Source organism: Phytohabitans rumicis (assembly GCF_011764445.1).
Taxonomy (GTDB): Bacteria; Actinomycetota; Actinomycetes; order Mycobacteriales; family Micromonosporaceae; genus Phytohabitans; species Phytohabitans rumicis.
Genome location: NZ_BLPG01000001.1, coordinates 6,191,030 through 6,305,464, shown reverse-complemented (window position 1 = coordinate 6,305,464; position 114,435 = coordinate 6,191,030). Strand labels below are relative to the sequence as shown.

Below are 114,435 nucleotides of genomic sequence, written 5' to 3'. Positions count from 1 at the left end.
AGCGCGGCGAGCAGCGAGCCCACCTGCGCGGCCCGCTCCAGGCTGAGCCCCCAGGCGAGCGCGGCGAAGAACCCGCTGCGGAAGCCGTCGCCGACGCCCGTCGGGTCGACCGCGTCGACGTCGCGGGCGACCGGCACGTGGATGCGGTCCAGGCCGTTGCCGACGATCTCGACGCCGTCCTTGCCCAGCGTGGTGATGCGCACCTTGACCCGGTCGAGCACCTGCGCCTCGGTCAGCCCGGACTTGCTCTCCAGCAGCGATTTCTCGTACTCGTTGGTGAGCAGGTACTCGGCGCCGTTGATGAGCTTCTCCACGTCGCCGCCGTCCATGCGGGCCAGCTGCTGCGACGGGTCGGCCGCGAAGGCGTACCCCCGGATCCGGCACTCCTCGGAGTGGCGGATCATCGCGTCGGGGTCGTTCGCGCTGATCAGGACGAGGTCGAGCCCGCCGGTGCGCGCGGCGACCGGCGACAGCTCGATGTTGCGGGCCTCGCTCATCGCGCCGGCGTAGAACGACGCGATCTGGCACATGTCGACGTCGGTGGTGCACACGAAGCGGGCCGTGTGGGCGACCTCACTGATGTACACCGACTCGCAGTCCACGCCGTGCCGCTCCAGCCAGGACCGGTAGTCCGCGAAGTCCGCGCCCACCGCGCCGAGGAGCACCGGGTGCAGGCCGAGCTGGGCCATGCCGAAGGCGATGTTCGCCGCGATCCCGCCCCGCCGTACGACCAGGTCGTCGACCAGGAACGACAGGGAGACCTTGTGCAGCTGATCGGCGATGAGCTGATCGGCGAACCGACCCGGGAAATGCATCAGGTGATCGGTGGCGATCGAGCCGGTAACGGCGATCTTCATGTCGGCCCTCGGGGTCGGATGCGAAACAAGTGCGCGGGCCAGCCTATGCACAAAGCGGGACCGCCGTACAGGCGGTCCCGCTTTCCGATAGACGATGGTTTCCTAGTGGAACGAGTCGCCGCAGGCACACGACCCCTGGGCGTTGGGGTTGTCGATGGTGAAGCCCTGGGCGTCGATCCGGTCGGCGAAGTCGATGGTCGCGCCCGTGAGGTACGGCGCGCTCATCCGGTCGACGACGACCGCTACGTCGCCGAAGTCGCTCACGACGTCGCCGTCGAGCGAGCGCTCGTCGAAGAAGAGCTGGTAGCGAAGGCCCGAGCAGCCCCCCGGCTGCACTGCCACCCGCAGCCGCAGATCGTCGCGGCCTTCCTGCTCGATCAGAGCCTTGACCTTCTGCGCCGCGACGTCGGTGAGGACGACGGTGGTCGGGGCCTTAGCCTCGGTCGACTCGGACTGCGTCGAAGTGGTCACTTGCAAGTCTCCCTGCGCCGGTGCGGTTGGTTCGGTACTTATCAGGCAACGCTAGCCCGCTGGCCGGCGATTCCCAATCGGCTGTCCTTCGAGTTTAGGTCAGCGGACCCCAGAACGTCGGCGAGCACGGCTCGCTGGGTGGGTCGGGCGGACTCCTGGCGCCGCCGGCCCTCCTCCGTCAGTGTGACGAAGACACCACGCCGGTCCTGCTCACATAGGGCCCGGCAGACCAGCCCGTCACGCTCCAGGCGGGCGACCGCCCGCGACAGCGCGCTCTGGCTGAGGTGGACCAGGTCGGCGAGCTCCTGCATGCGCAGCTTGGCCTGGTCGGCGCCGGCGAGCCGGTCGATCACCTCGAACTCGCTCATGCCGAGGCCATGCTGCTCCTGCAGCTCGCGCTCCAGCGCACACGAAGCGTCGTGGTAGCGCTGCGCCAGCGCACGCCACTCGGCAACGAGCCCCGGATCCACGGACACACCGGCATCCTACCAGATGCCCATACATCTAATGCACATGCATCTAGCCTGCAAGGAAGGGCACCTTGTTATCGCCTTTTGCATAATAAGGTGCCCTTCCTTGCAAGGTCAGCGGCTCCATTGGGTGGCTAGGTGGGCGGAGAGCTCGCGCAGGCAGGTGGCGGGGTCGGCCATGGCGCGGTCCAGGCCGAAGCGGTCCGCCAGCGCCAGCGCCTCGGTCACGCCGGCCGCGGCCGCCTCGCGCCGGCCGGTGCTGACCCGGCCGGCCACCACCAGGCAGGGCAGGCCGCGGTCGCGGGCACCGCCGGCCACCCCGGCGACCACCTTGCCGCGCAGCGACTGGTGGTCGAACGAGCCCTCCCCCGTGATCACCAGATCCGCCTCGTCGAGCGCCGCGTCCAGGCCGATCAGCCGGGTCACCAGCCCGATGCCGGACTCGCACCGGCCGCCGAGCGCCAAAATGGCGGCGCCCAGCCCGCCCGCGGCACCCGCGCCGAGCAGGTCCGCCAGGCCCGGCGGGCAGGTCGCCAACCTTTCTAAAACAGAAGCCCACCGCGCCAGCGCGCCGTCCAGCAGCAGCACGTCGGCGCGGGATGCGCCCTTCTGCGGGCCGTACACGTTGGCGGCGCCGTACAGCCCGGTGAGCGGGTTGTCCACGTCCGTCGCCGCCACCAGGTCCACCGGCCGCAGCCGGGGTACGCCGCTCAGCCCGGCCACCGCCGTCAGCGCCGCCCCGCCGTACGGCAGCGCGTAGCCGGCCTCGTCCACCGGCGCAGCGCCGAGCGCGGCGAGCATGCCCGCGCCCCCGTCGTTGGTGGCCGACCCGCCCAGCCCGATGACGACCCGCCGCGCGCCCGCCTCGACCGCGTGGGCGACCAGGATCCCCAGACCGTACGACGTGGCGCCCAGCGGGTCTCTTTCCGAGGAAGCGAGCAGGTGCAGCCCGCACGCCTGGGCGCTCTCCACGTACGCGGTGTCGCCGGCCAGCACGACCGAACCGGTGACCGGGCGGCCGAGCGGGTCGACCGTCGGAACGTCGAACGACGTACCCAGGAAGGAGAGCACCGCGACGAACCCTGGCCCGCCGTCGGACAGCGGCCGGGTTACCACCTGATCGCCCGGCACGGCGGACCGCCAGCCCTCCGACAGGGCACGAGCGACCGCGGGCGCCGACAGCGTGCCGGCGAACTTGTCCGGGCAGATCAGTACGCGCATGAGTCCGCAGTGTGGCAGGACACAGCATCGGGATCGCGCCGGGGCGCAGAATGGACGGCGTGACAGAGACGTGGACTGAGCCCTCCAGCACAGGTGCCGCCCTGCTCCTGCTCGGGCGGGGCACCGATCCGTCCGCCGAGCGCGGCGTCGAGTGTCCCGGCGAGCTGCCCGCACCCAGCGACCCGACGCTCGTCGAGCGGGCGGCGCGGGCCAAGGCCGCCCTCGGCGACCGGCTCTTCATACTCGGGCACCACTACCAGCGGGACGAGGTGATCCAGTTCGCCGACGTGACGGGCGACTCGTTCAAGCTGGCCCGCGAGGCGGCCGCCCGCCCGGACGCCGAGTTCATCGTCTTCTGCGGCGTGCACTTCATGGCGGAGAGCGCCGACATCCTCACCTCCGACGCGCAGAAGGTGGTGCTCCCCGACCTGGCCGCCGGCTGCTCGATGGCCGACATGGCCGTGCTGTCGCAGGTCGAGACCGCGTGGGAGCTGCTCGAAGACGCGGGTGTGGCCGACTCCACGGTGCCGATCACGTACATGAACTCCTCCGCCGACATCAAGGGCTTCGTCGGCCGCCACCACGGCGTGGTCTGCACCTCGTCCAACGCCAAGCGGGCGCTGACCTGGGCGTTCGAGCGCGGTCAGCGGGTGCTCTTCCTGCCCGACCAGCACCTGGGCCGCAACACCGCGATCCTGGAAATGGGGATCGACGCCGACGACTGCCTGCTCTACGACCCGCACAAGCCGGGCGGTGGCCTCACCGCGCAGCAGCTCGGCCAGGCCAAGATGCTCCTCTGGCGCGGGCACTGCTCGGTGCACGGCCGCTTCACCAAGAGCAGCGTCGACGAGATCCGCCTCCGGGTCCCGGACGTCAACGTGCTGGTCCACCCCGAGTGCCGCTTCGACGTCGTCACGGCCGCCGACTACGTCGGCTCGACCGAGTACATCATCAAGATCATTGACGCCGCGCCCGCCGGTTCCGCGTGGGCGGTGGGCACCGAGCTCAATCTGGTACGCCGGCTCGCGAACGCGCACCCCGACAAGCAGATCATGTTCCTGGAACGAAACGTCTGCTACTGCTCCACGATGAACCGCATCGACCTGCCCCATCTGGTGTGGACGCTGGAGGAGTTGGCCGCCGGTCGCCTGGTCAACCAGATCACCGTCGACGCCGACACCGCGCATCACGCGCGCGTCGCGCTCGACCAGATGCTCGCCCTGCCGTAACGGACGGTAGCCCTACCTTTACGCGCTCCCTGTTTCGTGCCACCTCGTGCGGTGCGCACCCCCGGATTAAGGTCACGGAGCGCTATGCTGCCCGGGCGGCGATCGAGGGTATGTAGCCGTCAGGGAAACCACCGGCTGGAGGTTCTGCGTTGACCGTGAATGACGTCTTGACCGTGCACGGCGGCACGCCACTGCACGGACAGATCCGGGTCCGCGGTGCCAAGAACCTCGTCTCCAAGGCGATGGTCGCGGCACTGCTCGGCGATGCGCCGAGCCGGCTGTACGACGTACCGCGCATCCGCGACGTCGAGGTCGTCCGTGGGCTGCTGGAGCTGCACGGCGTCAAGGTGAGCGACGGCGCGGAAGACGGCGAGCTGGTCTTCGATCCGGCCAATGTGGAGAGTGCCAGCACGGACGAGATCAACGTCCACGCCGGTTCCAGCCGCATCCCGATCCTGTTCTGCGGCCCGCTGCTGCACCGGCTGGGCCACGCGTTCATCCCGGACCTGGGCGGCTGCCACATCGGCCCGCGCCCGATCGACTTCCACATCCAGGCGCTGCGCGAGTTCGGCGCGGTGGTCGACAAGGCCCCGGACGGCATGCACCTGACCGCCCCGAACGGCCTGCACGGCACCAAGCTGGAGCTGCCGTTCCCGAGCGTCGGCGCCACCGAGCAGGTCCTGCTGACCGCGGTGATGGCCGAGGGCGTGACCGAGCTGCGCAACGCGGCGGTCGAGCCGGAGATCGTCGACCTGATCTGCGTCCTGCAGAAGATGGGCGCGATCATCAAGGTGCACACCGACCGGGTCATCGAGATCCAGGGCGTGCCCCGGCTCAGCGGCTACAGCCACCGCCCGATCCCGGACCGCATCGAGGCGGCGAGCTGGGCGGCCGCGGCGCTGGCCACCGGCGGCGACATCGAGGTGATCGGCGCCGAGCAGGTCGACATGATGACGTTCCTGAACGTCTTCCGGTCGGTCGGCGGCGCGTACGAGGTCATCGACGCCCGCCCGGCGGCCGGCCAGGAAGGCAAGATCCGGTTCTGGCACCCGGGCGGCGAGCTGCGCGCGGTGGCCATCGAGACCGACGTCCACCCCGGCTTCATGACCGACTGGCAGCAGCCGCTGGTGGTCGCGCTCACCCAGGCCCGCGGCCTGTCGATCGTCCACGAGACCGTGTACGAGCAGCGGCTGGGCTACACCGAGGCGCTCAACACGATGGGCGCCACGATCCAGGTCTACCGGGACTGCCTGGGCGGCACCCCGTGCCGCTTCGGCCGGCGCAACTTCAAGCACTCCGCGGTGATCGCCGGGCCGAGCAAGCTGCACGCCGCCGACCTGGTCATCCCGGACCTGCGCGCCGGGTTCAGCCACCTCATCGCGGCGCTCGCCGCCGAGGGCACCTCCCGGGTGTACGGCGTGGATCTGATCAACCGTGGCTACGAGGACTTCGAGGCGAAGCTGGCGGCCTTGGGCGCCCACGCCGAGCGGTCCTGAACCGGCTACCCTTCACAACGTGCCGTCACTGTTCCGTCGCAAGTCCGCCGACCTCGTCGAGGCCGCTCCCGAAGCCGACCTCGTCGAGGACGAGGCCGCGCGCCCGAAGGGCTACACGCCGAGCAAGAAGGAGCTCGGCGTGCAGACCCCCAAGCGCGCCAGCAGCAACCGCCGCCGGGCCGCCGAGCCGGCGCCGTCCAACCGGCGCGAGGCGTACAAGCGGATGCGGGAGCGGCAGCGCTCCGACCGGGCCGAGCGCGCGGAGGGCATGCGGTCGGGCGACGAGCGCTACCTGCTCGCCCGCGACCGCGGCCCGGAGCGGCTGCTGGTCCGCAACGTGGTGGACTCCCGGCGCACGGTGGGCACGTGGTTCTTCGGCGGCGCGCTGATCGTGCTGATCGGCTCGTCGGGCGCGATGCCGGCGCAGATCCGGCTGGTGTCCAACCTGCTGTGGGCGGCCCTCGCCCTCGGTGTGATCGTCGACTCGATCCTGATCTGCCGCAAGGTCAAGAAGCTCGTCCGGGAGCGCTTCCCGAAGTCGACCCAGCGGACGGGCTCGCTCTACCTGTACGCGGTGACCCGTTCGATCACGTTCCGCCGGATGCGGATGCCCAAGCCCAAGGTGCAGATCGGTGACGCAATCTAAGACGTTCGCGGGCTTTCCGGCCGAGGCGTTCTCGTTCTACGAGGGCCTGGAGGCGGACAACTCAAAGACGTACTGGACGGCCAACAAGGACGTGTACGACCGCTGCGTGCGCGCCCCGCTCACGGCGCTGGCCGACGAGCTGGCCTCGGCGGTGCAGAGCGAGCCGAAGATCTTCCGCCCGTACCGGGACGTGCGCTTCTCCGCGGACAAGTCGCCGTACAAGACGCATCAGGGCGCGTTTTGCGAGGTGGCCAGCGGGGTCGGCTACTACGTGCAGGTCGACGCCGAGGGCCTGTTCACGGCCGCCGGGTTTCACGCACACAGCCGGGGCCAGACCGCCCGCTACCGCGCCGCGGTCGACGGCGACGACACCGGGGCCGGCCTCGACAAGATCATGCGTACGCTCGCGCGGCAGGGCTTCGCGCCCTCGGGCGACCGGGTGAAGACCCGGCCGCGCGGCTGCCCGGCCGACCACCCGCGGCTGGAGCTGATGCGGCACGAGTCGCTGGTCGCCGGTCGCCGGCATCCCGCAGGCCCAGAGGTGGAGGGCCGGGCCGCGCTGGACCTGGTACGCACCGACTGGCGCCGGCTCCGCCCGCTGGTCGAGTGGATCGAGGCCAACGTCGGCGCGTTCGAGGAGGGCTGACCGGGCCGCACCGGGCCGCCATCGCGAGCGCGGCACACGCGGCCGTCACGTACGGCCGGGCGTCCCGGTGCAGCGCGCGGGCCAGCTCGGACGCGGCGATCAGGTGGCGGGCCCGCTCCTCGTCCACCCCGGCCCGGCGCCGGGCCAACCCCCTGCCGAGCCACTCGGCCGCGGCCCGGTGGTGGTCGACGCGCACCGCCCGGGGCAGCCGCGCGTAGGCGACCTGCCGGACCACGCCCGCGCCGAAGCCGTACTCCAGCTGGCTCGTCGCCGACGCGCGGCGGGCCAGCAGGCCGCGGCGCTCCAGCCGGCGCAGCGCCGCCCGCGCGTACGCGGAGTCGGCGCCCAGCAGGGCGCTCACCGCGTCCGCCCGTACCGCGTCGCCGAGCACCGCGGCGGCCTGCAGGACCGCCCGATCCGGCTCGTCGAGCTGGTCGAGCCGGGCCGATACGCTGCGCCGTACCCGCTCGGGGATCTGCTCACTGTGCCTGCTGGCGCTCGCTTCGCTCGCGCGGGCGCCGGGGCCTGGAAGGCGGCGCCTTCCCTCGTCGCTTCGCTCCTCAGTCCAGACGCCGCCGGCCCCGACGCCGGCCCGGGCGAGCTCGACGGCGTACCCGGGAACGCCACCGACGAGCCGCAACAGCCGGTCGGTGGGTGCCGCGCGACCCAGCAGCCGCCCCAGCAGCCGGCGGGTCTCGTCGTTGGTGAGCGGGCGTAGCGGCACGGTCTCGCCCAACCGCAGCTCGGACCGGTCGGTGACGAGGACCGTGAGCGGCAGCCGGGGCGCCGCGGCCGGCAGGTCGCGCACGAACCGGACCGTCGCCGCGTCGGCGTGGTGCAGGTCTTCCAGCACGAGCACGAGCGGCTGCCGGGCGGCGGCGCGCAGCAGGTGCTGGCAGGCCCACTCGACGTGCGGGTCCGGCGCGGCCAGCGGCCCGAGCAGCGTGGCGAGCCCGTCCACCACCCGCGGCAGCTCGCCGGCCTCGACCAGCGCGCCGGCCCACTCGGTGAGCCGGTGCCGGACGGTCGGCGCGTCGTCGCCGTCCCGCACGCCGGCCTGGCCGCGCACCACGTCGGCGAGCGGCGCGTACGGGCCGGCGCCGGCCGGCGCACACCGGGCGAACCACCAGCGGGCCACCGCGTCGGCCCGCGCGGCCTCGCGGACCAGCCGGGACTTGCCGATCCCGGGCGGCCCGACCACCGACACCAGCGCGGGCGTACGCGCACGCGCGACCTCGCCCAACCGGGCGGCGAGCCCGGACAGCTCGGCCCGGCGCCCGACCATCGGCGCGTCGTGCCGGTCCGGCTGCGGCGGTACGGCCGCGTCCGCCCGCCAGACGTCGATCGGCTCGGGCTTGCCGGCCGGCGTGATCGCGGCCAGCTCCCGGTAGCGCACCATCGTCGCGGTGGCCCGCCGGGTGGCCGCCGTGACGACGACGCTGCCCGGCTTGGCCAGCGCCTGCACCCGCGCGGCGGTGTTGACCACATCACCGCAGACCAGCGCCTGGCCGCCGTCCCGGACGGCGGCGAGGTCGACCACCACCTCGCCGCTGGCGATGCCCACCCGCACCCGGACCGGTGACCCGTCCGGGAGCGCGAGGCCGGCCAGCTCCCGCTGGATCTCCAGGCCGGCCAGCACCGCCCGGTACGCGTCGTACTCGTCGGAGTGCGGCGCCCCGAAGACCGCCAGGACGGCGTCCCCGACGTACTTTTCCACCACTCCCCGCCAGCGGTGGACCACCCGGCTGACCCGGGCGAAGTATTCGATCTGGAGCGCCCGCACGTCCTCCGGATCCAGCCTGGCGGCGAGCGCGGTGAAGCCGGCCACGTCGGCGAAAAGCACGCTGACCCAGCGTCGTTCCTCCCGCAGCCGGCCCCCCGGAGACCACGTCATGCCAGCACCATGCGCCTCACGCTGTCCCGGCCCGAAGGGACGGACGTCCCGGGCAGCCGGGAAGGAAACTAGGGTTCGATGCCCGCATCGCGGGCGAGAAGAGCCGCCTGGACCCGATCAGCGACGCCCAGCTTGGTGAACACGATGGACAGTTGATTGCGGACCGTCTTCTCGCTCAGGTTGAGGTGCCTGGCGATCTTGGGATTGCTGTCGCCGCGCACCAGGCCGGCGAGGATCTCGCGTTCCCGCGGGGTGAGCGTGTCGAACGGCGGCCGCAGCGTGGCCGGCGCCCGCTGGAGCGCGGCCAGCACGTCCGGGCCGATCCGCGGGCCCAGGACCACACCGCCGTTCGCGACGGTCCGCAGCGCGTCGACGACGGTGTCCGGCTCGGTGTCCTTGAGCACGTAGCCGCGGGCCCCCGCGCGCAGCGCCCGGGCCACCCGGTCCTCGTCGTCGTAGTACGTCACCATCAGGACGTTGACCCGCGGGCAGAGCTGGATGATGCGCCGGGTGGCGTCGATGCCGTCGCCGTCGGGCAGGGCGACGTCCATCGCGACGACGTCGACCTGCTGGCTGACCGCCTCCTTGACGGCCTCCTCGACGGTCGCGGCCTCCACGACGTCACGGACCCACGGCTCACCCTCGAGCATCGCCCGCAGACCGCGCCGCACGACGGGGTGGTCGTCGACAATCAGAACCCGCTGGGGCGCAATCACGTCTCCGCATGCTAGCGGTGTTCCAATTTCGGCGTATGTCCCCTAAGGGGGATGCTGGGGATCGGCAGGTGGACGCGGACCGCCGTGCCGCGCGGCTCGCCGGCGGTGACGAAGCACTCGCCGCCGAGCTCCTCGGCGCGTTCCCGCATGGAGTCGAGCCCGACGCCGCGCTGGCTGGGGGCCGCGGCCTCGATCCCGACGCCGTCGTCGACGACCTCGATGTTGAGCGAGCGGCGCCGGCCGACGGTGATCCGGCAGGTACGCGCGCGGGCGTGCTTGGTCACGTTGGTCAGCGCCTCGCCGACGATCCGGTACGCGGCCACCTCGACCGCCGCGGGCAACCCGTCGAGGCTCTCCACGACGTACAGGTCCAGTGCCAGTGCCGGGCCCTCGAAGCGCCGGCACTGGGCCCGCAGCGCGGCCTCCAGCCCGTCGTCCAGCTCGGCCGGCCGGGGCAGCCCGTCCAGCAGCTGGCGCACCTCGGTCATGCAGAGCTGCAGGTCGGCGGCCAGTACGTCGAGGATCTCGCCGACCCGCGCCGGCTCGGTGACCGACTTGCGCGCGGCCCGCACCTGCATCGACAGGCCGGTGAGCGCCGGGCCCACCCCGTCGTGCAGGTCCCGCCGGAGCCGCCGCCGCTCCTCCTCGCGCGCCATGATCAGTCGTTCGCGGGACTCCTGCAGGTCGCGGATCAGGCGGGTCGCCTCGGTGACCACCGCGGCGTACTGCGCCACGTCGTCCAGCAGTTGCCGTTCGCGCCGGCTGAAGTGACCGCCGGAGCTGCGCGGGCCGACCAGCAGCCGGCCGAGCCGCTCGCCGTGGGCAACCATGTCGAACTCCTCCACCTGGGTGGTGCGCCGGCCGTACTCGGCGGAGACGCGTGGTGAGCCGTGGTCGGCGAGCTCCACGGCGGCGTACGGCAACCGCAACGACGTGGCGATCGTGCGCATCAGCACCGGCAGCACGGCGTCCGGGTCGGTGGTCTTGCCGTGCACGTCGCCGATGCTGGCCATCACCTTGTACGGGTTGTCGCGGTCGCCGTAGAGCAGGTAGTCGACGCCGTGCTGGACCCGCCGGCGCACCGGCTCGAACGCCACCGCGATCAGCCCGGTGGCCACCAGCGACGCGTCCGAGGTGCTGCCACCCATGACCAGGTCACGCAGCAGCGCGACGATCGCCACGAAGCCCACGATCACCAGCAGGCTCATCACCAGCCAGACGACGGTGCGGTTGACGATGCGATCCAGGTCGTACAGCCGGTAGCGCAGCACCGCGAGGGTCATCGCCGCCGGCATGGCCGCCGCCGCCAGCGCCCACGCACCGGCGAGGCCGAGCGCCCCGTCCACCGCCAGCGCCAGCGGGATCAGCACCGCGGCGGGCAGCAGGCAGGCCAGTTGCTGGCGGACCTCCCCCGCGGCGCGCCGCCAGCGCAGCACCAGCGACACCAGCACCCCGATCAGGCCGGCGCCGGCGACGAGGATCGCCACCTTCGCGACCGCCTCCAGCGCGGCGGCCCGGCCGGTCAGCGGGGTGTCCACGGTGGTCACCAGGGTGCGCGGATGGTCGATCGCGGCCACCGCCAGCGCCACCGTCGCGACGCCGGTGGCCCCCGCGATCAGCCAGGCGAGCGGGCGCCATCGGCGGGACGGCAGCCGCCCGTCGGGAAAGAGCAGCAGCGCGAGGACCGTCAGGCCCAGCGGCGGCCAGCCCGACCACTGGTACGCCCACGCCAGCGCGACCGGCCCCGCCCAGCTGCCGGCGACCACCGACCCGCACGCGATCGCCCCGGCGGCCAGCATGAGCCGGCCGACCGGGTGCCCGGGCACCCCGGCGAGGATCAGGGCGGCCATGGGTGTGAAGAGCACCGCGATGGCCGCCGTCAGGACCATGTTGCCGATCGGCACCGCGCGGTCGTCGACCAGCTGGCCGGCCAGCGCCGCGGCGGCCACCGCCGCCAGTGCCGCGAGGCCGGCGGCGACGACCCACCGCCGGGGCCCCGGCGTGCCGGGTATGTCGCCCATCACGACCTCCAACTGATCGCCGATCGTGGATCGGCGCGCGTACCCGCGAGCCTGTCAGTGCGCCCGAAGCGCTAGTGCGCCCAGAAGTTGTGCCACCAACTCCCGTCATGGCGGGTGCCGGCCACGCCACCGTAGGCGTGTCCGAATATCGGCTCAAGGAGCACGTAGCACTCCGCGAGGGGACGCCCGTCGAGCACGGGCAGCCGGCTGAGCGCCTCGACCGAGGTGACGGTGGGCGGAGCCGCCTTGGTTATGCGCTTGTCCACCGTGGCTGCCAGGTGTTGCCGTACCGCGGCCAGCCGCGCCTGCACCGCGGGCACGTCGGACTGGCCGCCGGCGTCACTCAGGCCCATCAGCGTCCCCGTGTCGCTGAGTACCGGAGTGAGCCGGCGGCCGTTGACGTCGAAAAACTCGACCGAGGCGAGCTGGTCGGCGTCAAACTCCTTGGTGTCCACGACGCTCTGCGCGTCGCGGTAAACGTGGAAGGCGGTGTTGTTTGCGGCGACGACGAAGATGGGACTTGCGCTCATTGCGCTCTCCTTTGCACTCGAGGTCGAGTGGTCCTTCGAGAGCATCGTGGTCCGCCCGGCGTCCCGGCCGCGCGGGACTTTTGTCCCCCGCGCTCGGGAACTGTGATCAGGGGACGCCGAGGGTGCGTAGCAGCGCGGCGGTCAGCGCGGCGGCGACCACCACGACCACGAACGGCGCCTTCAGCCAGGCCAGTACCGCGCCGACGGCCACGCCCAACGGCCGGGACACGCCGGCGAACCCGCCCGAGTCGGTCAGCGCGGCCGTCCCGGCCAGGGCCGCCAGCAGCGCCGCGGCCGCGAGCGGCAGGATCCGTTGCAGGGGCGCGGGCAGGTCGAGCCGGTCGCGCAGGACGACGCCCGCCAGCCGGAAGCCGAACGTCCCCACCGCCAGCGCCACAATCACCGCGATCAGCATCAGCGCCGCCACACCAGCAGGAGCCCGCCGAGCGCGAGCAGCACCGGCAGGCCGGCGGGCAGCAGCGGCGTGGTCAGTACGGCCAGCGCCGCCCCGCCCAGCGCGACGTTGCGGGTGTCCCGCTCGCGCAGCGACGGCAGCAGCAGCGCGATCAGGCCGGCCGGGAACGCCGCGTCCAGCCCCAGCGCGTCCGGGTCGCCGACCGAGCCGCCCAGCAGTACGCCCAGCACCGTCCCGACGTTCCAGGTCACGAAGAGCGTCCCGCCGGTCAGCCAGTACGCCCGGCGCCGCCCCGCGGGGTCCGACTGGGCCATGGTGAACGCCACCGACTCGTCGATCAGGATGTGGCTGCCGACCAGTTGGCGGCGCCAGCCCGTGCCGACCGCGTCGGCGACCGCCAGGCCGAACGGCAGGTGGCGGGCGTTCAGCAGCAGCCCGGCGAAGACCGCGGCGATGGGGTTGCCCGCCGTGACCAGGCCGACCGCCATGAACTGGGAGCCACCGGCGAAGACGATCAGGGACATGGTGATGACCGCCCACCCGGGTAGCCCGGAGGCGATCGCGATCGCGCCGAACGAGAGGCCGACGGCGAACGCGGCAAGGCCGATCGCCCCGACGTCGCGCACCAAGGCCCGGTCGGTCGTTCGCTCTGCCGTACGCATAGTTCAAAATAGTGAACACACGCACCCGTGTTCGTCAAGTCGAACGGATCGGACGATGGACCGAACAACGCCTCCGCTCGCCACAATCGCCGCCGCCCTGCGCCGCGAGCGGGAACGCGCCGGCATCTCGCTCACCGAGCTGGCCCGGCGGGCCGGCATCGCCAAGTCGACGCTCTCCCAACTGGAGGCCGGCAGCGGCAACCCCAGCGTGGAGACGCTCTGGTCGCTGGGCGTGGCGCTGGGCGTGCCGTTCAGCCGCCTGGTCGAGCCGCCCACGCCGGCGGTCCGGGTGATCCGCGCCGGCGAGGCCCCCGGCATCCGCTCCGAGCAGGCCGACTTCACCGGCATCCTGCTCTCGGTCGGCTCCCGGCACGCGCGGCGGGACATCTACCTCGTGGAGCTCGATCCGGGCTCGTCCCGCAAGGCGGAGGCGCACATCCCGGGCAGCGTGGAGCACATGATCGTGGCCCGCGGGCGGGTGCGCACAGGCCCGGCCGCCGAGCCGGTCGAGCTCCGTCCGGGCGACTACGCCGCCTTCCCCGGCGACGTGGAGCACGTGTACGAGGCGCTGGAACCGGACACGCTGGTCGTACTCGTCATGGAGCACCCGGACTGAGGTACAGCCGGGCCACGACCTCCTCGATGTCGGGCTCGACGATCGCGATGTCCCGCAGCCCCGGCAGGCCCGCCAGGCCCGCGATGACCTGCGCGGCCGAGCCGTCGATCGAGAAGACCAGGCGGCGCCCCTCGGCCTCGACGGTCGCTCCCGCGAACGACGACACCGGATCGTCCAGGTCGACCACCACCCGGCGGCGCGACCCGTACCGGGCGTGCAGCGCCTCGATGCTCCCGTCGTGCACCACCCGGCCGTGGTCGATCACGACGAGCCGCCGGCACAGCCGTTCGATGTCGGCCAGGTCGTGGGTGGTGAGCACGAGCGTGGTGTCACCGCGCCCGCCCAGTTCGGCCAGGAACGACCGCACCGCCTGCTTGCTCACCACGTCCAGGCCGATCGTCGGCTCGTCCAGGAAGAGCACCTCAGGGCCGTGCAGCAGCGCCGCGGTCAGCTCCCCGCGCATCCGCTGCCCGAGCGAGAGCTGCCGCACCGGCGTGTCCAGGAACTCGTCCAGGTCCAGCAGCGAGCGGCAGCGGCGCAGCCGGCCCGCGTGGTCGTCCGCGGGCACCCGGTAGATGTGCCGCAACAGGTCGAACGAGTCGCGCAGCGGCAGGTCCCACCACAGTTGGGAGCGCTGCCCGAAAACCACCCCGATCCGGCGCGCCAACCGGGTCCGCTGCGGCACCGGGGACAGCCCGCACACCCGCGCCTCGCCCGCCGAGGGCATCAGCACACCGGTGAGCATCTTGAGCGTGGTCGACTTGCCGGCGCCGTTCGGCCCGATGTAGCCGAGCATCTCGCCCCGCTCGACCCGCAGGTCCACGCCGTCGACCGCGGCGACCACCCGTTTCTCCCGGCGCAGCCGCCCCGCTTGATCCGGACCGTGAACTCCTTGCGCAGCCCGCGCGCCTCGATGACCACCGTCATGACCCCGTACTCCGGTAGTGCCTGATGCCGACCCGCCACACGGCGGCGGCCGCCGCCGCGGCGAGCACCGCGACGCCCGGCGCCACGTATCCCACCCAGGGCGGCAGGCCCAGCGGGTCGGTCCGGCCGAGCAGCGCCAGCGCCGGGTAGTAGGACACAAAGGCAAAGCCCAGGCCGTACGCGAAGAGGCGCCGAAACCATCCACTGTAGACAGTTATCGGGTACGTGGCGAAGTCCCGACCGCCGTAGGTGAAGGCGTTGCCGATCTCCCCCGTCTCCACCCACCAGAACGCGACGGCGGCGCTCGCCACGAAGATGGCGCCGAAGAAGACCACGCCGGCGAGCGGGGCGACCACGACGAGCACGGCCCGCGCGGGCGTCCAGTCGATGCCGGCGGCGCCCAGCGCGACCGCGTACACCGTGGCGCCGAAGATGGTCCGGGAGATCTTGCGCAGCGGCAGGTCCATGAGCAGCAGCTGCGGCAGCGCGCCGAGCGGCCGGACCAGGACCGCGTCGAGCAACCCGGTCCGCACGTACGTCTTGATCCGCTCGATGTTGCCGACCGCGAGGTCGGCGGCGGCGAAGGCGACGGCGGACATGCCCACGATGACCATCGCCTCGCGCAGCGTGAACCCGCCGAGCGTCCGGCTCACCCGGAAGAGCACGAGCACGGTCAGCACGTCCATGACCGTGGCGAACACGTTGCTGGCCAGGTCGATCACGAACGAGGCGCGGTAAGCCGCCTGGGCCCGCGCCTGGCCGCGCAGCAGCGCCAGGTACGGGCGGGGCACGTCACCCTCAGCCACCCTGGATCACCAGCTTGCGCTCGGCCCGGCGCTGCACCCACAGACAGGCGGAGATCAACAAAACCGCCCAGTACGCCTGCACCGCCACGAGCCCCACCTGCATCGCCGGCGGATCCCGCTCGACCAGCACGTCCAGCGGCGTCTGCAACAGACTCGGGAACGGCGTGGCCACCCACAGCGCGACGGCCAGCCAGTCCGGCATGAAGCGCAGCGGGAAGTAGAGCCCGGAGAGGACCCCGGAGCCCAGCACCCACGCGATCATCGGCCCGCGCGCGTCGGCCAGCCAGTACGCCACGGAGTTGACCAGGTACCGGCAGCCGAAGCAGGCCACCGTCGCGAGGACGGCGGACACGGCGAAGAGCGGCACCGTGAACCACCGGCCCGGCACGTACATGTCGAAGAAGAGCAGGCCGGTGACCACCGGTGGGACGAAGCGGGTGAGCACGGCGTGCCCGGCGCGGCCCAGGTCGGCGGCGAGGTAGCTGACCACCGGGTTGACCGGGCGCAGCAGGTCGCCGGCCACGTCACCGCTGCGGATCCGGTCCGCCAGCTCGCTCCACCCCCACAGCAGCACCACGGCGAGCAGCCCCTGGCCCGCCCATACGAACGTGGCGAGCTGCGCCCGGTCGTACCCGCCGGCGAGCCCGCGGCTGGCGGCCCCGGCGACCGCCAGGAGGACGTAGCACCGTAGGAAACCGAATACCGTGTTGGTGAACGCGCCGGCCACCGTCGCCTGCCGATAGGTGGCGTAACGGCGGAAACCTGATCCGGTTATGGCGGTAAATGTCCGAAAGCTGTCGACAACGTTTCGGCGTACGGGTGGTGGCGCAGTGGCGTTGACCAAGCCCACGCCGATACCCTCCTTCAGCGACCACGCTTCACCCAAGCCGGGAGACTGTACCCGGTGCGTGCGCCCGCCTAGCGATAGATTTTTCGACGAGGTGACATCGGCCGTGAGCGAAGCAAGAACAAGCTCCGGCCCGAGTGCGACCACCGAAGCGGGCGAGGCGGCGACGTGAGCGAAGATTTCATCGGCTATCGCCGGGGGCGGGAGGAGCCCTCGTGGGTCGACGAACCGACCGGCGAGTGGGAGGCCCTGCACCCGGGTCAGCGCTACCCCGGCGACACCGGCCAGCAGGCCGAAGACCAGTCGAACGGGCGGCGCCCGGCCGCGTCGGGCCGCGCCCCCGCCACCCCGTCCCGGGGCAGCGCCGGCGTCTACCCGGCTAGCGCCCGCCCGGCGCAGCAGCCCGCGCCGAAGCCGATCGCGCAGGACGGCCGGGGCGGTGTCGTGCAACCGCCCAGCGGCGGCGGGTCCATCCGGTGGTCGCCCACGCCCGCGCCCGGCCGCCGGCCAGGCGCCGCGCAACCGGGCCGCACGCCCGCCACACCCGCTCCTCCCGGTACGCCCGCCACCCCGCCGAGCCGGTCGGGCCGCGCCCGGGCCAGCGCCAGGACCGGCGTCCCGCGGCGGAGACCCGCGACGACCGCTGGGCCACCGGCGAACGGCGCGACGAGCGGTCGGAGCCCGGCCCTCAGCCGCGCTGGGATGATCGCCAAGAGTGGGGCGGCCAGCGCGGCGACACCCGCCCAGATTGGGACAGCCAGCGCGGCGACACCCGCCCGGACTGGGACAGCCAGCGTTCGGAGGGACAGCGCGGCGGCGGCGTCCGTGCGGACGGACCGCGCGAATGGGACAGTCCCCGCGTAGACGGCCGCCCGGACCGGGACGGCTCGCGGGAGTGGGACGCCCGGCCGGAATGGGACACCCGGCCGGAATGGGGTGCCGCGCCGGCGCAACCGGCCGCCGGCCAGGCCCCGCGGGGCAGGCCCAGCACAGCCAGGCGCCGCAGGGCCAAATGCCACAGGGACGGGCCCAGCAGGGCCAGGTGCCACAGGGCCAGACGCAGCAGGGCCAAGCGCCGCAGGGACGGGCCCAGCAAGGTCAGGCGCCACAGGGACGGGCCCAGCAGGGCCAGGCGCCGCAAGGGCGCACCCAGCCGGCCGCCGGGCGGGCCCAGCCGAGCCGGCCGCAGCAGCGGCTCATCGACGGCGACACGCAGCAGCTGGGCGGCCGCACCCAGCCGCCACCGGCCGCGGAGACCCGCACGCCACCGGCCGCGGAGACGCGCACGCCACCGCCCCGGATCGTGGAGAGCCGCACGGCGCCGCCCCGGGTCGTCGAGCCGTCCCGGCCGGCCGAAGCGCCGTACCCGGAACAGCCGAGCCCGCTGCGCTGGGTGCCGCCGGCCGGCCGCGGCGGCCCGCCGCCCCGGAGACCGACCACCACGCCCTGGAGTCCGGCGCGGAACCCGGCTGGTTCGCGAAAATGACGCCCACCTCGCCGGCCGCCCCGGCGCCGGTCTCGCCAGCCGTGCCGGTGTCGCCGGCGGCGTCGCTGGACGCGCCGGTCTCCGCGCCCCCGGTGAGCGCGCCACCCTTTACCGAGCCGCCGGAGGCCGACACGCAGCCGCTGGGCGAACGCCAGGCCACCGGCGAGCCGGCGGACGAGCCCGTCGCCGCGGCCAGCCCCGACACGGTGCTGCCGGCGCCCGCCGGCCCGGCCGCGGGGGCGGCCACCGCGCTCGGGGCGCCCACGATGCTCGCCCCGATCGTCCGGCGCGACGCCGCGGAGCCGCCCGAGACCGCGGATCCGGCCGAGCCGGCGGCGCCGGACCCGGAGCAGGTGCTGTCGTCGTACCAGTGGCGGTTCCACCACGAGACGCTGCGCGAGCTGGTCGAAGACCCGGACGAGCTGCGCGAGATCCGGGACCGGCTGACCGAGAAGCTGGAGACGGCCAGCGACAACCGTGCGCGGGCCCGGCTGCTGAGCCTGCGCGCGGTGGTCTCCCGGATCCTCGGCGACCTCGGCAAGGCCCTCTCGGACGCCAAGCTGGCCGTGACCCACGCCGAGGCGACCGGCGAGCTGCGCCGGATCGCGATCGCCCAGGCCCGGCTGGCGCACGTGCTCCAGTGGCGGGGCGACTTCGCCGAGGCCGACCGGCTCTTCGAGGAGGCCAACTCCTCCGAGCTGCCCGACCGGCTGCGCGCCACCATGCACGAGCACGCCGGCCGGTCCTGCTACGACCAGGGCCGGTACATGGAGGCGTGCAACCACTTCGAGCGCGCGCTGGAGCTGCGCAAGGTCGAGGACCCGGACCTCATCGCCCGCACCGAGCTGGCGCTGGACGCGGTGTTCAACAAGGTCGCCCAGAACGGCATGGGCCCGTACCCGCGTACCAAGGACGAGATCCTGCAGATCCACCGGCCGCCGGCCCCGGCGTTCAGCGACCGGGTCCAGCGCTGGGGGTACGCGGGCGCGGAGGGCACGTTCGTGGTGCCGCCCGACTACGCCGACGTGCAGCCGTTCCGCGACCGGGTGGCCTGGGTACGCCGGCCGGAGGCGCAGACCTGGGAGCTGATCGACGAGGCGGGCCAGCAGCTCATCACCGCGTCGGCCGGGTACTTCGGCGTGGGCTCGTTCTCCGACGGGCTGGCCTGGGTGTCCCGGGACGGCACCGGCAACTGGATCGCGATCGACAAGAGCGGCCGCATCGTGATCCCGAACGGCTTCGACGACGTACGGCCGTTCCGGCGGGGCATCGCGGCCGTGCGTAAGGGCGGCTGGGGCGCGGTCGACAAGACCGGCCGGGTGGTGCTGCCGACCCGCTTCTCCGGCTTCGCGACCGCCCTGACCGACGGCCGGTACGTCGACGGGTTCACCGACGAGGGACTGGCCATTGTGGACGGTGGTGGCCGGAAGGGCGTGGTGGACCGGACCGGGCGGATGATCGTCCCGCCGGTGCACCCGGCCGTGGTGATCCACCCGGTGGCGTTCCTGGTCGGCAACGGCACCGGCCAGTGGGGCGCGCTGGACCGCCGTGGTGAGCCGCTGATCGACCCGGTGCACCCGAGCCGCGGCGATGTGATGGACGAGATAGACCGGCTCCTCGCCGACACCAAGCCGGTGCTGTAGATAGGTTGGGGCTCATGGAGTTCCGACACCTTGGCCGTTCCGGCATGCTGGTCAGCGAGATCTCGTACGGAAACTGGATCACCCACGGCTCCCAGGTCGAGGAGGACGCCGCGCTCGCCTGCGTGCGCGCCGCCCTCGATGTGGGCATCACCACATTCGACACCGCCGACGTGTACGCCGCCACGCGCGCGGAGGCCGTACTCGGGCGTGCCCTGAAGGGCGAGCGCCGCGAGGGGCTGGAGATCTTCACGAAGGTCTACTGGCCGACCGGCCCCGGCCCGAACGACCGCAGCCTGTCCCGCAAGCACATCATGGAGTCGATCAACGGCTCGCTGCGCCGGCTACAGACCGACTACGTCGACCTCTACCAGGCCCACCGGTACGACGTGAGCACGCCGCTGGAAGAGACGATGGAGGCGTTCGCGGACGTCGTGCACTCGGGCAAGGCGCACTACATCGGCGTCTCCGAGTGGCGGGCCTCGGAGATCCGCGCCGCGCACGCGCTCGCCCGCGAACTGCGCATCCCCCTGATCTCCAACCAGCCGCAGTACTCGATCCTGTGGCGGGTCATCGAGGCCGAGGTGGTGCCGGCCAGCGAGGAGCTCGGCCTCGGCCAGATCGTCTGGTCGCCGATCGCGCAGGGCGTGCTGACCGGCAAGTACCTGCCGGGCCAGCCGCCGCCGGAGGGCTCGCGGGCCACCGACGAGAAGTCCGGCGCCAACTTCATCCAGCGGTTCATGACCGACGAGGTGCTGTCCACCGTGCAGCGCCTCAAGCCACTGGCCGAGCAGGCCGGGCTGACCATGGCCCAGCTCGCGGTCGCCTGGGTGCTGCAAAACCCGAACGTCTCCTCGGCGATCGTCGGCGCGACCCGCCCCGACCAGGTACGCGACAACGCGGCGGCCGCCGGCGTGAAGCTCGACGCCGGCCTCCTCAAGGCCATCGACGAAATCGTCGAACCCATCGTCGAACGCGACCCCGCCAAGACCGTCAGCCCATCTCACCGCCCGTAGGTGCAAGGAAGGGCCCCTTGTTATCGCTTTTTGCATAACAAGGGGCCCTTCCTTGCACCTAGCCCGCGCCCTGCCAGAAGCGGATCAGGTTGAAGCCCTCGGAGTACAGCCACTCGGGCAACCCCAACGCATCCCCGACCGCGAACACCGCCGAGAAGAACCACCCAGAGATCTGCCGATTCCACAACAGCGCGAAGAGCAGGATGAAGCCGTACGGGGCGAGGATGTCGTACCCGCGGCGCCACTGCGGCGACAGCCACGGCTGGATCATGTTGCCGCCGTCCAGCCCTGGCACCGGGAGCAGGTTGAGCACGCTCGCGGTCAGTTGGAGGAACGCCAGCAGCGCCACGCCCGCCCAGAACTCCTCGTGCGCGAACACCTCCACGCCCACCGCGAACGGCACCACGAGCAGCACCGCGAAGAGCACGTTGGTCGCCGGGCCGGCCAGGCTGACCAGGGTGTGCCGCAGCCGACCGGGGATCTCGTGCCGGTCCACCCACACCGCGCCGCCGGGCAGGCCGATGCCGCCGAGCAGGACGACCACCACCGGCAGCACGATCGACAGCAGCGGGTGGCTGTACTTGAGCGGGTTCAGCGTCAGGTAGCCGCGGTGCGCCACGCCCCGGTCGCCCGCGCGGAAGGCGACGATCGCGTGCGCGTACTCGTGCAGGCACAGCGACACCAGCCAGCCGGACACGACGAAGAGGAAGACGTCGAACCGGACGTTGCCGAACTCGACCCACGCCATCCAGCCGCTGGTGACGAAGAGCGCCACCAGGCACAGGAAGACCACGCTCGGCCGGAACGCCTCCCGCGGGACGCCCGCCACCAGGTCGCTCCGGCGGTCGGAGCTCATTCCGCGCTCGGCAACAGGCTCATCTTGTATTCCACCCGGTCGTCCTCGGCCAGTGCCACCGAGGTCACGCCGGCCGCGGCCAGCTCGCGCCAGATCTGGCCGATCCAGGACTCGGCGTCGGCCTGACTCCCGAACTGCTCGGCTGGCCCGGCCACCGCACGCCCGTCAGTGCCCTCATAGCGCCAGCTCCACGGCATATCGCACTCCCCACTCACACCGGACAACGCTCGCCAGCCTAGTGCCCCACCCACCCCGCCCAGCCGGCCGATCTAAGGTACGAGCATGTCCGTTGAGGGTTGGCGTACGGCACTGGTGCTCGGTGGCATCCGGTCCGGCAAGTCGGAGTTCGCCGAGAGCCTGGTGGCCCGGGAGAAGGTTGTCCGGTATGTCGCGACCGCGACCATCGACCCCACCGACGCCGAGTGGGCCGAACGGATCGCCGAGCACCAGGAGCGCCGGCTCGACGGCTGGGTCACCGAGGAGATCGGCGCCGACCCGGACCGGCTGGTCGAGCTGATCGCCAGCGCGGGCGCGGACGAGACGCTGCTGGTCGACGACCTGGGCGGCTGGGTGAGCGCGACGCTCGAGGCGGGCGCCGGGGCCGCCGACCTCGCGCCGGCCGTCCGGGACTGCGCGGCCCGCCTGGTGATCGTGAGCTCCGAGGTCGGCCTCTCGCTCGTGCCGACCACCAAGGTGGGGCGGGCCTTCACCGACGCGCTCGGCGCGGCCAACCGGGCCGTGGCCGAGGCCAGCGACGCCGTCGTGCTGGTCCTCGCCGGCCAGCCCAGCTGGCTCAAGCTCACCGCGGCGACCGAACGCCCGCAGCCGACGCCGGAGGTCTTCACCCCCACGGTCGAGACGCCGGTACCGCCACCGCCGATGCCGCCCGCGGACGCCCTCAGCGCGCCCACCATGACGCTGCCCATGGTCGCCACCGGCCTCGTCATCCAGCCGGGGATGGACCTGCCGATGCCGGACGAGCACGCCGGACCGCAGGCCACCGAACGGCTCGGCACGCTCGACTTCGCCGGCGCCGGACTCGGGGCGCTGGACCAGGTAGTCGCCTTCGCCGCCGCCACCCAAGGGTCCCCCTCTCCGCTGCCGTGGACCACCATCCGCGTACTCCTGCTGCATGGTGACCACGACGGCGGTGCGGCGGCCGGCGTGGCGCCCGGTGAGTCGGGCCGGCGGGCCGATCAGGCCCGGTCGGGAGACGGCGCGCTCGCGCGCCTCGCGGCGGCCGCCGGCGCCAGCCTGCAGGTGGTGGACGCGCCGACCGCGGCGCCGATCGAGCTCGGACCCGCGCTCACGGTCGACGCCGTGGAGGCCGCGCTGCGGTACGGCTGGCGCCTCGCCGAGGAGGCCGTGGACAGCGGCGTGGACCTGATCGTGCTCGGGGCGTGCGGCGCGGGCACCGAGGCGGCCGCGGCGGCCGTGCTCGCGGCGGCCAGCGGCGCCGAACCGGCCGCCGTGCTCGGCCGGGTCGTGTCGCCGGGCGGGCGGGTCGACGACGCGGCCTGGATGACCCGCTGCGCCACCGTCCGGGACGCGCTGCACCGCACCCGGGACAGCCAGCGCAGCGCCAAGGACGTGCTCGCCGAGCTGGGCGGCGGCGACATCGCGATCGCGGCCGGCGTGCTGCTCGGCGCCACGGCCCGCCGTACGCCGGTGCTGCTCGACGGCCCGGTGGGCGTCGCGGCCGGCCTGGTCAGCCGCGATCTCGCCGGCCAGGCGCGGCACTGGTGCCTGCTGCCCGACCACGGTGGCCACCCCGCCGTGAAGCTCGCCGCCGACGTGCTCGGCCTCACCCCGCTGCTGGACCTGCGGCTCGACCTGGGCGAGGGCGCCACGTCGCTGGCCGCGCTGCCGCTGCTGCGGGCCGCGCTGAGCCTCGCCGGCACGTTGCCGGAGCACCCGCTCGCGCCGGAGCCCGCCATCGACGGTGCTCAGTAGCGGCCTGCGGTTGGCGGTGACCACGTTCACGGTGGTGCCGCTGCGGGCAGGCCGGGTCGACCGAGCCGCCGCCGGGGTGGCGATGTCGGTGGCGGCCGGCGTGGGCGGAGCGCTCGGCGCCGTACTGGCCGGCGCGCTGCTCGCGCTCGACGCCGCGGGTGCCCCGGCGCTCGTCGCCGGCGCGGTCACCGTGGCGCTCGGCGCGCTGCTCACCCGCGGCCTGCACCTCGACGGGCTGGCCGACACCGCGGACGGGCTCGGCTCGTACCGCTCCGGCGAGGCCGCCCTGGCGATCATGAAGCGGCCGGACGTGGGGCCGTTCGGCGTGGCGGCGCTCGTCCTCGCCCTCCTGATCCAGGCCGCGGCCCTCGCCGCGCTCCCCGGCCGGCCATGGCCGGCGACCCTCGCCACGGTCGTCACCGCCACCGCCGCCGGCCGCCTCGCGGCATCCTGGGCGTGCCGGCGCGGGGTGCCCGCCGCACGCCCCGAGGGCCTCGGCGCGCTCGTCGCCGGGACGGTCGGGCCGCTCCCGCTCCTCGTCGCGACGGCCGCCGTCGTGGCCGTGGCCGCCGCCGCGGTCCCGGGCCGCGCGTGGCAAGGGCCGGTCGCCGTCCTCGTGTCCCTCGCCGCCGCGCTGCTTCTCGTGCGCCACGTGGTACGCCGATTCGGCGGCGTCACGGGCGACGTGCTCGGCGCGGCCATCGAAGTCACCGCGACACTGGCGTACGTGGGACTGTCGTTCGGCTGATCGGGGAGTAGCCTGCGTAGGCGTGGCAGAGCCCGACGACGCGTTGATCCTGCCCGTGCCCGAGGCGGTGTCGGCCACCTACCTGGTGCCCACCTCGACCCCGCCCGACGACCCGAGCACCCTGGCCGACGTGGCCGCCCGGGCGCTCGACGGCCTCGTGACGGGTACGGCGCGTGACCTGGCCCGGCAGATGCTTGCCGGCCCACTGATGACCATCGATACCCGCGAGGTGGCCGACCTGCCGGCGCTGCCGCTCGACCTGCTGTCCGCGTTCGGCGCCAGCGACGAGCAGGTCAACCGGGTGGGCGACGCGACCCACGTGATCACCGTCGGAGCCGGCTTCCGGCCCGGCTGGCCGCCCGCCCACGAGTGGAGCGCCCGCGCCGTCGCCGCCGCCCTCGGGCACACGCTCGGCGCCGACCTGATCGATGGGTTCCAGACCCAGGTGCTGACCGTCGACGCCGCGCTGCGCTCGCTGCCCGACGCCGAGGGCCGGGTACGGCTGACCGACTGGATCCTCATCCCGTACTCGCCGGGCGACACGGTCGCCGACGGAATGTGGTTCACCACGAAGGGGCTGGGCCGCTTCGGGCTGCTGGAGCTCCAGACGCACGAGGTGCCGCCGCACCTGACCCGGGGCTGGGGCGCGACGCTGACCGGCGTGGCGAGGCGGCTCCTGCGCACCTGGAGCGACGCCCTGGACGGGCCCGGCGAGCCGGCCTTCCTGCCGTTCCCGGCGACCGTGACGGTGACCGGGCACGACATCGCGATGGCGTACGGCGCCCCCGCCGAACGCGGCTCCGACCGCGCCGCCGAGCTGTCGCTGGCCCTGGACCCGTCCACCAACCCGGACGCCGACTCGTTCCTGACCGTGGCACCCCCGGAGTACTACCGCGGCCCCGCGAGCGACTACTACACCCGCGTCTGCGCCACCCTCTTCGCCGAACCCGTCCGCTAGCTCCCCTCCAAGGCTTGCCCATCGGCGCTCGCGCTCCCCGATCACGGGCTTGCCCGTCGAGGGCTTGCCCGTCGAGGGCTTGCCCGTCGGCGCTCGCGCTCGCCGATCAAGGGCTTGCCCGTCGATCAAGGGTGAATGGCCGTGCTTTGATCTCTAAACCACGACCGTTTGCCCTTGATCGACGCGAAAGTCCTTGATCGGCGTAGCTGGCCGGACGCGCAAAGCGCGCCCCCGCTCGCAGGACGCACGCAGGCGCGCAAGCGCGCAAGGAGGACGCGCGCGAAGCGGCGGGTGGATGGCCCGGACGCGACCACCGGCCCGCCCGCCCTCGGCCCGCCCTCGCGCCTGCGCGCCCTCGCGCCTGCGCGCGCCGATCAAGGGAAACACCCGCGATCAAGGGCAAACGGTCGCGGATCGGAGATCAAACCACGGCCGTTCGCCCTTGATCGACGGGCAAGCCCTTGATCGGCGAGCGCGAGTACGAGCGGGCAGGCCGCGCGCGGGTCGAGGGCGGGGAGGGCGAGGGTGGGGAGGGGCTAGCGGACTTGGGGTTTTACGAAGGGGGGTTTGACGACGCGCATCGTGGAGCGGCGGCCGCGTACGTCGACCTCGACCGTGGCGCCGTCTTCCAGGCCGGCCGCGGTGTCCAGCAACGCCAGCGCGATGCCCACCTTCCGGGTCGGCGAGAACGTACCGCTGGTCACCTCGCCGACCGGGGCGCCCTCGGACAGCACGGTCATGTGTGCGCGCGGGATGCCGCGGTCGAGCGCCTCCAGGCCGCGGAGCGTACGGCGGGGGCCGGCGGCCTTCTCGGCGAGCAGCGCGTCCCGCCCCCAGAACGCGGGCTTGTTCCACCCGACCGCCCAGCCGACCCGGGCCTGCACGGGGGTCACCGCCAAGGACAGGTCCTGACCGTGCAGGGCGTACCCCATCTCGGTGCGCAACGTGTCGCGGGCGCCGAGGCCGCAGGCGCGGATGCCGAAGGCGGCGCCGGCGGCGAAAAGCCGATCCCACACATCGACGGCCAGCGAGGCCGGTACGACCAGTTCGTACCCGTGTTCGCCGGTGTACCCGGTGCGGCACACCACGACGCCGTCGACGGTGACGAAGCTCATGTAGTCGTGCGCGCTGGGCAGGTCGACGGCGCGGAGGACGTCTGTCGAGCGCGGCCCCTGGACGGCCAGTACGGCGTACCCCTCGTGCTCGTTGGTGACCGTGACCGGCGGCGGCGCCGCGGCCTGGAGGCGGCGGACGACCTCGGCGGTGTTGGCCGCGTTGGGGATGAGGAAGACGTGGTCGTCGCTGTGCAGGTACGCGATGATGTCGTCGATCGTGCCGCCGCTGGCCTCGTCGCAGCAGAGCGTGTACTGCGCCTGCCCGGGTCCGATGCGGCGCAGGTCGTTGGTGAGGCAGGAGTTGACGAAGTCCGCCGCGCCGGGCCCGGTCACGCGCGCCTTGCCGAGGTGCGACACGTCGAAGACGCCGACCGCCTCGCGCACCGCCGCGTGCTCCTTGAGTACCCCGCCGCCGGCGTACTCCAGCGGCATCTCCCAGCCGCCGAAGGCGGCGAACTTGGCGCCCAGACCGGCGTGCCGCTCGTGCAGCGGCGAGCGCCGCAGCTCTCCTGTCATGGGTGGCAACTTACCCAAGGTTCACAGTGTGGTTAGCATCGGCGGGACACCAGCCAGCGTCGACACCAGCCGGAGCCGCCGAGTGACCTCCCCTATTCCGACCCTGAGTCTGGTCGACACCGATCCCGCGGAGCTGGCGGTCGATGCCATCGTGATCGGCGTACATAGTCTGAACGGCGACGACGGGGCAGGCGGTCTCCTCCTGGCGAGCGGCGCGGAGAGCATCGTGGCCGCGTTCGACGGCCGGCTGACCGGCACGCTGGCGCTCCTCGGCGCCACCGGCGCGCCGGGCGAGGTGACCAAGCTGGCGACGCTCGGCACGATCACCGCGCCGGTGGTGGCCGCGGTCGGGCTGGGCCCGGAGCCGACCGGTGCCGCCCCGCCGCCGGAGACGTTGCGGCGGGCGAGCGGCGCGGTGGTGCGGGCGCTGGCGGGTGCCGGCACGGTGGCGCTGAGCCTGCCGCTGCCGGATGACGAGGACGCCCCGGCGGCGTTGCGCGCGGTGGCCGAGGGCGCGCTGTTGGGCGCGTACCGGTTCGCGGGCTACAAGACCAAGCCGCAGCCGGGCCGGCGGGCGCCGGTGGGCGCGGTGACCGTGCACGTGCCGGACGCCGCGGACGCCGCCGCGCAGGCGGAGATCGTGCGGGCCGGCGTGGTGGCGGCGGCGGTCGCGCTGACCCGGGACTGGGTCAACACCCCGCCGAACGAGTTGCGCCCGCCGCAGTTCGCGGACGCGGTCGCGGACGCCGCGCGCGAGGCCGGGCTGGACGTCGAGGTGCTGGACGAGGAGGCGCTGCGCGAGGGCGGGTACGGCGGCATCCTCGCCGTCGGGCTCGGGTCGGCGGCGCCGCCCCGGATGGTGCGGCTGTCGTACACGCCGCCGTCGTTCGAGAAGCGGGTCGCGCTCGTCGGCAAGGGCATCACGTTCGACACCGGCGGGTTCTCCATCAAGCCGGCGCAGGGCATGTGGGAGATGAAGTCCGATATGGCCGGCGCGGCGGCGGTCACCGCCACGATGCTCGCGGTCGCCGCGTTGAGGCCGGCCGTCGCGGTGACCGCGTACGTCCCGATGGCGGAGAACATGGCCTCGGCGACGGCGTACCGGCCGGGCGACGTGGTGACCATGCGCAACGGCAAGCGGGTCGAGGTGCTCAACACCGACGCCGAGGGCCGGATGATCCTCGGCGACGCGATGGCCCGCGCGTGCGAGGACGGGTGCGACTACCTGCTGGAGACGTCGACGCTGACCGGCGGGCAGGTGGTGGCGCTGGGCAAGCGGGTCGCCGGGGTGATGGGCACGGCCGAGCTGTGCGAGCGGGTCAAGGCGGCCGGCGAGGAGGTCGGCGAGCCGGCGTGGCCGATGCCGCTGCCGGAGGACGTACGCAAGGGCATGGACTCGGACGTCGCCGACATCTCGCAGGTCAACGCGGGCATGGACCGGGCCGGCCACATGCTGCAGGGCGGCGTGTTCCTGCGCGAGTTCGTGGCCGACGACGTGCCGTGGGCGCACATCGACATCGCCGGGCCCAGCTACCACTCCGGCGAGCCGACCGGCTACTGGACCAAGGGCGGCACCGGCGTGCCGGTGCGTACCCTCCTCGCGATGATCGACGACATCGCGGCGGCGGGTTAGAGCGGGCCGCCAGCGGCCTTCTTGCGGCGCTCGTTGTAGTCGCGCATCCGCTGCGGATAGCCCACCAGCGCCACGTCGTAGATCGGGATGGCGAGCCGGTGGGCGAACCGCCGCGCGCCCTCCGGGCTGTCGACGCGCCGCCGGGTCCACTCGCCGTCGTGGGCGATCAGCAGGACGGTCGTCTCGGTCACCGTCGTCCGCGGCTCGATGAACGCCTCGACCCCGCGACGCGAACGGACAAACTCCTCAAGATGGTCGAGATCGGCACGATTCGCCGAACGATGACCGGGCGCGCCTCCGGGCTCCTTGCGCCGACGAAACCAGGCCACCGAACAGTCTCCCTTCCATCGAATGCGGCAAGCGTACTTCTGGAGGACGTGGCGTTGGGCACCTCAGTTACGCGGGCTATCTCCACAAGTGACAAGATGGCCGAGGGTTTCTAGCGGATCGGGAGACTGCATATGAGCGGCGAGACCTTCGACGTGGTGATCCTCGGAGGCGGCAGCGGCGGCTACGCCACCGCGCTGCGAGCCGCACAACTAGACCTTTCGGTCGTCCTCATCGAAAAGGACAAGCTGGGCGGGACGTGCCTGCACCGCGGCTGCATCCCCACCAAGGCGCTGCTGCACGCCGGTGAGGTCGCCGACCAGACCCGCGAGTCCGAGGCGTTCGGCATCAAGGCCGAGCTGATCGGCATCGACATGGCCGGCGTCAACGCGTACAAGGACGGCGTGGTCGCCAAGCTCTACAAGGGTCTGCAGGGCCTCGTCAAGAGCGCGAAGATCACGTACGTCGAGGGCCACGGCCGCCTCGTCGCGCCCAACACCGTCGAGGTCGACGGCCAGCGGTACGTCGGGCGCAACGTCGTGCTCGCCACCGGGTCGTACTCGCGGACCCTGCCCGGCCTGGAGCTGGACGGCACGCGGGTGATCTCCAGCGAGCACGCGCTCAACCTGGACCGGGTCCCCGCCTCCGCGATCGTGCTGGGCGGCGGCGTCATCGGCGTCGAGTTCGCCAGCGCGTGGAAGTCCCTCGGCACCGACGTCACGATCATCGAGGCGCTTCCCCGCCTGGTGGCCGCCGAGGACGAAGAGGTCTCCAAGGCGGTCGAGCGGGCGTTCCGCAAGCGCGGCATCGGCTTCAAGACCGGCAAGCCGTTCGAGAAGGTGGAGCACACCGACGCCGGCGTCCGCGTGACGATCGCCGGGGGCGAGACGATCGAGGCCGAGCTCCTTCTCGTCGCCGTCGGGCGCGGTCCGACGACCGCCGATATCGGGTACGAGGAGCAGGGCATCGCGATGGAACGCGGCTTCGTCCTGACCGACGAGCGGCTGCGCACCAACGTTCCCCACGTCTTCGCGGTCGGCGACATCGTGCCCGGCCTCCAGCTCGCCCACCGCGGCTTCCAGCAGGGCATCTTCGTGGCCGAGGAGATCGCCGGCAAGCACCCGGCGCCCATCGACGAGGCGGGCATCCCGCGGGTCACCTACTCCGACCCCGAGGTCGCCTCCATGGGCCTGACCGAGGCGAAGGCCAAGGAGCAGTACGGCGCCGACAAGGTGCAGTCGTACAACTACAACCTGGGCGGCAACGGCAAGAGCCAGATCCTGCGCACCCAGGGCTTCATCAAGCTTGTACGGGTGGCGGACGGCCCCGTCGTCGGCGTACACATGGTCGGCGCCCGGGTCGGTGAGCTGATCGGCGAGGCTCAGCTCATCTACAACTGGGAGGCGTACCCGGCCGAGGTCGCCCAGCTCGTCCACGCCCACCCGACGCAGAACGAGGCGCTCGGCGAGGCTCACCTCGCCCTCGCGGGCAAGCCCCTGCACGCGCACGCCTGACCCACAGTTACCGCGGAGCCATAAGGAGTTCGGAAGATGCCGGTATCGGTCCCCATGCCCCGGCTGGGCGAGAGCGTCACCGAGGGCACCGTCACCCGCTGGCTGAAGCAGGAGGGCGACCGGGTCGAGGTCGACGAGCCGCTGGTCGAGGTCTCCACCGACAAGGTCGACACGGAGATCCCGTCGCCCGCGGCCGGCGTGCTGACCCGGATCGTGGTGCATGAGGACGAGACCGCGGAGGTCGGCAGCGAGCTTGCCGTGATCTCCGGTGAGGAGGAGGGCTCCCCCGCCCCCGCTCCCTCGACCGAGCAGCCCTCGGCCGCCGCCGAGGAGGAGCCCGCTCCCGCGCAGGCCGAGGCGGCCCCGCCGGCCGCGCAGCCCACCGACCAGGACGAGGTGCCCGCGCAGGCGCCGGCCGCCACCGGCGGCACCACCGTGGTACGGATGCCGGCGCTCGGCGAGAGCGTCACCGAGGGCACCGTCACCCGCTGGCTCAAGCAGGTCGGCGAGAGCGTCGAGCTCGACGAGCCGCTGCTGGAGGTCTCCACCGACAAGGTCGACACGGAGATCCCCTCGCCGGCCGCCGGCACGATCCTGGAGATCAAGGTCGCCCAGGACGAGACTACCGACGTCGGCGCCGAGCTGGCCGTGATCGGCTCGACGGGGGCCGCACCGGCCGCCGCGCCCGCGCCGGCACCCGCTCCAGCCGCGGCACCCGCTCCTGCTCCCACGCCCGCCCCGGCACAGCCCGCGGCGCCCGCCGCGGAAAGGCCCGCTCCCGCTCCCGCTCCCGCGGCCGCGCAGGCCAACGGCGGGGACGGCGCGTACGTGACCCCGCTGGTCCGCAAGCTGGCGAGCGAGCACGGCGTCGACCTGTCGGCGCTCAACGGCACCGGCGTCGGCGGCCGCATCCGCAAGCAGGACGTGCTGGAGGCCGCCGAGAAGGCCAAGGCGGCCGCCGCCGCGCCCGCTCCGGCGCCGGCCCAGCCGCAGGCCGCCGCGGCACCCGCGCCCGCCAAGGCCGAGCCGAGCCCGCTGCGTGGCCGTACCGAGAAGCTGACCCGTACCCGGATCTCGATCGCCAAGCGGATGTTCGAGTCGCTGCAGACCTCCGCGCAGCTCACCACCGTGGTCGAGGTCGACGTCACGAAGATCGCCCGGCTGCGCCAGCAGGCCAAGGCGAACTTCCAGGCGCAGCACGGCGTGAAGCTGTCGTTCCTGCCGTTCTTCGCGGTGGCGGCGGTCGAGGCGCTGCGCCGGTACCCAATCGTCAACGCCTCGCTCGACCTGGACGCCGGCACGGTGACGTACCCGGAGGGCGAGCACCTGGGCATCGCGGTCGACACCGAGCGCGGGCTGCTGGTGCCGGTGATCCGGGACGCCAGCGACCTCAACCTCGCGGGCCTGGCCCGGCGGATCGCCGACCTGGCCGAGCGCACCCGCACCAACAAGATCAGCCCGGACGAGATCTCCGGCGCGACCTTCACGCTCACCAACACGGGCAGCCGCGGCGCCCTCTTCGACACGCCCATCGTGCCGAAGCCGCAGTCGGCGATCCTCGGCACGGGCGCGGTGGTCAAGCGGGCGATCGTGGTCGACGACCCCGACCTCGGCGAGGTCATCACCCCGCGCTCGATGGCGTACCTGGCGCTCTCCTACGACCACCGCATCATCGACGGCGCCGACGCGGCGCGCTTCCTGGCGGCGGTCAAGGAGCGCCTGGAAGCCGGCCACTTCGAAGCGGACCTGGGCCTGGCGTAGCCCCGACCGTGCGAATACTCGTCTCGGGGGCGTCCGGGTTCCTCGGAACCCGGCTTACCAAACGGCTTGCCGAGGGTGGGCATGAGGTCTCGCGGCTCGTGCGGAGGGACGCGCGCGGAGCCGCGGAGATCTCGTGGGATCCCGCGGCGGGGCGGCTCGACCCGGCCGCGGTCGCGCCGTTCGACGCGGTGGTCAACCTCAGCGGCGCGAACGTCGGCGGCTGGCGCTGGACGACCCGTTACAAAGAGGTGCTCCGCGCCAGCCGCGTCGACACGACCGGCACGCTCGCCAGGACCCTGGCCGCGCTGCCCGCGGACGCCCGACCGCGGGTGCTGATCAGCTCCAGCGGCATCAACTGGTACGGCGAGACCGGCGACCGCGTCGCCGACGAGCACTCCCCGCCCGGTGCGGGCTTCCTCGCCGACCTGTGCAAGGTCTGGGAGGCGGCCACCCAGCCGGCACGGGACGCGGGCGTACGCGTGGTCCTGATGCGCAGCGGCCAGGCGATGCACAAGTCCGGCGGCTACCTCAAGCCGCAGATGCTGCCGTTCCGGCTCGCCCTCGGCGGCAAGCTCGGCAACGGCCGGCAGTGGATGCCGTGGATCTCCATGGAGGACTGGCTGGCCGCGGTCGAGTTCCTGCTGGAGCGCGACGACATCGCCGGGCCGGTCAACGTCGTGTCCCCGGATTCGGTGACCAACGCGGAGTTCACCAAGGCGTTCGGTGCGGCCCTGCACCGGCCGACCGTCATGCCGATCCCGGCCTTCGCGCTGCGGGTCGCGCTCGGCGGGCTGAGCGTCGAGGCGCTGGCCAGCGTCCGCGCCAGGCCCGGAGTGCTCATCGACGCCGGCTTCGCCTGGCGCTACCCCGACGTCCGGGAAGCCTTGGCCGCCGCGGTGCGGTAGGGGCACCTCGTCCGCGAGATGCCCCCGTTTTGCGCCTCAGCAGTCGCGCAGTTCGGGCGACTGGTTGCGGATCTGCGCCACCGGCGAGATGAACTCCTGGTACGTCGTGCCGCCGACCGCGGACAGCCTGAAGGCGGCCACCCGGTGGCAGTTCTGGAACGCGAGCTTCACGCCGAAGTGCCGCTCCAGGCCACCCCGGATCGCGTCGCTGGCGAGCGCCCGCAACAGTTGGCCGCGCTCCTTCTCGCTGGGCGGCGGCACGGCGTGGTCGGCGAACTCCCCGTCCGACGCCGCCGATCGGGCGGCCACGTCGGACACGATCGCCCAGGCGTACGGCAGGGACTCGCGCACGCAGGCGACGAACTCGGCGTCGTCGATCTGGCCGCTCTCGGCGCGCTCCAGCAAGGCGGCGGGTACGTCGAGGGACATGAGACTCCTTTGGGTCAGTGGACCATTAGCTGTGGCCCGAGGACGAAATCCGGGTCGACCTGGCCGGCGAGGTCCTCACCGGTCTTGTCGTTGGCCCAGGCGGTCGCGTTGCGCAGGTGAAACTCCACCGCCTGCCGGGTGTAGGTGGCCCAGTCCTTGGCACAAGCATCGACGGCTGTACGCATCGTGTCCAGGGCTTCACGGTTAGCTACTTCGAGCGCGGACAGCGGTTGGGGGCGCCCCCGCTCGGCCGCCTTCACGTACGCCGACCGGCCGAGCCAGGTCAGCAGGTCCGCACCGACGTGCGCGCGCAGGAAGTCCACATCGGACTCGTCGTCCACCTTGTTGCCCACCACGTGCACGCGTACGCCGAAGTCGCGCGCGTAGCCGACGTACTGCCGGTAGACGCCGACGCTGCGCAGCGTCGGCTCGCAGACCAGGAACGTCGCGTCGAAGCGGGTGAACAGCCCCGACGCGAACGAGTCGGCGCCCGCGGTCATGTCCACCACGACGTACTCCCCGGGGCCGTCGACCATGTGGTTGAGCAGCAGCTCCACCGCGCCGACCTTGGAGTGGTAGCAGGCCACGCCGAGGTCCTCGGTCGCGAACGGCCCGGTCACCGCGAGCCGGATCCCGCCGACCTCCCGCACCAGCGCGTCGTAGACCGGGTTGGCCCCGGCGACGGTCAGCAGCCGAGATCCGCGCCCGGGTGGCGTGGTCTTGACCATCGCCTTCGCCGAGGAGATCCGCGGGTTGGTGCCGCGCAGGTACTCCTTGATGTTGGCCAGCTGGTCGCCCAGCGCCGGCAGCAGCACCGCCTCGTCCTCCGGCACGCCGAGCGCCGCGGCCAGATGCTGGTTGATGTCCGCGTCGATGGCGAGCAGCGGCGCGGTGCCGGCCAGATGGCGGGCGAAGAGGGCGGCCAGCGTGGTCTTGCCGCTGCCACCCTTCCCGACTAGAGCGATCTTCATACCTAGGATTGGATGTCATTTCCAATAACCATGCAAGCACTTTCGGGCGTGTCGGTCTGAATTGGTAGGGTGCGGCGCGTGACCCTGACCTCGCCCGTGGCCACCGCGCCCCCCGTTGTGGAGTCTCGGCGGCGCCGGCCGGACGTCGTCGTCGCGCTCGTCGCGCTGGGCCTGGCCGTCCTGGTCACCGGCGGCCTGTGGGCCGACCCCAACCGGGGCGCGATCACGGTCAACTCCAGCGACCAGGCGTTCTTCGAGTGGCTGCTGACGTACGGGGCGCACGCGGTCACCCACGGGGAGAACCCGCTCTTCACGTACCTGATCAACGTGCCCGACGGGGTGAACCTCGCGGTCAACACCTCGATCACCGTGTACGCCGTGGTGTTCGCCCCGCTCACCCTGCTGGCCGGGCCACAGTGGTCGTTCCTGGTCATCCTGACCCTCAACCTGGCCGCCACCGCGTACGCCTGGTACCTGCTGATGTCCCGCGGCTTCCGGCTGGGCCCGGTCGCGGCGGCGGTGGGCGGGCTGTTCTGCGGCTTCGCGCCCGGCATGGTGTCGCACGCCAACGCCCACCTCAACTGGACCGCCGGCTGGCTCGTGCCGCTGGTCGTATGGCGGGTGTTCGCGCTACGCGGCCCGGACCGGTGGCTGCGCAACGGCCTGATCCTCGGCGTACTGGTCGCCATGGCGTTCTCCATCGCCGCCGAAGGGCTCTTCTTCACCGCGCTCGCGTGCGGCGCCTTCCTCGGCGTGTGGGCCCTGTCGCAGCGGGACGAGGCCCGGGCGGCGCTGCCCGCGTTCTGGCGCGGGCTGGCGGTCACCGCCGCGGTCGCGCTCGCGCTCCTGTCGTACCCCTTGTGGTTGCATTTTTTCGGGCCGCAGCGCTTTCACGGCACCGGTTTCGACCCGACGGTCCACAACGAGGATCTCGCGGCGTTCGGCGCCTTTCCGGACCGGTCGCTGGCCGGCGCGGCCGGCCTGGGCACGAACCTGGCGCCCAACCCGACCGAGGAGAACTCCTTCTTCGGCGTTCCGCTGCTGATCCTGGCCGTGGCCTGCTTCGTGCTGCTATGGCGTGGCGCCTCCGTGGCGCGGCGGGCCACGCTGCGCGCGCTGGCCATCACCGCCGGCGTGTTCTTCGTGCTGTCGCTCGGGCCGAAGCTCAAGGTGTTCGAGCAGCACACCGAGATCCCCCTGCCGTACCAGCTGCTGGGCGGGCTGCCGGTCTTCAACGCCGCGCTGCCGGCCCGGTTGGCGCTCGTGGTGATCCCCCTGATCGGCCTGCTGCTGGCGTACGCGCTGGACGCCCTGCCGTCCCGCCGGCTGGGGGTGGCCTTTGCGGTCGCTCTGCTCCCCCTCGTCCCCGTGCCGCTGCACACCACGGTGTACGAGCCGATCCCGCGGTTCTTCACCTCCGGCACGTGGCGGCAGTACGTCACCGAGGGCGGTGTCCTGGCACCCGTGCCGCCCACCTCCGACGTGCTGCCCGACGGCCAGCGCTGGCAGACGTACGCGCTGTCGCACGGGCAGGGCGAATTCGCGATCCCGGCCGGGTTCTTCCTCGGCCCGGGCGGCCCGGACGGCAAGGGGCGCATCGGCCCGGTCCCGCGCCCGTCCGCCGAGCTGCTCTTCCAGGTGGCCCAGACCGGGCAGGTCCCGCCGATCACCGACGCCGACCGCGCGGCCGCGCGGGAGGACCTGCGCTACTGGAACGCCCAGGTGGTGGTGCTCGCCGACCAGGTGCACGGGGCCAAGTTCGCGGTCGACCAACCGGCCCTGCTGCGCGCCACGACCGAGCTGCTCGGCCCGCCCGTACGCGTCGACGACGTGTGGCTCTGGCGCGGCTAAGTCGACCGTGTCGCCCGGCGACACGCCGACCAACTCCTTGATCGCGGTCGCCGGGGCAGCCGGATGCCACCTCCCCATGTCAGCCTGTCAGTAGACAGACGGCGAGGGGAGGTCGTCCACAGTGGACCAGGTGAAGAACGACGACGAATTCAAGCGAATCGCGCTTCACCAACTGATCGAGAAGGACCGGCAGATGATCACAAAGTACGAGGAGGGCATGGCGCACTATCACCAACGCATCGAGACGTCGCAGTATGAGATCGGACGGCTAGACGAAAGGTTGGGCTGATGGCGTCCTGGGAGCAGGTGCGCGAGCACCTCAAGCAGATCGAAGACTTCCTCGTTGCCGACCGCGACGGTGAGATCGCCGAGGCAGAGCGGGAGGCGGCCGCAGCCGCTTCCCGGGGCGACGAGTGGTGGCGCAAGTTCTACGAGGACCGACTTGGCCGGCTCAAGGGGCACCGGTTTAGTTGGGAGACGGAGCGGGACACCGCCTGACGGATGACGTGACCATCGACACGGGGCGTGGACCGACCGGTACGGGTTTACGCTGGTTGGCGTGACTAAGGCACTGACACGGCTGCAAGCGCGGTACCTCGGGCGCATCGACTACCTGGCGGCGTGGGACGAGCAGCGGCGGCTACACGCGGCGGTGGTCGCGGGCGACGAGCCCGACACCGTGCTCCTGCTGGAGCACCCGAGCGTCTACACCGCCGGCAAGCGCACCGAGCCGTGGGACCGCCCCGTCGACGGCACCCCCGTGATCGACGTCGACCGCGGCGGCAAGATCACCTGGCACGGGCCCGGCCAGATCGTCGGCTACCCGATCGTCAAGCTGCCCGACCCGATCGACGTCGTGGCGTACGTGCGCCGCACCGAGCAGCTCCTCATCGACGTGTGCGCCGAGTTCGGCCTCGCCACCACCCGCATCGACGGGCGCAGCGGGGCCTGGATCCCCGCCGACGACCGCGGCCCCGACCGCAAGGTGGGCGCGATCGGCATCCGGGTGTCGCAGGGCGTGACCCAGCACGGCTTCGCCCTGAACTGCGACAACGACCTGTCGGTGTACGACCGGATCGTCCCGTGCGGCATCCGCGACGCCAGCGTCACCTCGATCAGCGCCGAACTGGGCCGGCCCGTCACCATCACCGACGCCCTGCCGGTCGTCGAGCGCCACCTGGAGACCCTGCTCACACCGTAACGGCCCACGGGTGAGGGCTGTCCGCCTCCGCCCCACGCACGGACCCCACGCCCCACACGTCGCCGCGCCCTTCGCCGCCGCGCCCCCGCTCGCCGCCGCCCCGCTCGCCGCCGCCCCCGCTCGCCGCCGCGCCCCCGCGCGTCGATCAAGGACTATCCCGCCGATCAAGGACGAACGGCCGCGCTTTGATCTCCAAACCACGACCATTTGCCCTTGATCGACGCAGAAGCCCTTGATCGACGCACGCCCCGCACAGCGCGCGGCACCACACACCGCCCCGCCCACCGCACCCCACGCATCGCGCGTCGCCGCGCGTCGATCAAGGACTATCCCGTCGATCAAGGGCGAACGGCCGTGCTTTGATCTCCGATCCACGACCATATGCCCTTGATCGACGCACAAGTCCTTGATCGACGCACACCGCGCACCGCGCACACCGCACACCGCACACCGCACACCGCGCACAGTGCGCGCCGCGCACAGCGCGGCGAGGAGCGGGAGCGGGCGGCGAGCGCGGGCGTGGCGTTATGGGGTTAGGCGGTGGCGGTCCCTCGGGAAGGCGGCGACCTCGCGGACGTTGCCGGCACCGGTCAGCCGAGCCACGAAGCGCTCCAGCCCGATCGCGAACCCGCCGTGCGGGGGCATGCCGTGCCGGAACGTCTCCACATAGGACGCATACGGCTCGATCGGCTCGCCGCGCGCGGCCAGCGCCGCGACGTAGTCCTCGTACCGGTGCAGCCGCTGCCCGCCGGTGACCAGCTCGACACCGCGGAAGAGCAGGTCGAACCCGTTCGAGTACGCCGGACGCCCCGGCTCGGGGTGGGTGTAGAACGGCCGCTTCGCCATCGGGTAGCCGGTCACGAACACGAAGTCCGACCCGTGCTCGCGCAGCGCCCACTCCCCCACCGCGCGCTCGTGGGCCGGCGCGAGGTCCGGTTCGTCCAGCGGAGCCCCGGCGATCTTCAGGGCCTCGGTGAAGTGCACGTCGGGGATCTGCGCCGGCATGGCCGCGGTCGCCCCGGTCGCCGCCACCATTCCCGCCAGCACCTCGTGCAACACCGCCATCACGTCGCGGTGGTCGTCGACGAAGCCCAACTCGGCGTCCAGCGAGGTGTACTGCGCCAGGTGCCGGCCGGTGTCGTGCGGCTCGGCGCGGAAGACCGGGCCGACCTCGTAGACGCGTTCGAGGACGCCGACAAGCATCTGCTTGTAGAACTGGGGTGACTGCGCCAGGAACGCCGGCCGTCCAAAGTAGTCGATCGCGAAGACGTTCGCCCCGCTCTCGGTTGACGAGGCGACGATCTTCGGGGTGTGCACCTCGACGAAGCCGAGTCGGTCCAGTGTGGACCGGAAGCCGGCCACCGCGGCGGCCGATGCGCGCAACGCCGCGGTCCGGCTCGGGTGCCGCAGGGACAGCGCCGCGTGGTCGAGCTGGGTCGGCAGGGTCGCCGCCAGCTCCGGCCGGAAGAGGTCGAACGGCGGGGGTACGGCGGGTGCGCCGAGCAGTCGTACCGTGGGCTCGACCACCTCGACGCCTGCGGGCGCGGCACTGTTTGCCGCGACCGTGCCGGTGACCTCGACGACGGTCTCCTCGGTCAGCTCTTCGAGCTGGGCCCGTACGTCCGGCGCGGTGACCACGACCTGGCTGAGCCCGGCGGCGTCCCGCACGATGAGGAACGCCACCGTTTTGAGCAGTCGCCGGCGGTGCACCCAGCCGGCAAGCCGGACGGGAGCGCCCACCTGGGCACGGAGTTGGGTGGAAAGGATGCGTTGCATTCGGCACCTCCTCGTCGATCGCGCAACGCGATCCCCTGACGGGCGCGGGCGAGTGGGGAACTCGCGGTGCCACCGCGCCTTCGCCCCCAAGGAGGGGCCTCTTTCAACACAACGGCTCGGGAGTGTCTTCGCGCCCCGGCGCCGGGCCATCCTCACAGCTAACGATGGCTCTCTCCGCCGGCGGATCGGGGCGTTACTCGGTTCCGTCGTCGCCGTCGACCGGACGCTATCAGGCAATATCGGTGGCCGGCATCACATTAACCCTGGCGTGAGGCTCGTCGCCTAGTGTTCATGCGTGACCACGGTAAGCGTAGGCTCGGATCCGTGACCATCGCTCCCGAGGGACGGCGCTTGCTGCGCATTGAGGCGCGCAACGCGGAGACGCCGATCGAGCGCAAGCCGCCGTGGATCAAGGTCAAGGCCAAGATGGGCCCGGAGTACACCGAGCTGCGCGGCCTGGTCCAACGCGAGGGCCTGCACACGGTGTGCCAGGAGGCCGGCTGTCCCAACATCTACGAGTGCTGGGAGGACCGCGAGGCCACGTTCCTCATCGGCGGCGACCAATGCACGCGACGGTGTGACTTCTGCCAGATCGACACCGGAAAGCCGGCCGAGTTCGACGCCGACGAGCCGCGCCGGGTGGGCGAGTCGGTGGCCACGATGGGCCTGCGTTACGCGACCGTGACCGGCGTCGCCCGCGACGACCTGCCGGACGGCGGCGCCTGGCTGTACGCGGAGACCGTGCGGCAGATCCACAAGCTCCAGCACGGGTGCGGCGTCGAGCTGCTGATCCCGGACTTCAACGGCGACCCGGTGCAGCTCGGCGAGGTCTTCGACGCCCAGCCCGAGGTCCTGGCCCACAACGTCGAGACGGTGCCGCGGATCTTCAAGCGGATCCGGCCGGCGTTCCGCTACGAGCGCTCGCTCGACGTGCTGACCCAGGCTCGGGCCGCCGGGCTGGTCACCAAGTCCAACCTCATCCTCGGCCTGGGCGAGGAGCGGCACGAGGTGTCCCAGGCGCTGCGCGACCTGCACGCGGCCGGCTGCGAGCTGATCACGATCACGCAGTACCTGCGGCCGACCCCGCGGCACCACCCGGTGGAGCGCTGGGTCAAGCCGGAGGAGTTCGTGGAGTTCAAGGAGGAGGCCGAGCAGATCGGCTTCGCCGGGGTGATGAGCGGGCCGCTCGTGCGCTCGTCGTACCGCGCCGGGCGGCTCTACCAGCAGGCGCTGGCCGCCCGCGAGGCTTAGGCCCCGCCGCCGTCGAGCAGGCCCAACCGGCGGGCCACCGCGGCCGCCTCGACCCGGTTGGCCACTTCCAGCTTGGCGATGATCCGGGACACGTGCACGCTCGCCGTCTTGGGTGAGATGTAGAGCTGCTCCGCGATCCGCCGGTTGCTGAGGCCGTCGGCGACCAACCGCAGCACCTCCTGCTCACGGACCGTGAGCAGCTCCGGCTCGGCCGGCATCGAACGGCTGGACAGCCGCAGCCCGACGCGGCGGGCCAGCGTGGCCAGATCCTCCCGCAGCGGCGCGGCTTCCAGGTCGGCGGCGATGCAACCGCACTCCTCGACCGCCTCGCCCGCGCCGGCCCGGTCGCCCGCCGCGGCGGCGGCCTGCGCGAGCCCCAGCAGGGCCAGGGCCAACGCGTACGGCTGGCCGTCGGCGCGCCACGCGGCCACGGCTTCGCGCCACGCCGGCAGCGCCTCGGGCCCGGTCGCCAGCGCGGCTCGCACCTGGGCGGCGTAGGCCAGCTCCGCCGGGTAGGTCGCCTTGAGCGTGCCGGCCGTGATCCGCACATGGTCGGCCAGCGACTGGTGGCCCGCGACGGTAGCGGCCTGGGCGGCGGCGAGCAGCAGCGGCCACGCGTACCGCTGGTAGTCGGCGACCCCGTCCACGGCGAGCGCCGCCTCCGCGGCCTCCACCGCGCCACCGCGATCACTTGCCGCCAGCGCCGCCAGGATCCGCAGCTCGTGCAGTGGGATCGCGAGCTGCGGGTCGAGGTAGGCGCGGCCCTGGAAGCTCAACGCCCGGGCGATCAGCTCGCCGGCGCCGGGATGGGCACGGGCGAGCCGGAGCCGCGAACGGATCAGCAGCCAGTGCAGGCCCAGCGTGCCGGGCGGGTCGATCCGGGCGGTCTCGGCGGAGAGCGCGTCGGCCTCGTCCCACCGACCCAGCGCCACCAGCGCCTCGGCCTGGTTGGACAGCACGAACGCGCCCTTGGAGCGGCTGATGCCGATCCGCTTGGCCTCCAGCGTGCCCTCGCCGGCGACCCGGGCCGACTCGGCGTAGTCGCCGATCTCGAACAGCGCGTCGGAGATGTTGACCAGGCAGTGGACCAGGCGGTCGTGCTCGCCGGCCGACCGCGCGATCTCCTCGGCCCGGCGCATCTCGGCGATGCCGGCCTCGACGGAGATCTGCCGGCTGCACACCCGGCCGAATGTGAGCGTGGCGGTCGCCCACGCCCCCGCGTCGCCCAGGGCCTCGGCGCCGGCCATCGCCTCGCGGGCGATCCGTGCGCCTTCTTCCAGGTCGATCCGCCCGAGGTGGCTGGCGATGTCGGCGAGCAACTGCACCCGGTCGGGCTCCTCCGGCAGGTCGCGGACCAGCTCGTACGCCTGGCGCAGCTCGGCCACGCCGTCGCTCTTGCCGAGCAGGCGGATCAGCTTGCCCCGCCCCTCCAGCAGCTTTGCCGCCCGCAGCGGCTCGGCGGCCTTGTCGACCTCGGCCAGCGCGGCCCGGGTCAGGCTCATCGCGCGGTGGTAGTCGCCCGCCACGTACGCCGCGAAGACCGTCTGCTCCACCAGGGCGAGATGGTCCATGCCCAGGCGCTCGGCCGCGTCGGGGACCTGCTCCCACAGCTCCAGGACGCGCTCGAGGAGCCGGCTCTGCTCCGCGTACGCGTAGCGCTTGGCGGCCGCCGTGGCCGCGAGGGCGGCCGAGGTGAGCGCCTTGGGGTGGTCGTGCGCCGAGAACCAGTGGTGGGCGATCTCCGCGGGCGCGCGCTCGGCGCCGACGAGCTGCGGTCGGGCCTCGATCGCCGCCGCGTAGCGGGCGTGCAGCCGGGCGCGCTCGCCGGGCAGCGAGTCCTCGTGGACGGCCTCACGCACCAGGGCGTGCCGGAACTCGTAGCCGCCCTCGTAGTCGGCCACCACGAGCTGGGCGGCGACCGCCGTACGGAGCGCGTCCTCCAGCGCCGCGTCGGGCACGTCGGCGACCTCGGCGAGCAGGTCGTGGCCGATCCGGGTGCCGCCGGCAGCCGCGATCCGCAGCACCCGCTGGGCCTGGTCGGGCAGCCGGTCGACCCGGGCGAGCAGCAGGTCGCGCAGGGTGCCGGGCAGGTCGGAGCAGCCCTCCGGGCCGGTGGTGGCGGCCAGCTCCTCGACGAAGAACGGGTTGCCCTGGGCCCGGTCGTGGACGTTGTCGACAAGCTTCGGCCGGGGCTCCTCACCCAGCAGATCCGTCAGCATCTCCGCGGTGCCGTCGCGGTCGAGCCGGTCGAGATCGACCCGCTCCACGCCGCGGGCCCGGTCGAGCTCCGCGAGGAACGACCGCAGCGGGTGCCCGCGGTGCAGCTCGTCCGACCGGTACGTGCAGACCAGCAGCGCCTGGGCGGTGCGGGCCGAGCGGACCAGGAAACCGATCAGGTCACGGGTGGACTTGTCGGCCCAGTGCAGGTCTTCGACGATCAGCACCAGCGGACGCTGCTTGGCCAGCCGCCCGAAGAGCCCGGACACCAGCTCGAAGAGGTAGGCCCGGTTGGCGTCGACCAGCCCTTCCGGCCCGGCCGGACCCAGCTCGGGCAGGAGCCGGGCGAACTCGTGCTCGTGCCCGTCGAACGCGCCCGGCCCCTCGTGGCGGAGCAGGTCGCGCAGCGCGGCGACGAACGGAGCGAACGGCAGCCCTTCCTCGCCCAGCTCAAGGCACTGGCCGGTGAGCACCCGCACGCCCTCGCCCCCGGCCAGCCGCCGGAACTCCTCGACCAGCCGGGTCTTGCCGATCCCGGCCTCGCCGCCGAGCAACACCGTCGTCGGCTCGTCGCCCCGCGCGCGCTTGAGGGCGTCGCGCAGGGCGCCAAGGTCGGCGTCGCGGCCGACGAGGACGGAACTGCTGGCGCGGGCGGTCACGAGATCGAGCATGCCACGACCCTCCGACAGAACCTCAATGATTAAGCGCTCGGCCCAACGACGTACCCCTCAGGGCATGGCCGGGGCCCGGGTGGCGGCGCCCCCGTGCCGCCGCGCACCCCGCGGCCACCAGCGCCGGCCGCCGTGGCGTGCGACGGCCCGGGCCAGGCGGACCCGCTCGGCGTCGGCGTGCAGTTCCTCGCTGCGCAGGTGATGCAGGGTCAGGGCGGAGTGAACATCGACGTACATTGCGGGCTCCTTCGCGAACACAGCGGATCTGACGTTGACTGTCCGCGCGAAGGTCCCCGGCCACATGAGTGCGATGCCCGATCTCTGCGCCTGCGGGGTCCTTACTCCGGGGTCATACGACCGCCGCGGGCTCGTAAGGTACTTACCCCTTAGACTGCGGGGCATGGCAAAACCCGAGGAGAAGGTCTCATTCGGCCAGCGGCTGAAGCAGATCGGGATGGTGTTCTCGTTCACCGCCAAACGCGACAAGTGGTTCGTTCCGCTGGTCGCCGGGGCGGTGTTGATCCCGATCGCGCTCACGTTCGTGGCGGTCGTCTCCTGGGGCTGGCTGTGGCTGCCGGTGGGCATCCTGCTCACCTTGCTGGCCGTCTTGATCGTGCTCAACCTACGCTCCAACGCCGCGATGATGAACGCCGCGGAGGGCCAGCCCGGGGCGGCCGCACAGCTCCTGGAGAACATGCGCGGCGACTGGCGGGTGACCCCGGCGCTGAGCTCGACCACCCAGATGGACATGGTGCACCTGGTGATCGGGCGCCCCGGCGTGATCCTGCTGGCCGAGGGCAACCCGCAGCGCGTCCGCAGCCTGCTGGGCCAGGAGAAGCGGCGGCTGGCGAAGGTCATCGGCAACGCCCCGCTGTACGACTACGTCGTCGGTCAGGGCGAGGACGAGCTGTCCATCCGCAAGCTCCGGATGACGCTCATGCGCCTGCCCCGCAACCTGTCCGGCAAGGACGTCAACGCGCTCGACAAGCGGCTGACCGCGCTGTCCGCCCGGCCCGCCTGCCGAAGGGCGCCATCCCGAAGGACATGCGCCCTCCGAAGGGCGCCTTCCGCCAGATGCGCGGCCGCTGAGCCGCGGCCGCCTGACCGGCAGCCGCGGCAGCAACAGCACCGCTAGAACGGCAGCCGGAGCCCCAGCCGCCCACCGACCGGGGCGTTCCACTCGCGGATGAGGCCCAACTCGGCGTCCGACAGCGCCCGGCGGTAGACGCGCACCTCGTCCAGCGAGCCGCGGAACCGGTCGGCGCCGTCCACCCGCTGTCCGATGTGGATGCCCTGCACGCCGAACTCCTTGCCGGCCGTCACCGAGCCCGGCGGCGCCACCGCGCCGGCCACCTCGACGCCGTCGACCAGCAGGGCCAGCCGGCCGGCCGCCCGGCGCAGCGCGACGTGGTGCCACGCGCCGTCGTTGTACGACCCGGTCGAGGCCACGGTGACCGTGAACCGGTCGACCACCATCAGCGCCCGGATCCGGTTGCTCGCCGGCTCGGCCCGCAGCCACACCTGCGGCGTGGTGCCGGACCCCATCCGGTACGCCCACAGGATCGCGCCCTGCTTCGTGGTCTCCGCGTATCGGATCCAGGCGGTGAGCGTGAAGTCGTCGGCGCCGAGGTCGATCGAGCGGTCGAACGGCACCTCCACCCGGTCGTCCACCCCGTCCAGAGCCAGGCCCTCGCCGTATCGACCGTCCGTGGTGGCCGCCCCGCCCCGGACGTACGCCTCGTTCCGGTACGGCGACGCGTCCGGCGTCGTCGGCCCCGGCTCCGGCGGCGCCGGGATGCCCGGCGGCGTCCCGTTCGGGGTGTCCAGGTACGCCTCGTTGAAGCGGGCCCAGCGGATGCTCTCGTACGGCGTGGACACGCCGGCCTCGTAGTACAGCGCGGCCTCGTCGCCGTCCAGCCGCACCATGTCCGAGTAGGCCGTCGCCCCCAGTAGAAGACCTTCCCCTGCTGCCACGTCTCCCAGCTGCGCCCCTCGTCGTACGAGGACCGGATGCTCGCCACCTCGCGGGCGGCCGGATGGGCCGGCGCGGAGAAGAGGATCCGCCCGGAGTCGAAGCGCAGCAGCGAGCCCTGCACGTCCGGCATGGCCAGCTTGGGCAACGTCCGGAACGGCTTGTCGAACGTCGCGCCGCCGTCACTGCTGATCGCGTACGCCCGGCTGCCCGGCTCGGTGCCCCGCTCCCGGGCCAGCGCGTAGATCCGGCCGTCCTTCAGCTCGACGACGGTGACCTCCTGCGCGATGACGCCACCGTCGTCGCGGAACGTCTCCGCACCGATGTGCCACGTCTCACCGGCGTCGTCGCTGTAGAGCAGGTGCGTGCCGTAAACGTGCTTGCCGACACCGTCGTAGCTCTCGAAGCTCGCGCCGACGACCAGCCGGCCGGCGTGCTTGCCGCGGGTGAGCTGGATGCCGTGCATCGGGCCGGTGGCGTACCAGAAGTTCCACTCCGGACGCTTCGCCTCGGTCAGTTCGCGCGGCGCCGACCAGGTCGCCCCGTTGTCGTCGCTCACCTGGACGTACGGGTCGCGGTCGCACCCGTTGGGGCAGGGCGCCGGCCCATTGTGCGTGGTCACCACGACCACCCGCCCGGTCCGCCGGTCCACAATGGGCACCGGGTTGCCGTGCGTGCTGCCGTTGCCTTCGGAGACCACCTGTAGCGGGCCCCACGTACGGCCGCCGTCGGTGGAGCGGCGCAGCACGAGGTCGATGTCCTCGTCGTCGCCGCAGTCCTTGACCCGCCCTCGGCAAAGGCCAGGACCGTGCCGTCCGTGGCCCGTACCACCGCGGGGATCCGGAAGCAGGCGTACCCGAAGGTGCGCTGCTGGTAGATGACCTGTTCGTCGACGAACGGCGCCGGTTCGTCCGCGAAGGACGCCGGTGAGGTAGCCGGGACCGGGTTGACCAGCAGCAGGAGGGCGGCGAGCGCGCGCATCAGATCAGCCCTCCCGCCGCCAGGTACTTGCCCACCCGGGCGGTCTCGTCCTCGTCGAGCGGTATCTGCGGCGGTGCGGTGGTCGGGTGGTCGATGACGCCGCGCAGGTGCAGCGCCGCCTTGAACGCACCCAGGGCGGACGAGCTGCCACCCATCCGGGTGCCGCCCACGGTCACCAACTCGAAGAGGTGGAACAGCCGTTCCTGCTCGGCGCGGGCGGCGGCCCAGTCACCGGCGCGGGCCGCCCGCACCAGCCGTACGTAGCCATGCGGGTCCACATTGCCCAGTCCGGGCACGACGCCGCTGGCGCCCATCCACAGTGCTGAGTCCACGGTCAACTCCGATCCGGTGAGAACGCTGAAGTCCGCGATGTCGGCCCGCTCCCGCCGGCCGAGGATGACGGCGCGCAACCCGCCGTCGTCGCCGCTGGAGTCCTTGACGCCGGCCAGCACACCCTCGGCGGCCAGGTCGAGCACCAGGTCCGTGCCGAGCTTGGTGTGCACCGACACGGGCAGGTCGTACGCGTAGAGCGGCCGGCCGGCGCGTGCCGCGATGGCCCGGAAGTGGGCCCGGATCTCGGCCGGATGGGTGCGGGCGTAGAACGGTGCGGTCGCCACGATCGCGTCCACGCCCGCCGCGACCGCGGTGTCCACGTGGTCCAGCACCCGCGGCGTGGTCATGTCGATGACGCCGGCGAGCACCGGCACCTGCCCGGCCACGTGACCGACCACAGTGTCCAGTACGACCTTCCGGTGCCGGTCCGGCAGGAACGCCACCTCGGAGGTGGAGCCCAGCAGGAAGAGCGCGTCCACGCCGCCCGCCACGAGGTGGTCCACCAGCCGGGTCAGCGAGCCGGTGTCGACCTCGTACGACGGGGTCAGCGGCGTACACACCGGTGGGATGACGCCGGTGAGGGCGGTGTTGGTCATGAACTCTCCAAACCGGACGCGACAACAGCCTCGTCGATCAACTCGCGGTCGGTGGCCCCCTCGACCACCGGGTGGTAACAGCGGACCGCTCCTGGCGCGGGCATCTCCGTCGCGCACACGTCGTCGGCCCGCCAGCAGCGGGTCCTAAAGGGACAACCACTGGGCGGCCGGGTCGCCGACGGCACCGGGCCCACCAGCGGGATCGGGTCGATCGGGTGCAGCAGCCCCGGCGTGGCCGAGAAGAGTGCCCGGGTGTACGGGTGCCGCGCCTGGTGCGGCACCGCGTGTGCCGGCGTCTCCTCGACGATCCGGCCGAGGTACATCGTGATGACGCGGTCACTCATCCGCCGCACCGTCTGGATGTCGTGCGAGACGAAGACCAGCGCCAGCCCGAGCTGCTCCTTCAGGTCCAGCAACAGGTTGAGGATCTGCGCCCGCACCGACACGTCGAGCGCGCTGGTGGGCTCGTCGGCGACCAGCAGATCCGGCTCCAGCGCCAGCGCGCGGGCGATCGCCACGCGTTGCCGCTGCCCGCCGGAGAGCTGCCCGGGGAGCAGGTCGGCGGCGCTGGCCGGCAGGCCGACCTGGGCGATCAGCTCGCGTACCCGGTCCTCCCGCTGCCGGGGCGTACCGCGCCGATGCACGTCGAGCGGGTCCCGCAGCACCTGCCGTACGGGCAGCCGGCGGTTCAGCGCGGTGGACGGATCCTGGAAGATCATCCCGACGCTGGCGCCAATCAGGCGGCGGCGGGGGAAGTCCGGAAGGGAGGCGATGTCCTGCCCGTCGAAGGTGACCGTGCCGGCCGTCGGCCGCTGGAGTCCCACGAGGACCTTCGCGAGCGTGGTCTTGCCACACCCGGACTCGCCGACGATGCCGACCGTCTCGCCGCGGGCGATGGACAGGCTCGCGCCGGTGAGCGCGTACACGCGGTCGCGCCGGAAGAGCCCACCGGAGCGTGCCTTGTGCACCACGTGCACATCGGACAGTTCGATGAGGACGCGCTCGCTCATGCCGCACCTACCAGCTCGGTCGCCGGGTGGTGGCAGGCCACCTCATGAAGAAGCTCGCCGGCCAAGGGTGGAGCCGCGCTACGGCAGACATCCGTCGCCATCGGACAGCGGTCCGCGAAGCGGCAGCCGGCCGGGAAGTCGGCCGGCGACGGCACCACGCCGCGGATCTGGGTGAGCCGCGGCGCCGCTGACTCCAGCGACAGCACGGCCCCGAGCAGGCCGCGGGTGTAGTGGTGGGCCGGCGAGCCGACGAGCGACGCGGTGACGCCCGTCTCCACGATCTGGCCGCCGTACATCACCGCGACCCGGTCGGTCACGTCGGACACCAGGGCCAGGTCGTGCGAGACCAGGATGAGCGCGAACCCCAACTCCTCGCGCAGCCGCAGCAGCAGTTCGATCACCTGCGCCTGCACGGTCACGTCGAGCGCGGTGGTCGGCTCGTCGGCGACGATCAGCTTGGGGTTGCGGGACAGGGCCATCGCGATGAGCACCCGCTGCCGCTGCCCGCCGGACAGCTCATGCGGGTACGACGAGAGCGTGCGCGCCGGGTCCAGGCCCACCATCTCCAGCAGTTCGGTCGCCGTACGCCGGCCACCGCGCCGGACCACCTGCTTCAACTGGGCCCGGATCGTCATGGCGGGGTTCAAAGAGGACAGTGCGTCCTGGTAGACCATCGCCATGTCGTGGCCGAGGAGCCGGCGCCGCGCCTTCGCGGACAGGGTCAGCAGGTCTTGGCCATCGAAGCGGATCTCCCCGCGCACCGTGGCGCCGCGCGGTTGCAGGCCCATGATGGTCAGCGCGGTGAGCGACTTGCCGCATCCTGACTCGCCGACCAGCCCGAGCACCTCGCCGGGGCGTACCTCGAACGAGATGCCGTCCACGATGTCCACGCCGTTGTGCCGGTTCTCGAAGCTGATGGAGAGGTCCTTGACAGCGAGCACGGGTGCGCCGGACGGGAGCGGCCGGGCCCTCTCCGCAAGCCGTTGCGCGGCCTCGGCGAGCCCCGGTAGGTCCACCGACACGGGCGGCCCGGCCTCGATCCGGTCCTCGGACCGCACTCGCGGGTCGGGCCGCCGGGATGCGGGCGCCGCCCAGGCGTCCGCGATCCCCTCGGCCAGGATGTTCAGCGACAGCACGGTGACGAGGATCAGCAGGCCCGGGAAGACCGTGGCCCACCAGCCGCCGAGCAGCACCAGGTTCTTGCCGTCCGCGATGACGCTGCCCCAGGACGGGTTGGGCGGGCGCACGCCGGCGCCGATGAACGACAGCGACGCCTCGAACACGATCGCGTCCGCCACCATCACCGTGCAGAAGACCAGCACCGGGGCCGCGCAGTTGATGGCCACGTGCTTGACCAGGATGTGCCAGGTGCGCGCGCCGATCGTCTTCTCGGCGGCCACGTAGTCCTCGCCGTACTGGGACAGCACGTTCGCGCGTACCACCCGGGCCACCGGCGGCGTGTAGAGGAAGGCGATCGCGAACACCAGCACCTGGATGCCGCCGCCGAAGACCGCCACCAGCACCGCGGCCAGCGCGATCCCGGGGAACGCCATGACGACGTCGAGGATCCGCATCATCCCCTCGTCGACCCACTTGGGCGACGCGGCCGCGATCGCGCCCACGGCCGACCCCACGACCAGCGCGAGCGCGGTGGCGCCCAGCCCGATGATCAAAGACCAGCGCGCGCCGTGCAGCAGCCGGCTGAGGATGTCGCGGTTCGCGCTGTCCAAGCCCATCCAGTGGTCGGCCGAGGGAGCGCCGCCGGCGGCTTCTTGGGTGTACGGCGAGTGCGGCGCGATCCACGGTGCGAGCAGCGCGACGACGATGATCGCCAGGAGTACGGCGAGCGCGATCCACGACAGCCTCGAAAACCGCTTCATGAGGCGCTCCGCAGGCGGGGGTTGACCAGGAGGTAGAGGATGTCGACGGCCAGGTTCACGATGACGAACCCGGTCGCGATGGTGAGCACGACGCCCTGCACCACGGCTGGATCGCCGTTCGTCACGCCGTCGATCATCAGTTTGCCCATGCCGGGCAGCGCGAAGATCGTCTCGATGACCACCGCGCCGCCGAGCAGGTATCCGACCCGCAGGCCCAACACGGTCAGCGGGTTGATGAGCGCGTTGCGAAGCACGTTCCGGCCGACCACCACGATCGGCGGCAGGCCGCTGCCGATCGCGGTGCGCACGTAGTCCTTGTCCAACTCCTCGACCATCGACGTACGGACGATCCGGGTGAGCTGGGCCGCGACCGGCAGCGACAGCGCGAGCGCCGGCAACGTCATCGACCGCAGCCACCCGGTGAACGAGTCGGCCGGGTTGATGTACCCGCCGGTCGGGAACCAGCCCTGCTCGACGGCCAGCCACTGGATCATCAGCAGCGCCAGCCAGAACCCCGGTGCCGCCACGCCGCCCAGCGACACCACCCGGATGAGCTGATCCGGCCAGCGGTCCCGGAAGATCGCCGCGGTGATGCCCAGCAGCAGCGAGGTCACCACGGCGATACCGAGTCCGAGGAACGTCAGCTGCATCGTCAGCGGCAGCGCGGTGAGCACCGAGTCGAGCACCGGCGCCTTGGTCAGCACGCTCGTGCCCATGTCGCCCTGGAGCAGGTCGCCGACGAAGCCCACGTACCGCACCGGCAGCGGGTCCGTCAGGCCGTTCTCCTCGCGGAACTGCTGGATCTGCTCCTGCGTCGGGTTGGTCCCCTGGAAGTACGCGTACTCCGGCTTGTTGTTCGAGAACCGCATGACGATGAAGACGAACAGGATCACGCCCAGCAGCAGCGGGATGAGGATGAGGATGCGGCGCGCCAGCATCCGGGCGATCACGGCCATAGGCTCAGACCCGCTTGGACTGGAGCAGGTTGATGCCCGGGTACCCCTGCGGCCGTACCCCGGTGATCTTCTTGGCGTCCCAGGCGGTCATCAGCTCGGTGTGCACCACCGGGTACAGCACCGCCTGCTCGGCGATGACGTCGAGGTACTGATGGATCAGGGACAGCTTCTTGGCCTGGTCGGGCTCCTTGGTCGCCTGGTCCATCAGCGCGAAGAGGCTCTTCGCCTCGGCGCTGGCGTCCCACTTCGTGTACTTCATCCAGGAGCCGCCGGCGGTGTAGTTGTAGCGCAGGATCAGGTCGGCGTCGATGCCGAACTGGTTTGGGTTGGAGGCGGCGGCCACCACCTGGTAGTCCTGCGACTGGTCCATCTTGGTGAAGAGCGCGCTGGTGTCCTGCGGCTGCAGCGTGGTCTTGACGCCGATCGCGTTCCACGAGTTGGCGATCGTGGGTAGGCAGTCGGCGATCCAGCTGACGTTGACCGACATCAGCGTGACCGACAGGTTGGTGACGCCCGCCGCGGCGAGCAGCGCCTTGGCCTTGTCCGGGTCGTACGCGTACACCGTCTTGGCCTTGGCGTACGACGGGTTCTGCTCGTTGAGGAAGCTCGTGGACGCCGCGCCGTGGCCCTTGAGCGCGACGTCGATCATCGTCTTGGTGTCGATGGCGTAGAGCAGCGCCTGCCGCACCCGTACGTCGTTGAACGGCGCGTTGCCGGTGTTGAACATGAGGAACATGTGGTTCATGCCCTTGGCGCCCTCGACCGTCAGCCCGGAGCCCTTGAGCTGGTCGATGTTGGCGTACGGGATGTTGTCCGAGATCTGCGCCTCGGCGTGCCCGCCGGAGATCTTCGCGACCCGGGCCGACGCGTCCACGATGGACAGCCAGTTCATCTTCTTGTACGCCGCCGGCCGCGGTCCGTTGTAGTCCGCGAACGCCTCGAAGGTGGTGTTCGACTTCGGGTTGTGCGCGGTCTGCTTGAACGGGCCCGAACCGACGGCCTTGCCGCCCTTCGCCGCGTCCCAGCCGCCCGCCGCGCCGAAGACGTGCTTGGGCAGGATCTTCGCGATCGCCAGCCGGCGCAGCGCGTCCGGGAACGGGAAGTTGAAGACCAACTCGACGCTCGTTTCGTCGACCTTCTTGACCTCCTTGAGCCAGGCCCGGAAGAAGTTGCCGACCAGGACCTTGGCTTCTGGATCCAGGATCCGTTGGAAGGTAAACAGCACGTCGTCGACCGTGACCGGCTGGCCGTCATGCCACTTGGCGCCCGAGCGCAGCGTGAACTTCCACGAGGTCGCGGCGGTGTCGGTGGGCAGCGCGGTGGCGAGCGCCGGGTACGGCTCGCGGGTCACCGGGTCGGTCTCGACCAGCGCCTCGTAGACGTGGTTGATCCCGGCCATCGCGAAGGCGGACGCGGTCTGGGTCGGGTCCCAGCTCTGGTCGTTGCCGTAGCCGATGACGGCCGTCACCAGTTCCTTGTCGCCGTCACCACTGACCGAACCGGTCGAGGCCGGCCCGCTACCACAGGCCGATACGGTGGCCGTAATGCTGGCGGCCGCACCGAGGATCGACCCGTACCGGAGCAGGTCACGGCGGCTCATGGTGCGATATGTCGGGGCGCTCACGGTGCCTCCTAGGCAAAGGTCCACGTCATACATGGGACGTCGGATGTCCTATGACTGGAGAGGAGGCTAGGCCGCGATCGATTCCCGGGTCAAGAGCTTGTTACGGGTATGTTGCGCAAGCTCCTCAAAAGGGCAGCCCTCTTGCCGCCAGGGCGGGTATACGGGAGCCCTCTTGGGGATACGTCCCCAAGAGGGCTGCCCTTTTGGGGCCGGGGCTAGCGGGCGGCGGCGCCGGCGGCCTCGTACGCCTGGCGCAGGGCGGACGCGAACACCTCCAGGGGCTGGGCGCCGGAGATGCCGTACGCCCGGTCCAGCACGAAGAACGGCACGCCGCTCGCCCCGAGTGACCGGGCCGCACGGATGTCTTCCTCGACGTCCTGGGTGTACGCGTCGCCGGTCAGCACCCGCCGCGCCTCCTGCGCCGGGACGCCGACCTCGGCGCCCAGCCGCACCAGCGTCTCCACGTCGTCGAGCGCCTCGCCCTCCATGAAGTGGGCGTGCATGAGCCGCTCGTGCGCCGCCGGCCCGGCGTCGTGCGCCTTGGCCAGGTGGGTCAGCCGGTGGGCGTCGAACGTGTTGACCGACAGGGCGCGGTCGAAGTCGTACGCCAGCCCTTCCTCGGCCGCCACCGACGTGACCCGCGACGTCATCTGGCGCACCTGCGCGGCCGAGGCGCCGAACTTCTTGGCCAGCATGTCGTACGTCGGCTCCCGGACGCCCTTTGGGTGCGAGGGGTCGAGCTGGAAGCTCCGCCACACGACCTCGACCTCATCCGCGTGCTCGAACTCCCCCAGCGCCCGCTCCAGCCGCCGTTTGCCGATGTAGCACCACGGGCAGACGATGTCGGACCACACTTCGACGATCACCAGCAGCTCCCGTCCGTGCAGGCCGCCGCGTCCTCGACGCCGACCAGCACGATCAGCGGCTCGTCCGGGGCGGCCGCCAACTCCGATGAGGGCGAAGGTGGGAGTGAAGGCGGCGGCGCGGCCTTCTCCTCGGCGATGGGTACGCTCATCAAGGGCTCCTTAGTTACTTCCCGTGCGTTACACCATCATCCGCTAGTGCCGGCGCTTTAGTCAGTGTTCCCCATCACTTGATCCACTCGGTGGCGGTGGTGCACTCCCGGAGCGCGTCCGGGTCCGGCGACACGCCCAGCCCCGGCCCGGCCGGCACCCGCACGTGCCCGTTCTCCAGCACGAACGGCTCGGTGATGTCACGCGCGAAGTAGCGGTCGGACGCCGAGGTGTCGCCCGGCAGCGTGAAGTTCGGCAGCGCGGCCAGCGCCACGTTCGCGGCCCGGCCCAGGCCGGTCTCCAGCATCCCGCCGCACCACACGGGTACGCCGTGCGCGGCGCACACGTCGTGCACCCGCCGGGCCTCCAGGTAGCCGCCGACGCGGCCGGGCTTGACGTTCACGATCGCGGCGGCGCCGAGCGCGATCGCGTCCGCCGCCGCGCGGGCCGAGGTAATCGACTCGTCCAGGCACACCGGGGTACGCAGCTGGCGGGCCAGCGCGGCGTGACCGCGCACGTCGTCCTCGGGCAGCGGCTGCTCGATCAGCAGCAGGTCGAACGGGTCCAGCCGGGCGAGGTGCCGGGCGTCGGCCAGCGTGTACGCCGTGTTCGCGTCGACCTGGAGCAGCACCTCGTCGCCGAACCGCTCGCGCACCGCCCGCACGGGCGCCACGTCCCAGCCCGGCTCGATCTTCAGCTTGATCCGCAGATAGCCCTGGGCCAGGTAGCCGGCGACGGCGTCCAGCAGCTCCGGGATCGAGTCCATGATGCCGACCGAGACGCCGGCGGGCACCTCGTCCCGCACCGCCCCGAGGAACTCACCGAACGAGACGCCGGCGGCCCGCAGCTGGGCGTCCAGCAACGCGGTCTGCACCGCCGCCTTGGCCATCGGGTGCCCCTTCACGCGGGCGAAGAGCGGCTCCACGGCGTACCCGTCGGGGCTCGGTATGGACATCGCGGCCGGCACCAGGAAGCGGCGGACGACCTCGGCGGCGCCGTCGACGTATTCGCTGGAGTAGTGCGGGGCGGCCATGGCCACGCACTCGCCCCAGCCCTCGGCGTCCTCGGTGACCGCCCGGACCAGCAGCACGTCCCGTTCGTGCTCGGTGCCGAACGACGTCCGGAACGGACCCACCAGCGGCATCGCGATCCGGCGCAGTTCGAACCCGGTGACCTTCATAGGTGTGCCTCCAGCACGTACCAGCCGTCCTTGGTGATCCCGGCGATCCGGTAGCCCCGGTCCAGCGCCTCGATCATGGCCGCGCGCACCGCGTAGCGCCAGCGCCCGGTCAGGTCCGGGTCGGTCCGGCGCAGCGCCTCCACGTCGGCCGGCACCGCGATCAGCAGGCGCCGCCCGCCCGCCGCCGCCGGCACGGGCGCGCCGCCGTCGCTCCGCCCCAGGACGACGGTGCCGCCCGCCGGATCGACCGCCACGCCGTGCCCCTCGGCAGCGGCCACCACGGCCGGCGAGGTCAGCGCCCAGCGCACGTAGACCCGGTCGCTCACGTCGCCGGTGTTGATGCCGTCGTCCATCAGGCCGTAGAAATCCGGCAGGTACGCCGTGGCCGTCGCGCCGAGCTTGTGCAGATTGAAGTACGCGTTGCGGCGCACGAGCGGGTCGTACGTCCAGCACACCGCGTCGATGTTCCGGTCGAGCGCCCAGGCCCGCTGGTGCAGCTTCATCGCGTACCCGACGCCGCTGCCCTGCCCGCCCGGCTGGACGCCCGCGATGTGCGAGTGCAGGTGGTCCGCCCCGAGGAACGCCACCGCCGCGCCGATCAGGTCGTCGCCCCGGTAGGCACCCACGACGTAGTTGCCCGAGTGGCCGAATGCGCGCATCAACCCCGCGTTGACCAACTGGTCCGCCGAGTCCGCGCCCCACACCTGGCGCAGCAGCTCGGCCGCGGCATGCTGGCTGGGCACGTCCGAAAGCTCCGTGATCCGCACGCCCAGCCGCTCGGCGACGCCGCCGGCCACCACCCACGCCTCGTCGACCAGAGCGCTCATCGGTTCACCCTACGCATGATCAAGGGCGCCCGATGCGGGCGCCCTTGACCGTGTCGACCGTCAGTGGTGTCCGAGCTGGGCCCTGATCTCGCCCGCCGGGTACAGCGAGCTGTGTACGTTCACGTACGTCGCGCCCGCGCGGATCGCGCCGACCAACTCCGTGAACTGCCCCGCCGTGATGCCCTGCCCCACGGGACCGATGACGTCACCGGGCCGGATGGTCCCAGTGACGGTGGCCGGAGCCGCCGGGCACAACTGGGTGCCGGCCGGCCCATTGCCGAGGTTGGTGCAGAGGAAGACGCTGATGCCGCCACTTTGCGCTTTACCCCCAAAGTGAATGTGCGCCTGGGTGACGGTGCCTTCGAGCGTCGCGTAGCTGAGCCGGTAGGTGATCTCCTGCGCCTTCTCGTCGATCTGGACCCGGAGCTGACCCTGCCCGGTCGTGGAGATCACGATCGGGTCCTCCTCGTACCCGGTCAGCCGCTCGTGGAGCGTGTTTCCTGCCCGCGTGTCGCTTCCGCCCGCCATCGCCGCGCTTCCCCCCGCGGCGCCCAGCACCACGGCAGCGACGGCGATCGCCAGTAGTCGCGCATGCTTGATCATCACGTGTTGCCTCCGTCCGTAGACAACGTGCCCTATAGCAGCTCACGCTGCCCCGAACGGCCCGGTTCAATCGAAAATTATGGATCTTGAGTGATTCTTGCTTTTTATGTGTAAAGACCGATTCATCTGCCTATGGTCGGAGGTTAGGCACAACTCTCACACAAAGCTGGAGAGGGTCATGGCTACCAGAAGAAGCAGCGAGAGCACGTGGGCAGTCGGCGGCGTGGTCTTCGCCGCCACGATGATGATCATGTTGGGCATCTGGCAGGTCTTCGTCGGCATCGCGGCCATCGCGAACGACGAGTTCTTCGTCACGGTGCGTAACTACACGTATGACATCGACACCACGGCATGGGGCTGGATCCACCTGATCCTCGGCGCGCTCGCGGCGATCGCGGGGTTCTTCCTCTTCAGCGGCGCCACCTGGGCCCGCTGGGTCGCGATCGCCTTCGCCGCGCTGGCCATCATCGACAACTTCATCTTCCTGCCGTACTACCCGCTGTGGTCACTGGCGGTGATCGCGCTCGGTGTGTTCGTCATCTGGTCGCTGACCACCGTCGACTCGCGCCGGATGGCCGGCGGCGAGACGACCAGGGCCGGCTACTACACCAACGAGCGGTCGCAGCCCGCGACGGAGCGGTGGCCCACCAACAAGCCCAGCACGGCGCGCCGCGCCGAGCCGGCCAACGAGGCCACCACCCCATCCGCCACGGAGGTCTCAGAGACCCCACCGCTCGGGCGGCAGTAGACCGCTACAAGGCCGCCAGGCGTACGCCGAACGTGACGTCCCGGGCCGTGAGGTCGTACTGCGGCAGCACGCCCGGGCCGCACGACGCGCTGCCGAGACCCTGCTGCGCCAGGTCGAGGTTGAGGTAGACACGATCTCGGGGCACGACGTCCGTCGTGTGCGCGGCCGCGTCCAGGTCCTCGCTCGTCCATCTGCGGGCGGTCATCTGGTACGTCGGGTAGCCGTCGACGCGGATGCCACGGCCCGTCGCGTCGGTCAGCGTTGCCCAGCGGACATCGGCGCGGCTGCCGTTCTCCTGCGGCCGGACGTACGGGGTCTGCATCTCCTCGACCGTTCGCGCGTACCGGCCGACGCGGGAGGCCCGGCGGCTGTCCGGGTACGCCTCGCCCGGCCCGCCACCGAACCAGGTGACCCGGTCGAGGGTGGCCGGGAGCCCCAGGCGCAGACCGATACGGGGCAGCACCGGCCAGTCGCCGTGCGGGCGCACGTGCACGGTCAGCGCCAGACCGTCCGCTGTGGACACCCAGTGGTACTCGACGTCCATCGCGAGGTCCAGCGCCGCCGGAGCGACCCGGGTACGCACGAGCAACTCGTCGGCGCCCGCCTCCACCGCGACCGTGCGGTGCCGCAGCCGGTGTAGACCGATGGCCCGCCATTCCCGCTCGACCGGGTGCGCGCCGAGCCGGTCGTTGTCCGTCGGCGCCCGCCACAGGTCCAGCTGCGGCCCGTCCACGGGGACATCCCCGATCCTCGTCAGCACCCCCGCTCATCAAACGCCCCGGCTGCAAGGAAGGGCACCCTGTTAACGGTTTTTGCATAGGAAGGGTCCCCTGCTAACACCTGCCCCCACGCGACCTCGTGACCGGCGGGGGCCCACGGGGAGTCGGCAGCCAGGACGGCGCGCACGGTCAGCCAGGTCTCGCCCTCGGCCGCCGGCAGCGCCGGCAGCGGCACGTCCGCGTGCTCCCCCGGCGCCACGGCCGGTACGTCGAGCGCGCCGCTCGCGACCGGCTCGCCCTCCCGCTCCAGGGTCCAGGTGAACGCGAGGTGGGACAGGTCGCGGAAGTCGTACCGGTTGCTGATGCGCACCGCTCCCGTGCCGGCCGCGGCGATGCGTACCGGCGCGACGACGGTGGCGTACTCGATGAGGCCGGGCGACGGCGTACGGTCCGGGAAGACGAGCCCGTCGATGACGAAGTTGCCGTCGTGCAGCGGCTCGCCGAAGTCGCCGCCGTACAGGAATCGGTCCCCGTCCCGTACGCCGTGGTCGATCCACTCCCAGATGAACCCGCCCTGGCACCGCGGGTGCGTGTCGAAGAGCTCCTCGTACTCGCTGAGCCCGCCCGGCCCGTTGCCCATCGCGTGGCCGTACTCGCACAGGATGAACGGCAGGTCCGGGTGCTCGCCGCCCTTGCCGATCGAGTCGACCTCGGCGTGCGAGGCGTACATCCGGCTGTAGACGTCGACGTACGCGCAGGCGCGGTCGCCCTCGTAGTGGATCGGACGGCTCGGATCCCGCTCGCGCGCCCAGTCGGCCATCGCGGCGAGGTTCTGGCCGGTGTGGCTCTCGTTGCCGAGCGACCACAGGACGATGCTCGGGTGGTTCTTGTCGCGCTCCACCATCCGGCGCATCCGGTCGAGGTACGCGTCCCTCCACTGTGGCTCGTCGCTGGGGTTGCCCCGCCAGCCGACCTGCCCGAACCCGTGCGTCTCCAGGTCGCACTCGTCGATGACCCACATGCCGAGCTCGTCGCAGAGGTCGAGGAACGCCGGGTGCGGCGGGTAGTGGCTGGTGCGTACGGCGTTGACGTTGTGCCGCTTCATCAGCAGCAGGTCCGCGCGCATCACGTCGAGCGACATCACGCGGCCGTGATCGGGGTCCCACTCGTGCCGGTTCACCCCGCGCAGCCGGATCCGCCGGCCGTTCACGGTGAGGATGCCGTCCACAATGGCCACTGTGCGGAAGCCGATGCGCAGTCGCACAGTCTCCGTCTCGGTGGACAGGAGCGCCTCGTACAGGTGGGGGTCCTCGGCCGTCCACGGCGTCACCTGGGCGCGGTACGGGGAATCGGCTGGTCCGTCGATCCCGAGCGACGGCACCCGCAGCCGGGCTCCGGCCACGGTGTCCACCCGCAGCGTGCCCTCCCCGGTCCGGTGGTCGTAGTCGGCGTACACGAAGGCGTCGTCGATCCCGCCGGCCGGCCGGCGGATCAGTGCCACGCTCCGGAAGATGCCCGGCAGCCACCACATGTCCTGGTCCTCCAGGTAGCTGCCGGAGGACCACTGGTGCACCCGCACGGCGAGCACGTTGCGCCCCGCCCGCAGGTGCGGCCCGGCGTCGTACTCCACCGGCAGCCGGCTGCCCCGGGTCACGCCCAACTCCACGCCGTTGAGCCACACCCGGGCGCACGACTCGACGCCCTCGAAGCGCAGCACCGTGCGCTCGCCCACCCAGGACGCGTCGAGGTCGAACGCCACCCGGTGGTCGCCCGTCGGGTTCTCGTCCGGCACGTACGGCGGGTCGATCGGGAACGGATAGACCACATTGGTGTACGCCGGAGCGCCGTACCCGTGCATGGGCCAGTGCGACGGGACGGGCAGCGAGTCCCAGGCGGAGTCGTCGAAGTCGGCGGCCTCGAAGCCGGCGTCCGTGCCGGCGGCCGTCGGCGCGAGCCGGAAGCGCCACGCCCCGTCGAGGTCTACGCGGGGCGCGTCGGAGTCCAGCGCGGCGCGCGGCGGCAGGGCGCCGTAGCCGGGCGAGACGTCGGTGAGGTAGGCGTCGGCCATGTGAGGCTCCTTATCGGACAGTGGTCCCGGGTACGGCGTCGAGCAGGCCCAATTCGGTCCGGGTGGGCAACCCTTCCCAGTCGCCCCGGGCGGCGACGGCGAAGGCACCGGTGGTGACCGCCCGGTCCAGGCGCGCGGCCAGGTCCACGCCGTCGAGCAGGCCGGACAGGTACCCGGCCACGAACGCGTCGCCGGCGCCCACCGTGTCCACGACCGGCACGCTACGAGCCGGTCGCTCGACGGCCTCGGTGACCGTGTACGCGGAGGCACCGGCGGCCCCGCGCTTGACCACGACCTCCCGTACGCCCGCCGCGAAGAGGGCGGCTACCGGATCCGTGCCGGCCAGCACGGGCAACTCGTCGTCGGACGCCACCACGAGGTCCACACTGGACAGCAGCGGGCGCAGCGCGGCGGCGGCGTCCGCGACCGTCCACAGCCGGGCGCGGTGGTTGACGTCCAGGCAGACGGTCGCCCCGGCGGCGCGGGCGCGCTCGACGGCGCGGGCCACGGCGGCGGCCGGCCCGGGGCCGAGCGCGGGCGTGATCCCGGTGACGTGCAGCACCCGCGGGGGCCGGCGGCGAACGCGACGTCCACCTCGGCCTCGGACAGCCGGGAGCCGGCGGAACCGGTGCGGTAGTAGCTGACCCGGGTCACGCCGGCGACCCGCGGCTCGAAGATGATCAGACCGGTGGGCGCGTGCGGGTCGACCGCGCAGGCCGACACGTCCACCCCCTCGGCCCGCAGCGTACGCAGCACCAGCTCGCCGAGCTCGTCCGCGCCGGTGACGCCCACCCACCGGACGGCGTGCCCGAGGCGGGACAGCCCGATGGCGACGTTCGCCTCCGCGCCGGCGACCGACAGCGCCAGGGTCCCGCCCAGCCGCAGCGGCCCGCCCGCCCGGAGCGCCGCCATGGTCTCCCCGAGCGTGATGACGTCGATCATGCGCACCCCGTCCCCACCTCCGTGGATCATGAGGTTAACCGGCCGGCAAGCGCTTTCCAAATGGCTTATGCGATGGCATCGAGGAAGACCTTGACGCGGGTCCGCAGCGCCGTCAGGTCCCCGCCGTGCGGGGCATCCCCGAGCAGCGGGGAGCCCACGCCGACCGCGATCGCACCGGCGTCCAGGTACGCGCGGGCCGCCTCGGCGTCGACACCACCCACCGGCACGAACGGCACCTGCGGGAACGGGTCGCGCAGCGCGCGCAGATAGGCGGGCCCGCCCACCGAGGCGGGGAAGAGCTTGACCGCGGCCGCACCCCCGGCCGCGGCGCTGATCACCTCGGTCGGGCTCAGCGCGCCGACGAGGCTGGGCAGGCGCAGCCGGGCCGCCTCCTCGACACCCGGGCCGTAGCCCGGCGTCACCACGAACGAGGCCCCGACGTCGGCCGCCGCCCGGGCGTCGTCGGCGGTGCACACCGTACCGGCGCCGAGCGCCGCCTCCGGCCCGAGCGCCGCACGCGCCCGCGAGATGACCGCGGTGGCGTCGGCGGTGGTCAGCGACACCTCGACCAGCGCGATGCCCGACTCGACCAGCGCGATGACGCTCCGGGTCGCGGCGTCGGCGTCCCGGCCGCGGACGATCGCCACGAGCCGGTGCTTTTCCAGCAGTCGTCTCAGGTCCACCTGGCCATCCTGCCACCCCATGCGTCACGCTCGCCCCAGCTCGCCCGCCCCGTCGATCAATGGGCCGCCGCGCCGCCTCGCGGCGCCGCGTCGATCAAGGACTTCTCCGCCGATCAAGGGCGAACGGCCGTGCTTTGATCTCCAAACCACGACCGTTTGCCCTTGATCGGCGCGGCGGTCCTTGATCGGCGCGGCGCCGCGAGGCGGCACGCGGCCCGGACCAACGGGGCGACGCGGCCCGCGAGGCGGCGCGGCGGTCCTTGATCGACGCGGCGCCGCGAGGCGGAGCGCGGCGCGGAGCGGCGCGGGAGAGGGAAGCGGTCAGGCGTTGGTCATGATGGAGGCGGCGGCCTTGTCGTGTAGGCCGCGGCGCTGGCCGTCCATGATCAAGGCGGGCACCACGAGGCTCAGTAGTACGCCCCGGATGAACGCCCTCGGGATCCCGATCCGGCCGCCGTCGACAAACGAGACGCAGCGCAGGCGGGTGATCGCCATCCCGGGCGTCTGGGCGAAGAGGCCGATGAAGATGGCGTACTCGAGGATCAGCACGACGACCGGCGGCCATCCGTCACGCAGCGGGTCGCCGAAGAAGTTGGACACCAGCAGGCACAGCACCCAGTCGATGACAAGCGCGCCAAACCGCTTGGCGAGGCTCGGCGGCTCCGCGTCGTCCCGCTCAGTGGTCACGGACGGCCAGCCTAGTGCCTGGTCAGGACGCACCGGTGTATCGTCCGTTTGGTGACCTGGTGGCGACCGAGTGGCGGACTTTGCCCGAACGCACCGACGTAACACGGCGGAAACATTAGAGACACGCCTGGGCAACGGCCTGCCCATACCGTCGCGACCAGCCAGCCATACGGGCGGCGGAGCCGCCAATTGTTCAGCGACGTGCCAGGAGGACGTGTTGTTCGCCAATCCCGAGGAGCTCCTTCGGTACCTCAAAGACGAGGGCGTGAAGTTCGTCGACGTAAGGTTCTGTGACCTTCCCGGTGTGATGCAGCATTTCAACACGCCGATCGAGTCGTTCGATGAGTCCATCTTCACGGACGGTCTCGCCTTTGACGGTTCGTCGATCCGCGGTTTCCAGCAGATCCACGAGTCGGACATGCTGCTGCTGCCCGACCCCGCGAGCGCATACATCGACCCGTTCCGGACGCAGAAGACGCTCGCGCTCAACTTCTTCATCCACGACCCGTTCACCCGCGAGGCGTACTCCCGCGACCCGCGCAACGTTGCCAAGAAGGCCGAGGCATACCTGGCCGCCAGCGGCATCGCGGACACGGCCTACTTCGGCGCCGAGGCGGAGTTCTACATCTTCGACTCCATCCGGCACGAGACCGCGGCCAACAAGGCGTACTACTACATCGACTCGATCGAGGGCGCCTGGAACAGCGGTGCGGAGGAAGAGGGCGGCAACAAGGGCTACAAGACCGCCTACAAGGGCGGCTACTTCCCGGTGCCGCCGGTCGACCACTACGCCGACCTGCGCGACGAGATCGTGACGAACCTGATCGGCGCGGGCTTCACCGTCGAGCGTTCGCACCACGAGGTGGGCACCGCCGGCCAGGCCGAGATCAACTACAGGTTCTCCACGCTGCTGCACGCCAGTGACCAGATGCAGCTGTTCAAGTACATCGTGAAGAACACCGCCTGGGCCGCCGGCAAGACCGCCACGTTCATGCCCAAGCCACTCTTCGGCGACAACGGCTCCGGCATGCACACCCACCAGAGCCTCTGGCTGAACGGCGAGCCGCTGTTCTACGACGAGACCGGGTACGCCGGCCTGTCCGACACCGCCCGGTGGTACATCGGCGGCCTGCTGCACCACGCGCCGTCGCTGCTGGCGTTCACCAACCCGACCGTCAACTCGTACCGGCGCCTCGTGCCGGGCTTCGAGGCCCCGGTCAACCTGGTCTACTCGCAGCGCAACCGCTCGGCCTGCACGCGCATCCCGGTCACCGGCAGCAACGCCAAGGCCAAGCGCGTCGAGTTCCGGGTGCCGGACCCGTCGGCCAACGTCTACCTGGCCTTCTCCGCCATGATGATGGCCGGCCTCGACGGCATCAAGAGCAAGATCGAGCCGCCGGAGCCGATCGACAAGGACCTGTACGACCTGCCGCCGGAGGAGTGGGGCAGCGTCAAGCAGGTGCCGGGCTCGCTGCCGGCGGTGCTCGACTCGCTGGAGGCCGACCACGACTTCCTGCTCGAGGGCGGCGTGTTCACGCCGGACCTGATCGAGACCTGGATCTCCTACAAGCGGGAGAACGAGGTCGACCCGATCCGTCTCCGCCCGACCCCGCACGAGTTCGAGCTGTACTACAACGTCTAATCCGAAAGTCCGGGCCGTGAGTGCCGGCGCACCGCAAGGTGCGCCGGCACTCACGTCTTTCCACCCGCTCACCCCTGTGATCAAGGCGTCCTTCAAGTCGTTAGAACGACTTGAAGGACGCCTTGATCACAGGGGTGAGAGCTGCGCGCGAGAGAGCTAGAGGAGGCGGCCGAGGCGGAGGAAGACCGTCTCGCCCGTGGAGTCGTCGACGCCGTCGTTGTCGGTCACCGCGTACGTCCGGCCGTCGCCGCCGATCGCCAGGCCCTCGACCTTGTCCTGGACCCAGCCATTGCCGGCCCGCAGCAGCGGCAGCAGATCAGCCGCGAGCCGCTTGGTGACGGTGGGTAGGCCACTGCCGAACCCGGCCGGCACGTCGAAGACGTACACCCTCTTGACCTGCGCGGCGGGGCCGCGCCGGTTGTCCCGCTCGACCACCGCGAACGTGTCGCTGTCCACCGCCACCAGTTCGGACAGGCCGACCCACCCGCCGCTCGGTGCGGCATCCAAGGGGTACGCCAACCACGCCCACTTCTTGGTCGCCACCGTGTAGCGGCCGATCCGTACGAGGCCCTTCGGGTCGCCGCGCAGCTCCCGCTGGATCGCCACCCACACCTGCTCGCCGGAGCCGGAGCCGGTCACCGCGACGCCCTCGATGCCGTTGGTGGTCACCGCCGCGGCGACGCCGTCCGGCAGCGGCACCTCCTCGGCCACCGAACCGTCCGCCCTGAGGCGCACCAGGAGGTTGGGGGTGCTGGCGGAGCCCTCCACGCCCAGCCAATAGCCGCCACCGGTACGGGCGCGATGCCCTCGGCGTCGTACCCGACGGGCGCGCCGTCCTTGGTCACCGTGAGCTCGCCCACGATGCGCGCCGGCGTGGCCGCGGTGTCCACTGTGAGCAGTCGGGTCGGCGTGTAGACGCTGTCCGTCACCGAGACGAGGCGGTGCCGCTGGCCGGGTACGGCCGACAGCCCGGACAGCGCGCCCCAGCCGATGTCCTTGGTGGACACGATGGACGGGAAATCACCGCGGGCACCGAACCGGTAGATCTGCACCGAGGCCCGGATCCCGTCGCCGGGCAGTTCCTCCTCGCTGGCGACGACCACGAGGCCGCGGGACGGGGCGGTGACCACGCCCTCCGGCCCGTTGGTGGTCGGCAGCAGCTGCACGAAGCGCGGCTCCTTGGGGCGGCGTACGTCGTACACCGCCACGAAGTTGCCCCGCTCGGCGTTCACGAACAGGTACGGCGTGCCGCCGAACGTGCCCACCGCCACGCCCTCGGGCTCGGTGCCCTTGGCGTCGGAGCGGCTGTCCGGGTAGAGCCCGTACTTCACGGCGAGGTGCTCCAGGGCGTTGCCGCTGTCGAAGACCGGCCGGCCGGTGCGCTTGTCGAAGACGCTAAAGCCGCGCGAACCGCCCTCGTAGTCGCCCTCGTTCGCGGTGGCGAAGAGGTTGTCGTCGAGCCACACCACGCCGTCCGGCTCGCGCTTGGCGGTGATCGTGCCGTCCAGCGTGATGGCGCCGTCGTCCTCGGTGTCCACACCAGACACCGTGACCGCACCGGCGGAGAAGTGGTTGACCACCTTCCCGTCGCGCAGCCGCACGACGGCGAGGTGGTTGTTTTCCTGGAGGCTCACCACCGCCTCGTCGCGACGGTTGATGCTGACGTACTCCGGCTCCGGATCCTCGGGGCGACCGCGGCGAGGCCGGTCAGCGCGACCGTCGACAGTGTCCAGTCCCGGGTGTCCACGACGGACAGCCAGCCGGCGGGCGCCTGCGGGATGGCGCCGCCGTTGACGTCCTCGTCCCGCTCGTTCTCCACCGCGACGGCTATATACCGCCCGCTGGGCGCGACCGCGACCGAGTCGGGCTGGCCACCGAGCTCGTACGCGCGCACCACCGCCCGCGTCTTGACGTCGACAACCAGGAGTTGGCCGGACGGGTTGGCGAAGCTCTCGCTGGTGTTGACGGCGGCGAGTGCGTACCGGCCGAGGACGGCGACCGACGTGGGCTCGCCGGGCAGGTCGAGCACGCCGGCCGGGACCGGCTTGCCCGGGTCGGTGACGTCGAAGAACCCGAGGCGCTCCCCCGGGCTGTCGGTGTAGATCACAGTCCGGCCGTCGGAGCTGACCGCAGCGATCTCGGCGGCCGCCTCGTCGGTGATTTCGCTGTTGAGATAGGCGGGCACCGTGGCGACCCGACCGAACGGACCCTCGCCACCGTGCGCGGATGCCGGTACGGCGGGAAGCATCGATGCGACGAGCACCCCGGCCGCGACCGGCCCTATGTGTCTGCGCTTCATGCGCTGTGCCTACTGAGCCCGCCTGTCCACCCGGCCAACGGAGAGCGACCGCCAGGCGACGATCACCGGATGAGGGAGCGCACCACCTCGACGAACGTGTCGATGTCGGCCTCGGTGGTGCGCCAGTTGACGATGGCGGGGCGCAGGGCCACCTGGCCGTCGTAGACGGTGGTGCCGGCGAAGACCCGGCCGTCGTCGAGCAGGGCCTGGCCGAGCCGCCGGTTCAGGCCGTCCAGGGCCTCTTCGGGTACGCCCGCGGGCCTGGCCCGGAAGCACACGATGCACAGCGGCACCTCGGCCAGGCGTTCCAGGTCGGGTGCCTCGTCGACCAGCCGGGCGAGCCGCTGCGCCAGATCGAGGTGGCGCTCCACCATCGCCTGGTAGCCGGCCCGCCCGTACGCCGCGAGCGTGGCCCAGATCGGCAACGACCGGGCCCGGCGGGACGACTCGGGGCCGAGCATGGCGTACCCGCCACGCGGATCGTCGGCTGGCAGGTAGGCGGCGCCGGGCATGCCGAACGCGACGCCCAGGCGGGCCGGGTCGCGCAGGAACGCGAAGCCGCTCTCGTACGGCACGTTGAGCCACTTGTGCGCGTCGCAGGCGATCGAGTCGGCCCGCTCGATGCCCCGCACCAGCCCGGCGGTACGCGGGGACAGCGCCGCGAAGATGCCGAACGCCCCGTCGACGTGCAGCCAGGCGCCGTACCGCTCGGCGAGGTCGGCCAGCGCGTCGACCGGGTCGAAGTCGCCGGCGTTCACCTCGCCCGCGTTGCCGATGATCACCGCCGGGCCGGGCAGCGCAGCGAGCCGGCGTTCGAGCGCGTCGAGGTCGACCCGGCCCACGCGGTCACGGGCGTACACCTCGACGGACTGGCGCCCGTGGCCGAGCATCTGCAGCGCCTTGCGGGCGCTGGCGTGGACGTACCCGCCGGACAGCACCGGCATCCGGGGCAGCCCGGCCAGCCCGTCGGCCGCGACGTCGACGCCCTGCCGCTCGCCCCACCAGTGGGTGGCCGCCGCGAGGCCGGTGAAGTTGGCGAACGTCGCGCTCGCCACCAGCGCCCCGCCGTACGACTCGGGCAGCCCGAACAGTTCCCGCAGCCACCCCAGCGCCACCGTCTCCACCTCGGTCGCGAAGGCGGAGGAGGTGCGGAAGGCGGCGTTCTGGTCCAGGAGCGAGGCGGTCCAGTCGGCGGCGAGCGCGGCCGGTGTCACCCCGCCGATGACGAAGTGGAAGAAGCGGGGGCCGGCCGAGTGCGTGCCGGCCGCCGTACCAATGCGCAGGAGCCGGCCCACGGTGGCGGCCGAACCCTCACCCTTTTCCAGAACGTCGGTGGACAGCTCGCGCAGGAGCGGCGCGGACGCCGGGTCGAGGACCGGGCGGTCGGCGAGCGAGTCGAGGTACGGCGCGGCGGCGTCGTGGACCTGGCGCAGGACCGCCTCGGCGTCGGTGTCGAGCAGTGGATCGGTCATGCCCTCACGATGCCCCGATCGGCGACCTTGTCAGAGGACCAATCGGGAAGTCGTGGTGTCCGGTCTTGGACTGGCAGCACCAGCAGCAGCGCGATACTGATCCACACGTACGCGTTGCTGCCGAGGAAGCCGGTGATCCCGCTGGACCCGCGCTCCCAAATCCAGACAAACCGGCTAATCAGCAGCCCGTACGCGAAGACGGCGAAACCGAGCAGGCGGCGATCGCGCGCGGCGACCACCCGGTCGAAGAGCAGGATGAGCGCGGGCAGCAGCCAGACCAGGTGGTGTACCCAGGTGACCGGGCTGACCAGGCAGCCGACGATGCCGGTCAGCGCGAGGCCGGTCTTCTCGTCCGCGCCCCGCACCCGCCACACCCACACGGCGAGCGTCGCGACCACGAGCACGAGCCAGAGCACCCGGCTCGGGTGGGTGGGGTCGAGGCGGGCGACGACGCCCTGCAGCGACTGGTTCGACACGAAGGACAGCGAGCCGACCCGGTTCGTGTTCCAGAGTGCTGACGTCCAGAACTCGCGGGACGCGTCCGGTGCGACCGCCGCCGCGAAGAGGGTGGCGCCGAGAGCGGTGGCGCTGGCCGTGACCGCGGCGCGCCAGCGGCGGGTGACCAGGAGGTACACGATGAAGACGCCCGGGGTGAGCTTGATCGCGGTGGCCAGCCCGACGCCGACGCCGGCCCAGCGACTACCCCGTGACAGCAGCAGGAGCAGGTCGGCCGCCACCAGGAAGAGCAGCAGCGTGTTGACCTGGCCGAAGGTGACCGTCTCGCGCATCGGCTCGAACGCGGCGGCGAGGCACAGCGCGACCGCGAACGCGAACCACCGGGTCCAGCCCTCCCGGCGCGCGACCGGGTCGACCAGCCACCACACGACCAGCGCCGACGTGACGGCGGCCGCGGCCGTGCTGATCACGATCGCGACGGGCCACGAGACGTACGCCATCGGCAGCATGATCAACGCGGCGAACGGCGGATACGTGAAGCCGTACTTGCTGTCCGGCTTGAGCCAGTCGTAGATCTGGCCGCCGTCGTGCACCCAGTAGTTGATCGCGCCGTAGTAGACCCGCAGGTCGAAGTACCGGTGCCAGATCGTGGCGACGCTCAGGAAGGCAGCCGTCGCGAGCACGAGCGCGACGGTGATGGCGATCCTCCTGTGCACGCAAACCATGCTGCCAGTACGGTGTTCGCGATGGGGAATCGGGAGCGGACCGTGATCGCCCCCACCGCCGTGCTGGCGACCGTGCTCGGCGCGCTGTACCTGGCGCTGCCGAAGATGGGCTCCGACCTGTCCGCCCAGGTGGCCCGCGCCGGCTTCTTCGCCGATCACGGCCTGACCCCGATCGACCTGCGCTGGTACGGCGGCACCAACCAGTTCGGCTACAGCCTGGTGTCACAGCCCGTGATGGCCCTGATCGGGGTACGGGTGACCGGCGCGCTCGCCCTCCTCGGCGCGGCGGTGGCGTTCGCCGCGCTGCTCGTACGGACCGGGGTGCCCCGGCCGCTGCTCGGGAGCCTGGTCGGCGCCGTCTGCATCGCCGGCAATCTGGTCTCCGGCCGGGTCACGTACGCCCTGGGGGTGGCGTTCGGGCTGTGCGCGCTCCTCGCTCTCCCCAGGCGGTACGTCGCCGCCGCCCTGGCCCTGCTCGCCTCGGCGACCAGCCCGGTGGCGGGACTCTTCCTCGGCCTGGCCGGGGTCGCCCTGTTTCTGACCAGGCGGCGCGAGGGCGCGTTGCTCACGATCGCGGCCGCCGTCCCGCTCAGCGTCACCGCGCTCCTGTTCGGCGAGGGCGGCTGGATGAACATCAGCCGCACCGACGCCGTCCACGCGATCGTGACGAGCCTGGCCGTGGCGGTGCTGGTCGCGTACCCGGCGGTCCGGGTCGGCGCGCTGCTGTCCGCGGGCGGGGTGCTGCTCGCCGCGCTCGTGCACACCCCCGTCGGCCTGAACGCCACCCGGCTGGCGGCGATGTTCGCGCTGCCGGTGCTGGCCGCCTGCGCCCGCCTGCCCCGGCCGCCGTCCGGCGCCCGCTCGCCGCGGATCACCGCCCGCGTGCACCTGCCCCGTCGGGTACGCCGCCGGTGGGCGACCGCCGGGCTCGCCGGCACGCTGGCGCTGGTGTACTGGTGGCAGCCGCCCGTGGTCTGGGACGACCTGCGCGACCGGGGCAACCCGACGAGCGACCCCGCGTACTTCGCGCCGCTGCTGGCCGAGCTGCGGGCGCGCCAGCCGGCCGGGCGGATCGAGGTGCCGCCGACCCGGGACTACTGGGAGGCGGCGTACCTGGACGGCTTTCCGCTGGCCCGCGGCTGGCTGCGGCAGGTCGACATCGCCCGCAACACGCTCTTCTTCGAAACCGTGCCCGGCGCGGCCGGCACTGGGGTGCCGCTCACCGCCGACGCGTACCGCGCCTGGCTGGCCGCGAACGCGGTCGAGTTCGTGGCCGTACCCGATGCGCAGTTGTCGTGGGTGGGGCGCGCGGAGGCGGCGCTGGTGCCCCAGGTGCTGACCGAGGTGTGGTCCGGCCCGCACTGGCGGCTCTACGCGGTGCCCGACCCGGTCCCGATCGTCGCCGCGCCGGCGACACTGGTCGCGCAGGACGCGGCCAGCCTCACGTTCGAGGCGCCCGCCGCGGGCAAGGTCCGCGTCAAGCTGCGCCACAGCCGCTGGCTCCGGGTGAACGGCGACGCCGCGCTGGAGCCCGACGGCGCCTGGCTGGCGGTGCTGGTCCCCGCGGCCGGCCGCTACACCATCACGTCATGAGTGCATGCAAGGGCACCTTGCTATGCAAAAAGCGATAACAAGGTGCCCTTCCTTGCACTCAGGGCGAGGCTAGGACGCGTTCTACGGCGGCGCGGGAACGGCGGGTGGTGCGCAGGTAGTGGTCTAGGAACTCGCCGCCGTCGGAGCTCCCCAGGAGGTGGGCCACGCCGGCCAGCTCGGGGCCGTGCCGCGGGAGCTGGTCGGTGGGGCGGCCGCGGACCAGCGTCAGGGCGTTGCGGACCCGGGCCGCGAGGGTCCAGCCGGCGGCCATCGCCGCGGCGTCCGCGGCGGACACCAGGCCGGCCTCGCGGGCCGCCACCAGCGCATCGAGGGTACGCGTGCAGCGCAGTTCCGGCCGCGCGTACGCCTGCCGCAGTTGCAGCAACTGGACCGCCCACTCGACGTCGGCCAGCCCGCCCCGGCCGAGCTTGGCGTGCGTGGCCGGGTCGGCGCCCCGGGGCAGGCGCTCGGTCTCCACCCGCGCCTTGATCCGCCGGATCTCGATGGTCTGCTCGCGGGTCAGCCCGTTCGCCGGGTAGCGCACCGAATCGGCCAGCGCCTCGAACTCCAGGCCCAGCGACCGGTCCCCGCACACGTACCGCGCGCGCAGCAGGGCCTGCGCCTCCCACACCTTCGACCAGCGCGCGTAGTACTGCTGGTACGCCGCCAGGCTACGCACCAGGGGACCCTGCCGGCCCTCCGGTCGCAGGTCGGCGTCGACGCCCAGCGGCGGGTCCGGCGCGGGCCGGCCGAGCTGGCGGCGCAGCTCCTCGGCGACGGCGTGCGCGGCACCGCTGGCGGCGTCCTCGGCGGCGCCGGGCGGCGGGTCGTAGACGAAGAGCACATCCGCGTCCGACGGGTAGCTCATCTCGTACCCGCCGAGCCGGCCCATGCCGATCACCGCGAAGCGCAGACCCGGCATCGGCGGCACCGCGCCGAGCGCGATCCGCAGCGCCGCCGCGAGCGTCGCATCGGTCACATAGGACAGTGCACTCCCGACACCGATGACGTCGAGCGGCTGCGGGGGCGCGAGCGAGCCGGCCTGGCCGAGCACGTCGGCACAGGCCACCCGGAAGAGCTCCCGCCGGCGCAGCGCGCGTACCGCCACGATGGCCTCGTGCGGGTCGCCATGCCGCTCGGCCACCGCGCCGAAGCCTTCCCGCAGCACCTCGCGGGCCCGGGGGCCAGCTCCGCGTCGTCGGCGAGCAGCCGCAGCGCCTCGGGGTCGCGGGCGAGCAGGTCGGCGACGTACCGGGACAGGCCGAGCGCGCGGGCCAGCCGCAGCGCCACCGGCCCCTCGTCGCGCAGCAGCCGCAGGTACCACGGCGTACCGCCGAGCTTGTCCGAGACCTGGCGGTAGCTGAGCAGGCCGCGATCCGGCTCCGGCGCGTCCGCGAACACCTCCAGCAGCACGGGCAGCAGCGTGCGCTGGATCGCCGACGTACGGGACACGCCGCCGGTCAACGCCTCGATGTGGCGCAGCGCGGTGCCCGGATCGGCGAACCCGAGGATCTGCAGGCGTTTGCGGGCCGATTCGGGGCCGAGCCGCAGCGACTCCGCCGGCACCCGGGCCACCGCCTCCAGCAGCGGCCGGTAGAGCAGTTTGGCGTGCAGCCGCCGTACCTCGGCGGCGTGCGCGACCCAGTCGGCACGGAACGCCTCGACGGCGCCGCGCTCCGGCGTACCCGCGTAGCCGAGCGCCTGGGCGAGCCAGCGGACGGCGGCCGGGTCGGTCGGAACCGTGTGGGTGCGGCGCAGCGCCTGCAACTGGAGCCGGTGCTCGACGGCGCGCAGGAAGCGGTAGCCGCGCAGCAGCCCTTCGCCGTCGGCGCGGCCGACGTAGCCGCCGGCCACCAGGGCCCGCAGCGCCGGCAGCGTGCCCGGCGTGCGCAGCGACTCGTCCACCCGGCCGTGCACGAGCTGCAGCAGCTGCACCGCGAACTCGATGTCGCGCAGCCCACCCGGGCCCCGCTTGATCTCCCGTTCCAGCTCGCGCGCCGGCACGTTGTCGACGATCCGGCGGCGCATCGCGCGCACGTCCTCGACCGCCTCGGGGCGTTCGGCGGCGTGCCAGACGAGCGGCGCCAGCTGGTCGATCCACTCACGCGCCAGCTCGGTGTCGCCCGCGGCCGGGCGGGCCTTCAACAGCGCCTGAAACTCCCACGTCCGGGCCCACCGCCGGTAGTACGACAGGTGGCTGGCCAGCGTGCGCACCAGCGGGCCGCGGCTGCCCTCCGGCCGCAACGCGGCGTCGACCTGCCAGGCGACCTGGCCGCAGATGGCGATCAGCCGGGCCGCCACGGTCGTGCCGGCGGCAAGGTCCTCATCGGACGCCGCCACGAAGATGACGTCCACATCGGACACATAGTTGAGCTCGTAGCCGCCGCACTTGCCCATCGCCACCACCGCCAGCCGGGGCTTCGTCGGCACCTCGCGCACGGCGATGTCGTACGCCGCGGCCAGGGTCGCGTCGGCCAGCGCCGACAGCGCGGCCATCGTCTGCTCCAGGCCGCGGCCACCGGTGAGGTCGGCCGCCGCGATCCGCAACAGCGCCTGCCGGTACGCCATCCGCAGCACCGGTACGGTGAGCGCGCTCAGCTCCAGCGTGCCGTCCGCGTTCGGGGCGACGCCGTCCTTCTCGGTGACCAGCGCGCCCCACTGGTCCGGGTTGGCCACCAGGTGGTCGCCGAGGGCAGAGGAGGCGCCGAGCACCGCCACGAGCCGCCGGCGCAGCCCCGCGTCGCCCGCCAGCGCATCGAGGACCCCACCGTGGTCCGCCTCCACCAGGCGGTGCAGCTGGCGCAGCGCGAGGTCCGGATCGGCCGCCCGGGACAGCGCGGCGAGCAGCTCGGCGGCGGCCGCGTCGGTGGGCTCCTGGGTGGCCGGGTCCCACAGCCCGAGCCCGGCAGGCCCGAGCAGGTCGGCCGCGCGGGCGCCGTAGGCGGCGTTCGCGACCCCGAAGCCGTACCGGGCGAGCCTCGCCTGGGCGCTGCTGGGCCGCGTCACGCTACTGCCCCAGGATCGGCAGCGGCCGGCGGGCGTCCCGCAGCTGGCCGAGCGCCAGCGCCGCGAACCGGGCCGCGAACGGCTGCCACACCTCCTCGACGTCCACCATCACCGCGTCGCAGGCGGCGATCACGTCTTCGGCCTCGTATCCCTCGGGCGCGCTCCGGGCCCAGTCCGCGATCATCGCGGTGTCGCACTCGATGTGGAACTGGAGCCCCCACGCCCGCTCGCCGAGCCGGAACGCCTGGTGCGGGTAGCGCGTCGAGGCGGCCAGCAGCACCGCCCCGGCCGGCAGCTCGACGATCTCGTCGAGGTGCCACTGGAGCACGTCGGGCGCCAGCGGGACGTACCGGAAGAGCAGGTCGCTCTCGGCCGCGTCGCGCCGGCCGACCAGCGCCGGCCCGATCTCCGGGCCGGCGGCGCTGCGTTCCACCACGCCGCCGTGCGCGGTCGCCAGCAGCTGCGCGCCCAGACAGACACCCAGCGTGGGTACGCCGTGGCGGGTCGCCTTGCGCAGCAACGCCTCCACGTCGTCGAACCACGGCGCGCGGGGCGGGTACGCGGACTGCTCCCCGCCGAGCACCACCAGCGCGGCGTACCCGTCGAGGTCCGGCGGGAGCGCGTCCCCGGCGTACGGCCGGAGCACGTCGAGCCGGAGCCCCGCCTCGGTCAGCCACTCCCCCAGCCGCCGCGGGTCGTCCGACGGGTCGTTCTCGATCACCAGCGCCGTGTCCACATACCGAGGCTATCGTCCTAGCGTGACCGTCCTTGCACCCGCGCTGCGGCCCGGCGACACCGTGATGCTCGTCTCGCCCTCCGGGCCGACCCGGCCCGACCGCGTCGCCCGCGGCATCGAGCTGCTGACCGGCTGGGGCCTGCGGCCGGTGCTGGCGCCCCACGCGTACGCCCGGCACGGCTATCTGGCCGGCGCCGACGAGCTGCGGGCGGCCGACCTCAACGCCGCGTTCGCCGACCCGGACGTGCGCGGCGTCCTGTGCACGCGCGGCGGGTACGGCGCCCAGCGGGTGGTCGACGCGATCGACATGGCGGCCGTCCGGCGCGACCCGAAGGTGGTGACCGGCTTCTCCGACATCACCGCGCTCCAGCTCGCGCTCTGGCGGGGCGCCCGACTGGCCACTGTGCACGGTCCCGGCGTCGCCTGGCTGGACAGCCGTACGCCGCCCGTCTCGGCGCAGTCGCTGCGCAGCGCGCTGATGACGACCGAGCCGGTGGTGGTGAAGCGGTCCGAGGGCGAACAGACCGCGCCCGTCCTGGTGCCCGGTACGGCCACCGGCGTCCTGCTCGGCGGCAACCTCAGCCTCGTCGCGTCGTCCGTGGGCACCCCGGACATGCCCGACCTCACCGGCGCGATCCTGCTCGTCGAGGACGTCCAGGAGGCACCGTACAGAGTGGACCGGATGCTGACCCACCTGCGCCGCGCGGGCGTACTGGCCGGGCTGGCGGGCGTGGCGGTCGGGCAGTTCACCGACTGCGCCGACGACTGGGCGGTGGGCGTGTCCGAGGTGCTCGCCGACCGGCTGGGCGACCTGGGCGTACCGGTGCTCGGCGGCCTGCCCATCGGTCACGGCGCCGGCCAGCTCACCGTGCCGGTGGGCACGCTCGCCACCGTGGATGCCACTGCGGGGATATTGACGGTTTCGCCCGGTGTGACATGATTCAGGGGAGTACTTCATAAGGAGGTGGGTCTGCGATGACCACGCAAACCCCAGGATTGAGGAACACCCGGACATCGCCGCACTTCGCGCACGGTACGACCGGGTGGCCGAGACCCCGACGGCACAGGCGGTCGACGGCCTGACCCTGCTGACCGGCCTGTATCTGGCGATGTCCTCGTGGATCGTCGGCTTTGTCGGCCCGCTGGCCATAAGCAACCGCTTCACCGGGCTCGCGGTCGCCCTGCTCGCCCTCGTCTTCGCCGCCAACTTCGGGCGCACGCACGGCATCGCCTGGGTGATCCCGGTGCTGGGCGTCTGGGCGATCATTTCGCCGTGGCTGGTCGACGGCCCGACCGCCCGCGACGCGGCGGTCGTCAGCAACATCATCGCCGGCGCGCTGACGGTCCTCTTCGGCCTCGGCATGACATCGGCCGGCATGCGCCGCACCTAGCCACGGCCGACCCCGTGATCAAGGCGTCCTTCAAGTCGTTATAGCGACTTGAAGGACGCCTTGATCACGGAGTGGGGGTCAGTTGAACTGCCAGGAGCGCTTGGCCATCCCGTACCAGAAGCCGTCGATGACCGCCTGGTCCGTGCCGGGGTCGTCCACAGTGGAGCCGAGCGCGACGAAGAGCGGCGCGAAGTGCTCCGTACGCGGGTGAGCCAGCCGGGCCGCCGGTGCCTTGCGCTCGAAGTCGAGCAGCGCGTCGACGTCCCGGTCGGCGACCGCCCGGTCGACCCAGTCGTCGAACTCCCGTGACCAGGCCGGCGCCGGCCCGTCGGTGCCCAGCTCGAAACGGATCGCGCGCAGGTTGTGCGTGGTGAACCCGCTGCCCACGATCAGTACGCCCTGGTCCCGCAGCGGCGCGAGGCTCCGCCCGACCTCCAGCAGCACCTTCGGGTCGAGGCTCGGCAGGGAGATCTGCAGCACCGGGATGTCCGCCTCCGGGTACATCTCCACCAGCGGTACGTACGCCCGTGGTCGAGCCCGCGATCGGGGTCCTCGTGGACGCCGCCCAGCAGCTTGCCGACGTCGGCGGCCAACTCGGGCGCGCCCGGCGCCGGGTAGGTCACCTCGTAGTAGTGCCGCGGGAAGCCGTAGAAGTCGTACGTCAGCGGCACGGTCGTGGTCGCGCCGACCGCGGTCGGCGCCGCCTCCCAGTGGGCCGAGGCCACCAGGATCGCCCGCGGCCGCGGCAGCTCGGCCGACCATGCGGCGAGCTGTCGCGTCCACAGTGGATCGTCGGCCAGCGGCGGGGCGCCGTGGCTCAGGTAGATAGCGGGGAGCCTGGTCATCCCCGAGTCTACGACTCAGAAGTTGAGAGTTCAACTACTCCCGGAGCGTAGACGCCGAAGTGGTTGCCCGCCGGGTCGAGCAGGTGCGCGAACACCAGCCCACCGTCGGCCTGCCGCGGCGGCACCAGCACCTTGCCGCCCGACGCCTCAGCCCGCCGGCAGGTCTCCTCGACGTCGGCCACCACGACCAAGAACACCGCGTAGTTGGGCACCTGGCCACCGGTGGCGAAGAGCCCGCCGCGGATCGATGCCTCCGCCGGAGTGCTCACGATCCGGTACGGCCTTACCTCACCCTCGTCGTTGGCGAACGTCCACCCGAACAGGCCGCCGTAGAACCGCTCCGCGGTCGCCGGGTCGTCCGTGGCGATCTCGAACCAACCAATCCCGTTAGTCATCATGCGCACAGGCTCGACCCGAGCGGCGACACCGTCCTGTCGGTGTTTCCCTCAGGTGAGTGTGAGCTGGCGCACCAGGTCGGCCGGGATGTCCAGGTCTTCGGCCGCGAGCGGGCGCGGTGGCGCGATCTCGCCGGTGGCGATCACCGACTCGATCCGGTCGGTGCGGAACGCCCGCACCGCGGCGCGCAGCCGGCACCAGGCCACCAGGTACCAAAACTCGCGGTTTCCGACGTACCCCAAAGGCTCGATGCTGCGGGTGGTCGAGAAGCCGTGGCGGTCCGCGTACTCGATGCGCAGGACCGTGCGGGCGTGCAGCGCGTCGGCGACGACGCGCGGGACGGTCGGCGCGGGCGTGCCGCCGACCAGGTGCACCCGCCCGGCCAGCTCGCGCGCGGCGTCGGCGTCGCGCTCGGACATCACGCCGACCAGCTTGCGCAGCGCCGACGCGGCGTCGGCGTGGAACGGCGTGCCGCCGAGCTTGTAGAGCGCGACCGCCATCGCGACCGCCTCGGTCGGCGAGACGTTGAGCGGGGGCAGCGAGCGGGACTTGTCGAGGACGTAGCCGCCCGCCCGGCCGGTCACCGCGTAGATCGGCACCCCGGACTGCAACAGCGCGCCGATGTCCCGCTCGACCGTGCGGGTGCTGATCTCGAACCGCTCCGCCAGCCAGCGCGCGCTGCGCGGCCGCGGGGCCACCGCCCGGAGCTCCTCCACGAGGGCATAGAGCCGGTCAGTGCGATTCATAGAACGAATGTACGACGACAGTACGACATCGCTATGGTCCCGCTGAGAACGCACAACCGCGAAGGCGTACGTATGCCGCGTTCCGGGCGATGATTTTCAGGTTCCGGACAGGTTCCGCATGGCCCCGGGCCAGGTCACACCCCCATGGTCGGTGGTAGCCCGTTCCAAGCAAAACCGGAGGTTTGATGTCTAGCCGAATATCGAAGAAGACCGCGCTCACCGGGCTGGCCGCCGCGGGCGTGCTAGCGGTGGGCATCGCGGCGCCCGTAGCCGCGTTCGCGCAGGACAAGTCGAGCGCGCCGTCGGCCGGCCAGTACGGCTACGGCAACCGCCCGGACCGCGCCCAGCACGACGAGGAGTTCGCCGCCGCCCTGGCCAAGGAGCTGGGCATCCCCGAGGACAAGGTCGCCGACGCGCTGAGCAAGGTCCGCGAGCAGTTCCGCGCGGACAAGCCCGACAAGCAGGCGCCCACCGAGCAGGACAAGGCCGACCGGCAGGCCGCGTTCAAGGCGCGGCTGGACCAGGCGGTCAAGGACGGCAAGCTCACCCAGGAGCAGGCCGACGCGATCCTCAAGGCGTACGAGGCCGGCGTGCTCCCGGGCGGCGGCGGCCGCGGCCCAGGCGGCGGACCCGGTGGTGGCGCGCCGGGTGGCGCCCCACGCGGCGGCAAGTAACCCACAGACCGGTGCCGCCCGGGGCGCCCCTCCCTCACGGGCGCCCCGGGCGGCACCACGTACGCCGGTGGCGCTACAGGGCGCCTAGGTAGCGCTGGCGCTCGTATGGGGTGACCTCGCGGCGGTACTGCTCCCACTCGGCCCGCTTGTTGCGCAGGAAGAAGTCGAAGACGTGCTCGCCGAGCACCTCGGCGACCAGCTCCGACTGGGCCATCACGTCGATCGCCTCGGAGAGGTTTTCCGGCAGCGCCTCGTACCCCATCGCCTTGCGCTCGGCGTTGGACAGCGCCCACACGTCGTCCTCGGCGCCCGGCGGCAGCTCGTACCCCTCCTCGATGCCCTTCAGGCCGGCGCCCAGCAGGACCGCGAACGCCAGGTACGGGTTGGTGGCCGAGTCGAGCGAGCGGACCTCGACGCGGGCCGAGTTGGGCTTGCCGTACGCGGGCACCCGCACGAGCGCCGAGCGGTTGAGGTGGCCCCAGCAGACGTACGCGGGGGACTCGGTGATCCGGTCGGGCAGGGCCTGCGGGAAGAGCCGCTTGTACGAGTTGACCCACTGGTTGGTGACCGCCGTGTACTCCCGGGCGTGCACCAGGAGCCCGGCGATGAACGCGCGGGCCACCTTGGAGAGCTTCATCGGGTCGCTGGCGTCGTGGAACGCGTTGCGCTCGCCCTCGAACAGCGAAAGGTGCGTGTGCATGCCGCTGCCCGGCTGGTCGGTGAACGGCTTCGGCATGAAGGTGGCCCGCACCCCGTGCGAGAGCGCCACCTCCTTGACCACGTGCCGGAACGTCATGATGTTGTCGGCCGTGGTGAGCGCGTCGGCGTAGCGCAGGTCGATCTCCTGCTGGCCGGGGGCCACCTCGTGGTGGCTGAACTCCACCGAGATGCCGATCCGCTCCAGGGCCAGCACGGCCTGCCGGCGGAAGTCGCGGGCGACCGCGTGGGTGGTGTGGTCGAAGTAGCCGCCGGCGTCGACCGGGATCGGCACCGAGCCGTCGGCGGGACCGTTTTCCAGCAGGAAGAATTCGATCTCGGGATGGGTGTAGAAGGTAAAGCCCTTCTCGGCGGCCTTGGACAGCGCGCGGCGCAGCACGTGGCGCGGGTCGGCCCAGGAGCCGCTGCCGTCGGGGAGCAGGATGTCGCAGAACATCCGGGCGCTCTCGCCGCTGACGCCACCCTCGAACGGGAAGACCTGGAACGTGGTCGGGTCGGGCATGGCGATCATGTCGGACTCGAAGACGCGCGCGAAGCCCTCGATGGCCGAGCCGTCGAAGCCGATGCCCTCCTCGAAGGCGGCCTCCAGCTCGGCGGGCGCGACGGAGACGCTCTTGAGCGTGCCGAGCACGTCCGTGAACCACAACCGGACGAACCTGATGTCGCGCTCCTCCAATGTGCGGAGGACGAACTCCTGCTGACGGTCCACTTCCTACCCCTACCTGCTGCGGGCCTCGCTGGCGGCCCAGTCTTCCCGTATCCCGTTACGCCGACGTTACGTGACCAGGACCCCGACCGCTGTACCGGGGCGGCGCCCAGCCGGCGCGCAACCTGTCCGGTTCGTGGCCGTTGATACCAAACGTACGGGAGGGGACGACGCCATGCCATGGAACTGGCCGCGCCGGCGCACGATCACGGGCGGCGTCGCGCTCGGCGGTGCGCTCACGGTCGTACTCGTGCTGGCTGGTGTGATCCACGTGCGGGTGACCGACGGGGCTCCGTCGGCGGCGGACGCGAGCCCGTCCGCGCAGCTCGGACCGCTGACCGCGATGCAGCCGGAGCTGGCCGACGCGCTGCTGTCCGGCGGCGATCTGCCGGAGGGCTACCGCGACGCCACCGCGACGCCCGAGCCCGCAGCCGCCGGCCGGGGGCGCACCGAGGGGTGCCGGACGCTCTTCGAGCGCCCGTGGGACGTGGCCGGTGCGGGCGCCACCGAGCGGGCCGTCGGCGGCTACGCCGGGCCGGAAACCGGGGCGCTGCTGCGCCAGGCACTGGCGCTCTTCGAGCCGGGCGGCGCCGCCCGCGCCGTCGGGGAGCTGCGGCGCGCGTCGGGCTCGTGCCCCAGTTCGACGCCCGGCTGGAGGACGGCACGGCCGTCCGGGTGCAATTGCGCGAGATGGCGGTCGGGCGGGTCGGCGATGAGGCGTACGCGGTGCGCCTCACCACCAGCGGCAACGGTGTCACCCGGTACGGCTATCTGGCGGCCGGCCGGCTCGGCTCGGTGCTGTCCGTGCTCCGCGAGCTGGGGCCGGCCGCGGTCGGGCCCGAGCAGGTGGCGAGCACCCTCGACCGGGCGCTGGACCGGGCGGCCGCGCGCAATCTCATAGCGCGCGAGTGGGGCGGACCGGGGAAGATGGACCCATGCCGACCTTGCGTCTCGCCCTCGCCCAGGTAAACCCGACCGTCGGCGACCTGCCTGGCAACGCGGCCATCGTGCGCGAATGGAGCCGGGCCGCCGCCGACTCCGGTGCCCAACTGGTGGCGTTCCCGGAGATGATGCTGACCGGTTACCCCGTCGAGGACCTGGTCTTCCGCGAGTCGTTCGTGGCGGCGTCCCAGGCGGCGCTGCACCGGCTCGCCGCCGACCTGGCCGGGGACGGCCTGGGCGACCTGCCCGTCGTGGTGGGCTACCTGGACGCCGACGGGCCGGCCCGGGTCAGCTCCGAGGCGTCGCCCGACCGCGGCCCCCGGGACGCGCTCGCGCTGCTGCACGGCGGTCGGGTGGCGGCCACCTACTACAAGCACCACCTGCCCAACTACGGGGTGTTCGACGAGGACCGCTACTTCGTGCCCGGCGACACGCTGACCGTCGTACGGATGGCGGGGGTCGACGTGGCGCTGACCGTGTGCGAGGACATCTGGCAGGCCGGCGGGCCGTTCGCGGTGGCCCGGCAGGCGCGCGTCGGGCTGGTCGTCAACATCAACGGCTCGCCGTACGAGCTGGACAAGGACGACGTACGGCTGCCGCTCGTGCAGCGCCGCGCCGCCGAGGCCGGTGCCGCGGTGGCGTACGTCAACATGGTCGGCGGCCAGGACGAGCTGGTCTTCGACGGCGACTCGATCGTGGTGGCCGCCGACGGGACGCTGCTCGCCCGCTCCCGCAGTTCGCCGAGCACCTGCTCATCCACGACGTGGAGCTGCCGCCCGCCGCACTCGACGCGCCGACCGGCGACCTCGGCGAGATGAGGGTGGACCGCGTCGCCGTGGCGCCGCTGCCCGCCGCGCCGGCCGGCACCGTGGAGGGCGGCATCGCCGTGCGCGTCACGAACGAGGCCGAGGTGTGGCACGCGCTGGTGCTGGGACTGCGCGACTACGTGGACAAGAACGGCTTCCGGTCGGTCGTCCTGGGCCTGTCCGGCGGCATCGACTCCTCCGTGGTCGCCGCGATCGCGGTGGACGCGCTCGGCCCGCACCGGGTGGTCGGCGTCTCCATGCCCAGCCAGCACTCGTCCGGCCACTCCCGCGACGACGCGGCCGACCTCGCCAAGCGCACCGGGCTCGACTACCGGGTCGAGGCGATCCAGCCGATGGTCGACGCCTTCCTGGCGAACATGTCGCTGTCCGGCCTCGCGGTGGAAAACCTCCAGGCCCGGGTGCGCGGCGTGATCCTCATGGCACTGTCCAACCAGGAGGGTCACCTGGTGCTGACCACCGGCAACAAGAGCGAGCTGGCCGTCGGCTACTCCACTTTGTACGGTGACTCGGTCGGCGGCTTCAACCCACTCAAGGACGTCCCGAAGACGCTGGTGTGGAAGCTCGCCACGTGGCGCAACGCCGAGGCCGAGCGGCGCGGCAGCGAGCCGCCCATCCCGGACAGCTCGATCACCAAGCCGCCGAGCGCCGAGCTGCGGCCCGGACAGCTCGACACCGACTCGCTCCCGGACTACGCCGAGCTGGACGCGATCCTCGCCGGGTACGTCGACGGTGACAAGGGCCGGGACGAGCTGGTCGCGGAGGGTCACGACCCGGCCGTGGTGGACCGGGTGCTGCGGCTGGTGGACGGGGCCGAGTACAAGCGCCGCCAGGCCGCGCCCGGCACCAAGATATCGATCAAGGCGTTCGGCCGGGACCGCCGCCTGCCCATCACGAACCGCTGGCGCGAGCCATCGAGCAGCTAGACTTGCCTGGTTGAAGGGAGGTGCCATGACCACCGTGCATCCAGGGCCAGCCGCTCGGGTCGAGCTGCCCAACCGCGAGCTCACCCTCGACGACGTCGCCGAACTCGCCGCCCGCGACAGCGGGCATCGCTACGAGCTGGATAACGGTAACCTCCTCGTCATGGCGCCAGCCGACGTCGATCACCAACAGGTAATGATGCGGCTGGCCATTTGGTTCATTACAAACGGATGCGACAGCGATCTGGTGCTCGCAACCCCGGGTCTGCGCATCAGCGAACGGACATCGGGACGCTGTCCCGACCTCCTCATCACGCGCCGCCGTCCCGACGGCCGGACCGTGTGGGTAGATCCCGCCGACGTGGCATTGGTCGTCGAGATCGTCTCGCGTGGTTCGGAGAAACTCGACCGCATGATCAAGCCGGACGAATACGCACGCGCCGGCATCGTCTACTACTGGCGTGTGGAACGCGGCGGCAACGACACAACAGTCCACCAGTACCAGCTCGGACGGGACGAGCGGGGCGAGCCGGCCTATGTCAGCCACCAAGCGGTGCTGCTGACCGAGCTGCTGGCGGGCCAACCGCCCACACTGGCGTAACGCGTGTGAAATCTTCCACTAACACCTGACGTCCGTCCCTTCGTCGATGCGACCATCGGCGTAGGCCCGGGGACCGCAAAAAGCGCGGCCTCGAGGCGAGAGGAGACGACGATGTCAGAGCCGACCCTGTATGGCGGCCCCACCACCCGACGGGTTCGTACCCGTGACCTGATCGCGGCCAAGCAGCGCGGCGAGCGCTGGCCGATGCTCACCTCGTACGACCAGTACACCGCGTCGATCTTCGACGAGGCCGGCATCCCGGTCCTGCTCGTCGGCGACTCCGCGGCCAACAACGTGTTCGGCTACGAGACCACCGTCCCGGTCACGGTCGACGACCTGCTCCCCCTGGTCCGCGCCGTCGTACGCGCCACCAAGCGCACGCTCGTGGTCGGCGACCTGCCGTTCGGCTCGTACGAGGAGGGGCCGACGCAGGCGCTCCGCACCGCCGTGCGGTTCATGAAGGAGGGCGGCTGCCACGCCGTCAAGCTCGAAGGCGGGCGCCGGGTGGCCGCGCAGATCGCCGCGATCACGGGCGCCGGCATCCCGGTGATGGCCCACGTCGGCTTCACCCCGCAGAGCGAGCACGTCATCGGCGGCTACCGGGTGCAGGGGCGCGGCGACGCGGCCGAGGACGTGGTGGCCGACGCGCACGCGGTCGCCGAGGCCGGCGCGTTCGCGGTCGTGCTGGAGATGGTGACCAGCGAGGTCGCCAAGCGGATCACCCACGACCTGGCGATCCCGACGGTCGGCATCGGCGCGGGCCCGGACACCGACGCGCAGGTGCTCGTCTGGCAGGACATGGCCGGCCTCCGCACCGGCAAGGGCCCCCGCTTCGTCAAGCGCTACGCCGACCTGGCCGGCGCGCTGACCGCCGCGACGCAGCAGTTCGCGGAGGAGGTCCGCGGCGGCGAGTTCCCCGGCCCCGAGCACGCCTTCCACTAGCCCCCATCTCAGTGATCAAGGCGTCCCTCAAGTCGTTATAGCGACTTGAGGGACGCCTTGATCACGGTGGAGAGGACCGGGCGGGCCTCGGCCAGCGACGGGCCGTACCACGTGAGGTGGCGGCCGGACACCAGCGCGTAGGGGATGCCGGGGAACGACTCGGGGCCGTCCTCCGCCGTGAACGCATATGGCTCGTCGGGGAGCACGACCAGGTCGGGACGGCGAGCCACGATCTCCGCCAAGGGCGGGCGGGGATAGCGGTCGGGCGACTCGGCGTACTCGTTGACGATGCCCAGCCGCAGCAGGACGTCGCCGGCGAACGTACCCCCGCCCAAAACCACCCACGGCCGGCGCCAGACCGGCACGACCGCCCGCCGCGGCGGTCCGGCCGCGGGCGGCGCCCACGCCGCCCGCGCCTCGCCCAGCCACCGCGGCGCCGGCGCGCCGAGCAGCGCCAGCATCCGCTCCAGCGACGCGAACGCCTCGTCCAGCGTCCGCGGATACGTCACCCACACCGGCACACCGGCGACCCGCAGCGCCTCGACGTCCTCCCGCCGGTTCTCCTCCGCGTTCGCCACCACCACATCGGGTACGAGGGAAAGCACGCGCTCCACCGACGGGTACTTCGAGCCGCCCACCCGCGGCACGTCGAGTCCGGGCGGATGGGTGCAATAGTCGGTCGCCCCGACGAGCAGCCCCGGCACGCTCACCGCGATCGCCTCGGTCAGCGACGGCACGAGGGAGACGACCCGGCGGGGCGGACCGGCGAGGGCCGCCTCGGCGCCGAGGTCGTCGCGCTTCACAGGTCGGTGACCCGCACGCCCGCGTGCGCCTTGTAGCGCTTGTTGATGGCGATGAGGTTGGCCGTGAACGCCTCGATCTGGTGGGCGTTGCGCAGCCGGCCGGCGTACACCCCGCGCATGCCCGGGATGCGCCCGGCGAGCGCGGCGACCGTCTGCACCGCGTCCCGGTCCTCCCCGCAGACCAGCACGTCCAGGTCGATCCGGTCGACCTCGGGGTCGGCCAGCAGCGGCGCGCTGACGTGGTTGAACGCGGCGCACACCGTCGAGTCCGGCAGCAGCGCGGCGCACTGCTGGACCGCGCTCCCCTCGGCGACCGGCAGCGCGTACGGGCCCTGCTTGTCGAAGCCCAGCGGGTTGACGCAGTCGACGACCAGCTTGCCGGCGAGCGGCTCGCGCAGCGACGCGACCGTGGCCGCGTGGCCGTCCCACGGCACCGCGATGATGACGACGTCGGAGCGGCGGGCCACGTCGACGTTGCCGCCGCCCTCGGGGGCGCGGGTCACGCCGGGCAGGCTCGCGATCTCCGCCGCCGCGTGCACGGCGCGCTCCGCCGCGCGGCTGCCGATGAGCACGGTCTGGCCGGCGCGCGCGAAGCGGTAGGCCAGCCCGCGCCCCTGGTCTCCGGTGCCGCCGATGATGCCGACCACGTGGCCGGTCACGTCGGGCAGGGCGGTCGCGTCGTAAGCCATGCACGCATCCTCCCACCCGCGCCCACCGCCGGACTTGTGATGTTCAACCCGCCCGCGTGAAAAGCACCTTGCGCTGCCCGGGGTCGGCCGTCACCAGCCGTACCCGGATCCGCTCCCCCAGCGGCAGCTCGCCCTCGCACCGGGCGCGCACCGGCGGCTCGTCGAGCGCGACCAACCCGCCCGGCGTGCGCTTCGGGCGGTCGTCGACGTCCAGCACGGCCGCGTCGAACTCCTCGCCCACCCGGCCGGACAGCAGCACCGCCTCGGTGAGGTCGACCGCGCCGCGCTCGGCCGCCGACGCGGCCCGGTCGGTGCCGGCCATCACATCCGGCAGTTGGGACAGTGCCGTGCCGGCCCAGTCGGGCACCTGTGCGCCGCCGTGCAGGGCCAGGCAGACCTCCGTGGCGTACCGGTCGGCCAGGCGGCGCAGCGGCGCCGTCACGTGGGCGTACGGGGCGGCCACCGCGCCGTGGCCCGGGTCGTCCGGCACCTTCCCGTCGAACGCCGTGTAGCCCGCGCCGCGCATCAGCTCGGCCGCGTGGTCGAGGAACGCCGCCGCGCGCGGCTGTGCCGGGTCGATGCTCGCCACCACCCGCCCCACCGCGGCGCCGTCGGGCCACTCGATGCCGAGGCCGGCAGCGGCGGTACGGAGCCGCCGGATCGCGTCCGGGCGCGGCGCCGGCATGGTGCGCAGTAGCCCGATCCCGCCGGCGAGCATGATGTCGGCGGCGGCCATCCCGGTCAGCAGCGAGATCTGCGCGTTGAACTCCTCGACCGGGTACGGCGCGCGCAGCACGAGCCGCCAGCCGCCGTTGTCCGGTTCGATGTCCTGCTCGGGGAGCGGGAGGCTGATGGCGCCCCGGTTCAGCCCTCTGGCGACCAGGAGCGCGCCGATCTCGGGCAGCGCGGCGATCGGTTCCGCCAGCCGCCCGGCTGCCAGGTCGGCCTGTACGCCGGCGTAGTCCAGCTTCGCCCGGCTACGCACCCGCGCCCGCTCCAGCCGTACGGCCACAGTGGACCCGTCCGCGTCGAGGTCGATCGTCCACACCACGGCGGCCCGCTCGACATCGGGCAGGAGGCTGACCGCGTCCTCGCTCAGCGCGACCGGGTGCAGCGGGACCTTGCTGTCCGGCAGGTAGACGGTCTGGCCGCGCTTCCAGGTCTCCGCCTCCAGCGCGCCGCCCGGTCGCACGTACGCGGCGACGTCGGCGATGGCGTAGTGCACGCGGTACCCGCCGCCGGCGCGCCGTTGCAGGCACATCGCCTGATCGAGATCGCGCGACGTGGGCGGGTCGATCGTGACGAACGGGACGTCCGTGCGGTCGGCGGCCGGCAGCGCGGTGCCGGCGACCGCCTCTTCCGCTTCGCGCTGCGCCGCGGGCGGGAACGCCTCCGGCAGTTCCAACTCGCGGCGCAGTGCGCTGAAATCAATGCGGGGCGCCAGTACGCGTCGAATCACCACTCGGTCATTCTTACCGACGCCCCACACGTTGTCCGCACTAGCGGGTAGTGGTCCGTACGCTCTTGCGTGCGGTCGCCTTGCGCGCCGGCGCCTTCTTGGCCGCAGTGGTGGTGCGCTTGGCGGCGGTCGTGGTCTTCTTGGCGGCGGTCGTCTTCGCCGGCGCCTTCTTCGCGGTAGTCGTCTTCGTCGCCGCGGTCTTGCGAGCGGTCGTCGCCTTCGTCGCCGCGGTCTTCCGCGCCGTCGTCGTCTTCTTCGCCGCGGTGGTCTTCTTCGCCGCCGCCGTCGTCTTCTTGGCGGTCGCCGTCTTCTTCGCAGCCGTCGTCGTCTTCTTCGCCGCCGTCGCGGTGCGCTTGGCGGTCGTCGTCTTCTTGGCCACGGCCTTCTTAGCCGGCGCCTTCTTCGCGGCGGTCCGCGACGCGGGAGCCGTCTTCTTCGCGGCGGTCTTCTTGGCCGCCGTGGTCGTCTTGCGCGCGGTGGTCGTCTTCTTGGCCGCCGTCTTCTTCGCCGCGGTGGTGGTGGTCTTCCGGGCCGGCGCCTTCTTGGCCGCGGCCTTGCTCGTGACGGTCTTCCGAGCGGTTGCTGCCGCCGCCACGGTGGTCTTCGGCGCGGCGTCCGCCGTCGGCTCAGCCTCGGGCGTCACCGCGGTGCTCTTGGCAGCCGCGCGTTTCGCGGCCCCGGTGCTCGTGGCCTTCTTCGCTACGGCCATCTCTGTCTCCTCCTTGCGATTGCGATCCTCGCGCGGCCCCTTTGGCCTTGCGCAGCGATTCGCTCCGGTTAGTTGTCCTCCCCGGACCAGCGGGCGTCATCGGAGTCCCACTTTTCGTTTCGCTCCCGGACCTTCTCAAGCCCGTGCGCCGCCTCTTCCGCGGTCGCGTACGGACCCAGTTGGTACTTCGCCGGGCACGAGTTGGAATCGTCCTCGACGCGGTGATGACGCAAGCACCAGTAGTGCCGTGCGCCACTTCCGCTGTTGGTCATGAGATCACTGTGCACCGCAAAACGAACAAGCGCCACCTTTTCGGCGGAAAAATCGGGTGCGCCTCCACAATAGACCTGACCGGCTGACAACGGTACGCGACTCGCCCGCCTTCGTCGTACCCGAAGAAAGCCTTATTCGATAAGGGATTTACCGCCATTAGCACAGGCCGATCGCGGAGCCAGCCGGGTTGCCCGCGCCAGAAAAAATTCTGGGCGCGACACGCCCCATCCAATGTGTGCGGTGCGACGGACGAGTCGGCCTGTACGCCGGATTCTGTGCCGGCGAGTGCTTCGCCGGCGGCGGCCATCCATCTCGGCCTGCCGTTGCCGACAGGCTCTAGCGACCTACCCGCAGGCATCGGACGGGCCGTCCTCGAACGCCTGCGCAGACCACCGCCTCGCGGCGGTGGCCCTTCTTGGCCTTGCTCCGGGTGGGGTTTACCGAGCCGCCCCGGTCACCCGGGACGCTGGTGGGCTCTTACCCCACCGTTTCACCCTTACCGGGCCGAAGCCCGGCGGTCTGTTTTCTGTGGCACTTTCCCGCGGGTCACCCCGGGTTGCCGTTAACAACCACCCTGCCCTGTGGAGTCCGGACGTTCCTCGGCAGCTCCCGATAGAAGCTGACGCGACCGCCCGGCCGACTCGTCCGTCGCACCAGCAATGGTACTAGCCTCGGTGGCGATGGATCTTCATGAGGCGGCACTTCTGGTCATCGCCGGACTCGGCGCGGGCATCGTGAACGCGGTCGCGGGCGGCGGCTCTCTGATCACCTTTCCCGCGCTTATCGCCGCGGGCCTGGCTCCCGTACCGGCCAACGTCACCAACTCGATCGCGGTATCCCCCGGGTACGTCGCGAGCGTGCTGGGCAGCCGCGCGGACCTACCGCGCGGCCGGGTACGCGCGCTCGTGCCCACCGCGGCCGTGGGCAGCATCGCCGGCTGCGCGCTCCTGCTCGCCACGCCGGCGCGCGCGTTCGAGCTCGTGGTGCCGTTCCTCGTGCTCGGCGCGACGGCGGTGCTCGCGTTCCAGGACCGGCTGCGCCGGCTCGTCGGGCACCCGCGTGACCTGTCGCCACGCCGGCAGGCGCTGGCGCTCCAGGCGATGGTGGCGCTCGGCTCGCTGTACGGCGGCTACTTCGGCGCGGCGCTCGGCGTGATGTTCGTCGCCGTGCTCGCCCTGGTGCTCGACGAACCACTCGTACGGGTGACGGCGGTGAAGAACGTGCTGTCCGCGGTGACGGGTGTGACCACCGTGGTCGTGTTCGCCCTCTTCGGTCCGGTCGACTGGGTCGCCGTGGCGGTGCTCGCGCCCGCCGCCATGCTCGGCGGGTACGCCGGCGCGCGGCTGGCCCGCCGGCTGCCGAGCGCCGTCCTGAAGGGGTCATCGTGGCGTTCGGCACAGCGGTTGGCGTGGTGCTGCTGATCCGCGCGTTCAGCTAGCCAGCTTCAGGCCAGGTGGGCGGTCTCGTTGACCGAACGCACCGCCACGCCGCCGTCCGGCCAGGTGTCCACGATGGACAGGCCAGCGGGGTCGAGGTAGAGGCGGTGCAGGAAGGCGTCGCCGGCCCCGAGCGCGTCGCGCAGCAGGATCTTCAGTGGAGAGACGTGGGAAACGACCACGACAGTGCTTTCCGGGTACCCCTTCTGCAGCATCGCCATCACCCGACGTACCCGCGTTGCCACCGCCCGGAACGACTCCCCGCCGGGTGGGGCCTCCTCAGTGGACCCGAGCCAGGCATCCATCTCGTCCGGCCACTGTGCACGAACGTCGGCGAACGTCCGCCCCTCCCAGGCGCCGAAGTCGCACTCGACCAGGTCCGGCTCCACCTCCACGGGCGCCCCGTCCAGCGCCGCGCTGATCTCCTCGGCGGTACGCGTACAGCGGGACAGCGGCGAGGTCACCACGGCGGCGACGGAGGGCGCCAGCGCGGCCACGCGTACGCCGGTGGCCCGGGCCTGGGCCAGTCCCACGTCGGACAGCGGCACGTCGCCGCGACCGGAGTAGCGGCGCTGCGCGGTCAGCTCGGTCGCGCCGTGGCGTACCAGGATCAGCCGGGTGGGCGTGGTCGCCGGCGGCTCCCAGGAGCGGCGAGGGCTACCCGCGGCCGGCGCCGCGGGCTGACCTTTTCCCACCGGTTGACCGTTTCCCGGCGGGTCGGTCTTTCCGGCCGCGGCGTCCATCGCCTTGTTGGCCAACGCGTCGGCGTGCCGGTTGCGCTCGCGCGGGATCCAGGTGAACGTCACCTGGTCGAAGCGGCGTACCAGCGTGGCTGCCTGGGCGGCGAGCGGACGCAGGCCGGGGTGCTTGATCTGCCAGCGGCCGGACATCTGCTCGACGACGAGCTTGGAGTCCATGCGCACCTCGACCTCGACCGCGCCCAGGTCGGCGGCCGCCTGCAGGCCGGCGAGCAGCCCGGAGTACTCGGCGACGTTGTTGGTCGCGACCCCCAGCGCCTCGGCCCGCTCGGCGAGCACCTCACCCGTGTTGGCCTCGCGGACCACCGCGCCGTACCCGGCCGGCCCGGGGTTCCCCCGCGCCCCGCCGTCCGCCTCGACCAGCACCCGCAACCGCCGGCTCACAGCCCGGACTCCGCGGTGCGGACCATGATGCGGCGGCACTCGTCGCAGCGCACCACGTCGTCGGCGGGGGCGGCCTTGATCCGGGCCAGCTCGGTGCCGTACAACTCCAGCCGGCACCCGCCACACCGGCCCGCCTTGAGCAGCGCCGCGCCGAGGCCGCCGGACGACTCGCGGATCTTGTCGTAGAGGGCGATCAGGTCGGCCGGGAGGTCGGCCACCAGCGGCTGCCGGGCGCCGCTGCGGAACTCCGCCTCCTTGGTGATCTCGGCCAGTGTCTGGTCGCGCCGGGCCTCCGTCGCCTCGCGGGTCTCCCTGCCGGCCGCCTGCTTGGCCAGCAGCTCGTCGAGCGTGGCCTGGGCGGTCTCCCGCTGCTCCATCAGCTCCAGCTCGGCGTCCTCCAGCTCGGTCTGCCGGCGGGTCAGCGACGCCAGCTCGTGCTGGAGCGCCTCCAACTCGCGGGCCGGGCCGCGCCCCGTGTCGAGGCGGGCCTGGTCCTTGTCCTTGCGGGTGCGCACCTGGTCGACGTCGCGCTCCAGCCGGGCGATGTCGCGGTCGAAGTCGTCGACGGCCACCTGGGCACGGATCCGCTCGTCTTCCAGCGCGGACAGCTGCCGGGCGAGGGCCTCCAGCTCGGCCAGCTCCGGTAGGGTGCGGCGCTTGTGGGCGAGCTGGGCCAGCGCGGTGTCGATCGCCTGGAGGTCGAGCAGGCGCCGCTGGGCTTCCGGTTCTGCCTTCACGAGCGGGGCTCCTTCAACGAGTGGTGCACGGTTACAACGAGTGGTGAACGGTCCACGGATCGGTGTCGAGGTCGGAGACGACGGCCTCCACGCCACACGCGGCGCGCAGGTGGGCCGCGAGGTCGTCGAGCCACGGCCGTTCGGTCGCCCAGTGCGCGGCGTCGAGCAGGGCGGGGCCGCCACCGGCGAGGTGCTCGCTGACCGGGTGGTGGCGCAGATCGGCGGTCAGGTACGCGTCGACGCCCGCGGCGGTCGCGTCGGCCAGGAACGAGTCGCCCGCGCCACCACACACGGCCAGGGTTTCGATCACGCGATCGGGTGGCCCCGCGGCGCGTACCCCCCAAGCGGTCTGTGGCAGAGCGCCGGCCGCGACGTGGGTGAGCTCGGCGAGCGTCAGGGGCGCCGGTAGGCGGCCGATCCGGCCGGTGCCGAGCCCGGCGTCGCCGTCGAGAGGCCGCAGCGGACGCAGGTCGCGCAGGTCCAGCCGGGCGGCGAGCGCGTCGGATACACCCGGGTTGGCCACATCGGCGTTGGTGTGCGCGACGAAGAGCGCCACGTCGCGCTTGATGAGCTGGTGGACGATGCGTCCTTTGTACGTCGTAGGAGCCACCGAGGAAACCCCGCGCAGCAGCAGCGGGTGGTGGGCCACGATCAGGTCCGCGCCCACCTCCAGGGCCTGCGCCACCGTCTCCGGCACGCAGTCGACGACGCACAGCACCCGGCGCACCGGCGCCTCCGGCTCGCCCAGGACGAGTCCCACCCGGTCCCAGGACTCTGCCTGGGCCGGCGGGTAACGCCGGTCGAGCGCCGCCACCAGATCGGCGACGGTGGGTTCAGTTGTCGTCACGGCGGCGAGGCTACCAGCGCGGTGACCCGCTCCTCATGGTCCTCTCATCGACGGTGGCGCAGCGTGTCCTCATGAGTTCACCGAACGACCAGGACGGGCGTGTCCGCTGGGGCGACGACCTGGCCCCCGGGCCGGCGGAGTCCGGAGCTTGGCGCTCCGCGCCAAGCTCCGAGTCTGCCGGCATCCGGCGCCAAAGCGAGCGGAGCGAGCCAGCTGGCACGGCACCCGCCGCGATGCGGCTGCTGGTCGTCGAGGACGATCCGGCTATGTCGGCGCTGCTGGTGCGGGGCCTGGAACGCATCGGGTACGTCATCGACGCGGTCGACAACGGCCCGGACGCGCTCTGGAGCATCTTCGAGAACGGGTACGACGCGGTCGTGCTCGACGCGATGATCCCGCCGCCGGACGGGTTCGAGGTGTGCCGCCGGATGCGTGCCGAGGGCCGCTGGGAGCCGGTGCTGCTGGTGACCGCGCGGGACGCGGTGCCGGACCGGGTACGCGGGCTGGACGCCGGCGCGGACGACTACCTGATGAAGCCGTTCACGTTCGCCGAGCTGTACGCCCGACTGCGCGCGATCATCCGGCGGCACCCGCACGCCCGGCCGGCCATTCTGCAGATCGGAGACCTGACTTTGGATCCGGTATCCAAGGTGGTCCGGCGTTCTGCGACCCGGATCGCGCTGTCGCCACGGGAGTTCGCGCTGCTGGAGGCGTTCATGCGCCGGCCCGGCGAACTCCTCAGCCCGGCCGACCTGGTCGACGACGTGTGGGACCTGGCCCTCGACGGCCCCGAACTGGTCGGCACGTACGTGCGCTACCTACGCGACAAGGTCGACCGGCCGTTCGGGCGGCACAGCATCGAGGCGCTAACGGATCTCGGAGGCTACAGATTGGATCCAGAAGCCTGACTCCACTCCCGCCTTCGCGCCCCGCCTGCCCCCGCAGCCACGCCCGCCCCGGCGCCCAGCGCGGCCGCCCGGCCCCACCCTCCGCGGCCACACAGCGCGCACCGCACCGCGCGCACCGGGTCGCGCCGCGCGCTGGCGCGTGGCGTCGATCAAGGGCTTGCCCGTCGATCAAGGGCATATGGCCGTGGTTTAGAGATCAAAGCACGACCATTCGCCCTTGATCGACGCGAAAGTCCTTGATCGGCGCTGCGCGCCGGCGTGGCGCGCGGCGCGGTGCGGGCACAGCGCCGGCCGCGCACCGCGCGGTGCCCCGCAGTGCGCTGCACGCCGGCACGATGCACGCACCGCGGTGCTGCGATGGCGCTCGCGGGGCGGGCGGCCGCGCCGATCAAGGCCCTGCCCGCCGATCAAGGGCAAATGGCCGTGGATTGGAGATCAAAGCACGACCGTTCGCCCTTGATCGACGCGAAAGTCCTTGATCGGCGCTGCGCGCCGGCGTGGCGCGCGGTGCGGTGCGGGCACAGCGCCGGCCGCGCACCACCGCGGTGCTGTGATGGCGCTCGCGGGACGCGCGGCCGCGCCGATCAAGGCCCTGCCCGCCGATCAAGGGCATATGGCCGTGGTTTAGAGATCAAAGCACGACCATTCGCCCTTGATCGACGCAAAAGCCCTTGATCGACGCACCGCCCGAGCGGCGCGCGGCCGCAAGCGGCGCGCGGGCCCGAGCGGGGGCGGGCGGGGCGGGGGCTGTGATGGCGCTCGCAGAGGGCTCTCATCACTGTCTCACCGACGCGGGCGGACCGTGGGGGCATGACGATCGACTCCCGAAAGCCGCCGGGTGCGCCACGGGGGCGCCCGGCATGGCGGCGCTGGCTGATCCCCGCCGGCCTGGTGCTGACGCTCGCGCTCCTGATCGCGCCGACCCTGCTGACCACCGAGCCGGCGCACTACACGTACAGCGAGTTCGTCACGCAGGTGGAGGCGGGGCACGTCAAGCAGGTGTCGATCAATGACGAAGGCGCGGTCGACGGGAAACTGACGGGCGGCCGCGCCTTCTCCACGCAGTTGCCGACCGCGCTCGGCTCGACCGGGCTGGAGCAGGACCTGCGGGCGCACAACGTGACGATCACGGCGACCCGGTCCGGGTTCTCGTGGTGGACGCTGCTGGGCAGCTTCGCGCCGCTGGTCCTGCTGGTCGGGCTCTTCTGGTGGACCGGGCGGCGCGCGGCGCGGGGGATCGCCGAGATCACCGGGCCGGGTGGCTTCGGCGGCATCGGGCGGGCCCGCGCCAAGGTCATCGACACCGAGCGGCCGTCGACCCGGTTCTCCGACGTGGCCGGGTACGACGCGGTCAAGCAGGAGATCAGCGAGGTCGTCGACTACCTGCGCCGGCCGGAGCGCTACCAGGCGTTGGGCGCCACCGGGCCGCGCGGGGTGCTGCTGGTCGGGCCGCCGGGCACCGGTAAGACCTTGCTGGCGCGGGCGGTGGCCGGCGAGGCGCGGGTGCCGTTCCTGTCGGTGTCCGGGTCGGGCTTCGTGGAGATGTTCGTGGGCGTGGGCGCCTCCCGGGTGCGGGACCTCTTCGCCGACGCCCGCCGCCGCGCGCCGTCCATCATCTTCATCGACGAGATCGACGCGCTGGGCGCGCGCCGCGGCGGGCTGGCCGTCGGCGGCGGGAACGACGAGCGGGAGCAGACGCTCAACCAGATGCTCGCCGAGATGGACGGCTTCGACCAGGCCGGCGGCGTGGTGGTGATCGCCGCGACCAACCGCCCGGACACGCTGGACGCGGCGCTGCTGCGGCCCGGACGGTTCGACCGCCAGGTCACCGTGGGCCTGCCCGCGCAGCGCGAGCGCACCGCGATCCTGACCGTGCACGCGCGTGGCAAGCCGGTCGGCGCCGACGTGGACTTCGACGTGGTGTCCCGGGCCACGCCCGGCTTTTCCGGGGCGGACCTGGCCAATTTGGTCAACGAGGCGGCGATCCACGCCGTACGGGATGGGCGGACCCAGGTGGGCGCCGCGGACTTCGACGCGGCCCGGGACCGGATCCTGCTCGGCCACCGCGAGTCCAGCAACCTGCTGCTGCCGGAGGAGAAGCTGGCCGTCGCCATCCACGAGTCCGGACACGCGCTGGTCGCGGCGGTGTCCCCGCACGCCGACCCGGTGGCCAAGGTGACCATCCTGCCGGCCGGCATGGCGCTGGGCGCGACCGAACAGCTGCCCGACGCCGAGCGGCACCTGTACGGCGAGGCGTACCTGCTGGACTCGCTGGCCGTACGGATGGGCGGCCGGGCGGCGGAGTTGCTGGTGCTGGGCGAGGCGTCCACCGGCGCGGCCAACGATCTGGCCAGCGCCACCGGGCTGGCGCAGAAGATGGTCCGCGAGTTCGGGCTGTCACCGGCGCTGGGACCGGTCGGCTACCCGGCCGAGAGCGGATCCGGGTTCTTGCCCGGCGGCGCCGAGCTGTCCCGGCCGTTCTCCGAGTCGACGCAGCGCCGGATCGACGAGGAGGTGGCGCGGCTGCTGCGCGAGGCCGAGGAGCGCGCGCTGGACCTGCTGCGCCGGCACCGCCGGGCGCTGGACGCGCTGACCAGCCTGCTGCAGGAGCAGGAGACGGTGGATGGGAAGGCCGTACGGCGGATTTTGGAAGCCAGCGGTCAGGAGGACTCGCTGAGGCGGTAGCCGGCGCCGCGTACCGTCTGGATGCTCTGCCGCCCGAACGGCCGGTCCAGCTTTTCCCGCAGGTACCGGACGTAGACGTCGACGACGTTGGAGCCGCCCTCGTACGCGCTGTCCCACACGTGGTCGATCAGGTAGGTGCGGGACAGCACCTCGCCGGCGTGCCGCATCAGCTCGTGCAGCAGCGCGAACTCCTTGGCCGACAGGGCCACCGCCCGGCCGTCCCGGGCGACCGTACGGCGGGCCGGGTCGAGCGCGATCCCGGCCACGCTGAGCACGGTGGGGCGGCGGGCCGGGGCGCGCCGGGTCAGCGCCCGGACGCGGGCCCGCAGCTCGGGCAGCGCGACCGGCTTGACCAGGTAGTCGTCGGCGCCCGCGTCGAGCGCGGCGACCCGGTCGGGCACGGCGTCCCGCGCGGTGAGCACGAGGATCGGCACCCAGCGCTCCTCGCCGCGCAGCGTCCGGGTCACCGCCACCCCGTCCGGCTCGGGGATCATCAAGTCCAGGACCAGCAGGTCGTACGGCTGCTCGCGGGCGGCCCACAGCGCGTCCACGCCCGTGCCGACGACGTCCACCGCGTGCCCCTCGGCGGCCAGCCCGCGGCGGAGCACGTCGGCGAGGGCGGCATCGTCCTCGACCAGCAGCAGCCGCACGGGGATTACGGTACGCGCGTGAAGGTCTTACCAGGCACGCTGCGCGGGCGCCTCGTGGCGGCGTACGCCATCGGGCTCTCCGTGGTGGTCATCGTGGTGTTGGCGGCCGGCTACCTGGCCCTGGTCGCCGAGCTGCGGCACGCGGCCGAGGAGGACCTCGCGATCCGCCTCGACGACGTCAGCGCGGCCGTCGAGACCGGCGACCTCCTGCCGGTCGGGCGCGACCCGTACGCCCAGGTGATCGCCGGGGGCGCGGTGGTGGCCCGGTCGGCCGCCACCCCCAGCACGCCGGTCCTGACGCTCAAGGCGGCCGGCGAGGTCGTCGAGCAGAAGAGTCCCGGCCTGCGCGGCACCGCCATGCTGGCCGCCCGCCGGCTGCCCGACGGGCGGCTGCTCGTCGTCGGCACCAGCCTCGCCACCGTCGACGCCACCGCCCAGCGGGTGCTGATCGGGCTCGCGATGATCGGGCCGGCGCTGGTGCTCGTGCTCACCCTGGCCGTACGGCGGGTGGTGGGGGGCGCGCTCGGTCCGGTGGCGGCGATGACGAGCCGGGCCCGCGAGCTGAACACCGGGCGGCTGCCCGAGCCGCCGGGCACCGACGAGATCGCCACGCTCGCGCGGACGCTGAACGAAATGCTCGACCGCATCGACGCGGCCAACCAGCGCGAGCGGGCGTTCCTCGACGACGCCGCGCACGAGCTGCGTACCCCCGTTGCGGTGTTGCGCGCGGAACTGGAGCTGGGCCTGGCCGACGACGACCCGCGGCAGGCGATGCGGGCCGCGCTGGTGGAGGCTGACCGGCTCAGCCGGTTGGCCACCGACCTGCTGGTCATCGCGCGGGCCCGGGCCGGAACGCTGGAGCTGGACCGGGGGCCCACCGATGCCACCGTCGTCGTACGGGACGCCGCCCAGCGGGTGGCCCGGCTGCACGGGCTCGCGGTGGAGGTCACCGGGCAGGAGGTGGTCGCCGAGGTCGACGCCGTACGCCTGGAGCAGGTGGTGACGAACCTCGTCGGCAACGCGGCGCAGGCCCGTGCGGGCCGGGTACGCGTCGCCGTCGCCCAATCGGCGGCCGGCGCGCTGGTCGTCACCGTCGACGACGACGGCCCCGGTTTCCCGGAGGAGTTGCTGCCGGTGGCGTTCGACCGGTTCCGCGGCACGCCCGGCGGGTCCGGCCTGGGGCTGGCGATCGTCGCGACGGTGGCGCGGGCGCACGGCGGCGACGCGGTCGCCAGCAACGCGTCGGCGCTGGGCGGAGCCCGGGTCCGGGTCAGCTTCGGCTCGTGACCCGCGCCTCCAGCGCCTCCAGCGCCGCGTGCCACGGGAAGCTGTCCCGGTGCAGTTCGCCCGTGCCCGGCGGGTGCAGCGGCACCACGTCGTCGCCGAAGAGCACGGTGACGCCCCAGCTGCGCAGCCGCATCAGGCTCTCCCGGAACGCCGGATGGGACCCCATCGCCGCGTTCGTGTACGGCATCGCGACGATCGGCAGCCCCTTGCCCTGCCCCTCCACGACCAGGCCGAGGGCGAGCGTGTCCGCGATGCCGGCCGCCCACTTGTTGACGGTGTTGACCGTGGCGGGCGCGACGATGATCGCGTCCGGCGCCGGCAGCACGTCCGGGTCGCCGGGGTTCTTGTAGAGCGTGCGCACCGGGTGCCCGGTCAGCAGCGCGAGCGCCGGCACGTCCACGAACTTCCGGCCGTCCGGCGTGACCACGACGCACACGTCCCAGCCCTGACGCTGGGCCATGGTGACGAGCCGGCCAACGTCCCGGGCGACCGGTGACCCGCAGGCGATGCAGTAGAGGACGCCCCGGCTCACTCTCTCAAACTCCAACGCCCATGTGCTCGGCCAGCTCCGCAACCGGTGCGGGGGGCGTTCCCTTGGTCCGCCGGAGCACATCGGTGAGCACCTCCTGCGCGATCGGCCGGCAGCGGATCTCGGAGGGGGCGAGCCGGTCGCCCTCCAGCAGCATCTCGCTGGCCCGTTCCACGTCGCCGATCTGGGTGTAGCCCCGTGCGATGTCGATGAAGTGGTGCGCCCGCCGCTCGGGCAGCAGCGCCGCGAACGCGTCGCCGTCGATCCGCTCGTGGGTCTCCACGGCGACTCGACCGTCGCCCAGCTCCACCGCCGCCGCCGCCCGGTGCAGCTGCACGTTGGTGGGGCCGAAGCAGGTCCAGAGGTGGTTCTGGTCGCTGCCGAGCTCGCGCGCCGCCTCTTCGGCGGCGCCCAGCAGGTCGCGGACGGTCGCCGTGTCGCCGATCCGCGCGGCGGCCATCGCGCCGTTGAGCAGCAGCATGCCGTACACGGAGATCCGCTCTGGGGTGGCCTCGTTGTCACCGCCGGGCGCGAGCCGGTTGGCGATGTTGACGTTGACCTCGAGCGCGGGCCGGGCCCGGCCCAGCGCGAGCAGCGCGCTGCCGACCCGGTAGCTGGCGATGCCGGCGAGCAGCTGGTCGCCGGCCCGCTGGGAGACCGCGATCGACCGGTCGGCGGCGAGCCAGGACAGCTCGTGCTCGCCCAGCTTGCGCAGCGTCGAGGAGGCGATCTGGTAGACCTGCCCGAGCAGGTGCGCGGCCTCGGACGAATCCGTCCCCTCGCCGTGCGCGGTGTCGGCCGCCTGCCCGTCGCGCAACAGCTTCGGCAGGGCGCGGGCGAGCACGCCGTACTTGGCATGCTGGTACGTCAACCAGGCGTGGCTGACCGCCTTGCGCATCTCGGCGAGTGGCATCGCGTGGGTCGGTGCGAAGAAGAACGCACTGATCTGGTCGTACCGCTCCAGGGCCGCGCGGATCTCCTCCACCTCGACCTGGTCGATGCAGTTGATGCTGTCCGTGCGCCGCTCGGGATCCTTGCCGAGCAGGAGCTGCACGTCGACCTGCAACACGTCGGCGATCTCGTAGACGACGGAGAACTTGTCCAGCCGGCGTACGCCCCGCTCGACCTTGTCCACCCAGCTCTTCGACTTGCCGAGCCGGTCGGCGAAGACCTGCTGCGACATCTTTCGGCGCCCACGCCAGTACGCGACGCGGCGCCCAATGGGCAGCTCGTCCACGTCGTCCCTCCCCTGCTTCGACCGGCGACCGGGCCGGTTAAGCGTTTGGCCTATGGGGCTCGGACCGATTGTGCCGGTTCGTCACCCATTTGTGCTGGTCGCACACGCTGTGCGCTGGAACGGTGACCGTCGCTCGTAGTTTCTATGCAAGTTGCAAGCGGCTCTCTGTCAAGCGCAACGACCGCGTGTCGTGCTGGTGACGCTGCCTGACGCCTGATATGACGCCCGCGGCTGACATGGGAGGTTTTCTAGCCATGCGGTGGAGTCCTCGACCACCATTCATCCGATCGTCCGTCCTTGATCGTTCTCGGCTGCGTCATGCCGCACTGCGGTACGCCGAGCACGGCTGGGACGTCACGCCGGGCGCTTGCCTGTCCGGCGCTCGGTTCGCCTGCGCGCGCCCCGGCTGCCCCACGATGGGCTGCCATCCGGCGCTGGAGCAGTGGGAGGACGCCGCCACGTCCGACCACGGCCAGGTCCTGACCTGGTGGCGCCGGCAGCCACACGCGGTCCTGCTGCCGACGGGACGGGCGTTCGACGTCCTGGAGGTGCCCGCCCACCTCGGCCTGCGCGTGCTGGGCGCGGCCCGCCTGCACGCGGGCGTCGTAGGGCCCGGGCGGGGCCAGGTCCGCGGCCCGGTCGCGGTGACGCCGACCGGGCGCTGGATGCTTCTGGTACGCCCCGGCGACCCGCTGCGCCCGGAACTGGACGAGAGTCTCGACGTGGTACGCCACGGGGCCGGCTCGTGGATCCCGGCACCGCCCACCCGGCTGCCCGAGGGCCCGGTGCGGTGGGCGGCGTCGCCCGAGGAGACCCGGTGGCGGCTGCCCGACTCGTACGCGGTGCAGGGCATGCTGGTCGACGCGCTGGGCGCGGTGCGCCTGCCACGCCAGACCTCAACCCTCCGCCGCGCCGCATAGCAGTCAACGTATCGGCGACGGTCGGGCGGGTCGAGCCCCCGAACGTGCTAACCGAAGAGCTTCATCGGCGCGTACTTGCGCTTGGGGAAGATCTTCCCGACCTGCGCGTCGCTGAGCCCGAACTGGCCCTGCACCACCGAGCCGTACACGTTGAAGAGGTTGTTGTACTCCGGCACGTCGCCGCTGTCGAGCGTGCCGAGGCCGTCCCAGCGGCCGAGCAGCGACCCGGCGAGCTTGCGCCCGGACAGCAACACGACCACGCCGCCGTGCCCGTGGTCGGTGCCGTTGCCGCTCTCCGCGACCCGCCGGCCGAACTCGCTGGACACCACCACGGTCACGTCCGCCGCCTGGGCGCCCAGGTCGTCGAAGAACGCCGCCATGCCGCGGGCGAGGTCGCTCAGCCGGGCGTGCAGGTTGCCGCCGTCCTGGGTGCCCTGGTTTTCGTGGGTGTCCCAGCCGCCCATGGTGATCGTGGCGACACGCACGTTCCCGCCGCCCTTGATGAGCTGCGCGACCTGGCGGAACGCGGTGCCCACGCCGTCGTACGCGGCACCGCCCGCCGGCTGGTAGCCCTGCGCCGCCACGCCTTGGGCGTCGCGCAGCGCGCCGAGCGTGGCCTTCAGCGACTCCTCGACCGGGTGGTTGATGCCGCTGTAGAGGCCGGCGAGAGCGGTCGCGGTGGCGTCCTTGAACTTCGCGTCCCCGTTGAGGGTGAGCGCGTCGACGGTGTTGAGCGACAGCGCGCCGTTGATGCCGACCAGCGAACGCGGCAGGGTCGCCCCGATGGCGACGCTGCGGAACGCCGTACCGGGGCCGAGGTGGTCGACCAGGCGGTCCAGCCAGCCGCGCCCGCCGGTCTCGCGCGGCAGCCCGCCGAGGTTGCACGCGTCGACCGCCTGGAAGTGGCTGCGCGACAGGCGCGGGTCGGACACCCCGGGGATGAACGCGAGGTGGCCGTCCTTGAGGTAGCCCGCAAGCGGCGCGAACGCGCTGCTGAGCTGGAACGAGCGGTCCACGGCCAGCGCGGTGCGGCCGGTCATCAGCAGGTTGGGCCGCGCCTTCTCCAGCACCGGGTCGTCGGCCGGCGCCACCAGGCCGAGCCCGTCCAGGCCGCCGTAGAGGAAGACGTGCACGATCGTGCCGCGCGCCGCCGCCGCGTACGACGCCCCCTCCGATACGACCTGGCTCGTCGCGAGGACGGTCACGGTGGCGGCGGCGCCCGCGAAGAGCGAGCGCCGGCTGAACTCGGGGTGGCGGGGTTCCATGCGATTACCTCAGCAGATGTTGGGGCGAGGCCAGGATCGCACGCGCCACGGCCGCGATGGCGCCGTTGAGGGTGGCGTCCACGGCGGCGCCGGGTGCGACGCCGGCGATCCCGACGATCAGGTCGCGCTCGCGCGCGGTCAGCGGCTGGTGGACTAGCCGCCTCGCGAGCGCGTCGACGTACGCGCCCGCCGTCTGCGGCCGCACGGTGACCAACTGTTCCGGCTTGTTGTACGTGAACATCGGCCGGCTGCCGGCCAGGGCGTCGCCAGCCTCGTTCCAGCAGCCGACCATCGAGCCCGCCGACGCCCACGCCACGAAGACGTCCGGGTAGCCGGTCGGGGTCGGCGAGCCGCTCGGGAAGTGGCCCAGCTCCTGCAGGCGTTCGCGGATCTGCCGCAGCCCTTCGGCGAACGCGGAGCGCACCTCGCTGGCCGCCACGAAGCCGGGCGGGGCCTGCTCCGACACCCCGAGCGTCCGGTACGTCGCCACGACGTGCTCCATGGGCCGGCGCACCTTCTGCCCCACCGAGGCCCAGAACTCCGACGAGCTGAGCAGCTCCATCAGCACCGGCTTGATGGCGCCCCGGTTGACCGTGTACATCTTCGCCAGCCTGTCCACAAGGGACTTCGGCGGCGTGTCGGAGACGAAGCGGGTGGCCAGGTTGGTGGCGATGTACCGGGCCGTCGACGGGTGCAGGGCGAGGTACCGGAAGTACTCCTCGCTGGCCTGCTCGCCGCCCTCCGCCGAGGCGTTCGGGTGGCTGAAGCCCATGATCTGCACGGCGCCGACGTAGTGCTCGTCGGGCCGGTAGACGTACTGGTCGTCCTTGACGCCGCGGCCGGTCTGCAGCAGCGCCGCCTGCCGTACGTCGCGCTCGGTGTAGCCGCCGTCCACGCCGACGGAGAAGAGCTCCAGGTTCTCCCGGGCCAGGTTCTCCGTCACGTCGTCCTTTGTGGACGACGACTGCCCCAGGTACGTCAGCAGGGCCGGGTGCCGGTTGGCGGCCACCAGCATGTCGGGGTAGTTCGACAGCGCGTACTTGCGGATGACGTCCCGGTCGAAGGACGCCCGCTGCACCACGGAGCCCTCGTAGAACGCCGGCACGTGCAGGAAGTCGTTCCAGAAGTCGACCATCACCTCGAAGAGCTGGCGGTCGGACCAGATCTGCCGGGCGATGGTGGCCTGCACGGCCTCGTCGTCGGCGCGGATCCCCCTGCCGTCCAGCCCTTCGCGCGCGGCGCGCAGGTCGTCGATGCTCATGCCGAGCGTGGTCAGCTCGGAGAGCTTCTCCTCGGCCGGCGTCAGCGGGATCCGCTCCGGTGCGAGTTGCTCGGCGATCCAGTCGTCGATGCCCAGCCGGTTGATGTCCGCGATGACCTTCGGCGTGGGGCCGAACGTGAGGCGGCTGGCCAGATGCCGTACCGGATCCTTGGCCAGCACGGTCTCCACCGTCACCTTGGTCGCCTGCGCCGCGATGGCCGGGCTGGAAAAGCGGCGCCCGCCGGAGGGCGTGTTGCGCCGCAGCCCGTCGCCCGCCTTCGAGCCCATGTACGACTCGTTCTGCTCGGTGTAGGTGCGCACCGTGCTCGGCTGCTGCCCGCCCGGCCGGTCCGGGTTGCCGTCGGCGGCCGCGGACGCCGCCGGGTCGTACGACGACGCGGAGCCGGAGCGGCCCAGGACCCAGTCGACCAGCCGTACGCCGGGCGCGGTGCCCGCGAACGCCGTACCGCCGGTCAGGAACGCCAGCCCGCCGATGCCGAGGATGGCCTTGCGACGGCCCACCTTCTGCGGCTTGGGCGCCGCCGCCTTCTTGGCGACCGGCTTCTTGGCGACGGGCTTCTTGACGACCGTCTCCGGGCGGGGCTCCGGGGTCGCCGCGGCGCGGCTCTCGATGGCCCGGTGCCGGGGCGGCGGTGGCTGGTAGGCGCGGTACTGGTGGGAATGGGGTCGCTGAGGCGCGGCCTCCGCGACGGGGTAACCGTCGTACAGCCGGTGGCGTGGCGTACTCCGATCGACCATGCACCAGTCCCGATTCTCACCAATACTCAGCGATACGGGACGGTAGTTAACCTTCTGATCCGTCTCAAGACGGACGCGACCCCGCCGATCGCGCGCTTAAGCCGTCGTTGCACCGAAGCGGGGGACCTCCAGGGCCCCGTCCCGCATCCAGAGCAGCGCAAACTGGCCCGCCGATGCCAACGTTCGGCAGACCGTAGCGGATGAGTGGCACAGCGAGAATTAAGAAACCGCTAAGGAGACTGGTCCGTAAATGCGTGATCGAGGCCCCCCGCGCCCTAGATCCGGTACGCCTCCACGAGCGCGGCGGGACGTTCCCGGAACGGGCCGACCCAGTCCCCAGGCACCGCTCCGCGAACGTCACGCCGGTGCGTACCACCTCGTCCAAGGGTCCAGCAGGCACGGCGCGTCGCGCCCCTCCACGCCCGCTTCCGCGCGCGCCCGCAGGCCCTGCCGGGCGAGGCCGAGGAGCGCCTCCGCCGTCGCGCCCACCGAGCGCCGCCCCACCAGCGCGTCCAGGCCCTTGGCGGCGACGTCTTCCCACGCCTGCTCCAGGTCGGCGGCGGACACGTCGGCCAGCAGCGCCAGCGCCGCCCGCCGGGACGGCCCGTGGTACGCCAGGCCGGCGCAGAACGCCGGTCCGGCCCCGAGCGCCGCCCAGCTCACCCCGTCGAACGCACGCATCTCCAGCGTGTGGCGCGGGCGTACGTGCGGCCACATCTGGGACAGGTGCGAACGCCAGTCGGCCAAGGTCGGCGAGGCTCCGTCCGCCATCAGCTCCCGGAACGGGCGGGCGGGGCCGGGGATGTAGCCGCTGCCGTCGTACCGGTAGATCATCGGCAGCGACAGCGCCCAGTCGATGACGTCGCCGGCGGACGCGTCCGGGCGTACCGCGAATCCCAGCACCCCGCAGCGGGCCGGGTCGACCTGGCTCCACATCTGCATGCGGCGGGACAGCACGCCGGTGACCCGGCCGTCTTCGAGCGGCGAGTTGACGAACATCGCCGCGGCGACGGGCGCGACCTTCACCAGCAGCGTGAGCTTTTCCCGGAAGTCCGCCGCCGAGAGGTAGTCCAATGTGGTCTGGGTGGACAGGGTGAGGCCCATGACGCTCTCGGCGTAGGCGGCGGGCGCGCCGAGCCCCCGGAAGTAGCGGCGCATGATGTCGATCCGGGGCTTGGGCGCCCACGGGATGCTCGCGGTCGGCGTGAACGGCACCAGCCCGCCGGGCAGGAGCGACAGGTTCGCCCCGCGGGCGAGGGCGGCGATCGCCGGCATCTCCCGCCGGGTGGCGGCGACCAGGTCGGTCACCGCGTGGAACGGCGCGGACGAGTACTCGACCGCGCCGCCCAGTTCGAGGGAGAGCTGCGCCCCGCCCGGCAGCTCCACCCCGACCAGCGCGCCGGCCTCGGTCGCCGGCTCGGCCTCGAACTCCCGCAGCACCGATTCCAGGAACGGGCGGGCACGGTCGTACCCCGCGCTGCGTCCGGTGTCCGAGTCGACGAGGCCGCATTCCAGTTCGAGCCCGATTCGCTCGTCGGCCGATGGGGTGAACAGGCTGGCAAGATCCACGAGAGCTCCCAGACGCCGCGCGGTAACGACCCGTAGTCACCCGACCACAAGACGTCGCCTAGGGCAAGGGTCTCATCGGCCTTGGGTTCGCCAGGCGACCGCGTCGGCGGCTACCCGGAAGCCGTGGTGCAACCCGGCCACCTGCAGCACCGCCCGCGCGGGGCGATGGTCGCCGAACGCCGCGGCGAAAACGGCGTCGACGGATGACCAGTCAGAGATGTCGGTCAGGTAGAGGTTGACCTTGGCGACCGAGTCGGTCCGGCCGCCACCGGAGACCACAATGGACAGTACGTTGGCCAGCACCTGGCGCGCCTGCTCCGCGACGGTGGAGTCGGCGCCAACGCCGACCGGAAGCTGCGCGGACACCCAGATGGCGCCGTCCGGCGTGACGGTGGCCTGTGCGTAGTGGCCGAACGGCTCGGGTGCGCCGGCGGTCGCTACCGATTCAAGAAACATCATGGGCTCCGATCGCGGTGTCCTCGGCAAGTCCTACCAGGGTCCGGACCGCGCACCCGGTGCCGCCGTTGGGGGTGTAGCCGTGCGGTTCGCCCTCGTGGAAGGCGGGTCCGGCGATGTCCAGGTGCGCCCAGGGCGTGCCGGCCGGTACGAACTCCCGCAGGAACAGGCCGGCTACCAGGCCGCCGCCCATCCGCTCGCCGTAGTTGGCGATGTCGGCCACCCGGGAGTTCAGGCTGCCGCGCAGTTCGGCCGGCAGCGGCATCGGCCAGGCCCGCTCGCCGGCCCGGTCGGCGGCGGCCAGGACCCGGTCCCGGAAGGCGTCGTCGTTGGCCATCACCCCGAAGAGGTGGTTGCCCAGGCCGTACCGCATGGCCGCGGTCAGGGTGGCCACGTCCACGATCGCGTCGGGCCGCTCCTGCCCGGCACGGACCAGCGCGTCGGCGAGCACCAGGCGCCCCTCGGCGTCGGTGTTGAGCACCTCCACGGTCCGGCCGCCGTACATCCGCAGCACGTCGCCGGGGCGGACGGCGGAGCCGGACGGCATGTTCTCGGCCAGCGCGAGCCAGCCGGTGACGTTGACCCGCAGGCGGAGCCGGGCGGCGGCCAGTACCGCGGCGAACACCGCCGCGGCGCCGGACATGTCGCGCTTCATGATCTCGTTGGCGCCGACCGGTTTCAGCGAGATGCCGCCCGAGTCGTACGTGATGCCCTTGCCGACGAGGGCGAGGCTCGCGTTCGCCTCGGGGTGGGTGTGGGCGATCCGTACCAGCCGGGGTGGTCGGGCCGAGCCCTGCCCGACGCCGAGGATGCCGCCGTAAGCGCCCGCCGCGAGCGCCTCCTCGTCGAGTACGTCGACCGCCAGCCCGTACTCCCGGCCGGTGGTCAACACAGCAGCGGCGAAGCTCTCCGGGTGCAGGTCGTTGGCCGGTGTGTTGATCAGGTCGCGGGCGCGGTTCACCTCCTGGGCGAGCACGCCCGCGCGGCGTACGGCGGCCTCCGCGTGTGTCTGGCCGTCGCGGTTCACGAGGATCACCAGCTCGCGGACGGGGGCCGCGGGGTGGTCGACGGTGCGGTAGGCGGTGAAGGCGTACGCGCCGAGGAGGCCACCCAGGGCCACCGCCCCCACGGCCTCGGCGGACCCGACCGGCAGCGCCAGGGCGACCGTCGCGGCGCCGGCCAGCGCCCGGGTGGCCACACCGGCGGCCCGGCGCAACACCTCGGCGCCGTACGCGTCGCCGTCGGCGGCGTCGCCGAGGCCGACCGCGAGGACCAGCCCGGCCTTCATGCCGGCGGGCGCGGGGAGCTTGACCGCTTCGCCCTCGGCACCGGTCACGCCAAGGGTGCGCAGGAGTGTGGCGAACGGACCGCCGAGTGCCTCGGCCGCGCCGGGCGCCAGCACCGGCCCGGCGGGGCCCTTGGCGACACCGATCACGACGCAGTCCGCGGGCAGGGACGCGGCGGGGGTCGTGCCTACCGTCAGGGCGGTCACCGTCGTACCTCCTGCATCTCGGCGGACTGCATCTCGGCAGGCCCTGGGGCCTTTACCGGCGCGGGCAGCGGCCGCTTGTGCCGGCGGGTCAGGCCGACCCCGACGAGCACGACCACCATCCCGGCGATGATCCGGAGGCTGAGCTCCTCGCCGAGCACGATGGCCCCAGCGCCACCGACACCACCGGCAGCAGATAGCCGACCGTCGCGGCGTTGGTGGCGCCCTCGGCGGCGATGAGCCGGTAGGTGAGGTGGAAGGTGGCCCCGGTGGCGACGACGCCCAGGATCAGGACCACGACCAGCGTCTTCGGGCCGATGTCGATCGGCGTCAGACCGCCGGCCGGCAGGGTCAGCGCGGTCAGGCCGGTCGCCGCGATGAGCTGCGCCGCGGACAGCGAGATCGTCGGTATGCCCTTCCCGACCAGGTTGCGCCCCATGTAGGCGAAGCCGACCGCGTAGCTCGCCGCCGCGGCGACGATCGCGAGCGCCCCCCAGCCGACCTGCCCGGTCGTCTGCCACGGCGCGAAGATCAACACGACCCCGGCGAACCCGAGCAGGAGCCCGGCCAGCCGGACCGGCCGCAAACCGCGCTCGGAGCCGATGACGACGCCGATCAACAGGGACCACAGCGGGGTGGTCGCGTTGAGCACGCCGGCCACGCCGGAGTCGATGGTCTGCTGGCCGAGGCTGAACATGGCGAACGGCAGGGCGTTGCAGAAGAACGCGGCCATGACGACGTGACCCCAGGTCGCGCGATCCCGGGCAGCCGCCGCCCCGAGGCGAGGCACGCGATCAGCAACGCGGCCGATCCGAGAACGCACCGGCTGAGCGTGACCTGGACCGGAGTCAACGCGTCCAGGGCCAGATCGATCCAGAGGAAGGTCGACCCCCACAGCAGGGCGAGCGCGCCCACCTGCGTCCAGGTCCGTAGTCTGCTCACTCCGCACACGATGCCGGAGCCAACTCGAAAGGAAAAGCGAAAGATTCTGTACGAGAGTTAAGCTCTACTACATGCTCGATGTGAGACGGATGCAGGTGCTGCGAGCGGTGGTCACCAGCGGGTCGGTGACCGCGGCGGCGGCGCACCTCGGCTACACCCCCTCCGCCGTCAGCCAGCAGGTGGCGGCGCTGGAAAAGGAAGCCGGGATCGCGCTGCTCGAACGGGTCGGCCGGGGTGTGCGCCCCACGGCGGCGGGCCAGCTGCTCACCGGGCACGCGGCCATCATCGGCCAACACGTCGCCGAGGCCGAGACCGCGCTGGCCGACCTGCGCGCGGGGCGTACCGGCCGGCTGACGATCCGCTACTTCGCCTCGGTCGGGCCGACCCTGCTGGCGCCCGCCCTGGCCCGACTCCGGCGCGAGCACCCCGGCGTGACGATCGACCCCAAGCTGAACGATTCGGACGACCCGCTGCCGGACGTGGAGCAGGGCAACGCCGACCTGGCCCTCGTGGTCCGCCGGCCGAGCGACGACGTCCGCCAGGGCATCCGCGTGGTGCACCTGATCGACGACGCGTTCCAGGCCGTGCTGCCCACCGGACACCCGCTCACCGCGCGGCGGGTGATCGACCTGGTCGACCTCGCCGCCGAGCCGTGGGTCGGCAGCGAACCGCCCGGCCCCTGCCTGGAGCCCATCATGGACGCCTGCGCCGCGGCGGGCTTCACCCCGAACTTCGTCGCGAAGTCGGAGGACTACGCCACGACTCAGGGATTCGTCGCCGCCGGCCTCGGCGTCGGCCTCATCCCCCGGCTCGGACTGACCCGGCATCCCGGCGTCACCATCCGTCCGGTCCGCCGCCCCGAGCCGGTCCGGACCATCTACGCCGCGGTCCGGGAGATCTCACTGACCCAGCCCGCGCCGCGCGCGCTGATCGACGCGCTCATCGACGCCGCTAAGGAGTGAGATCGAGGGTACGGGGTCGGGCCGCGCACAGGTGCTGGCCACGGTCACCGCCTGCCCCGTCTGCGCCGACCGCAGCAGCGACTCCATCACGTCCAGCACGTGGTACGCCAGCTCGCCGCTCGCCCGGTGGCGCCCGTCCGGGCCCACCATGTCCGCCAGGCCGTACCCGCGCCCGGCGTCCCGGTATCCGGCGCTGACCGGCAGCGTGCGCCACTCCGCCGCGCCCAGAGCCTTGTGCAGGACCGGACCGTGGAACTGGTTGGGATCCGGTACGACCAGCGAGGCGGCGTCGCCGTGCACCTCGATGGGCGCCGCGTGGGTGTCCACCGCGTCGAAGCTCATCACCAGCGTCGACAGCACCCCGGACGCGTGCACCAGCACGCCACTGACGTGCGTGTCGACGCCGACCGGCACGCGCTCGCCGGCCCGCGGACCGGTGCCGATGACGCGCTCGCCACGCGTACGGCTGCCCGCGCCGATGACGCTGGCCACCGGGCCGAGCAGGGTGACGAGCGCGGTGAGGTAGTACGGGCCCATGTCCATCAGCGGGCCGCCGCCGAACGCGTAGTAGAAGTCCGGGTTGGGGTGCCAGCGCTCGTGGCCCGGCGTGACCATCGTGGCGGTCGCCGCGATCGGGGTGCCGATGTCGCCGTCGTCGATGGCCCGGCGCGCCGTCTGTACGCCGGTGCCGAGGACCGTGTCGGGGCGCAGCCGACGCGTACCCCTGCGGTGGAGGCGGCCCGGAGGACGTCGCCGGCGGCCTGCGTGGTGACGGCGAGCGGCTTCTCGCCGTACACGTGCTTGCCGGCGGCGATCGCCCCCAGGGCGACCGAGGCGTGCGCGGCGGGAACGGTGAGGTTGAGGACGACATCGACCTCGGCGGCGCCGCAGAGCTCCTCGACGCCGACCGCGCGGACCCCGTCGTGGGTGTTGGCGACCGCCTCCGCCAGGGACCGATCGAGGTCGCTGACCGCGCACAGCCGCAGCGACGGGAGCCGGCGCAGCGTCGCGAGATACTGCTGGGAGATGTTGCCGCACCCGACGATGCCGACGCCTACCTGCTCGCCCACAACAATCCCCGTTCGATGATCGTCCGGACCGTGCGGTGCTCCAGGACGTCGAGGCTGTGCCCCGGCGTGGCGACGAAGATCTTGCCCTCGCCCCACCGCCGGGTCCAGACGGCCGGCGAGGTGACGTCGCGGTCCCACGGATCCCAATCGCGGGCCTTGAGCGTCGTGGTGGCCAGCACGTCGATGTAGTCGTCGCAGAGCACCCAGTACTGCTCGGTCACGAGGTCGAAGTCGTCGAGGCCCTCCGTGATCGGGTGGCTGTGGGCGGGCGGCAGCAGGTTCACCCGGTACGGGATGAAGTAGTTGGCCTGGCTGTGCCCGTCCCACTCCGACTCGTGCTTGGCCGGGTGGCACGCGAACTGCCCCCGATGAGCTGCAGATAGTCCGAGGAGGCCCGGTACGAGTCGGCGATGCCCCCGTGCCAACCCGCCAGCCCGGTGCCGGCGCGGACGGCGCTCGTGAGCCCGGCCAGCTGGTGCGGCTCGATCGTGCCCATCGTGTAGCACTGCACGACCAGGTCGGTGCCGGCCATCGCGTCGGCGTCGGCGTACGCCTCGGGCGAGTCCGCCACGCGCACGCGGAAGCCATGCTCCTTCAGGAACGGGATGAACATGTCGGTGGCGGCCACCGGGCTGTGGCCTTCCCACCCGCCACGCACCACCAGCGCCACCCGCTCGGTCCCCTGTGACATGTCTGCGCTGGCGATCATGCAACCTTCAATGTGAGCGGACCTTTTGATACCACGATCGACACCTCCGCGCCGAGGACCTCGGCGTAGGCGCGCAGGGTATCCAGGCTGTCGATCTTCCCGTGCTCGATCTGCGAGACGCGGGCCTGGCTCACCCCGAGCGCTCGGGCGACTTCGACCTGCGTGAGGCCGGCGGCCTTTCGCAATTCAGCCAGCTCGTGTCCACGGATCCGACCGAGGTTCTCGGCCCGGATCTGGGCTCGCTCCTCGGCAGCCTCCGCAGTCGCCAACCACGGCTGGCGAGCCGCCGCGTCGGCCTTCACGTCACTCCACCGGCGGGCGCTCATCGGCCTCCTCCTTCTCGCGGTCGACCAGGTACTGCGCGTATCGCGACTCGGCAATGGGATGTTCTCCCGGTACCAGCGATTCCATTGCCCCGCCTTGTCCCCGGCCACCAAGATGACCGCTTCGCGCGACGGGTCGAACACGAACAGCAATCGAATCTCCGACCTGCCCGCCGACCCCGGCCGCAGTTCCTTCAAGTTGTGCAGGCGACTGCCGTGTACCCGGTCAACCAGCGGTCTACCAAGGCCCGGCCCGGCCGCCGCCAAGTGGTCGATCGCCTCGAGCACGCGGTTGGCCGTTTGCGGATCGTCCTCGCACAGGTGCAGAAACCACTCGTCCACGGGGGCGAGCAGCACCACTTCCCACACCAGAGCAGTATAACGCTGAACTTATGCCGACCAGAAGACCCATCTGCCGGATGGGGTGGATTGGTGGGCGCGGCAGGGTTCGAACCTGCGACCCCTCGGTTGTAAGCCGAGTGCTCTTCCGCTGAGCTACGCGCCCGCCCGCAAGGTGTCAGCCAGCGGCGGCAAGCTTACCTTGCCGGCCGCTGGCTCCCTCGCGCAAGTCTGTTCGGCTCAGGTGGACGCGACGTCCGCCAGCGCCTTGCGCCAGGCCGCCTGGTCGCGGGCCTCCCCGGCAGGTTCATCTCGGCGAAGCGCACGATGCCGGCCTTGTCGATCACGAACGTCCCACGGTTGGCGAAGCCCCGGTCCGGGTTGAACACGCCGTACGCCTGCGCGACCGCCCCGTGCGGCCAGAAGTCGGCGAGCAGCGGAAACTCGTACCCCTCGCGGTCGGCCCAGACCTTGTGGCTGTAGACCGAGTCGACGCTGACGGTCAGCACCTGCACGTCCTCGTTGGCGTACTCGCCGAGGTTGTCCCGGACCTCGCACAGCTCGCCCTGGCAGGTGCCGGTGAACGCGAGCGGGTAGAACACGAGCAGCACGTTCTTCTCGCCCCGGAAGTCCGAGAGCCGGACCTCCTGGTTGTTCTGGTCGCGCAGCAGGAAGTCGGGCGCCTCGGCACCCACGTTGATCAGCAATGTTCCTCCCAGGACACGGACGCACGACAACAAACCCGGCGGCTCGGTAGGAGCTTGCCGCCGGTTGGACGCGCGGGCGGACTACTTCTTGGAGCGTGCCGCGCGCGGCGTGACGAGCCGGGCGGCGCTCCAATCTTTACCCGCGTTGAGCGTGGAGGTCTGCTGTAGTCCCGCGGTGGGAGCCACCTCACTGATCTCACTCGGCTCGACGTGCCCAGGCCGGCCGGCCTTGGGCGTCAAAAGCCAAACCACGCCGTTATCGGCCAGCGGGGTAAGGGTCTCGACGAGCAACTCGAAAAGGTCGCCATCGCCATCGCGGTACCACACCAGCACCGCGTCGACGACCTCGTCCGTGTCTTCGTCGACCAGCTCCCCGCAGCGGTCGGTCAGGGCGTCGCGGAGATCCTGGTCGACATCCTCGTCGTACCCCATCTCCATGACCACCATCCCCGGCTCGATCCCGAACCGGTCCGCCAGGCTGCGTACACCGTCGGCGGCCTGACCAGCGGTCGCGCTCACTGTCGCGTGCCTCCTCATCTCAACACTCCCGGCGTCGAACGCCGATAGCGCGTAGTCCACACAGTTGTTCCGCCGCGCGCAAGTGGCGCACCGAGTGGAAGGCAATTTACCGTGCCAGAAGCCCGCGGGCACCCTGGGTGATGGCATCTTCCGCGACGAGGACGTGCCGGGCGGCCGGACCTAAGGGGATGAAGGAGTCAACCGAGGCGATTCGCCGCGCGGCGCCCACGTATCCGCCGTCCACGAGCGCGGCCAGCACCCCCTCGCCGACCCCGCCGGACCGGCGTGTCTCGTCCACGATCAGCACCCGGCCGGTCGCCGCCGACTCCCGGATGATGTCGGCCACCGGCAGCGGGGCCAGCCAACGCAGATCCACCACCCGCGAGCCCACGCCCTCGCTGGCGAGCCGGGCCGCCGCGCGCAGCGACATCCGCACGCCGTTACCGAACGTGATGATCGTGAGGTCGTCGGCCGACCCGATCCCATAGACGCGGGCGCGGCCGATCGGCACGTGCCCGGCGGACCAGTCGGCCGGCGCCAGGTACGGCGCCAACCACTCACCGTCACCCTCCGCATACAGGTCACGCGTGTGGTACAGCGCGATGGGCTCCAGGAACACGCACACGCTGCCGTCCACGGCCGCACTGGCCAGGCACGTGCGCAGCATCGGCGCGGCGTCGTCGGCCCGCGCCGGCACCGCGACCACAAGACCAGGCACATCCCGGAGTACGGCGACCGAGTTGTCGTTGTGGAAGTGCCCCCCGAAGCCCTCCTGGTACGCCAGCCCGGCCACCCGCACGACCATCGGGTTGCGGTGCGCCCCGCGCGAGAAAAACTGCATCGTGGCCGCCTCGCCCCGGATCTGGTCCTCGGCGTTGTGCAGGTACGCCAGGTACTGGATCTCCGGTACCGGTAGCATCCCGCCGAGCCCGGCGCCCAGCGCGAGCCCGAGGATCGAGGTCTCGTCCAGCAGCGTGTCGAACACCCGGGACGCCCCGAAGCGATCCCGCAGCCCCTTCGTCACCCCGTACACGCCGCCCTTGATCGCGACGTCCTCGCCGAATATCGCCATCCCCGGGTTGGCCACCATGCCGTCGGACAGCGCGGCGTTGATCGTCTGGGCCAGGGTGAGCCCGTCGGCGTCCTCGGGCAGCCGGCCACCGAACCCGGTGTCCCGCGCGGCCGCCACCGGCCCCATCGCCCGCGTGGCCGCCTCGGCGATCGCCTTGGCCACCCGTACCGGCCGGCGGGGCGCCAGCGGGGCGGCGACGTCGGCGGGCCCCTCCAGCTTCGGCTCGCCGATCACCTCCTCGGCCACCTTGCGCACCTGCCAGCCGACCTCGTCGTACCGGCCGATCAGCTCGTCGGGCCGGGCCAGGCCGGCCTCCGCCAGCAGCCGCGCCAGGGCCACGAGCGGATCGCGCGACACGTCGCGCTCGATGTCCGCCGCCGGCCGGTACGCCGTCTCGGCATCGGCGCCCGCGTGGCCCATCAGCCGCACGGTCGTCAGATGGAGTACGGCGGGCCGCCGGTGCCGGCGTACCCAGGCTGCTGCCTCCGTCGCGACGTCGAATGTCTCGGCGGCGTCGCAGCCGTCCGCGGCGAAGTACTTGATCCCCGGACGCGCACGCAGCGACGCGGCGACCCAGCCCGCCGGCGAGCGCACGCTGATCCCCAGGCCGTTGTCCTCGCACACGAAGAGCACCGGGATCCGCAGCCCGGCGTGGTCGCACCAGCCCGCGGTGTTGAACGCCGCCACCGCGCTCGCGTGGTTGATCGACGCGTCGCCGAAGGAGCAGACCGCGATCGCGTCGGACGGCCAGGGCGACTGCCCGTCCAGCGCCGGCCGGTGCCCGCGCAGCGGCCGCGCGGCCGGGCTCAGCCGCCGCAGCCGCTCGATCGCGAACGCGACGCCGACCGCCCTGGGCAGGTGCGATGCGATCGTGGAGGTGGTCGGGATCACGTTCAGCTCGGCGTTGCCGAAGACTTTGTGCCGGCCGCCGGCGATCGGCTCCAGGCTGGAGGCGACCA

The 114,435-nt window shown here is 72.3% G+C and carries 99 protein-coding genes, 1 tRNA gene, 1 other RNA gene and 15 pseudogenes (2 of these 116 only partly in view); 39 read left to right on the top strand and 77 right to left on the bottom strand.

Annotation, left to right across the window (positions count from 1 at the left end; all coding sequences use genetic code 11):
* The 4 genes from Prum_RS28710 to Prum_RS28695 all read right to left on the bottom strand — a co-directional run.
* A protein-coding gene (locus Prum_RS28710; RefSeq protein ID WP_173079316.1) for a carbohydrate kinase family protein crosses the window boundary here: on the bottom strand, positions 1–857 show its 5' portion. The gene continues 118 nt to the left of window position 1, outside the view; 857 of the gene's 975 nt are visible here — the first part of the coding sequence; it begins with the start codon at positions 855–857; its stop codon lies off the left edge, out of view.
* Between the two features lie 102 nt (positions 858–959).
* Entirely contained in the window at positions 960–1,328 is a 369-nt protein-coding gene (erpA, locus tag Prum_RS28705; protein WP_173079315.1) for an iron-sulfur cluster insertion protein ErpA, read from the bottom strand.
* Between the two features lie 41 nt (positions 1,329–1,369).
* Positions 1,370–1,804 carry a MarR family winged helix-turn-helix transcriptional regulator gene (locus Prum_RS28700; RefSeq protein WP_246278159.1) on the bottom strand — a complete coding sequence of 145 codons (435 nt, stop codon included), beginning with the start codon at positions 1,802–1,804 and terminating at the stop codon, positions 1,370–1,372.
* Between the two features lie 108 nt (positions 1,805–1,912).
* Positions 1,913–3,019 (bottom strand): glycerate kinase family protein, encoded by a 1,107-nt coding sequence (locus Prum_RS28695; protein WP_173079314.1) that lies wholly within the window; start codon positions 3,017–3,019, stop codon positions 1,913–1,915.
* A gap of 59 nt (positions 3,020–3,078) precedes the next feature.
* Here Prum_RS28695 and nadA point away from each other — a divergent pair, with 59 nt between their 5' ends.
* The 4 genes from nadA to Prum_RS52030 all read left to right on the top strand — a co-directional run bounded on the left by nadA (position 3,079) and on the right by Prum_RS52030 (position 7,036).
* Positions 3,079–4,248, top strand: coding sequence for a quinolinate synthase NadA (nadA, locus tag Prum_RS28690; RefSeq protein WP_173079313.1), 1,170 nt, complete (start codon positions 3,079–3,081; stop codon positions 4,246–4,248).
* A 149-nt stretch (positions 4,249–4,397) separates the two neighbouring features.
* On the top strand, positions 4,398–5,744 hold the full coding sequence (gene murA, locus Prum_RS28685; RefSeq protein ID WP_246278158.1) for a UDP-N-acetylglucosamine 1-carboxyvinyltransferase: 1,347 nt from the start codon (positions 4,398–4,400) through the stop codon (positions 5,742–5,744).
* Positions 5,745–5,763: 19 nt separating this feature from the next.
* Complete coding sequence (locus Prum_RS28680; RefSeq protein WP_173079311.1) at positions 5,764–6,390, top strand: DUF3043 domain-containing protein; 627 nt, start codon at positions 5,764–5,766, stop codon at positions 6,388–6,390.
* Complete coding sequence (locus Prum_RS52030; protein WP_246278157.1) at positions 6,377–7,036, top strand: DUF2461 domain-containing protein; 660 nt, start codon at positions 6,377–6,379, stop codon at positions 7,034–7,036. The genes Prum_RS28680 and Prum_RS52030 overlap by 14 nt, the downstream gene beginning before the upstream one ends.
* A gap of 775 nt (positions 7,037–7,811) precedes the next feature.
* On the opposite strand, the pseudogene Prum_RS52025 reads toward Prum_RS52030, so the two are convergent.
* The 6 genes and pseudogenes from Prum_RS52025 to Prum_RS28650 all read right to left on the bottom strand — a co-directional run.
* A pseudogene (locus Prum_RS52025) lies at positions 7,812–8,930 on the bottom strand (adenylate/guanylate cyclase domain-containing protein); the annotation flags it as partial.
* A 68-nt stretch (positions 8,931–8,998) separates the two neighbouring features.
* The gene (locus Prum_RS28670; RefSeq protein WP_246278156.1) at positions 8,999–9,646 is read right to left on the bottom strand and encodes a response regulator; all 648 of its coding nucleotides are present in this window, start codon (positions 9,644–9,646) and stop codon (positions 8,999–9,001) included.
* Between the two features lie 11 nt (positions 9,647–9,657).
* A complete protein-coding gene (locus tag Prum_RS53925; protein WP_173079309.1) occupies positions 9,658–11,667 on the bottom strand; it encodes a sensor histidine kinase in 2,010 nt (669 codons plus the stop codon).
* Between the two features lie 71 nt (positions 11,668–11,738).
* Entirely contained in the window at positions 11,739–12,197 is a 459-nt protein-coding gene (locus tag Prum_RS28660; RefSeq protein ID WP_173079308.1) for a hypothetical protein, read from the bottom strand.
* Between the two features lie 106 nt (positions 12,198–12,303).
* Positions 12,304–12,612 (bottom strand): AzlD domain-containing protein, encoded by a 309-nt coding sequence (locus Prum_RS28655; RefSeq protein WP_173079307.1) that lies wholly within the window; start codon positions 12,610–12,612, stop codon positions 12,304–12,306.
* On the bottom strand, positions 12,612–13,274 hold the full coding sequence (locus Prum_RS28650; RefSeq protein ID WP_173079306.1) for an AzlC family ABC transporter permease: 663 nt from the start codon (positions 13,272–13,274) through the stop codon (positions 12,612–12,614). Before Prum_RS28650 ends, Prum_RS28655 begins: the two co-directional genes overlap by 1 nt.
* A gap of 55 nt (positions 13,275–13,329) precedes the next feature.
* Between Prum_RS28650 and Prum_RS28645 the strand changes: the two genes are divergently transcribed.
* Positions 13,330–13,890 carry a helix-turn-helix domain-containing protein gene (locus tag Prum_RS28645; RefSeq protein ID WP_173079305.1) on the top strand — a complete coding sequence of 187 codons (561 nt, stop codon included), beginning with the start codon at positions 13,330–13,332 and terminating at the stop codon, positions 13,888–13,890.
* On the opposite strand, the pseudogene Prum_RS28640 reads toward Prum_RS28645, so the two are convergent.
* The 3 genes and pseudogenes from Prum_RS28640 to Prum_RS28630 form a co-directional block, all read right to left on the bottom strand.
* A pseudogene (locus Prum_RS28640) lies at positions 13,871–14,817 on the bottom strand (ABC transporter ATP-binding protein). The gene Prum_RS28645 and the pseudogene Prum_RS28640 sit on opposite strands and share 20 nt — an antisense overlap.
* Positions 14,814–15,623: an ABC transporter permease gene (locus tag Prum_RS28635; RefSeq protein WP_173079304.1), complete on the bottom strand. Its 810-nt coding sequence runs from the start codon at positions 15,621–15,623 to the stop codon at positions 14,814–14,816. Before Prum_RS28635 ends, Prum_RS28640 begins: the two are co-directional and overlap by 4 nt.
* Positions 15,616–16,350, bottom strand: a complete 735-nt coding sequence (locus Prum_RS28630; RefSeq protein ID WP_308785384.1) for an ABC transporter permease — start codon at positions 16,348–16,350, stop codon at positions 15,616–15,618. The genes Prum_RS28635 and Prum_RS28630 overlap by 8 nt, the downstream gene beginning before the upstream one ends.
* Positions 16,351–16,638: 288 nt before the next feature.
* Between Prum_RS28630 and Prum_RS28625 the strand changes: the two genes are divergently transcribed.
* The 4 genes from Prum_RS28625 to Prum_RS28610 all read left to right on the top strand — a co-directional run bounded on the left by Prum_RS28625 (position 16,639) and on the right by Prum_RS28610 (position 20,612).
* A complete protein-coding gene (locus Prum_RS28625) occupies positions 16,639–17,334 on the top strand; it encodes a hypothetical protein (protein ID WP_173079302.1) in 696 nt (231 codons plus the stop codon).
* Positions 17,335–17,482: 148 nt separating this feature from the next.
* Positions 17,483–17,956 carry a hypothetical protein gene (locus Prum_RS28620; protein WP_173079301.1) on the top strand — a complete coding sequence of 158 codons (474 nt, stop codon included), beginning with the start codon at positions 17,483–17,485 and terminating at the stop codon, positions 17,954–17,956.
* Positions 17,953–19,599: a WG repeat-containing protein gene (locus Prum_RS28615; protein WP_246278155.1), complete on the top strand. Its 1,647-nt coding sequence runs from the start codon at positions 17,953–17,955 to the stop codon at positions 19,597–19,599. The genes Prum_RS28620 and Prum_RS28615 overlap by 4 nt, the downstream gene beginning before the upstream one ends.
* Positions 19,600–19,613: 14 nt before the next feature.
* Complete coding sequence (locus Prum_RS28610; protein ID WP_173079300.1) at positions 19,614–20,612, top strand: aldo/keto reductase family protein; 999 nt, start codon at positions 19,614–19,616, stop codon at positions 20,610–20,612.
* A gap of 58 nt (positions 20,613–20,670) precedes the next feature.
* Here Prum_RS28610 and Prum_RS28605 read toward each other — a convergent pair whose 3' ends face one another.
* Both Prum_RS28605 and Prum_RS28600 read right to left on the bottom strand, forming a co-directional pair.
* On the bottom strand, positions 20,671–21,468 hold the full coding sequence (locus tag Prum_RS28605) for a site-2 protease family protein (protein WP_173079299.1): 798 nt from the start codon (positions 21,466–21,468) through the stop codon (positions 20,671–20,673).
* Positions 21,465–21,665, bottom strand: a complete 201-nt coding sequence (locus Prum_RS28600; RefSeq protein ID WP_173079298.1) for a hypothetical protein — start codon at positions 21,663–21,665, stop codon at positions 21,465–21,467. Before Prum_RS28600 ends, Prum_RS28605 begins: the two co-directional genes overlap by 4 nt.
* A gap of 85 nt (positions 21,666–21,750) precedes the next feature.
* On the opposite strand from Prum_RS28600, the pseudogene Prum_RS28595 reads away from it, so the two are divergent.
* The 3 genes and pseudogenes from Prum_RS28595 to Prum_RS28585 form a co-directional block, all read left to right on the top strand.
* Positions 21,751–23,385, top strand: a pseudogene (locus Prum_RS28595) (bifunctional adenosylcobinamide kinase/adenosylcobinamide-phosphate guanylyltransferase); the annotation flags it as partial.
* Positions 23,386–23,410: 25 nt separating this feature from the next.
* A complete protein-coding gene (locus Prum_RS28590; protein WP_173079296.1) occupies positions 23,411–24,169 on the top strand; it encodes an adenosylcobinamide-GDP ribazoletransferase in 759 nt (252 codons plus the stop codon).
* 22 nt (positions 24,170–24,191) lie between these two features.
* A complete protein-coding gene (locus Prum_RS28585) occupies positions 24,192–25,127 on the top strand; it encodes a hypothetical protein (RefSeq protein WP_173079295.1) in 936 nt (311 codons plus the stop codon).
* 536 nt (positions 25,128–25,663) lie between these two features.
* On the opposite strand, the gene gcvT is transcribed toward Prum_RS28585, so the two are convergent.
* Positions 25,664–26,758, bottom strand: a complete 1,095-nt coding sequence (gcvT, locus tag Prum_RS28580) for a glycine cleavage system aminomethyltransferase GcvT (protein WP_173079294.1) — start codon at positions 26,756–26,758, stop codon at positions 25,664–25,666.
* An 82-nt stretch (positions 26,759–26,840) separates the two neighbouring features.
* Between gcvT and Prum_RS28575 the strand changes: the two genes are divergently transcribed.
* Complete coding sequence (locus tag Prum_RS28575; RefSeq protein ID WP_173079293.1) at positions 26,841–28,391, top strand: leucyl aminopeptidase; 1,551 nt, start codon at positions 26,841–26,843, stop codon at positions 28,389–28,391.
* Here Prum_RS28575 and Prum_RS28570 read toward each other — a convergent pair.
* A complete protein-coding gene (locus tag Prum_RS28570; protein WP_173079292.1) occupies positions 28,388–28,720 on the bottom strand; it encodes a hypothetical protein in 333 nt (110 codons plus the stop codon). The genes Prum_RS28575 and Prum_RS28570 overlap by 4 nt on opposite strands.
* 132 nt (positions 28,721–28,852) lie before the next feature.
* Here Prum_RS28570 and lpdA point away from each other — a divergent pair, with 132 nt between their 5' ends.
* From lpdA to Prum_RS28555, 3 genes are read left to right on the top strand one after another with little or no spacing between them, the layout of a single operon-like run.
* A complete protein-coding gene (gene lpdA, locus Prum_RS28565) occupies positions 28,853–30,232 on the top strand; it encodes a dihydrolipoyl dehydrogenase (protein ID WP_173079291.1) in 1,380 nt (459 codons plus the stop codon).
* A 36-nt stretch (positions 30,233–30,268) separates the two neighbouring features.
* Positions 30,269–31,993, top strand: coding sequence for a 2-oxoglutarate dehydrogenase, E2 component, dihydrolipoamide succinyltransferase (gene sucB, locus Prum_RS28560; RefSeq protein WP_173079290.1), 1,725 nt, complete (start codon positions 30,269–30,271; stop codon positions 31,991–31,993).
* Between the two features lie 8 nt (positions 31,994–32,001).
* On the top strand, positions 32,002–32,898 hold the full coding sequence (locus tag Prum_RS28555) for a TIGR01777 family oxidoreductase (RefSeq protein WP_173079289.1): 897 nt from the start codon (positions 32,002–32,004) through the stop codon (positions 32,896–32,898).
* Positions 32,899–32,934: 36 nt separating this feature from the next.
* Here the strand turns inward: Prum_RS28555 and Prum_RS28550 are convergent, their stop codons facing one another.
* Together Prum_RS28550 and Prum_RS28545 are read right to left on the bottom strand one after the other, a co-directional pair.
* Positions 32,935–33,327, bottom strand: a complete 393-nt coding sequence (locus Prum_RS28550; RefSeq protein ID WP_173079288.1) for an SCO5389 family protein — start codon at positions 33,325–33,327, stop codon at positions 32,935–32,937.
* Between the two features lie 14 nt (positions 33,328–33,341).
* The gene (locus tag Prum_RS28545) at positions 33,342–34,298 is read right to left on the bottom strand and encodes an ATP-binding protein (RefSeq protein ID WP_173079287.1); all 957 of its coding nucleotides are present in this window, start codon (positions 34,296–34,298) and stop codon (positions 33,342–33,344) included.
* Between the two features lie 78 nt (positions 34,299–34,376).
* Between Prum_RS28545 and Prum_RS28540 the strand changes: the two genes are divergently transcribed.
* The 5 genes from Prum_RS28540 (at position 34,377) to Prum_RS28520 (ending at position 37,887) form a co-directional block, all read left to right on the top strand.
* Positions 34,377–36,149, top strand: a complete 1,773-nt coding sequence (locus Prum_RS28540) for a DUF6311 domain-containing protein (protein ID WP_173079286.1) — start codon at positions 34,377–34,379, stop codon at positions 36,147–36,149.
* 130 nt (positions 36,150–36,279) lie between these two features.
* Positions 36,280–36,438 carry a hypothetical protein gene (locus tag Prum_RS28535; protein WP_173079285.1) on the top strand — a complete coding sequence of 53 codons (159 nt, stop codon included), beginning with the start codon at positions 36,280–36,282 and terminating at the stop codon, positions 36,436–36,438.
* Positions 36,438–36,647, top strand: a complete 210-nt coding sequence (locus Prum_RS28530; protein ID WP_173079284.1) for a hypothetical protein — start codon at positions 36,438–36,440, stop codon at positions 36,645–36,647. Before Prum_RS28535 ends, Prum_RS28530 begins: the two co-directional genes overlap by 1 nt.
* Before the next feature lie 61 nt (positions 36,648–36,708).
* Positions 36,709–37,350, top strand: coding sequence for a lipoyl(octanoyl) transferase LipB (lipB, locus tag Prum_RS28525; RefSeq protein WP_246278154.1), 642 nt, complete (start codon positions 36,709–36,711; stop codon positions 37,348–37,350).
* Between the two features lie 387 nt (positions 37,351–37,737).
* Positions 37,738–37,887, top strand: coding sequence for a hypothetical protein (locus Prum_RS28520; RefSeq protein ID WP_173079283.1), 150 nt, complete (start codon positions 37,738–37,740; stop codon positions 37,885–37,887).
* On the opposite strand, the gene aspS is transcribed toward Prum_RS28520, so the two are convergent.
* Positions 37,876–39,126: an aspartate--tRNA(Asn) ligase gene (aspS, locus tag Prum_RS28515; RefSeq protein ID WP_173079282.1), complete on the bottom strand. Its 1,251-nt coding sequence runs from the start codon at positions 39,124–39,126 to the stop codon at positions 37,876–37,878. The two genes, Prum_RS28520 and aspS, sit on opposite strands and share 12 nt — an antisense overlap.
* A gap of 291 nt (positions 39,127–39,417) precedes the next feature.
* Here aspS and lipA point away from each other — a divergent pair, with 291 nt between their 5' ends.
* Entirely contained in the window at positions 39,418–40,377 is a 960-nt protein-coding gene (lipA, locus tag Prum_RS28510) for a lipoyl synthase (RefSeq protein WP_173079281.1), read from the top strand.
* On the opposite strand, the gene Prum_RS28505 is transcribed toward lipA, so the two are convergent.
* Together Prum_RS28505 and Prum_RS28500 are read right to left on the bottom strand one after the other, a co-directional pair.
* The gene (locus Prum_RS28505; RefSeq protein WP_173079280.1) at positions 40,374–43,265 is read right to left on the bottom strand and encodes a helix-turn-helix transcriptional regulator; all 2,892 of its coding nucleotides are present in this window, start codon (positions 43,263–43,265) and stop codon (positions 40,374–40,376) included. The two genes, lipA and Prum_RS28505, sit on opposite strands and share 4 nt — an antisense overlap.
* A 57-nt stretch (positions 43,266–43,322) precedes the next feature.
* Positions 43,323–43,502 carry a hypothetical protein gene (locus tag Prum_RS28500; RefSeq protein WP_173079279.1) on the bottom strand — a complete coding sequence of 60 codons (180 nt, stop codon included), beginning with the start codon at positions 43,500–43,502 and terminating at the stop codon, positions 43,323–43,325.
* Positions 43,503–43,665: 163 nt separating this feature from the next.
* Here Prum_RS28500 and Prum_RS28495 point away from each other — a divergent pair.
* A pseudogene (locus Prum_RS28495) lies at positions 43,666–44,354 on the top strand (DUF4191 domain-containing protein).
* A 42-nt stretch (positions 44,355–44,396) separates the two neighbouring features.
* On the opposite strand, the gene Prum_RS52015 reads toward Prum_RS28495, so the two are convergent.
* The 12 genes and pseudogenes from Prum_RS52015 to Prum_RS28440 form a co-directional block, all read right to left on the bottom strand.
* Positions 44,397–45,239, bottom strand: a complete 843-nt coding sequence (locus tag Prum_RS52015; RefSeq protein ID WP_246278152.1) for a LamG domain-containing protein — start codon at positions 45,237–45,239, stop codon at positions 44,397–44,399.
* 59 nt (positions 45,240–45,298) lie between these two features.
* Positions 45,299–45,985, bottom strand: a pseudogene (locus Prum_RS55205) (sialidase family protein); the annotation flags it as partial.
* A gap of 232 nt (positions 45,986–46,217) precedes the next feature.
* A complete protein-coding gene (locus Prum_RS28485) occupies positions 46,218–47,147 on the bottom strand; it encodes a dihydrodipicolinate synthase family protein (protein WP_173079278.1) in 930 nt (309 codons plus the stop codon).
* Positions 47,144–48,157, bottom strand: coding sequence for an oligopeptide/dipeptide ABC transporter ATP-binding protein (locus Prum_RS28480; protein WP_173079277.1), 1,014 nt, complete (start codon positions 48,155–48,157; stop codon positions 47,144–47,146). Before Prum_RS28480 ends, Prum_RS28485 begins: the two co-directional genes overlap by 4 nt.
* Positions 48,154–50,037: a dipeptide/oligopeptide/nickel ABC transporter permease/ATP-binding protein gene (locus Prum_RS28475; RefSeq protein WP_173079276.1), complete on the bottom strand. Its 1,884-nt coding sequence runs from the start codon at positions 50,035–50,037 to the stop codon at positions 48,154–48,156. Before Prum_RS28475 ends, Prum_RS28480 begins: the two co-directional genes overlap by 4 nt.
* On the bottom strand, positions 50,034–50,993 hold the full coding sequence (locus tag Prum_RS28470) for an ABC transporter permease (protein WP_173079275.1): 960 nt from the start codon (positions 50,991–50,993) through the stop codon (positions 50,034–50,036). The genes Prum_RS28475 and Prum_RS28470 overlap by 4 nt, the downstream gene beginning before the upstream one ends.
* A 4-nt stretch (positions 50,994–50,997) precedes the next feature.
* The gene (locus Prum_RS28465) at positions 50,998–52,617 is read right to left on the bottom strand and encodes an ABC transporter substrate-binding protein (protein ID WP_218577374.1); all 1,620 of its coding nucleotides are present in this window, start codon (positions 52,615–52,617) and stop codon (positions 50,998–51,000) included.
* A 215-nt stretch (positions 52,618–52,832) separates the two neighbouring features.
* Positions 52,833–53,483 (bottom strand): DsbA family oxidoreductase, encoded by a 651-nt coding sequence (locus tag Prum_RS28460; protein WP_173079274.1) that lies wholly within the window; start codon positions 53,481–53,483, stop codon positions 52,833–52,835.
* Positions 53,480–53,632 (bottom strand): hypothetical protein, encoded by a 153-nt coding sequence (locus tag Prum_RS28455; protein WP_173079273.1) that lies wholly within the window; start codon positions 53,630–53,632, stop codon positions 53,480–53,482. Before Prum_RS28455 ends, Prum_RS28460 begins: the two co-directional genes overlap by 4 nt.
* A 74-nt stretch (positions 53,633–53,706) precedes the next feature.
* Positions 53,707–54,810: an o-succinylbenzoate synthase gene (gene menC, locus Prum_RS28450; RefSeq protein ID WP_173079272.1), complete on the bottom strand. Its 1,104-nt coding sequence runs from the start codon at positions 54,808–54,810 to the stop codon at positions 53,707–53,709.
* A complete protein-coding gene (locus Prum_RS28445) occupies positions 54,807–55,637 on the bottom strand; it encodes a GNAT family N-acetyltransferase (RefSeq protein WP_173079271.1) in 831 nt (276 codons plus the stop codon). Before Prum_RS28445 ends, menC begins: the two co-directional genes overlap by 4 nt.
* 60 nt (positions 55,638–55,697) lie before the next feature.
* Entirely contained in the window at positions 55,698–56,240 is a 543-nt protein-coding gene (locus Prum_RS28440; protein WP_246278628.1) for a CHRD domain-containing protein, read from the bottom strand.
* A gap of 178 nt (positions 56,241–56,418) precedes the next feature.
* Here Prum_RS28440 and Prum_RS28435 point away from each other — a divergent pair, with 178 nt between their 5' ends.
* Positions 56,419–56,988 carry a DUF7144 family membrane protein gene (locus Prum_RS28435; protein WP_218577373.1) on the top strand — a complete coding sequence of 190 codons (570 nt, stop codon included), beginning with the start codon at positions 56,419–56,421 and terminating at the stop codon, positions 56,986–56,988.
* A gap of 4 nt (positions 56,989–56,992) precedes the next feature.
* On the opposite strand, the gene Prum_RS49740 is transcribed toward Prum_RS28435, so the two are convergent.
* The 6 genes and pseudogenes from Prum_RS49740 to Prum_RS28415 form a co-directional block, all read right to left on the bottom strand.
* Positions 56,993–57,721: a beta-galactosidase small subunit gene (locus Prum_RS49740; RefSeq protein WP_218577372.1), complete on the bottom strand. Its 729-nt coding sequence runs from the start codon at positions 57,719–57,721 to the stop codon at positions 56,993–56,995.
* 20 nt (positions 57,722–57,741) lie between these two features.
* Complete coding sequence (locus tag Prum_RS28430) at positions 57,742–59,775, bottom strand: glycoside hydrolase family 2 TIM barrel-domain containing protein (protein WP_218577371.1); 2,034 nt, start codon at positions 59,773–59,775, stop codon at positions 57,742–57,744.
* Between the two features lie 10 nt (positions 59,776–59,785).
* Positions 59,786–60,283 (bottom strand): PfkB family carbohydrate kinase, encoded by a 498-nt coding sequence (locus Prum_RS53920; RefSeq protein ID WP_281368994.1) that lies wholly within the window; start codon positions 60,281–60,283, stop codon positions 59,786–59,788.
* Positions 60,284–60,441: 158 nt separating this feature from the next.
* Positions 60,442–60,687, bottom strand: a pseudogene (locus tag Prum_RS53915) (PfkB family carbohydrate kinase); the annotation flags it as partial.
* A gap of 95 nt (positions 60,688–60,782) precedes the next feature.
* Positions 60,783–61,400, bottom strand: a complete 618-nt coding sequence (locus tag Prum_RS28420) for a bifunctional 4-hydroxy-2-oxoglutarate aldolase/2-dehydro-3-deoxy-phosphogluconate aldolase (RefSeq protein WP_246278151.1) — start codon at positions 61,398–61,400, stop codon at positions 60,783–60,785.
* Positions 61,401–61,721: 321 nt separating this feature from the next.
* Positions 61,722–62,087, bottom strand: coding sequence for an RDD family protein (locus tag Prum_RS28415; protein ID WP_246278150.1), 366 nt, complete (start codon positions 62,085–62,087; stop codon positions 61,722–61,724).
* A 217-nt stretch (positions 62,088–62,304) separates the two neighbouring features.
* Here Prum_RS28415 and glnA point away from each other — a divergent pair, with 217 nt between their 5' ends.
* Positions 62,305–63,729 carry a type I glutamate--ammonia ligase gene (glnA, locus tag Prum_RS28410; RefSeq protein ID WP_173079267.1) on the top strand — a complete coding sequence of 475 codons (1,425 nt, stop codon included), beginning with the start codon at positions 62,305–62,307 and terminating at the stop codon, positions 63,727–63,729.
* A 156-nt stretch (positions 63,730–63,885) separates the two neighbouring features.
* Here the strand turns inward: glnA and Prum_RS49735 are convergent, their stop codons facing one another.
* From Prum_RS49735 to Prum_RS28395, 5 genes are all read right to left on the bottom strand, one after another.
* Entirely contained in the window at positions 63,886–64,464 is a 579-nt protein-coding gene (locus Prum_RS49735) for an esterase-like activity of phytase family protein (RefSeq protein ID WP_246278149.1), read from the bottom strand.
* Complete coding sequence (locus Prum_RS49730) at positions 64,395–65,363, bottom strand: choice-of-anchor I domain-containing protein (protein ID WP_218577369.1); 969 nt, start codon at positions 65,361–65,363, stop codon at positions 64,395–64,397. Before Prum_RS49730 ends, Prum_RS49735 begins: the two co-directional genes overlap by 70 nt.
* The gene (locus tag Prum_RS49725; protein WP_218577368.1) at positions 65,360–66,028 is read right to left on the bottom strand and encodes a YncE family protein; all 669 of its coding nucleotides are present in this window, start codon (positions 66,026–66,028) and stop codon (positions 65,360–65,362) included. Before Prum_RS49725 ends, Prum_RS49730 begins: the two co-directional genes overlap by 4 nt.
* A 62-nt stretch (positions 66,029–66,090) precedes the next feature.
* Positions 66,091–67,500 (bottom strand): pyridoxal phosphate-dependent decarboxylase family protein, encoded by a 1,410-nt coding sequence (locus Prum_RS28400; RefSeq protein WP_173079266.1) that lies wholly within the window; start codon positions 67,498–67,500, stop codon positions 66,091–66,093.
* Entirely contained in the window at positions 67,497–68,672 is a 1,176-nt protein-coding gene (locus Prum_RS28395; RefSeq protein ID WP_308785383.1) for a glycosyltransferase 87 family protein, read from the bottom strand. Before Prum_RS28395 ends, Prum_RS28400 begins: the two co-directional genes overlap by 4 nt.
* Before the next feature lie 30 nt (positions 68,673–68,702).
* Here Prum_RS28395 and Prum_RS28390 point away from each other — a divergent pair, with 30 nt between their 5' ends.
* Positions 68,703–70,274, top strand: a complete 1,572-nt coding sequence (locus Prum_RS28390) for a hypothetical protein (RefSeq protein ID WP_173079264.1) — start codon at positions 68,703–68,705, stop codon at positions 70,272–70,274.
* 58 nt (positions 70,275–70,332) lie between these two features.
* Here the strand turns inward: Prum_RS28390 and Prum_RS28385 are convergent.
* A pseudogene (locus Prum_RS28385) lies at positions 70,333–73,280 on the bottom strand (bifunctional [glutamine synthetase] adenylyltransferase/[glutamine synthetase]-adenylyl-L-tyrosine phosphorylase).
* 1 nt (position 73,281) lies between these two features.
* The gene (locus Prum_RS28380) at positions 73,282–74,016 is read right to left on the bottom strand and encodes a type 1 glutamine amidotransferase (RefSeq protein ID WP_173079263.1); all 735 of its coding nucleotides are present in this window, start codon (positions 74,014–74,016) and stop codon (positions 73,282–73,284) included.
* Between the two features lie 64 nt (positions 74,017–74,080).
* On the opposite strand from Prum_RS28380, the gene Prum_RS28375 reads away from it, so the two are divergent.
* Both Prum_RS28375 and Prum_RS28370 read left to right on the top strand, forming a co-directional pair.
* Complete coding sequence (locus Prum_RS28375; RefSeq protein ID WP_173084261.1) at positions 74,081–74,956, top strand: S66 peptidase family protein; 876 nt, start codon at positions 74,081–74,083, stop codon at positions 74,954–74,956.
* Positions 74,957–75,059: 103 nt separating this feature from the next.
* Entirely contained in the window at positions 75,060–75,407 is a 348-nt protein-coding gene (locus Prum_RS28370; RefSeq protein ID WP_218577367.1) for an SPW repeat protein, read from the top strand.
* Between the two features lie 78 nt (positions 75,408–75,485).
* On the opposite strand, the pseudogene Prum_RS28365 reads toward Prum_RS28370, so the two are convergent.
* From Prum_RS28365 to Prum_RS28355, 3 genes and pseudogenes are all read right to left on the bottom strand, one after another.
* Positions 75,486–76,252, bottom strand: a pseudogene (locus Prum_RS28365) (dioxygenase family protein).
* An 8-nt stretch (positions 76,253–76,260) separates the two neighbouring features.
* Complete coding sequence (locus tag Prum_RS28360) at positions 76,261–76,650, bottom strand: VOC family protein (RefSeq protein ID WP_246278148.1); 390 nt, start codon at positions 76,648–76,650, stop codon at positions 76,261–76,263.
* 48 nt (positions 76,651–76,698) lie between these two features.
* Positions 76,699–77,394 carry a helix-turn-helix transcriptional regulator gene (locus Prum_RS28355; RefSeq protein WP_173079262.1) on the bottom strand — a complete coding sequence of 232 codons (696 nt, stop codon included), beginning with the start codon at positions 77,392–77,394 and terminating at the stop codon, positions 76,699–76,701.
* Positions 77,395–77,579: 185 nt separating this feature from the next.
* On the opposite strand from Prum_RS28355, the gene Prum_RS28350 reads away from it, so the two are divergent.
* Complete coding sequence (locus tag Prum_RS28350) at positions 77,580–78,068, top strand: hypothetical protein (protein ID WP_173079261.1); 489 nt, start codon at positions 77,580–77,582, stop codon at positions 78,066–78,068.
* 73 nt (positions 78,069–78,141) lie between these two features.
* Here Prum_RS28350 and Prum_RS28345 read toward each other — a convergent pair whose 3' ends face one another.
* Positions 78,142–79,494 (bottom strand): glutamine synthetase family protein, encoded by a 1,353-nt coding sequence (locus Prum_RS28345; protein WP_173079260.1) that lies wholly within the window; start codon positions 79,492–79,494, stop codon positions 78,142–78,144.
* Positions 79,495–79,666: 172 nt separating this feature from the next.
* On the opposite strand from Prum_RS28345, the gene Prum_RS28340 reads away from it, so the two are divergent.
* The 4 genes and pseudogenes from Prum_RS28340 (at position 79,667) to panB (ending at position 83,723) form a co-directional block, all read left to right on the top strand.
* Positions 79,667–80,392, top strand: a complete 726-nt coding sequence (locus Prum_RS28340; protein ID WP_173079259.1) for a hypothetical protein — start codon at positions 79,667–79,669, stop codon at positions 80,390–80,392.
* Between the two features lie 34 nt (positions 80,393–80,426).
* Positions 80,427–82,183: pseudogene (locus Prum_RS28335) on the top strand (NAD+ synthase).
* Between the two features lie 25 nt (positions 82,184–82,208).
* Positions 82,209–82,781 (top strand): Uma2 family endonuclease, encoded by a 573-nt coding sequence (locus Prum_RS28330; RefSeq protein WP_173079258.1) that lies wholly within the window; start codon positions 82,209–82,211, stop codon positions 82,779–82,781.
* 111 nt (positions 82,782–82,892) lie between these two features.
* Complete coding sequence (gene panB / locus Prum_RS28325; RefSeq protein WP_173079257.1) at positions 82,893–83,723, top strand: 3-methyl-2-oxobutanoate hydroxymethyltransferase; 831 nt, start codon at positions 82,893–82,895, stop codon at positions 83,721–83,723.
* Positions 83,724–83,758: 35 nt separating this feature from the next.
* On the opposite strand, the gene Prum_RS28320 is transcribed toward panB, so the two are convergent.
* The 5 genes from Prum_RS28320 to rnpB all read right to left on the bottom strand — a co-directional run bounded on the left by Prum_RS28320 (position 83,759) and on the right by rnpB (position 88,300).
* Positions 83,759–84,526 (bottom strand): helical backbone metal receptor, encoded by a 768-nt coding sequence (locus tag Prum_RS28320; protein WP_173079256.1) that lies wholly within the window; start codon positions 84,524–84,526, stop codon positions 83,759–83,761.
* A complete protein-coding gene (npdG, locus tag Prum_RS28315) occupies positions 84,523–85,215 on the bottom strand; it encodes an NADPH-dependent F420 reductase (protein ID WP_173079255.1) in 693 nt (230 codons plus the stop codon). Before npdG ends, Prum_RS28320 begins: the two co-directional genes overlap by 4 nt.
* Positions 85,216–85,258: 43 nt before the next feature.
* Complete coding sequence (locus tag Prum_RS28310; RefSeq protein WP_173079254.1) at positions 85,259–86,677, bottom strand: RNB domain-containing ribonuclease; 1,419 nt, start codon at positions 86,675–86,677, stop codon at positions 85,259–85,261.
* A 37-nt stretch (positions 86,678–86,714) separates the two neighbouring features.
* Entirely contained in the window at positions 86,715–87,383 is a 669-nt protein-coding gene (locus tag Prum_RS28305; protein ID WP_173079253.1) for a histone H1, read from the bottom strand.
* Positions 87,384–87,902: 519 nt separating this feature from the next.
* An RNA gene (gene rnpB, locus Prum_RS28300) (RNase P RNA component class A) lies at positions 87,903–88,300 on the bottom strand.
* A 36-nt stretch (positions 88,301–88,336) separates the two neighbouring features.
* On the opposite strand from rnpB, the pseudogene Prum_RS28295 reads away from it, so the two are divergent.
* Positions 88,337–89,094: pseudogene (locus tag Prum_RS28295) on the top strand (sulfite exporter TauE/SafE family protein).
* A gap of 6 nt (positions 89,095–89,100) precedes the next feature.
* Here Prum_RS28295 and Prum_RS28290 read toward each other — a convergent pair.
* The 3 genes from Prum_RS28290 to Prum_RS28280 are packed head-to-tail and all read right to left on the bottom strand — an operon-like array spanning position 89,101 to position 91,818.
* Complete coding sequence (locus tag Prum_RS28290) at positions 89,101–90,234, bottom strand: bifunctional RNase H/acid phosphatase (RefSeq protein WP_173079252.1); 1,134 nt, start codon at positions 90,232–90,234, stop codon at positions 89,101–89,103.
* Positions 90,231–90,971: a zinc ribbon domain-containing protein gene (locus Prum_RS28285; protein ID WP_173079251.1), complete on the bottom strand. Its 741-nt coding sequence runs from the start codon at positions 90,969–90,971 to the stop codon at positions 90,231–90,233. The genes Prum_RS28290 and Prum_RS28285 overlap by 4 nt, the downstream gene beginning before the upstream one ends.
* A gap of 31 nt (positions 90,972–91,002) precedes the next feature.
* Entirely contained in the window at positions 91,003–91,818 is an 816-nt protein-coding gene (locus Prum_RS28280) for a Nif3-like dinuclear metal center hexameric protein (RefSeq protein WP_246278147.1), read from the bottom strand.
* Positions 91,819–91,889: 71 nt separating this feature from the next.
* Here Prum_RS28280 and Prum_RS28275 point away from each other — a divergent pair, with 71 nt between their 5' ends.
* Together Prum_RS28275 and ftsH are read left to right on the top strand one after the other, a co-directional pair.
* Entirely contained in the window at positions 91,890–92,726 is an 837-nt protein-coding gene (locus tag Prum_RS28275; protein WP_246278146.1) for a response regulator transcription factor, read from the top strand.
* An 810-nt stretch (positions 92,727–93,536) separates the two neighbouring features.
* Positions 93,537–95,411: an ATP-dependent zinc metalloprotease FtsH gene (gene ftsH, locus Prum_RS28270; RefSeq protein WP_173079250.1), complete on the top strand. Its 1,875-nt coding sequence runs from the start codon at positions 93,537–93,539 to the stop codon at positions 95,409–95,411.
* On the opposite strand, the gene Prum_RS28265 is transcribed toward ftsH, so the two are convergent.
* The gene (locus Prum_RS28265; RefSeq protein WP_173079249.1) at positions 95,387–96,061 is read right to left on the bottom strand and encodes a response regulator transcription factor; all 675 of its coding nucleotides are present in this window, start codon (positions 96,059–96,061) and stop codon (positions 95,387–95,389) included. The genes ftsH and Prum_RS28265 overlap by 25 nt on opposite strands.
* Positions 96,062–96,079: 18 nt before the next feature.
* On the opposite strand from Prum_RS28265, the gene Prum_RS28260 reads away from it, so the two are divergent.
* Positions 96,080–97,348, top strand: coding sequence for a HAMP domain-containing sensor histidine kinase (locus Prum_RS28260; protein ID WP_173079248.1), 1,269 nt, complete (start codon positions 96,080–96,082; stop codon positions 97,346–97,348).
* Here Prum_RS28260 and Prum_RS28255 read toward each other — a convergent pair.
* Together Prum_RS28255 and Prum_RS28250 are read right to left on the bottom strand one after the other, a co-directional pair.
* Complete coding sequence (locus Prum_RS28255; protein WP_371871274.1) at positions 97,332–97,922, bottom strand: flavoprotein; 591 nt, start codon at positions 97,920–97,922, stop codon at positions 97,332–97,334. The genes Prum_RS28260 and Prum_RS28255 overlap by 17 nt on opposite strands.
* On the bottom strand, positions 97,885–99,114 hold the full coding sequence (locus Prum_RS28250; protein ID WP_173079246.1) for a helix-turn-helix domain-containing protein: 1,230 nt from the start codon (positions 99,112–99,114) through the stop codon (positions 97,885–97,887). The genes Prum_RS28255 and Prum_RS28250 overlap by 38 nt, the downstream gene beginning before the upstream one ends.
* 254 nt (positions 99,115–99,368) lie before the next feature.
* Here Prum_RS28250 and Prum_RS28245 point away from each other — a divergent pair, with 254 nt between their 5' ends.
* Positions 99,369–100,034 carry a bifunctional DNA primase/polymerase gene (locus tag Prum_RS28245; protein ID WP_173079245.1) on the top strand — a complete coding sequence of 222 codons (666 nt, stop codon included), beginning with the start codon at positions 99,369–99,371 and terminating at the stop codon, positions 100,032–100,034.
* Positions 100,035–100,081: 47 nt separating this feature from the next.
* Here the strand turns inward: Prum_RS28245 and Prum_RS28240 are convergent, their stop codons facing one another.
* From Prum_RS28240 to Prum_RS28215, 6 genes are all read right to left on the bottom strand, one after another.
* Positions 100,082–101,299, bottom strand: a complete 1,218-nt coding sequence (locus Prum_RS28240; RefSeq protein ID WP_173079244.1) for a DUF1501 domain-containing protein — start codon at positions 101,297–101,299, stop codon at positions 100,082–100,084.
* Between the two features lie 4 nt (positions 101,300–101,303).
* A complete protein-coding gene (locus tag Prum_RS28235) occupies positions 101,304–103,319 on the bottom strand; it encodes a DUF1800 domain-containing protein (protein ID WP_173079243.1) in 2,016 nt (671 codons plus the stop codon).
* 357 nt (positions 103,320–103,676) lie between these two features.
* Positions 103,677–104,888: a glutamate-cysteine ligase family protein gene (locus Prum_RS28230; protein WP_173079242.1), complete on the bottom strand. Its 1,212-nt coding sequence runs from the start codon at positions 104,886–104,888 to the stop codon at positions 103,677–103,679.
* Between the two features lie 72 nt (positions 104,889–104,960).
* On the bottom strand, positions 104,961–105,344 hold the full coding sequence (locus Prum_RS28225) for a RidA family protein (RefSeq protein ID WP_218577366.1): 384 nt from the start codon (positions 105,342–105,344) through the stop codon (positions 104,961–104,963).
* A complete protein-coding gene (locus Prum_RS28220; RefSeq protein ID WP_173079240.1) occupies positions 105,334–106,836 on the bottom strand; it encodes a leucyl aminopeptidase in 1,503 nt (500 codons plus the stop codon). The genes Prum_RS28225 and Prum_RS28220 overlap by 11 nt, the downstream gene beginning before the upstream one ends.
* 88 nt (positions 106,837–106,924) lie before the next feature.
* Positions 106,925–107,623, bottom strand: a complete 699-nt coding sequence (locus Prum_RS28215) for a DMT family transporter (protein WP_218577365.1) — start codon at positions 107,621–107,623, stop codon at positions 106,925–106,927.
* Positions 107,624–107,846: 223 nt separating this feature from the next.
* Here Prum_RS28215 and Prum_RS28210 point away from each other — a divergent pair, with 223 nt between their 5' ends.
* Positions 107,847–108,737 (top strand): LysR family transcriptional regulator, encoded by an 891-nt coding sequence (locus Prum_RS28210; protein ID WP_173079239.1) that lies wholly within the window; start codon positions 107,847–107,849, stop codon positions 108,735–108,737.
* On the opposite strand, the gene Prum_RS52010 is transcribed toward Prum_RS28210, so the two are convergent.
* The 9 genes and pseudogenes from Prum_RS52010 to Prum_RS28175 all read right to left on the bottom strand — a co-directional run.
* The gene (locus Prum_RS52010) at positions 108,675–109,370 is read right to left on the bottom strand and encodes a Gfo/Idh/MocA family protein (RefSeq protein WP_371871391.1); all 696 of its coding nucleotides are present in this window, start codon (positions 109,368–109,370) and stop codon (positions 108,675–108,677) included. The two genes, Prum_RS28210 and Prum_RS52010, sit on opposite strands and share 63 nt — an antisense overlap.
* Positions 109,280–109,807, bottom strand: a complete 528-nt coding sequence (locus tag Prum_RS52005) for a Gfo/Idh/MocA family protein (protein ID WP_246278144.1) — start codon at positions 109,805–109,807, stop codon at positions 109,280–109,282. The genes Prum_RS52010 and Prum_RS52005 overlap by 91 nt, the downstream gene beginning before the upstream one ends.
* Positions 109,792–110,420 (bottom strand): annotated as a pseudogene (locus Prum_RS55900) (ThuA domain-containing protein). The gene Prum_RS52005 and the pseudogene Prum_RS55900 overlap by 16 nt, the downstream one beginning before the upstream one ends.
* Positions 110,421–110,512: 92 nt before the next feature.
* Positions 110,513–110,752: pseudogene (locus Prum_RS28200) on the bottom strand (helix-turn-helix domain-containing protein); the annotation flags it as partial.
* A 67-nt stretch (positions 110,753–110,819) separates the two neighbouring features.
* A pseudogene (locus Prum_RS28195) lies at positions 110,820–111,211 on the bottom strand (type II toxin-antitoxin system RelE/ParE family toxin).
* A gap of 58 nt (positions 111,212–111,269) precedes the next feature.
* A tRNA-Val gene (locus Prum_RS28190) sits at positions 111,270–111,344 on the bottom strand.
* A 74-nt stretch (positions 111,345–111,418) separates the two neighbouring features.
* Positions 111,419–111,885 (bottom strand): annotated as a pseudogene (locus tag Prum_RS28185) (peroxiredoxin).
* A gap of 81 nt (positions 111,886–111,966) precedes the next feature.
* Positions 111,967–112,404: a DUF3052 domain-containing protein gene (locus Prum_RS28180; protein WP_173079237.1), complete on the bottom strand. Its 438-nt coding sequence runs from the start codon at positions 112,402–112,404 to the stop codon at positions 111,967–111,969.
* Positions 112,405–112,510: 106 nt separating this feature from the next.
* Positions 112,511–114,435 (bottom strand): annotated as a pseudogene (locus Prum_RS28175) (thiamine pyrophosphate-dependent enzyme); it runs 405 nt beyond the window's last position.

Bases quoted from the DNA above. Each gene is read 5' to 3' on its own strand.
- Prum_RS28620 (WP_173079301.1), top strand. From the start codon at position 17,483: ATGCCACAGGGACGGGCCCAGCAGGGCCAGGTGCCACAGGGCCAGACG.
- Prum_RS28500 (WP_173079279.1), bottom strand. From the start codon at position 43,502: ATGTACGTCGATGTTCACTCCGCCCTGACCCTGCATCACCTGCGCAGC.
- Prum_RS28530 (WP_173079284.1), top strand. From the start codon at position 36,438: ATGGCGTCCTGGGAGCAGGTGCGCGAGCACCTCAAGCAGATCGAAGAC.
- panB (WP_173079257.1), top strand. From the start codon at position 82,893: ATGTCAGAGCCGACCCTGTATGGCGGCCCCACCACCCGACGGGTTCGT.
- Prum_RS28275 (WP_246278146.1), top strand. From the start codon at position 91,890: ATGAGTTCACCGAACGACCAGGACGGGCGTGTCCGCTGGGGCGACGAC.
- Prum_RS28485 (WP_173079278.1), bottom strand. From the start codon at position 47,147: ATGACCAACACCGCCCTCACCGGCGTCATCCCACCGGTGTGTACGCCG.
- Prum_RS28470 (WP_173079275.1), bottom strand. From the start codon at position 50,993: ATGGCCGTGATCGCCCGGATGCTGGCGCGCCGCATCCTCATCCTCATC.
- Prum_RS28660 (WP_173079308.1), bottom strand. From the start codon at position 12,197: ATGAGCGCAAGTCCCATCTTCGTCGTCGCCGCAAACAACACCGCCTTC.
- Prum_RS28235 (WP_173079243.1), bottom strand. From the start codon at position 103,319: ATGGTCGATCGGAGTACGCCACGCCACCGGCTGTACGACGGTTACCCC.
- Prum_RS53925 (WP_173079309.1), bottom strand. From the start codon at position 11,667: ATGGGCGACATACCCGGCACGCCGGGGCCCCGGCGGTGGGTCGTCGCC.
- menC (WP_173079272.1), bottom strand. From the start codon at position 54,810: ATGAAGGTCACCGGGTTCGAACTGCGCCGGATCGCGATGCCGCTGGTG.
- ftsH (WP_173079250.1), top strand. From the start codon at position 93,537: ATGACGATCGACTCCCGAAAGCCGCCGGGTGCGCCACGGGGGCGCCCG.
- Prum_RS28350 (WP_173079261.1), top strand. From the start codon at position 77,580: ATGTCTAGCCGAATATCGAAGAAGACCGCGCTCACCGGGCTGGCCGCC.
- Prum_RS28440 (WP_246278628.1), bottom strand. From the start codon at position 56,240: ATGATCAAGCATGCGCGACTACTGGCGATCGCCGTCGCTGCCGTGGTG.
- Prum_RS28400 (WP_173079266.1), bottom strand. From the start codon at position 67,500: ATGACCGATCCACTGCTCGACACCGACGCCGAGGCGGTCCTGCGCCAG.
- Prum_RS28245 (WP_173079245.1), top strand. From the start codon at position 99,369: ATGCGGTGGAGTCCTCGACCACCATTCATCCGATCGTCCGTCCTTGAT.
- Prum_RS28505 (WP_173079280.1), bottom strand. From the start codon at position 43,265: ATGCTCGATCTCGTGACCGCCCGCGCCAGCAGTTCCGTCCTCGTCGGC.
- Prum_RS28445 (WP_173079271.1), bottom strand. From the start codon at position 55,637: ATGAGCGCTCTGGTCGACGAGGCGTGGGTGGTGGCCGGCGGCGTCGCC.
- Prum_RS28480 (WP_173079277.1), bottom strand. From the start codon at position 48,157: ATGAGCGAGCGCGTCCTCATCGAACTGTCCGATGTGCACGTGGTGCAC.
- gcvT (WP_173079294.1), bottom strand. From the start codon at position 26,758: ATGACAGGAGAGCTGCGGCGCTCGCCGCTGCACGAGCGGCACGCCGGT.
- Prum_RS28550 (WP_173079288.1), bottom strand. From the start codon at position 33,327: ATGTCCCTCGACGTACCCGCCGCCTTGCTGGAGCGCGCCGAGAGCGGC.
- Prum_RS28695 (WP_173079314.1), bottom strand. From the start codon at position 3,019: ATGCGCGTACTGATCTGCCCGGACAAGTTCGCCGGCACGCTGTCGGCG.
- Prum_RS28330 (WP_173079258.1), top strand. From the start codon at position 82,209: ATGACCACCGTGCATCCAGGGCCAGCCGCTCGGGTCGAGCTGCCCAAC.
- aspS (WP_173079282.1), bottom strand. From the start codon at position 39,126: ATGCAACGCATCCTTTCCACCCAACTCCGTGCCCAGGTGGGCGCTCCC.
- Prum_RS28645 (WP_173079305.1), top strand. From the start codon at position 13,330: ATGGACCGAACAACGCCTCCGCTCGCCACAATCGCCGCCGCCCTGCGC.
- Prum_RS28390 (WP_173079264.1), top strand. From the start codon at position 68,703: ATGGGGAATCGGGAGCGGACCGTGATCGCCCCCACCGCCGTGCTGGCG.
- Prum_RS28475 (WP_173079276.1), bottom strand. From the start codon at position 50,037: ATGAAGCGGTTTTCGAGGCTGTCGTGGATCGCGCTCGCCGTACTCCTG.
- Prum_RS28430 (WP_218577371.1), bottom strand. From the start codon at position 59,775: ATGGCCGACGCCTACCTCACCGACGTCTCGCCCGGCTACGGCGCCCTG.
- Prum_RS49725 (WP_218577368.1), bottom strand. From the start codon at position 66,028: ATGAAGCGCAGACACATAGGGCCGGTCGCGGCCGGGGTGCTCGTCGCA.
- Prum_RS28360 (WP_246278148.1), bottom strand. From the start codon at position 76,650: ATGATGACTAACGGGATTGGTTGGTTCGAGATCGCCACGGACGACCCG.
- Prum_RS28375 (WP_173084261.1), top strand. From the start codon at position 74,081: ATGCTCGTCTCGCCCTCCGGGCCGACCCGGCCCGACCGCGTCGCCCGC.
- Prum_RS28655 (WP_173079307.1), bottom strand. From the start codon at position 12,612: ATGCTGATCGCGGTGATTGTGGCGCTGGCGGTGGGGACGTTCGGCTTC.
- Prum_RS28340 (WP_173079259.1), top strand. From the start codon at position 79,667: ATGCCATGGAACTGGCCGCGCCGGCGCACGATCACGGGCGGCGTCGCG.
- Prum_RS28210 (WP_173079239.1), top strand. From the start codon at position 107,847: ATGCTCGATGTGAGACGGATGCAGGTGCTGCGAGCGGTGGTCACCAGC.
- Prum_RS28615 (WP_246278155.1), top strand. From the start codon at position 17,953: ATGACGCCCACCTCGCCGGCCGCCCCGGCGCCGGTCTCGCCAGCCGTG.
- Prum_RS28545 (WP_173079287.1), bottom strand. From the start codon at position 34,298: ATGAAGATCGCTCTAGTCGGGAAGGGTGGCAGCGGCAAGACCACGCTG.
- Prum_RS28605 (WP_173079299.1), bottom strand. From the start codon at position 21,468: ATGAGCTCCGACCGCCGGAGCGACCTGGTGGCGGGCGTCCCGCGGGAG.
- Prum_RS28355 (WP_173079262.1), bottom strand. From the start codon at position 77,394: ATGAATCGCACTGACCGGCTCTATGCCCTCGTGGAGGAGCTCCGGGCG.
- Prum_RS28600 (WP_173079298.1), bottom strand. From the start codon at position 21,665: ATGCCGTGGAGCTGGCGCTATGAGGGCACTGACGGGCGTGCGGTGGCC.
- Prum_RS28650 (WP_173079306.1), bottom strand. From the start codon at position 13,274: ATGCGTACGGCAGAGCGAACGACCGACCGGGCCTTGGTGCGCGACGTC.
- sucB (WP_173079290.1), top strand. From the start codon at position 30,269: ATGCCGGTATCGGTCCCCATGCCCCGGCTGGGCGAGAGCGTCACCGAG.
- Prum_RS28455 (WP_173079273.1), bottom strand. From the start codon at position 53,632: ATGAGCGTACCCATCGCCGAGGAGAAGGCCGCGCCGCCGCCTTCACTC.
- npdG (WP_173079255.1), bottom strand. From the start codon at position 85,215: ATGGCTTACGACGCGACCGCCCTGCCCGACGTGACCGGCCACGTGGTC.
- Prum_RS28225 (WP_218577366.1), bottom strand. From the start codon at position 105,344: ATGTTTCTTGAATCGGTAGCGACCGCCGGCGCACCCGAGCCGTTCGGC.
- Prum_RS28435 (WP_218577373.1), top strand. From the start codon at position 56,419: ATGGCTACCAGAAGAAGCAGCGAGAGCACGTGGGCAGTCGGCGGCGTG.
- lpdA (WP_173079291.1), top strand. From the start codon at position 28,853: ATGAGCGGCGAGACCTTCGACGTGGTGATCCTCGGAGGCGGCAGCGGC.
- Prum_RS28610 (WP_173079300.1), top strand. From the start codon at position 19,614: ATGGAGTTCCGACACCTTGGCCGTTCCGGCATGCTGGTCAGCGAGATC.
- Prum_RS28305 (WP_173079253.1), bottom strand. From the start codon at position 87,383: ATGGCCGTAGCGAAGAAGGCCACGAGCACCGGGGCCGCGAAACGCGCG.
- Prum_RS28240 (WP_173079244.1), bottom strand. From the start codon at position 101,299: ATGGAACCCCGCCACCCCGAGTTCAGCCGGCGCTCGCTCTTCGCGGGC.
- lipA (WP_173079281.1), top strand. From the start codon at position 39,418: ATGCGTGACCACGGTAAGCGTAGGCTCGGATCCGTGACCATCGCTCCC.